This window comes from Campylobacter sp. GB48 (assembly GCF_049221845.1).
Classification (GTDB): Bacteria; Campylobacterota; Campylobacteria; order Campylobacterales; family Campylobacteraceae; genus Campylobacter_D; species Campylobacter_D lari_C.
Genome location: NZ_JBMJAR010000006.1, coordinates 1 through 94,790, shown reverse-complemented (window position 1 = coordinate 94,790; position 94,790 = coordinate 1). Strand labels below are relative to the sequence as shown.

93 protein-coding genes, 2 tRNA genes, 1 other RNA gene and 1 pseudogene are annotated in these 94,790 nt (G+C 29.4%); 54 read left to right on the top strand and 43 right to left on the bottom strand.

What is annotated here, in order from left to right; all coding sequences use genetic code 11:
• Positions 1-181 precede the first annotated feature (181 nt).
• Positions 182-268 (bottom strand) — tRNA-Leu (locus ACOTVC_RS04980).
• 156 nt (positions 269-424) lie between these two features.
• Here ACOTVC_RS04980 and flgL point away from each other — a divergent pair.
• The gene (gene flgL, locus ACOTVC_RS04975; protein ID WP_257905910.1) at positions 425-2,659 is read left to right on the top strand and encodes a flagellar hook-associated protein FlgL; all 2,235 of its coding nucleotides are present in this window, start codon (positions 425-427) and stop codon (positions 2,657-2,659) included.
• Positions 2,660-4,080: 1,421 nt separating this feature from the next.
• Positions 4,081-5,541 (top strand): annotated as a pseudogene (locus ACOTVC_RS04970) (DNA translocase FtsK); the annotation flags it as partial.
• Here ACOTVC_RS04970 and mltG read toward each other — a convergent pair.
• Positions 5,542-6,495, bottom strand: coding sequence for an endolytic transglycosylase MltG (gene mltG, locus ACOTVC_RS04965; protein ID WP_052241397.1), 954 nt, complete (start codon positions 6,493-6,495; stop codon positions 5,542-5,544).
• On the opposite strand from mltG, the gene ACOTVC_RS04960 reads away from it, so the two are divergent.
• From ACOTVC_RS04960 to ACOTVC_RS04915, 10 genes are all read left to right on the top strand, one after another.
• Entirely contained in the window at positions 6,482-8,983 is a 2,502-nt protein-coding gene (locus ACOTVC_RS04960) for an AsmA-like C-terminal domain-containing protein (protein WP_421627862.1), read from the top strand. The genes mltG and ACOTVC_RS04960 overlap by 14 nt on opposite strands.
• Positions 8,984-9,001: 18 nt before the next feature.
• Entirely contained in the window at positions 9,002-9,898 is an 897-nt protein-coding gene (locus tag ACOTVC_RS04955) for a malate dehydrogenase (RefSeq protein WP_214097688.1), read from the top strand.
• 170 nt (positions 9,899-10,068) lie between these two features.
• Positions 10,069-10,383: a 2-oxoglutarate:acceptor oxidoreductase, delta subunit gene (locus ACOTVC_RS04950; RefSeq protein ID WP_039628359.1), complete on the top strand. Its 315-nt coding sequence runs from the start codon at positions 10,069-10,071 to the stop codon at positions 10,381-10,383.
• Positions 10,384-10,391: 8 nt separating this feature from the next.
• A complete protein-coding gene (locus ACOTVC_RS04945; RefSeq protein WP_214115339.1) occupies positions 10,392-11,516 on the top strand; it encodes a 2-oxoglutarate synthase subunit alpha in 1,125 nt (374 codons plus the stop codon).
• Position 11,517: 1 nt separating this feature from the next.
• The gene (locus ACOTVC_RS04940) at positions 11,518-12,363 is read left to right on the top strand and encodes a 2-oxoglutarate ferredoxin oxidoreductase subunit beta (protein WP_039618372.1); all 846 of its coding nucleotides are present in this window, start codon (positions 11,518-11,520) and stop codon (positions 12,361-12,363) included.
• Positions 12,360-12,917: a 2-oxoglutarate:acceptor oxidoreductase, gamma subunit gene (locus ACOTVC_RS04935; protein ID WP_039618370.1), complete on the top strand. Its 558-nt coding sequence runs from the start codon at positions 12,360-12,362 to the stop codon at positions 12,915-12,917. The genes ACOTVC_RS04940 and ACOTVC_RS04935 overlap by 4 nt, the downstream gene beginning before the upstream one ends.
• Before the next feature lie 83 nt (positions 12,918-13,000).
• Positions 13,001-14,710, top strand: coding sequence for an acetolactate synthase large subunit (locus ACOTVC_RS04930; RefSeq protein WP_421627860.1), 1,710 nt, complete (start codon positions 13,001-13,003; stop codon positions 14,708-14,710).
• The gene (gene ilvN, locus ACOTVC_RS04925) at positions 14,707-15,174 is read left to right on the top strand and encodes an acetolactate synthase small subunit (RefSeq protein WP_039628356.1); all 468 of its coding nucleotides are present in this window, start codon (positions 14,707-14,709) and stop codon (positions 15,172-15,174) included. The genes ACOTVC_RS04930 and ilvN overlap by 4 nt, the downstream gene beginning before the upstream one ends.
• Entirely contained in the window at positions 15,171-16,130 is a 960-nt protein-coding gene (gene lpxD, locus ACOTVC_RS04920) for a UDP-3-O-(3-hydroxymyristoyl)glucosamine N-acyltransferase (protein ID WP_039641518.1), read from the top strand. Before ilvN ends, lpxD begins: the two co-directional genes overlap by 4 nt.
• Positions 16,123-16,347 carry a hypothetical protein gene (locus tag ACOTVC_RS04915; protein WP_039618362.1) on the top strand — a complete coding sequence of 75 codons (225 nt, stop codon included), beginning with the start codon at positions 16,123-16,125 and terminating at the stop codon, positions 16,345-16,347. The genes lpxD and ACOTVC_RS04915 overlap by 8 nt, the downstream gene beginning before the upstream one ends.
• Position 16,348: 1 nt before the next feature.
• Here ACOTVC_RS04915 and ccsA read toward each other — a convergent pair whose 3' ends face one another.
• The 6 genes from ccsA to ftnA all read right to left on the bottom strand — a co-directional run bounded on the left by ccsA (position 16,349) and on the right by ftnA (position 25,168).
• Positions 16,349-19,048 carry a cytochrome c biogenesis protein gene (gene ccsA / locus ACOTVC_RS04910; protein ID WP_214099396.1) on the bottom strand — a complete coding sequence of 900 codons (2,700 nt, stop codon included), beginning with the start codon at positions 19,046-19,048 and terminating at the stop codon, positions 16,349-16,351.
• Between the two features lie 9 nt (positions 19,049-19,057).
• Complete coding sequence (locus ACOTVC_RS04905; protein WP_214099397.1) at positions 19,058-19,657, bottom strand: SoxW family protein; 600 nt, start codon at positions 19,655-19,657, stop codon at positions 19,058-19,060.
• Positions 19,658-19,713: 56 nt separating this feature from the next.
• A complete protein-coding gene (locus ACOTVC_RS04900; protein WP_047208790.1) occupies positions 19,714-21,732 on the bottom strand; it encodes a rhodanese-like domain-containing protein in 2,019 nt (672 codons plus the stop codon).
• Positions 21,733-21,827: 95 nt separating this feature from the next.
• Positions 21,828-23,765 carry a multiheme c-type cytochrome gene (locus ACOTVC_RS04895; protein WP_080749657.1) on the bottom strand — a complete coding sequence of 646 codons (1,938 nt, stop codon included), beginning with the start codon at positions 23,763-23,765 and terminating at the stop codon, positions 21,828-21,830.
• Between the two features lie 166 nt (positions 23,766-23,931).
• Positions 23,932-24,567 (bottom strand): S24 family peptidase, encoded by a 636-nt coding sequence (locus ACOTVC_RS04890; RefSeq protein ID WP_214116464.1) that lies wholly within the window; start codon positions 24,565-24,567, stop codon positions 23,932-23,934.
• 106 nt (positions 24,568-24,673) lie between these two features.
• A complete protein-coding gene (ftnA, locus tag ACOTVC_RS04885) occupies positions 24,674-25,168 on the bottom strand; it encodes a non-heme ferritin (protein WP_039618354.1) in 495 nt (164 codons plus the stop codon).
• Positions 25,169-25,274: 106 nt separating this feature from the next.
• On the opposite strand from ftnA, the gene ACOTVC_RS04880 reads away from it, so the two are divergent.
• Both ACOTVC_RS04880 and ACOTVC_RS04875 read left to right on the top strand, forming a co-directional pair.
• Complete coding sequence (locus tag ACOTVC_RS04880) at positions 25,275-27,371, top strand: KAP family P-loop NTPase fold protein (RefSeq protein ID WP_421627858.1); 2,097 nt, start codon at positions 25,275-25,277, stop codon at positions 27,369-27,371.
• Positions 27,372-27,419: 48 nt separating this feature from the next.
• The gene (locus ACOTVC_RS04875) at positions 27,420-29,873 is read left to right on the top strand and encodes a hypothetical protein (protein ID WP_421627857.1); all 2,454 of its coding nucleotides are present in this window, start codon (positions 27,420-27,422) and stop codon (positions 29,871-29,873) included.
• Here ACOTVC_RS04875 and ACOTVC_RS04870 read toward each other — a convergent pair whose 3' ends face one another.
• Positions 29,874-31,097: a sensor histidine kinase gene (locus ACOTVC_RS04870; RefSeq protein ID WP_421627855.1), complete on the bottom strand. Its 1,224-nt coding sequence runs from the start codon at positions 31,095-31,097 to the stop codon at positions 29,874-29,876.
• Positions 31,098-31,153: 56 nt separating this feature from the next.
• Positions 31,154-31,813, bottom strand: coding sequence for a response regulator transcription factor (locus ACOTVC_RS04865; protein ID WP_214115334.1), 660 nt, complete (start codon positions 31,811-31,813; stop codon positions 31,154-31,156).
• 85 nt (positions 31,814-31,898) lie between these two features.
• Here ACOTVC_RS04865 and ACOTVC_RS04860 point away from each other — a divergent pair, with 85 nt between their 5' ends.
• The 15 genes from ACOTVC_RS04860 to msrA all read left to right on the top strand — a co-directional run bounded on the left by ACOTVC_RS04860 (position 31,899) and on the right by msrA (position 46,436).
• Positions 31,899-32,882 (top strand): substrate-binding domain-containing protein, encoded by a 984-nt coding sequence (locus ACOTVC_RS04860; protein WP_421627853.1) that lies wholly within the window; start codon positions 31,899-31,901, stop codon positions 32,880-32,882.
• Positions 32,883-32,896: 14 nt separating this feature from the next.
• Positions 32,897-33,811 carry a phosphate ABC transporter permease subunit PstC gene (pstC, locus tag ACOTVC_RS04855; RefSeq protein WP_039641510.1) on the top strand — a complete coding sequence of 305 codons (915 nt, stop codon included), beginning with the start codon at positions 32,897-32,899 and terminating at the stop codon, positions 33,809-33,811.
• Positions 33,808-34,896 carry a phosphate ABC transporter permease PstA gene (gene pstA, locus ACOTVC_RS04850; protein ID WP_214116108.1) on the top strand — a complete coding sequence of 363 codons (1,089 nt, stop codon included), beginning with the start codon at positions 33,808-33,810 and terminating at the stop codon, positions 34,894-34,896. The genes pstC and pstA overlap by 4 nt, the downstream gene beginning before the upstream one ends.
• The gene (pstB, locus tag ACOTVC_RS04845; protein ID WP_214097695.1) at positions 34,893-35,633 is read left to right on the top strand and encodes a phosphate ABC transporter ATP-binding protein PstB; all 741 of its coding nucleotides are present in this window, start codon (positions 34,893-34,895) and stop codon (positions 35,631-35,633) included. Before pstA ends, pstB begins: the two co-directional genes overlap by 4 nt.
• 164 nt (positions 35,634-35,797) lie before the next feature.
• A complete protein-coding gene (locus ACOTVC_RS04840) occupies positions 35,798-37,114 on the top strand; it encodes an MATE family efflux transporter (protein ID WP_421627851.1) in 1,317 nt (438 codons plus the stop codon).
• Positions 37,090-37,755: a M48 family metallopeptidase gene (locus ACOTVC_RS04835; protein ID WP_214115327.1), complete on the top strand. Its 666-nt coding sequence runs from the start codon at positions 37,090-37,092 to the stop codon at positions 37,753-37,755. The genes ACOTVC_RS04840 and ACOTVC_RS04835 overlap by 25 nt, the downstream gene beginning before the upstream one ends.
• Positions 37,756-37,829: 74 nt before the next feature.
• Entirely contained in the window at positions 37,830-38,651 is an 822-nt protein-coding gene (gene pepE / locus ACOTVC_RS04830; RefSeq protein WP_263692431.1) for a dipeptidase PepE, read from the top strand.
• Between the two features lie 100 nt (positions 38,652-38,751).
• Entirely contained in the window at positions 38,752-40,266 is a 1,515-nt protein-coding gene (locus tag ACOTVC_RS04825) for a hypothetical protein (RefSeq protein ID WP_421627850.1), read from the top strand.
• Positions 40,247-42,445 (top strand): carbamoyltransferase HypF, encoded by a 2,199-nt coding sequence (gene hypF, locus ACOTVC_RS04820; protein WP_214116102.1) that lies wholly within the window; start codon positions 40,247-40,249, stop codon positions 42,443-42,445. The genes ACOTVC_RS04825 and hypF overlap by 20 nt, the downstream gene beginning before the upstream one ends.
• A gap of 63 nt (positions 42,446-42,508) precedes the next feature.
• Positions 42,509-43,243: a hydrogenase nickel incorporation protein HypB gene (gene hypB / locus ACOTVC_RS04815; RefSeq protein ID WP_115645554.1), complete on the top strand. Its 735-nt coding sequence runs from the start codon at positions 42,509-42,511 to the stop codon at positions 43,241-43,243.
• Positions 43,243-43,524: a HypC/HybG/HupF family hydrogenase formation chaperone gene (locus ACOTVC_RS04810; RefSeq protein ID WP_039618343.1), complete on the top strand. Its 282-nt coding sequence runs from the start codon at positions 43,243-43,245 to the stop codon at positions 43,522-43,524. The genes hypB and ACOTVC_RS04810 overlap by 1 nt, the downstream gene beginning before the upstream one ends.
• The gene (gene hypD / locus ACOTVC_RS04805; RefSeq protein ID WP_087684710.1) at positions 43,511-44,602 is read left to right on the top strand and encodes a hydrogenase formation protein HypD; all 1,092 of its coding nucleotides are present in this window, start codon (positions 43,511-43,513) and stop codon (positions 44,600-44,602) included. Before ACOTVC_RS04810 ends, hypD begins: the two co-directional genes overlap by 14 nt.
• Before the next feature lies 1 nt (position 44,603).
• On the top strand, positions 44,604-45,575 hold the full coding sequence (gene hypE / locus ACOTVC_RS04800; RefSeq protein WP_039618339.1) for a hydrogenase expression/formation protein HypE: 972 nt from the start codon (positions 44,604-44,606) through the stop codon (positions 45,573-45,575).
• Complete coding sequence (locus ACOTVC_RS04795; protein WP_087684709.1) at positions 45,575-45,940, top strand: hydrogenase maturation nickel metallochaperone HypA; 366 nt, start codon at positions 45,575-45,577, stop codon at positions 45,938-45,940. Before hypE ends, ACOTVC_RS04795 begins: the two co-directional genes overlap by 1 nt.
• Entirely contained in the window at positions 45,930-46,436 is a 507-nt protein-coding gene (msrA, locus tag ACOTVC_RS04790) for a peptide-methionine (S)-S-oxide reductase MsrA (RefSeq protein WP_087690506.1), read from the top strand. The genes ACOTVC_RS04795 and msrA overlap by 11 nt, the downstream gene beginning before the upstream one ends.
• On the opposite strand, the gene ACOTVC_RS04785 is transcribed toward msrA, so the two are convergent.
• From ACOTVC_RS04785 to ACOTVC_RS04750, 8 genes are all read right to left on the bottom strand, one after another.
• Positions 46,433-46,633, bottom strand: coding sequence for a YgaP family membrane protein (locus ACOTVC_RS04785; RefSeq protein ID WP_214116100.1), 201 nt, complete (start codon positions 46,631-46,633; stop codon positions 46,433-46,435). The genes msrA and ACOTVC_RS04785 overlap by 4 nt on opposite strands.
• A gap of 57 nt (positions 46,634-46,690) precedes the next feature.
• On the bottom strand, positions 46,691-46,819 hold the full coding sequence (locus tag ACOTVC_RS04780; RefSeq protein ID WP_214116114.1) for a helix-turn-helix domain-containing protein: 129 nt from the start codon (positions 46,817-46,819) through the stop codon (positions 46,691-46,693).
• Complete coding sequence (locus ACOTVC_RS04775) at positions 46,801-47,061, bottom strand: hypothetical protein (protein WP_214116099.1); 261 nt, start codon at positions 47,059-47,061, stop codon at positions 46,801-46,803. Before ACOTVC_RS04775 ends, ACOTVC_RS04780 begins: the two co-directional genes overlap by 19 nt.
• A 272-nt stretch (positions 47,062-47,333) precedes the next feature.
• A complete protein-coding gene (gene tpx, locus ACOTVC_RS04770; protein ID WP_214115440.1) occupies positions 47,334-47,858 on the bottom strand; it encodes a thiol peroxidase in 525 nt (174 codons plus the stop codon).
• 54 nt (positions 47,859-47,912) lie between these two features.
• The gene (locus tag ACOTVC_RS04765; protein ID WP_214116096.1) at positions 47,913-49,940 is read right to left on the bottom strand and encodes an ATP-dependent helicase; all 2,028 of its coding nucleotides are present in this window, start codon (positions 49,938-49,940) and stop codon (positions 47,913-47,915) included.
• A 7-nt stretch (positions 49,941-49,947) separates the two neighbouring features.
• On the bottom strand, positions 49,948-51,189 hold the full coding sequence (locus ACOTVC_RS04760) for an ArsS family sensor histidine kinase (RefSeq protein WP_087684703.1): 1,242 nt from the start codon (positions 51,187-51,189) through the stop codon (positions 49,948-49,950).
• Positions 51,186-51,860, bottom strand: a complete 675-nt coding sequence (locus tag ACOTVC_RS04755; RefSeq protein WP_039618324.1) for a response regulator transcription factor — start codon at positions 51,858-51,860, stop codon at positions 51,186-51,188. Before ACOTVC_RS04755 ends, ACOTVC_RS04760 begins: the two co-directional genes overlap by 4 nt.
• Positions 51,861-51,872: 12 nt before the next feature.
• On the bottom strand, positions 51,873-53,291 hold the full coding sequence (locus ACOTVC_RS04750; protein ID WP_214116094.1) for a DegQ family serine endoprotease: 1,419 nt from the start codon (positions 53,289-53,291) through the stop codon (positions 51,873-51,875).
• A gap of 149 nt (positions 53,292-53,440) precedes the next feature.
• Between ACOTVC_RS04750 and ACOTVC_RS04745 the strand changes: the two genes are divergently transcribed.
• The 17 genes from ACOTVC_RS04745 (at position 53,441) to ACOTVC_RS04665 (ending at position 68,404) form a co-directional block, all read left to right on the top strand.
• Entirely contained in the window at positions 53,441-54,313 is an 873-nt protein-coding gene (locus ACOTVC_RS04745) for a DnaJ C-terminal domain-containing protein (protein ID WP_214116092.1), read from the top strand.
• 12 nt (positions 54,314-54,325) lie between these two features.
• On the top strand, positions 54,326-54,700 hold the full coding sequence (locus tag ACOTVC_RS04740; RefSeq protein ID WP_039618318.1) for a heat shock protein transcriptional repressor HspR: 375 nt from the start codon (positions 54,326-54,328) through the stop codon (positions 54,698-54,700).
• A gap of 21 nt (positions 54,701-54,721) precedes the next feature.
• On the top strand, positions 54,722-56,347 hold the full coding sequence (locus ACOTVC_RS04735) for a cation:proton antiporter (RefSeq protein WP_421627844.1): 1,626 nt from the start codon (positions 54,722-54,724) through the stop codon (positions 56,345-56,347).
• Entirely contained in the window at positions 56,344-56,676 is a 333-nt protein-coding gene (locus tag ACOTVC_RS04730) for a hypothetical protein (protein ID WP_012661485.1), read from the top strand. The genes ACOTVC_RS04735 and ACOTVC_RS04730 overlap by 4 nt, the downstream gene beginning before the upstream one ends.
• On the top strand, positions 56,673-57,299 hold the full coding sequence (locus ACOTVC_RS04725) for an HAD family hydrolase (RefSeq protein WP_421627842.1): 627 nt from the start codon (positions 56,673-56,675) through the stop codon (positions 57,297-57,299). Before ACOTVC_RS04730 ends, ACOTVC_RS04725 begins: the two co-directional genes overlap by 4 nt.
• A gap of 3 nt (positions 57,300-57,302) precedes the next feature.
• The gene (locus ACOTVC_RS04720; protein ID WP_039641469.1) at positions 57,303-57,566 is read left to right on the top strand and encodes a DUF2018 family protein; all 264 of its coding nucleotides are present in this window, start codon (positions 57,303-57,305) and stop codon (positions 57,564-57,566) included.
• Positions 57,563-58,003 carry an exporting protein gene (locus tag ACOTVC_RS04715; protein ID WP_373274189.1) on the top strand — a complete coding sequence of 147 codons (441 nt, stop codon included), beginning with the start codon at positions 57,563-57,565 and terminating at the stop codon, positions 58,001-58,003. The genes ACOTVC_RS04720 and ACOTVC_RS04715 overlap by 4 nt, the downstream gene beginning before the upstream one ends.
• Positions 58,004-58,050: 47 nt before the next feature.
• Complete coding sequence (locus ACOTVC_RS04710) at positions 58,051-58,944, top strand: polyprenyl synthetase family protein (protein WP_214097703.1); 894 nt, start codon at positions 58,051-58,053, stop codon at positions 58,942-58,944.
• Entirely contained in the window at positions 58,944-60,251 is a 1,308-nt protein-coding gene (gene hemA / locus ACOTVC_RS04705) for a glutamyl-tRNA reductase (RefSeq protein ID WP_039628326.1), read from the top strand. Before ACOTVC_RS04710 ends, hemA begins: the two co-directional genes overlap by 1 nt.
• On the top strand, positions 60,238-61,938 hold the full coding sequence (locus tag ACOTVC_RS04700; protein WP_214116112.1) for a proline--tRNA ligase: 1,701 nt from the start codon (positions 60,238-60,240) through the stop codon (positions 61,936-61,938). The genes hemA and ACOTVC_RS04700 overlap by 14 nt, the downstream gene beginning before the upstream one ends.
• Positions 61,935-62,333: an FxsA family protein gene (locus tag ACOTVC_RS04695; RefSeq protein ID WP_421627839.1), complete on the top strand. Its 399-nt coding sequence runs from the start codon at positions 61,935-61,937 to the stop codon at positions 62,331-62,333. Before ACOTVC_RS04700 ends, ACOTVC_RS04695 begins: the two co-directional genes overlap by 4 nt.
• Positions 62,324-63,250, top strand: coding sequence for a hydroxymethylbilane synthase (hemC, locus tag ACOTVC_RS04690; RefSeq protein WP_214116755.1), 927 nt, complete (start codon positions 62,324-62,326; stop codon positions 63,248-63,250). Before ACOTVC_RS04695 ends, hemC begins: the two co-directional genes overlap by 10 nt.
• Entirely contained in the window at positions 63,251-65,044 is a 1,794-nt protein-coding gene (locus tag ACOTVC_RS04685; RefSeq protein ID WP_214116757.1) for a menaquinone biosynthesis decarboxylase, read from the top strand.
• 120 nt (positions 65,045-65,164) lie between these two features.
• A complete protein-coding gene (locus ACOTVC_RS04680) occupies positions 65,165-65,512 on the top strand; it encodes a FlaG family protein (RefSeq protein WP_214116759.1) in 348 nt (115 codons plus the stop codon).
• A 2-nt stretch (positions 65,513-65,514) separates the two neighbouring features.
• Positions 65,515-67,803, top strand: a complete 2,289-nt coding sequence (gene fliD / locus ACOTVC_RS04675; protein WP_421627836.1) for a flagellar filament capping protein FliD — start codon at positions 65,515-65,517, stop codon at positions 67,801-67,803.
• A 17-nt stretch (positions 67,804-67,820) separates the two neighbouring features.
• Positions 67,821-68,192 carry a flagellar export chaperone FliS gene (fliS, locus tag ACOTVC_RS04670; protein WP_039618295.1) on the top strand — a complete coding sequence of 124 codons (372 nt, stop codon included), beginning with the start codon at positions 67,821-67,823 and terminating at the stop codon, positions 68,190-68,192.
• Positions 68,189-68,404, top strand: a complete 216-nt coding sequence (locus tag ACOTVC_RS04665) for a hypothetical protein (protein ID WP_039618292.1) — start codon at positions 68,189-68,191, stop codon at positions 68,402-68,404. The genes fliS and ACOTVC_RS04665 overlap by 4 nt, the downstream gene beginning before the upstream one ends.
• Here ACOTVC_RS04665 and rnpB read toward each other — a convergent pair.
• The 8 genes from rnpB to ACOTVC_RS04625 form a co-directional block, all read right to left on the bottom strand.
• Positions 68,399-68,723: RNase P RNA component class A (gene rnpB / locus ACOTVC_RS04660), an RNA gene on the bottom strand. The two genes, ACOTVC_RS04665 and rnpB, sit on opposite strands and share 6 nt — an antisense overlap.
• Positions 68,724-68,749: 26 nt before the next feature.
• Positions 68,750-69,289 carry a hypothetical protein gene (locus ACOTVC_RS04655; RefSeq protein ID WP_421627833.1) on the bottom strand — a complete coding sequence of 180 codons (540 nt, stop codon included), beginning with the start codon at positions 69,287-69,289 and terminating at the stop codon, positions 68,750-68,752.
• A complete protein-coding gene (locus tag ACOTVC_RS04650; RefSeq protein WP_039641449.1) occupies positions 69,252-70,262 on the bottom strand; it encodes a hypothetical protein in 1,011 nt (336 codons plus the stop codon). The genes ACOTVC_RS04655 and ACOTVC_RS04650 overlap by 38 nt, the downstream gene beginning before the upstream one ends.
• Positions 70,252-71,124: a GTPase Era gene (era, locus tag ACOTVC_RS04645; protein ID WP_087684689.1), complete on the bottom strand. Its 873-nt coding sequence runs from the start codon at positions 71,122-71,124 to the stop codon at positions 70,252-70,254. Before era ends, ACOTVC_RS04650 begins: the two co-directional genes overlap by 11 nt.
• Positions 71,121-72,440, bottom strand: a complete 1,320-nt coding sequence (gene hslU / locus ACOTVC_RS04640; RefSeq protein ID WP_039618284.1) for an ATP-dependent protease ATPase subunit HslU — start codon at positions 72,438-72,440, stop codon at positions 71,121-71,123. The genes era and hslU overlap by 4 nt, the downstream gene beginning before the upstream one ends.
• On the bottom strand, positions 72,437-72,979 hold the full coding sequence (gene hslV / locus ACOTVC_RS04635) for an ATP-dependent protease subunit HslV (protein ID WP_047208279.1): 543 nt from the start codon (positions 72,977-72,979) through the stop codon (positions 72,437-72,439). Before hslV ends, hslU begins: the two co-directional genes overlap by 4 nt.
• Entirely contained in the window at positions 72,979-73,422 is a 444-nt protein-coding gene (gene rplI, locus ACOTVC_RS04630) for a 50S ribosomal protein L9 (RefSeq protein ID WP_039618280.1), read from the bottom strand. The genes hslV and rplI overlap by 1 nt, the downstream gene beginning before the upstream one ends.
• A gap of 12 nt (positions 73,423-73,434) precedes the next feature.
• Positions 73,435-74,655 carry an argininosuccinate synthase gene (locus tag ACOTVC_RS04625; RefSeq protein ID WP_214099418.1) on the bottom strand — a complete coding sequence of 407 codons (1,221 nt, stop codon included), beginning with the start codon at positions 74,653-74,655 and terminating at the stop codon, positions 73,435-73,437.
• A 113-nt stretch (positions 74,656-74,768) separates the two neighbouring features.
• Here ACOTVC_RS04625 and ACOTVC_RS04620 point away from each other — a divergent pair, with 113 nt between their 5' ends.
• From ACOTVC_RS04620 to ACOTVC_RS04600, 5 genes are read left to right on the top strand one after another with little or no spacing between them, the layout of a single operon-like run.
• Entirely contained in the window at positions 74,769-75,017 is a 249-nt protein-coding gene (locus ACOTVC_RS04620; RefSeq protein ID WP_039618276.1) for an RNA-binding S4 domain-containing protein, read from the top strand.
• Positions 75,014-75,421: a tRNA (adenosine(37)-N6)-threonylcarbamoyltransferase complex ATPase subunit type 1 TsaE gene (gene tsaE / locus ACOTVC_RS04615; protein WP_421627831.1), complete on the top strand. Its 408-nt coding sequence runs from the start codon at positions 75,014-75,016 to the stop codon at positions 75,419-75,421. Before ACOTVC_RS04620 ends, tsaE begins: the two co-directional genes overlap by 4 nt.
• Positions 75,414-76,139, top strand: coding sequence for an LPS export ABC transporter ATP-binding protein (gene lptB / locus ACOTVC_RS04610; RefSeq protein WP_087684681.1), 726 nt, complete (start codon positions 75,414-75,416; stop codon positions 76,137-76,139). Before tsaE ends, lptB begins: the two co-directional genes overlap by 8 nt.
• Positions 76,139-77,386, top strand: a complete 1,248-nt coding sequence (locus ACOTVC_RS04605) for an RNA polymerase factor sigma-54 (RefSeq protein WP_039641436.1) — start codon at positions 76,139-76,141, stop codon at positions 77,384-77,386. Before lptB ends, ACOTVC_RS04605 begins: the two co-directional genes overlap by 1 nt.
• Before the next feature lie 6 nt (positions 77,387-77,392).
• Positions 77,393-78,010: a YggS family pyridoxal phosphate-dependent enzyme gene (locus ACOTVC_RS04600; protein ID WP_039641434.1), complete on the top strand. Its 618-nt coding sequence runs from the start codon at positions 77,393-77,395 to the stop codon at positions 78,008-78,010.
• On the opposite strand, the gene murG is transcribed toward ACOTVC_RS04600, so the two are convergent.
• From murG to ACOTVC_RS04555, 9 genes are all read right to left on the bottom strand, one after another.
• The gene (murG, locus tag ACOTVC_RS04595; RefSeq protein WP_087684677.1) at positions 78,003-79,034 is read right to left on the bottom strand and encodes an undecaprenyldiphospho-muramoylpentapeptide beta-N-acetylglucosaminyltransferase; all 1,032 of its coding nucleotides are present in this window, start codon (positions 79,032-79,034) and stop codon (positions 78,003-78,005) included. The two genes, ACOTVC_RS04600 and murG, sit on opposite strands and share 8 nt — an antisense overlap.
• Positions 79,031-79,636 carry a serine O-acetyltransferase gene (gene cysE, locus ACOTVC_RS04590; RefSeq protein ID WP_039641431.1) on the bottom strand — a complete coding sequence of 202 codons (606 nt, stop codon included), beginning with the start codon at positions 79,634-79,636 and terminating at the stop codon, positions 79,031-79,033. Before cysE ends, murG begins: the two co-directional genes overlap by 4 nt.
• Complete coding sequence (gene speA, locus ACOTVC_RS04585; RefSeq protein ID WP_087684674.1) at positions 79,633-81,462, bottom strand: biosynthetic arginine decarboxylase; 1,830 nt, start codon at positions 81,460-81,462, stop codon at positions 79,633-79,635. Before speA ends, cysE begins: the two co-directional genes overlap by 4 nt.
• Positions 81,459-82,685, bottom strand: a complete 1,227-nt coding sequence (gene hisS / locus ACOTVC_RS04580) for a histidine--tRNA ligase (RefSeq protein ID WP_421627828.1) — start codon at positions 82,683-82,685, stop codon at positions 81,459-81,461. Before hisS ends, speA begins: the two co-directional genes overlap by 4 nt.
• Positions 82,678-83,262, bottom strand: coding sequence for a dTMP kinase (tmk, locus tag ACOTVC_RS04575; RefSeq protein WP_039641425.1), 585 nt, complete (start codon positions 83,260-83,262; stop codon positions 82,678-82,680). Before tmk ends, hisS begins: the two co-directional genes overlap by 8 nt.
• Positions 83,253-83,732, bottom strand: a complete 480-nt coding sequence (gene coaD, locus ACOTVC_RS04570) for a pantetheine-phosphate adenylyltransferase (RefSeq protein WP_080749655.1) — start codon at positions 83,730-83,732, stop codon at positions 83,253-83,255. The genes tmk and coaD overlap by 10 nt, the downstream gene beginning before the upstream one ends.
• Positions 83,732-84,310, bottom strand: a complete 579-nt coding sequence (locus ACOTVC_RS04565; protein ID WP_039641421.1) for a UbiX family flavin prenyltransferase — start codon at positions 84,308-84,310, stop codon at positions 83,732-83,734. The genes coaD and ACOTVC_RS04565 overlap by 1 nt, the downstream gene beginning before the upstream one ends.
• A complete protein-coding gene (gene flgA / locus ACOTVC_RS04560; protein WP_052241381.1) occupies positions 84,307-84,975 on the bottom strand; it encodes a flagellar basal body P-ring formation chaperone FlgA in 669 nt (222 codons plus the stop codon). The genes ACOTVC_RS04565 and flgA overlap by 4 nt, the downstream gene beginning before the upstream one ends.
• 71 nt (positions 84,976-85,046) lie before the next feature.
• A tRNA-Gly gene (locus ACOTVC_RS04555) sits at positions 85,047-85,121 on the bottom strand.
• A 107-nt stretch (positions 85,122-85,228) separates the two neighbouring features.
• Between ACOTVC_RS04555 and ACOTVC_RS04550 the strand changes: the two genes are divergently transcribed.
• Positions 85,229-85,525, top strand: a complete 297-nt coding sequence (locus tag ACOTVC_RS04550; protein ID WP_039641419.1) for an invasion antigen C — start codon at positions 85,229-85,231, stop codon at positions 85,523-85,525.
• A gap of 30 nt (positions 85,526-85,555) precedes the next feature.
• On the opposite strand, the gene ACOTVC_RS04545 is transcribed toward ACOTVC_RS04550, so the two are convergent.
• From ACOTVC_RS04545 to ACOTVC_RS04525, 5 genes are all read right to left on the bottom strand, one after another.
• The gene (locus tag ACOTVC_RS04545; RefSeq protein ID WP_039641417.1) at positions 85,556-86,716 is read right to left on the bottom strand and encodes a molybdopterin molybdotransferase MoeA; all 1,161 of its coding nucleotides are present in this window, start codon (positions 86,714-86,716) and stop codon (positions 85,556-85,558) included.
• Entirely contained in the window at positions 86,713-87,969 is a 1,257-nt protein-coding gene (gene murA, locus ACOTVC_RS04540; protein ID WP_039641415.1) for a UDP-N-acetylglucosamine 1-carboxyvinyltransferase, read from the bottom strand. The genes ACOTVC_RS04545 and murA overlap by 4 nt, the downstream gene beginning before the upstream one ends.
• Positions 87,970-88,409: 440 nt before the next feature.
• Entirely contained in the window at positions 88,410-88,778 is a 369-nt protein-coding gene (locus ACOTVC_RS04535) for a hypothetical protein (RefSeq protein ID WP_039641413.1), read from the bottom strand.
• Positions 88,779-88,823: 45 nt separating this feature from the next.
• Positions 88,824-89,891, bottom strand: coding sequence for an integrase/recombinase (locus ACOTVC_RS04530; protein WP_039641411.1), 1,068 nt, complete (start codon positions 89,889-89,891; stop codon positions 88,824-88,826).
• On the bottom strand, positions 89,891-90,574 hold the full coding sequence (locus ACOTVC_RS04525; protein ID WP_039641409.1) for an aspartate/glutamate racemase family protein: 684 nt from the start codon (positions 90,572-90,574) through the stop codon (positions 89,891-89,893). Before ACOTVC_RS04525 ends, ACOTVC_RS04530 begins: the two co-directional genes overlap by 1 nt.
• Before the next feature lie 93 nt (positions 90,575-90,667).
• Here ACOTVC_RS04525 and ACOTVC_RS04520 point away from each other — a divergent pair, with 93 nt between their 5' ends.
• A complete protein-coding gene (locus tag ACOTVC_RS04520) occupies positions 90,668-90,850 on the top strand; it encodes a hypothetical protein (RefSeq protein WP_039641408.1) in 183 nt (60 codons plus the stop codon).
• A 422-nt stretch (positions 90,851-91,272) separates the two neighbouring features.
• Here the strand turns inward: ACOTVC_RS04520 and ACOTVC_RS04515 are convergent, their stop codons facing one another.
• Both ACOTVC_RS04515 and ACOTVC_RS04510 read right to left on the bottom strand, forming a co-directional pair.
• Positions 91,273-91,764 carry a phosphohistidine phosphatase gene (locus ACOTVC_RS04515; RefSeq protein WP_039641406.1) on the bottom strand — a complete coding sequence of 164 codons (492 nt, stop codon included), beginning with the start codon at positions 91,762-91,764 and terminating at the stop codon, positions 91,273-91,275.
• Positions 91,761-92,291: a rhomboid family intramembrane serine protease gene (locus ACOTVC_RS04510; RefSeq protein ID WP_039641405.1), complete on the bottom strand. Its 531-nt coding sequence runs from the start codon at positions 92,289-92,291 to the stop codon at positions 91,761-91,763. Before ACOTVC_RS04510 ends, ACOTVC_RS04515 begins: the two co-directional genes overlap by 4 nt.
• Positions 92,292-92,405: 114 nt before the next feature.
• Here ACOTVC_RS04510 and ACOTVC_RS04505 point away from each other — a divergent pair, with 114 nt between their 5' ends.
• Complete coding sequence (locus tag ACOTVC_RS04505) at positions 92,406-92,816, top strand: PepSY-like domain-containing protein (protein ID WP_039641403.1); 411 nt, start codon at positions 92,406-92,408, stop codon at positions 92,814-92,816.
• A 72-nt stretch (positions 92,817-92,888) separates the two neighbouring features.
• Here ACOTVC_RS04505 and ACOTVC_RS04500 read toward each other — a convergent pair whose 3' ends face one another.
• A complete protein-coding gene (locus tag ACOTVC_RS04500) occupies positions 92,889-94,652 on the bottom strand; it encodes a hypothetical protein (protein ID WP_421627823.1) in 1,764 nt (587 codons plus the stop codon).
• Positions 94,653-94,790: the final 138 nt, after the last annotated feature.

The window sequence follows — 94,790 nt, the reverse complement described above, 5'->3', positions numbered from 1 at the left end:
AGAATATAACTTAAAAAGCTTTGATAAAGATAGTATCTTTTTATCTAATATGATTATGAATGTGAGGTTGAAGTAAGTAAATGATAGATTTAGCAGGTGTGATTTGTTAATTAAAATAAAAACTCTTTTTTAATATTTTGAATATAATTTGCCAAAAAAACACTCGGGAGTAAAAAACAAATGGTGCCCGAGGTCGGACTCGAACCGACACAAGGTTACCCTTACCAGATTTTGAGTCTGGCGCGTCTACCAGTTTCACCACTCGGGCTTTTTAAGATTTTAAATTAAAAATATAGAATGTGAAATTATACTAAAAAAAAATTAAAGCAATATAAAAATATTTATATTGTAAATTAAAATATATTTAAAATTGGAACTTTTTTTGCTTGCAAATAATTAAAAAATTTATTTGCGGAGCAAAATAATGAGAATCAGTAACCAGTATAACTACTACACTTCTATACAAAATTACACAGATGGTCAGTCTTTACTTAATAAATATAATTTGCAATTACAAACAGGTCAACTTATACAGCACTCTTGGGAAAATGCTAATATTTATATTAACGGTTCAAGATTAGAATATGAGATGGCAAATATAGGTCAGATTATTCAAGGTACTCAAGCAGCGCAAGAAATGGCAAAAAATACAGATACAGCTTTAAAAAACATTACCGAGCTTTTGGAAAAATTTAAAACACTTTTAGTAAAAGCTTCTAGTGATGGAAATTCTCAAACTTCAAGAGAAGCTATTGCAAAAGAGCTTAAACTTGTAAGAGATTCTATTGTAAATATTGCAAATACTAGTATTAATGGGCAATATTTATTTGCAGGATCTAATACAGCTACAAAACCTTTTGATAAATATGGAAATTATACTGGTAACAAAGATAATATTTTCGTAGTAAGTGGTGCAGGAACTCAAATTCCTTATAATATACCTGGTTGGGATTTATTTTTTAAACCTGATTCAAATATTAGCAAGATTATCTCTACAAATGTATCTATGATAGATGGTAGATACGATGTTAATTCTAATCCTGAGCAAAAAAAATATTTAGATGAAGAATCTAAATTTTCTTATCTTATAGGCCAAAATTATGTGCAAAATGGCCCTTTAGATCCTGATAAAGATTTTGATTATGCAGATAGCAAACTACCTTTTCCAAGCTCATCTATGTATATTCAAGGTGTCAGACCTGATGGAACAAGCTTTAAAGCAACTATTAATGTAGGGCCTGAAGATAAAATAGGCGATGTTTTAGAAAATATTGGTAAATTATATGGTAATACGGATGCAAATAAAGTTGTTGAAGTAACTATGAATGATAGTGGCCAAATAGAAATTAAAAATTTACAAGAGGGTAATAGCTCTTTAGATTTTCATGCGGTTGCTATGACACCGCAACTTCAGGATGCAGAACAAATCAAAGCTTTAAGTGAAGCTGCTGCTGCTGAGGGTATTAGTATGGATGAAGTGACTAATCGTATCATGCAAGCAGCACATGGTGGAGATTTGAATAATACCAAAAGTCCAGTTACTATTGAGGTAAATGGTGAGCAATTTACTGTAGATATACATAAAACAGATTTTATAAAAAGTAACATCAATGGTAATAAAACCAATGGAGCTGATTTTGATGTGCCTTTTGAAAAAGATGGCAATACTGTTTTTGGTAATGTTTCTCAAGTGATTAAAGGCACTAGTGAGTATGCTACTGATAGTACAAAACTTAGCGAAGTTTTAGCAAATGCTAATGGGGATATGAAGGGTCAAAAACTTGAAATGGAGATTACTTCTAAAAGTGGTCAAAAATATAAGGTTGAAATAGACTTAGAAAATTCCAAAGTTAGCTACCAAGATCCAAATGATCCTACTCAAACTATAAGTTTTCCTATTACTCACTCTCAATATAATGAAGCAACAGGAACTTCAGTGGGTATGCAAACAAGACCTGAGGATATTACTTATGGTCAATTAAATGATATTATAGGTATGTTTGCAAGTGATAAGGTTCCAACTACTACAATTAATGCAAATGCAAACGGAACGATCAATAATGGTGACTTTCAAACTATTCAACAAAATATAAATGATTCTAAAGATTTTGTAGAAGTTAGTATGGATTATAAGGGTCGTATAAGTATTACTGATAAATTTTCAACTAATACAAATATAGGTCTTACTTTAAAAGATTCAAATTCAAACAGTGGTTTTCCTCCAGCAGGTGAGGTAAGCAATGGTTCTGGTTTTGTATTTAGTGCAAATAATTCTTTAACTATTGATGATCCAAATATTGATTTAATTAAAGATTTAGATGATATGATAGATGCTGTTTTAAATGGTAATATGAGAGCTGACTCAGAAGGAAGTGATCCTAGAAATACAGGTTTGCAAGGAGCCTTAGAAAGGATTGATCATTTGCAAGATCATGTTAGAAAAATGCAAACAACCATAGGCGCTTACACTAATAATATAGAAGAAACAAATAAAAGAATGACTTTTTTAAATATCAATGTAGCTTCTATAAAAAGCGGTGTAACTGATGCTGATTATGGTCAGACTTATATGCAGTTTATGCAAACTATGGTTTCTTATCAAGCTATGCTTTCAGCAACCTCTAAAATTTCTCAAATTAGTTTATTAAACTACTTATAATTTTTTGATATAATAGCTTTTTTCTTTATAAAGGATATGTTATAAAAAAAGAAGCTATTTTTATTATTTTTAATATTTTAATTTTTTATTTTTGCTTAAGTTCTTTGATACCCGATCAAGCCTTGGTAAGTATTATAGGGTATTCTTTAGCAAAACTTAGTTATTTTTTATTTGGATCATTGACTAAATTTTATCCTTTTGTCTTTTTTTGGTTTAATTATCTTTTATATAAAAATGATTATAATTTTGAACTTATTGAGCGTAGATTTAGTGTGGCTATTTTTGCTTGTATTTTTGCTTCGCTTGTTTTTGCTTCAGCATTTTTACAAGATAAAGGTTATATAGCTTCTGCTATGTTTGTGATTTTAGATGGACTTTTTGGAAAAATAGGAAGTTTGATCTTAGTGATTTTGCTTTTAGCTTTTGCTTTTAGTATTTCTTTTCCGCAAATTATCAAAGAAGTATTTAAAATAGAGCTTGATTTTGATTTTTATTTAAAACTTGAAACTTTAATTAAAAATAAAATTTTTGGATTTTTTGGTGGTGATAAATACGAAAATGAAACCAAAGAAGAACAAGAAAAACTTAAGCAAGAGCTTTTAATCAAAGAAAAAAAAGAAGAACTCATTGAGAAAGAAGAGTTGCCAAAACAAGAGGTTCAAGAAAGTAAAAAATTCAATCTTGAAGATTTAAAAAACCAAGAATTAGAGGAAGTGATAATTAGTGAAGAGGATAAAAAGTTAAGTTCAAGCTATATTCATGAGCTTTCAGAACCTATTGCAAGTTTTGCTCAAAAAGCAAGTCAAATAAATATAAAGGAAGATGAAATGACCCCTGAAGAGTATTTATTAAAATACAAAAATAAAAGTGAAGATATTTATACTCAAACCTTAAAAAGTAAAAATTTAGATGAACCAAGCTATAAAAGACGTAATATAGATTTAAATGAAAATAAAGAAGAAACAATAGAAGAAAATTCCTTATTTGCCAAAGAGCTTAAAGAGCGTGAGCAAATGCTACAAAAAGCTAAATTGCTAGAAGAGTATAAAGCCTTGCAAAAAGAAAAAATTTTAGAAGAGCTTAATGAGGATTTTAAAAAAATCGAAGAATTAAATGCTATAGAAGCACAAAAAGAAGCTGAGTTTAAAAAAATTCAAAACAAAACTAGCTTTTTAGGGGTGAAAGATTTTAAAGATGAGGATTTTATCCCACAAAATGAAGTTAAAGAATTAGATTTTAGTGAAGATGATTTTAATAAGCCTGTTAGTATAGAAGAGTTAAGAAGTAAAAAAAATTATGAAAGTCCTTTTGTAGTAGAAGAAGTGCAAAATGAATTTAAAGAAGAAAAAGTTTCATTTGAAGTTACTCAAGAGCCTATAATGGAAGCAGTAGAAAATAAAACACACCATTCTATTGCTAATGAAGTGAGTGAAAATAAAGCTTTATTAGAAGATCTTGACTTTGGAAATTTTGAAAAACCAAAAGATTTTTCTTTACCACCTTTAGATTTTTTAACTATGCCAAAAGAAGGCAAAAGCGAGATAAATGAAGAAGAGATTGATAGAAAAATTTATGACTTGCTTGAAAAATTAAGACGCTTTAAAATAGGTGGAGATGTAGTTAGAACTTACACAGGACCTGTTGTAACTACTTTTGAATTTCGTCCAGCAGCAGATGTTAAAGTAAGTAAAATTTTATCATTACAAGATGATTTAGCTATGGCTTTAAAAGCTCAAACTATAAGAATTCAAGCTCCGATCCCAGGCAAAGATGTAGTGGGAATTGAAGTGCCAAATGAAAAAATTGATACGATTTACTTAAGAGAAATTTTAGAAAGTGAAGTATTTAAAAATTCTAGCTCACCTTTAACCATAGCTTTGGGTAAAGATATAGTAGGCGATCCTTTCATTACAGATCTTAAAAAACTTCCTCATCTTTTAATAGCAGGGACTACAGGAAGTGGTAAAAGTGTGGGGATTAACTCTATGCTTTTATCTTTGCTTTATAGAAATTCACCAAAAACCTTAAGACTTATGATGATAGATCCTAAGATGCTTGAATTTAGTATTTATAATGATATACCACATTTACTTACACCGGTAATTACTGACCCTAAAAAGGCGGTAAATGCTTTATCGAATATGGTAGCTGAAATGGAGCGCAGGTATCGTTTGATGGCTGAAGCAAAAACTAAAAATATAGAAAATTACAATGAAAAAATCAAAGAGCAAGGTGGCGAAATCTTACCATTTATCGTAGTGATTATTGATGAGTTGGCTGATTTAATGATGACTGCGGGCAAGGATGTAGAGTTTTATATAGGTCGTTTAGCACAAATGGCAAGAGCAAGTGGAATTCACTTAATCGTAGCTACGCAACGCCCTTCAGTGGATGTTGTAACTGGTGTTGTAAAAGCAAATTTACCAAGTAGAATTTCTTATAAAGTAGGACAAAAGATAGATTCTAAGGTTATTTTAGATTCTATGGGTGCTGAAAGTTTACTAGGGCGTGGAGATTGTTTATTTACCCCTCCTGGTATGAGTGGTTTGGTGCGTTTACATGCACCTTTTGCAAGTGAAAATGAAATTGAAAATATAGTAGAGTTTTTAAAAGCTCAACAAGTAGTAGAATATGATGAGAGTTTTTTAAAAGATGATAGTCAAGATGGATCTTACAAAAGAAGTGAATTTGATGATGGGGATTTGGATGAGCTTTATGAAGAGGCAAAGGCTGTGATCTTAGAAGATAGAAAAACTAGTATTTCTTATTTACAAAGACGCTTAAAAATAGGCTACAACCGTGCAGCAAATATCATAGAACAACTTTCACAAACAGGTGTTTTAAGTGAACCTGATGCAAAAGGGCAAAGAGAAATTTTATAATTAATTTCTTATTGCCTTATTATGATCTTTTAAAGTAGAGGTAAAAATATGCTTATTGGTTTTTTTATCTCTTACAAAGTATAAATATTCTGTTTTAGCAGGAAAAATGGCTGCCTTAATAGCTTCAAATGAAACATTACACACAGCTTCTTTTGGTATGCCATTAAATTTATAAGTATTATAAGAACTATTATCTGATCTTATTCTTTGTGGAGTAATTTTTTCATGAGAGTATTTTCCATAATTTAATGTTCCATCCATTTGAAGCTTCATACCTTTTCTTAAACGATTTCTAATCACAGATGAAACTATAGGCATTTCTTCATTACTCGCTGCTTCTTTTTGTATAATGGACGCTATGATGATATATTCATGCCATTTTTTTTCATTATATTCTCTAAAAATTTTATAAGAAAGCTTTTTAAATTCATTTGTAGAATAAGCTAAAAGATATTTTACCAAAAGCTCTTCTGTGATACCTTTTGGAATTTTGTAAGTTTCAGGAAAAAGCATACCTTCTTTAAAAGAACTTTGTTTGTAAAATTCCTGCATTAAGGTTTTAGCGTTTAAATTTAACTTCGGTGCTAGTTCTTCAAAGAAAATTTCAGTCGTTTCTCCAGGAATTAAAGTAATAGTTTCAAGCGCTGCTTTAGCAACGGTAAGTTTATGTAAAAATTCAACTCTATTTAGTTCTTTTGTGCCTATATTTATCCAGCCAGATTGTGGATGGCCTAAAAAATATAAAGTATATTTATCAATACTGCTCATTTTATAGTTATTTTTATCTAATTGCGTTATAATCTTACCAACAGAACCTTGTGGTATAAAAACTACAGAGTTTGTTTTTATAGGTAAAAGTAGATAATAAAAAATGGATAAAAGAAAAATTAAAATCAAATCACAACATATTAAAAAAATTCTTAAATTTTTAGCATTACCTATGATACTTTTCATTGCTTTGTTTATTTACCTCAAAAATGGAATTTACATAGAAAAATTAGAATTTTCTTCTATTAATTTGGAGAAATTATATATTAAATTAGATAAAAAACTCATTTTAAATGCTAAAAAAGTCGTAGTAAATTCTCAAAGTCAAAGTGTTCAAAATGAAACTAGTGCAAGTAAAGCTGTGCAGCTTATCAAAGATGTAAAATATATTTATTGGTTTTTTCAAGAAATCAATATCGATGAAATACTTGTTAATAACTATCCTGTGGAGTTAATTTATAAAAATAATCTATTCTTTGTAAATAGTAAAAATCTTTTAGTAAAAGTGAATTTAAAAATTAGTGATAAAAATATACAAGCTAATATTGATAATTTTCTTTTAAAAGATTACAATCTTAGTGTAATTGGTTCCTTGCTTATTAATCCTAAGACAAAATTTTATACTTTTAAAGGTAAAATTGATAGTGATTTTTTAAGAAGTGATGTTAAATTTTCACTCAAAAGAGAAGAGATTGCTTATGAATTAGAAAATATAAGCTCAAATAACATTTCGCAAATTTTTGATATTTTAGTAGAAAATGGAGTGGATTTACCTTCTAATCTTGCTCTTTGGGTGGGTGGTAAGGTAAAGGCTGATTTTTATTTTATAGAAAAATTAACCGGTTTTGCAGATTTTGGAAAACATAGATATTATTTAAATGATATCAACGCTAAAGGTTATGTAAATAATTTAAAAGTAGTTTTAGATAAAGGAATAGATCCTATCGTAAGTCCTTTTGTAAGACTTGAATTTGCAAAACAAAGACTTGATTTTATTTACGATGAATTGCGTTTTAATAATTATGATTTAGCTCAAAGCCAAATTTATATAGATAATATGCTAAATGAAAAAGCAGGAATTTATATACGCATTAAAAGTGATAATACTAGAGCTGATTATAGGGTTAATAAAATTTTACTTTTATACGATATAAAATTACCATTTTTACAAAATAATGGTGTCACAAAGACTGATTTAACACTGAAAATTCCTTTTGATCGTCCTGAGAAAATTACTTATAATGGTAGTTTTAATATTATTAATTCAAATATAAATATAAGTGATTTTAAGATAGCTCAAGCAAATGTTACTTTAAAAAAAGATAAGCTAGATATACAAAATGCAAGTGTGCAAAGTAGTATGATTAACGGTGATTTTAATGCAAGTGTTGATTTAAAGCAAAAAAAAGGTGATTTTAAAACCTTTATAGCAAACTTGGAATTACCACAAGAGAGCTTAAAAATGGAAAATAAATTTCTTGATTTAAGTTTTGATTTTGACAAAAATATTAGTTTATATAATAAAGAATTTACTACAACTTTAAATTTTGATAAAGGTATGTCTGTTTATGTTGAAAAACTTGCAAAATATAAAAATTATTCTAAATTAATGCAAAAAAATAAAGTACATGGCGGGGAATTATCTTTAAACACTTTAAATTTCCAAGATTTTAATGTAGATATTAATAATACCACTTTCGAATCATTTTTACTTTATAAAGATAACAATCCTTATGAATATGATAGTTTTAGCATAAAAATAAAAGGAGATGATTTTAATTTAACTAGTGCAAGTGGTAGTGTTTTTGCGCAAAAAGATAATGATGATGTGAATATTACTTTAAATAATATTAATTTTTTAATTTCTCAGCAAGATACGGAAAATACTTTAGATACTCTTGAAAATTCAACTTATAATATTAGTGGGAAAAATATAGATTTGATTTTGAAAGATTTTAATAAAACTTTAGATTTTGATCAATTTGACGCTAAAATTAAAAAAGATTATTTAAAAGCTTGGGCAAATAGAAATGAATCTAAATTTGATTTTTTGCTTAAAGAAAATCAAATGCAAATTAGAGCTTTAAAAATGGATGATGATTTTCTAAACACTTTTATGCGTCAAAATGTTTTTGAAAAAGGTGAGTTTAATCTTTATATAGATGGTAATAGTACCGATTTTTTCAAAGGTAAGTTTTTATTTAAAGATACATATTTAAAAGATTTAAAATTTCATCAACAGCTTTTAAGCTTTATTGATACCATACCTAGTTTGATTTTATTTAAAGCACCTACATTTAATGAAAAAGGCTTTAGTGTTGAAAATGCTGGTATAAGTTTTAATCGTAAAAAAGATCTTTTTGAGATAGACGCACTTAATTTTAATGGCGATAGTGCAGATGTGCTAGGTCAAGTTAAAATCAACTTAAGAAATAATCAAGTGGATGGTTTGTTAGAGCTTAGAACGCTAAAATCAGCAAGTTCAGTTATTTCTAAAGTTCCTATCATTAATCAAATCATATTAGGCAAAGATAGACAAATTAGCACGCAAATTAAATTAAGCGGAACAGTAGAAAACCCTGAATTTAAGACTCAGCTTATTACGCAAAGCTTGCAACTTCCTTATCATTTAATTAAAAATATTTTTGAATTGCCGGCTAATTTAGTGAAATAAATACAAAAAGGAGTAAAAATGAAAATCACCATCATAGGTGCAGGTAATGTTGGTGTAAGCACTGCTTATGCTTTGATTTTAAGAGAGTTGGTTGATGAGCTTGTTTTAATTGATATTAATAAAGATTTGCTTTTTGCTAGAGAATTAGAATTAAGTCAGAGTATAGCTGCTTTTAATTTGGATATTAAAATAACTTGCACAGATGATTATGCGCATTCAAAAGATTCTCAAGTGGTTATTTTTAGTGCGGGAGTAGCTAGAAAAGAAGGTCAAAGTAGAGATGAGCTTTTTGCTATTAATTCTAAAATTATGCTTGAGTGTGCAAAAAATATTAAAAAATTTAACAACGATCCTTTGTTTATCATAGTAAGTAACCCTGTGGATTTTTTACTTAATGCTCTTTATGAAAGCAAATTATTTTCATCAAAAAAAATCATTGCCATGGCAGGTGTTTTAGATAATGCTAGATTTAAATATGAAGTGGGTAAAAAGCTAAATATAAAAACTTCATGTGTAGATACTAAGCTTATAGGTTTTCACAATGATAGCATGGTTTTAGTAAAATCTCAAAGTAAAGTGCAAAATAAAGCATTAAATGAGGTTTTAAATGAATATGATCTTGCTCAAATTGAACAAGAAGTTAAAACCGGTGGTGCTAAAGTTATAAAACACTTAAAAACTTCAGCATATTTAGCCCCTGCAAGTGCTTGTGTAAGAATGATAGAAGCTTTAAAAAGTGGAGAATTTTTACCAATATGTGTGATTTTAGATGGAGAATATAATATAAAAGAAAAAGCTTTTGGTGTTATGGCAAGAATTAGTCTTGATGGAGTACTTGAAATTTTGGAGCTACAGTTAGATAACCAAGAGCAAAATATCTTAGAAAATTCTCTCATTCAGTATAATTACAAATAATTTTTAGGAGTTTTTTACTCCTAATGTTACTTTGCGTTATAAATACTTATTTGTTTTACTTTATATTTTAAATAATATTTACTCATATTATAAATTCGCTATAATAAAAAGTTTGTTTTAAAGATAACTTTTAATAAAAAATCATTGAAAATAACAAAAATTAGAAAGGAATTTTAATGGTAGCCCCAGAAAATACACCGGTTTGGGTTGATGAAGCAAGATGTAAAGCTTGTAATATCTGTGTTAGTTATTGTCCAGCTGGAGTTTTAGCAATGAGAGATGAAATCAGCGCAGTTTTAGGACAGATGATAGAAGTGGTTCATCCTGATTCTTGTATAGGCTGTAGTGAATGTGAAAGTCATTGTCCTGATTTTGCAATTTTTGTTGCTAAAAGAGATGAATTTAAATTTGCAAAACTTACGCCAGAAGCTAAAGAAAGAGCACAAGCTATTAAAGAAAATAAATATAAAAAATTAAACGCATAGGAAAAATAATGAGAGAAGTGATATCAACAGGTAATGTTTTAGTAGCAAAAGCTGCGATTGATTGTGGCTGTAAATTTTTTGGTGGTTATCCAATTACCCCAAGTTCTGAAATAGCACATGAATTAAGTCATATGCTACCAAAAAATGATGGTACTTTTATACAAATGGAAGATGAAATTTCAGGTATTAGTGTGGCTTTGGGCGCTTCTATGAGTGGGGTAAAATCCATGACAGCAAGTAGTGGGCCCGGAATTTCTTTAAAAGCCGAGCAAATTGGTTTGGGTTTTATAGCTGAAATTCCACTAGTAATTGTAAATGTTATGAGAGGTGGTCCATCAACTGGTCTTCCAACAAGAGTTGCACAAGGAGATTTATTTCAAGCAAAAGCTCCAACACACGGAGATTATGCAAGTATAGCTTTAGCTCCTGCTTCATTGGAAGAAGCTTACACTGAAACCATTAGAGCTTTTAATCTAGCTGAAAAATACATGACACCAGTATTTTTGCTTTTAGATGAAACCATAGGACATATGAATGGTAAGGCAAAATTACCTGATTTAGAAGAATTAGAAATTATTAACCGTAAAAAATTTACGGGCGATAAAAAAGATTATAAACCTTATGCAGCAGGGGAAAATGAAGCTGCTACGCTAAATCCTTTCTTTGAAGGTTATCGTTATCATATCACAGGACTTCATCATGGAGATATAGGTTTTCCAACTGAAGATGGAGTGATAGTAGATAAAAATATAAAAAGATTATTTGGTAAAATCAAAAATAATACCGATGAAATTTGTACTTATGAAGAGTTTATGTGTGATGATGCGCAGTTTTTAATCATTGCTTATGGAAGCGTTGCAAGATCTGCCAAAGAAGCTATCTTAAGACTTAGAGAAGAGGGTTTAAAAGTAGGGCTTTTTAGACCAATCACGCTTTATCCAGTAGCTGAGAAAAAAATAGCTCAAGTGGTATCTAAATTTGAAAAAGTTATGGTAAGTGAGCTTAATATGGGGCAATATTTAGAAGAAATTCAAAGAGTAAGTAAAAGAGATGATTTTATTAGCTTGCACCGTGCAAATGGTCGCCCTATAACCCCAAGTGAAATTATTGCTAAAGTAAAGGAGAATATGTAAAATGGCTTTTAATTATGATGAATATTTAAGAGTAGATAAACTTCCAACACAATGGTGCTGGGGTTGTGGGGATGGCGTTGTTTTAAAAGCTATTATTAGAGCTATTCAAAAACTTGGCTGGAATATGGATGATGTTTGCTTAGTTTCTGGTATAGGTTGTAGTGGTAGAATGAGTTCTTATGTAAATTGTAATACGGTACATACTACCCATGGTAGAGCTATTGCCTATGCAACAGGGATTAAACTAGCAAATCCTAAAAAACATGTAATCGTAGTAAGCGGAGATGGTGATACGTTAGCAATTGGTGGAAATCATACTATCCATGGATGTAGAAGAAATATAGATTTAACCCATATTTTAATCAATAATTTTATTTATGGTCTTACAAATTCACAAACTTCGCCAACTACCCCACAAGGCTTTTATACTGTTACTGCTCAAGCAGGTAATATAGACCCAAATTTTGATGCTTGCGAGCTTACTAAAGCTGCAGGTGCTTCTTTTGTAGCAAGAACAAATGTTATAGAAGCAAATAAGCTTGAAAATATCATTTTTAAAGCTTTATCACACAAAGGTTATAGTTTTGTAGATGTATTTTCAAACTGCCATATTAATCTTGGTAGAAAAAATAAAATGGGCGAAGCTGTAAGCATGCTTGATTGGATTAAAAATCGTTGTGTTGAAAAGTCTAAATTTGAACAATTAGACTATGAGCAAAAAGCAGATAAATTTCCTACAGGAATTTTACACCAAGATGAAAGCAAGGCAGAATATTGTGAAGCTTATGAAGAAGTTAGAAGAGCTTTAAAAGAAAAAAGAATGGTTGATTTAGGAGCATTAAAATGAAATATCAATTAAGATTTTGCGGTGAAGGTGGACAAGGGGTTATCACTGCAGGTGAAATTTTAGCTAAAGCTGCCATTAAAGAAGGACGTAATGCTTTTAAAGCTTCTACTTATACTTCTCAAGTTAGAGGTGGGCCAACTAAGGTTGATATTATCATTGATGAAAATGAAATCTTTTTTCCTTATGCAGTAGAAGGTGAAGTTAGTTTTATGCTTTCAACTGCTGATAAGGGTTATCATAGTTTTAAAGATGGTGTTTGTGATGGTGGTGTTATAGTTGTAGAGCCAAATTTAGTTCATCCAAGCAAAGAAGATTATGCTAGATGGAAAATTTTTGAAATTCCTATTATTACTATAGCTAAAGAAGAAGTAGGGAATGTAGCTACTCAATCAGTCGTTGCTCTAGCTATAGCTGCTTATATGAGTAAATGCATTGATATTGATGCATTAAAACAAACTATGCTTGATATGGTGCCTGCAAAAACTAAAGAAGCAAATGCAAAAGCTTTTGATTTAGGCATAGAATACGCTAAAAAAGCACAAGTAGTTTCTTGATTTTTCAAGAAACTCTCCTTATAAAATAATATTTATTAAATTATCGTTATAATATTTTCCATTTTAAGCAAAAAGGTAAAATAATGAAAGAGCTAAATGGCTCGCAAATGATTTGTGAAGCATTAAAAGAAGAAAATGTTAAAGTAGTTTTTGGTTATCCTGGTGGTGCGGCTTTAAATATTTATGATGAAATTTATAAGCAAACTCATTTTAAACATATCCTAGTTAGACACGAGCAAGCAGCCTTACATAGTGCTGATGCTTATGCTAGAATGAGTGGCGAGGTTGGTGTGGCAGTAGTTACAAGTGGACCTGGTTTTACTAATACAGTTACAGGTTTAGCTACTGCTTATAGTGATTCTATACCTTTGGTTTTAATTTCAGCTCAAGTTGCAAATTCTTTAATAGGAACCGATGCTTTTCAAGAAATCGATGCTATAGGTATTTCAAGACCTTGTGTAAAGCATAATTATTTGGTAAAAAATATCGAAGAATTACCTAAAATTTTAAAAGAAGCTTTTTATATTACTACAACAGGTAGAAAAGGGCCTGTGCATATTGATATACCTAAAGATGTTACTGCTGCTATAGGTAAATGGCATTATCCTAAAGAAATTTCTATGAAAACTTACAAGCCAACCTATAAAGGAAATATCAAGCAAATTAAAAAATTAGTAAGTTTGATTAAAAATGCTCAAAAGCCTTTATTTTACCTAGGTGGAGGTTGTATAGCTTCTAATGCTAGTGATGAATTAAGAGAATTAATTCATTTTTGTCAAATTCCTGCAGTTGAAACCTTGATGGCTCTAGGAACTTTAAGAAGTGATGATGAGCTTAATTTAAAAATGGCAGGCATGCATGGGAGTTATTGTGCAAATATTGCTTTAAGTGAGTGTGATTTACTTATTGCTGTGGGCGCTAGGTTTGATGATAGGATTACTGGTAAAACAAGTGAATTTGCTAAGGGCGCAAAAATCGTTCATATCGATATAGATCCAAGCTCTATTTCTAAAATCATCGAAGCGCATTTTCCTATAGTTGGGGATATTAAAAGTGTTATTTTAGATACCTTAGAAGAATTAAAAAAAGAAAGTTTTGATAATACAAAATACCAAGAATGGTTTAAAACTTTACAAAGATATCAGCAATTATATCCTTTAATCTATGAAGACAGTGATGAAGTTTTAAAACCTCAATGGGTTATAGAAGAATGTGCTAGATTAGCTCCTGATGCAAGGATAATTACTGATGTAGGGCAACATCAAATGTGGGTAGCGCAATTTTATCCTTTTAATTATGCAAGACAACTTGCAACAAGCGGTGGGCAAGGAACTATGGGGTATTCTTTACCGGCCGCACTTGGAGCTAAATTAGCTGTGGGTGAAGAAGTAGTGGTAAATTTTGTAGGCGATGGTTCTTTTTTAATGAATATACAAGAGCTAATGACAGCAAGTGCTTATGGAATCAAAGTGATTAATATCATTTTAAATAATTCTTTTTTAGGCATGGTAAGACAATGGCAAAGTATGTTTTATAAAGAAAGATTTTCTAATACAGATTTAACAAGCCAGCCTGATTTTGTCACTATTGCTAAAGGTTTTCATTGTGAGGGTTATAATGTCTTTAGTAAAGAAGAATTTCAAAAAGCTTTCAAAGCAGCCTTAGAATCTAAAAAAACTTGTGTTTTAAATGTAGCTATAGATCGTTATGAAGATGTATTACCTATGGTGCCTGCAGGCGGAGCTATTTATAATATGATTTTACCTAGCTATAAAAACAAGGATAAAAAATGAAAAGAAGAGTAATTTCTGTCATTGTATTAAATGAGCATGGGGTATTATCACGCGTTGTTGGGCTTTTTTCAGGACGCGGTTATAATATAGAATCTCTTACAGTTGCACCACTTGATGATAAAGAATTCTCAAGGATTAACATCGTTACTTTAGGCGATGAAAAAGTTTTTGAGCAAATTATTAAACAACTTCATAAACTCATACCTACTTATAAAGTGATTGATTCTAGTGATTTTATAGAAAAAGAAACAGCCTTGGTAAAGATTGCTTTAAATGAAAATTTTGCAGGCTTAGATGCTATATTAAAAGCTTATAATGGTAGTGTAACTTATAGTGATGATGAGTTTATTATAGTAATGGCAAGTGATAATGCAAAAAATATCGATAACTTTTTAAAAACCATGAAAAAGTATAACCCTATTAGTGTTGTTAGAAGTGGTTCTATTTTAATGGAGGTAAAATGAAAATTAGTGAAATTGCTAAATTTTTAGGCATAGAATATTGTGGAGATGATATAGAAATTACAGCTTTAAATTCTTTGAATAATGCAAGTTTTACTGAACTTAGTTATTGTGATGGAGAAAAAAACTCTAAAAAAATTGCAAGTAGTGGAGCTGGGGCTATATTGATCTCAAAAGAATTTGAAAATTTAGTTTCAAAAGATTGTATTAAGCTAGTTGTTGATAATCCACATTTATCTTTTGCGCTTTTAAGTAAGCTTTTTGCTAAACCTTTAATTTCTAGTGAAAAGAAAAATTCTAAAATCGCTAAAAGTGCCAAGATTATGCCAAATGTTTATATAGGCGAAAATGTCCAAATAGCTGATCATGTGGTGATAATGGCAGGTGCTTATATAGGTGATAATGTAAGTATAGGTGAATATACTATAATCCATCCAAATGTTGTGATTTATAATGACACTAAAATAGGTAAAAAATGTCATTTACTGGCAAATTGTGTTATAGGTAGTGATGGTTTTGGCTATGCACATACAAAAAATGGCGAGCATTATAAGATTTATCATAATGGAAATGTTATTTTAGAAGATTTTGTAGAAGTTGGAGCTTGCACGACTATTGATAGAGCAGTTTTTGAAAGCACTATCATAAAACAAGGCACAAAGATTGATAATCTTGTTCAAGTAGGGCATAATTGTGAAGTAGGGGAGAATTGTCTTATAGTAGCTCAAAGTGGAATTTCAGGTTCAAGTATTTTGGGTAAAAATGTTACTATGGGTGGGCAAAGTGCTACAAGTGGGCATTTAGAAATAGGGGATTTTGCTACCATAGCTGCAAGAGGTGGGGTCACTAAAAATTTAGAAGGTGCTAGGGTTTATGGTGGTTTTCCTATCATGCTTCAAAAAGATTGGTTGAAATTTCAAGCAAAAATTATCACAGCTTTTAGGGATAAACATGAGTAAAAAAGTATTTAAAACTATAGAGTTACATGGTAGTAAAAGTGGAGAAATAAGTCTTTGTAATCTTTCTAATCCTTATGGTATAGGAAGTAATGATGTTTTAAGTATAGGTGTGGCTTTAAAAAAAGAAAATGGAATAGATTGGAAAGTTCATATTCCATATGAAAATTTAAAAGATCTTATCCTAGCACTTCAAGAAATAGAAAAAAGTAAAGCCTAGTTTAAAAACTAGGCGTATTTAAATCCCGTTTTCTTCCTGCACTTACAATTAAAACAAAATTAAGTACAATCAAAACATACACAAAAGTTGGTATAGGAAAAGCATCGCCATTTGCATAAGAATGAAGCCCAGAAAGGTAAAAATTTACTCCAAAATAAGTCATTAATATACTATAAAAGGCTAAAACGCTAGCACTTGCAAAAACAAAAATAAAATAAGTTTTGAAAATAAATCTTAAGTGTAATACCATGGTATAAACTACAATAGAAATCAAAGCCCAAGTTTCTTTTGGATCCCAACCCCAATATCTTCCCCAGCTTTCATTGGCCCAAACTCCACCTAAAAAATTTCCTATCGTGAGCATTGCAAGTCCTATTATCATAGACATTTCATTAACACAGTGTAGTTTAGTGATGTTTAAATCTATGTTTTTATTTTTACCTCTTAAGGTAAAAAGAATTAAACTTAAAATCCCTATAATAAAACAAAGTGCTAAAAATCCATAACTTGCTGTTATAATAGAAACATGAATATTAAGCCAATATGATTTTAAAACAGGTACTAAATTCCCAATTTGAGGATCCATAAAGCCAAGATGAGCTACAAAAAGTGAAATACCTGCTAAAAAGCTCGCACCACATAAGGCTAAGAGTGATTTTCTAAAAAATATCACAGCACTTATCGCACAAGCAAAAGCTATGTAAATCATACTTTCATAAGCATTACTCCAAGGAGCATGCCCACCTACATACCAACGAATGCTTAAAGCTAGTGCATGTATGAATACACATATACTTAAAATGATGTAAAAAAATCTATATACAAAGGCAGATAAAGAAATATTTTTTAATATAGTATAAAAACTTAAGAAGAAAAACACTAATGCAAAGCTAATATAAACAAAAGTTAGATTATCAAAGATGTTATAGTGATTAAGTAGTATTTCAAGATCTAATCTTTCTTTTGGCGGTAAAACACTGCTTCCATAATGATTTTGAAAGTCTTTTAAAGATTGTAAAATTTCATTTGCATCTTGCCATTGATTATTTTCAATACCATTGCGAACTTGTAAAAAATAGCTAACTAAAAGCACTTGTAAACGCTCTACATCTTCTTTTGCAAAAGGTAAAATTTGCACCGGTGAGTACCATTTTAAACTTTGCTCATTAATATCAGGAAAAATAGTTAAAGCTTGACCGCTATAAATATAATATGCATGATTTATTTTTTCATCTAAGGCTAGCAAATCTTTATCAAAGCTAGTTCTTAGTGAGGGCTTTTTGCGATTAGCTTCCTCAACATAATTGCTAAGCTTATATATCCCATTATCAAACACATCATCAAATGCTATGTATTTTTCATTTATATCTGTGCCTATTAATTCTCTTAGCTTGCCTGTTTTTGTAGCTATCATTTTGATTTTTCTAAATTCTTTAGGATAAATCATCATTGCTAGAAAAATTTGATCATAGTGAAGATTTAAAAATTTTTCTTTTTGAGTGATTTTATAAACAAACTCCATTGCCAAAGTATCTAAAGGTTTGATTCTACCATTATGATCTTGCACAAGTAATCTTGTAAAATTTAAAGAATGTTCATAGGAATTTTTTTGCAAATTTGAGATTAAATTTAAAATTTCATTTTTATTTTCTTGTGCAAAAAGCGGAGTTTGTAAATTTGCAAAAAGCAAAATAAACAATACAAAACTTTGGCTTTTTTTTAAATAAATGCTTAAACGATGAAATCTTGAGTTTTTGTCAAATAAAACCCATAAAAATCCCAAAATCAATAAAGTATAACCTATATAAGTAGGGATTTTACCAGGATCTTTATTGACTGAAAGTATAGTGCCTTGCTCATCTTGATCATAAGAACTTTGAAAAAATCTATATCCACCATAATCAAGAACATTATTCATAAAAATATCATAATCTAAGTTAATATTATTTTGCTCATCTATGATTTGAATTTTTGAAGTATAAGAAGATGGACTCATAGAACCTAAATAACGCTCTAGTATAAAATCTTTCAAGTGTAACGCAAAAGGAAGTTTAATTTCTTTGGGCCCCCAATTGATAGTAAAATCTTTTCCTTGTAGGTTAAAATGCACTGCTTGTTTGTTTGTAAAATTTGGATTTAAGGTTATTTGCGTATTTGCTTTTTGATAATTAATATTTAATTTTAAGCTAGCAGGTGTGATAGAATCTTTTTGTGGAATATATTTGATAGAGCTTATGATTAATTTCTCGCCATTTAAGTCTATAGTTTTTTCAAAATGCTTTTGAGTTAGCGGGGTAAAGCTAATAGGAAATTCAAAACTAGCATTAGTATCAAAATCAGTAATTTTTATAAATTCTTCTCTAGTAACTATGGTGCTAGAACTTTGATTTTCTCTTATATGCATTCCACCTTCTAAGCCAAAATATCTAGTAAGTCCAGCACCGATTAAAATCACTATAAAAGATAAGTGTAAAAGCAAGATAGAGTATTTTTTCTTTTGAAAAAGCTTATTATAAAATATCACTCCGATTAAATTTAAACCTAGTAATAAATGCAACATATCAAACCAAGCATTATTATAAATTAAAGCTTTAGCCGCACTAATACCAAAATCATTTTCTATGAAAGTTGCTACAGCACAAGCTATAGCATATATGCTCATTAGTAAAAAACTCATTGCAAAAGAAAAAAAATACTGCATTTTTAACCTTTAAATATTATTTTCTTTATAAAAATGTATAAGTTTTTGTGCTATGGTTGCTTCGTCTAAATTTTGATTTTCTTTTTGGTTTAAAAGCTCCATTGTAGCGCTTAATCTTTTTGCGCTAATAAAACCAGGATAATTTAGCAAAGTTTGGCTGTTTTTGTTTAAAATTACAATAGTAGGGGTGGCTACTATATCATAAATACTAGAAAGTTCGGCTGTACTTAAGTCGCTTTTGTGGTTTTTATAAAATGTATGAATTTTTTTATAGCTTATATTTATATAATATGAGCTGTATTTTTCTTTTATAAGTTCTTGTATTTTTTTATCATTTTTAATTTCTTCTTTTAATTTATCACAATAAAGGCAATGATTTGCGCTGAAAATGATTAAAATGTTTTTATCATCACTTTTTATATTTGCATTATCTTTAAATAAATGAGCTATTTCTTCATAAGATTTTTTATCTAAATCATTTGCTTTTTGCAAATTTTCTTTAGAAAATTGTGTACCACTTGAGATTAAATTAGAATCAAGTTTTTCTTCATTAGAACAAGCTATAAAAAAAATACTTAAAAAACTAAGTGTGAGTATTGTTTTAAACATTTAAAATCCTTGAAAAAGTTAGGAAAAGTCCTTATTCGCTATTATAGCGAATAAGGTTATAAGATAGTGTTAAAGAAAGTATAAAGCATTAAAAATAAAAATACCAAACCAGTGATTAGCATTGCAAATCCTGCAAGTTTAGCTAGCCATTGATATGCTTTGAAGTTACTTTTATTTTCATATAAAGTGCTTAATTTTCCACTTTCTTTTAAGCGTTTATACCATACGCTTCTTTCTTGTTTAATCTCTTCTTCACTAATACTTCCTGAGAAAATCACCATATCCATAGGGAAGCGATCTGCTCTAAAATGTGTATTAAAGAAGTGAATTGCAAAAATAAATCCTGTAGCAAGTAAAGCTTCATCAGAGTGAAGTAGGGTTGCTAAGTTGATTGCTTCACCTGGTAAAAATTTACCAAAGAAAGCAGGAAACCATAAAATAAGCCCTGAAATACCAATGATAAACATACCCCAAAATACTGCTAGATAATCAAATTTTTCCCAATAAGTCCAGCGGTCAAATTGCGGTCTTGGTCCAAAACCAAAAAACCATTTAAAATGATCTTTCATATCTTTAAAATCTTGCCAATTTGGCATTAAAGAATCAGGACCAAAAGTAGCTTTTAAAACTTTCATAAAGCTTATTTTACCAGTGATTGGATCTCTTGCTACATCACGGCGTTTCCAATTTACAATGATGATTTCTCCAATGTGAGAGAAAAATACTGCAAACATTACTATAGCTGAAATATGATGTATGGTTGCTGCATTAATGATATCTCCACCCATTAAATCAATCATAGGTTTAGCCCACGCTGAATCATAGAATTTTTGTGGTAAGCCTGAGAAAGCAAGACCCAAAAAGCTAGCTGCCATAAAGAAATGTTGAATTCTATGGAAAGTACTAAATCTTCTTACTCTTACTTTATCTTCATGCGCTGCTTTTCTTGCTTCTTTCCATTCTTTAGGATATTTTATACGCATAGTAATTAAACGCAAGCACCAAAGTATAGTATGGGCTCCAAAGAAAACAAATACAGAAATCACCAAAATAGTCATGAATATATAAGCACCATGCAACCCAGGATATTTTTCACCATCGCTATGATCAGCATGCGCCATCCAATTTACGAAATTTTCATTTGCATTTGGATGACATGATTTACAAGTTTGAACACGGTTTATTGGCGAGAGGGTTGAGTTTCTTTCGCTTGATTTTAATATATTGTGTTTACCATGACAATCAGAACAAGTAGCAACACTTGGAGTTTCACCTGGTGTGCTTAATACCATACCTTTACCATGGAAAGTCATATGAAAAGTTGTGCTTTTTTGTTTATGGCATTGTGCGCACTTTTGATCGACTAATTGTTTTTGTGAATAAATTCCTGAATGTTTTGGAGTGATATGAACAGAGTGACAAGTCGCACAAGATGGTTTTTCTTTTTTCTTTTGTGTATCTTGAGCAGGTAAGAACTCTTGCACCCCATGAGCACTCTTTGCTAAAGCATTACTTGCTTTTTCATGGCAAGTTGCGCATTTTTGATTGATTAAGTTTTTACTTGCTGCAATATCAACTCTAATGCCTTTACCTTTTTGAGCATGACAATCACGACAAGATGGGGTATTGCTAAATTTAAATCTTGAGTGAATAGTATCTTTAAACTCGATAATTTCTTTAGCTTTTTCCCATTTAACTGTATCTATTTTTTCAACTTTTCTACCTGAAGTTACCCATGATTCAATGCCATCAAGCATTACAACAGAGTTCTTATAGCCAAGTTCTATAGCAACTGCGGCAGCTTGAGAAGCTTCAAATCTAAAACGATTTAAACCATAAAATACTAAATTTGCATTTTTATCATTAGGTAGTAAATTTTGCCAATTTTCCACATAGGTTGATATGGAATTAGGTATATATCCATTAGCTTGTCTATCTTGCTCTGAATTGACATCAAAAAAATAAGTATTGTTTTGATCTAGCATTTCTTGAGCTTGCGCTAAGCTAATACTTTTTACACCTTCTATTGAGCCTATTTCTCCATTAGCCTCAGCAAAAATAAATCCTGATGGCATAAAAAGAGTAAAAAGGACAATAAAAAGTCGAGTGATTAAATTTTTCAAGACTAGCTCCTTATTTGAAGGAAGAATTTTTTATTCTTCCTTTGTTTTTATTTACCATTTAGGATATTTTGTGCTTCTTGGATATAAATTAAAGCTTCTTCTATGATTTTCTTAGAATAAGCAGGTCCATGAACACCCCAAGAACCATCTTTTTCTAGTCTATCAGCTATGGCTTGAGCTTGATTTGTTAGGCTTAGTACTTTTGATTTTTGCTCTACTGAAAGTTTGGTTTTTTCAGCAAAAGTTTTATCAATATTTGCTATGCCTTTTCTAATTTTCTCATAGCCTTCTTTAACAGGGTTTTGCCACTCCATTACCTTATCATAAATCATTTCTTGATTGCTAAAGTGAAGTTTTTCAGGTAAGGTTGATTGCACAGGACTATGACAACCACTTGCACCAGGGCCCATTAGATTAATATCACTAAAACTAGTTCTACCACAACTCCACATTAAATCAAGGAAAAATCTACCTTCATCATCTCTAGCTATAGTCCAACCACCAACTTTAGGTGATCTTTCTTTGCCTTCTGGTGGGTTAAGTGTTTTTGCTGTTTTATCTACTTTGATATTCCAAATATGTGAAGCTCTAACATTATCAAACCCGCCTTTATCAGGGTTTTGAACCGCTCCAAAGTTTTCACAACTCATCATATTTGGCATGTGACAAGCTGTACAATTATCTTTTGCATGAATTCCGCCTTTTTTGAAAAAGCTTGCTTGAGTTTCATGACAGTCTTTACAAGTTTTTTTAAGTTTTGTTTTAGTATAACCGCTTTTCCAATCATTAAAAGTTACTTCATGTGGATCATGACAAGTATTACATCTCATACCCTTATCATAGTGTGCTGAAGAATACATTTGAGCACCTTCTGTTCCACACGCAGGACAACTTGATTTAAAATATGCGTTGAAAGGTTTTCTAGGATTGATTTTAGCATCGGTTTCATTATATGAAAATCTTTGATGACATCTTTCACAATTTGATGGCATACCCGCACCTCTTGCTCCATAAAGATGTGCTCCAGCCCCATGGCATTCCTCGCAAGTAATACCTTTTGAGATGGTATGTTTTTGAAGTTCTTTTGGATTGCCCAGTGCTTTATAAAATTCTTCCTTACTTTTAAAGTCAAATTTAAAAGTATGACAGGTTTCACAATATGCAGTAGCAGGTTGGAAAACAGCTTTTTCTTTATAGGTTGCAGCATAAGAGTTTGTTCCCCATACTTGAGAGCCATTTCCTCCAAAATCTTCCATTTTAGTAGGAAAACCAGGTGCAAATGCAGCTATTTTTTGTGCCATTTCAGGGGTTAAAAACTCACTCCAAAGTCTTGAGAATTGATTACCTCCAGCGGTTAATTTACCACTTAAATCACTCAAATTTCCATCTTCAACATGGTAGGTTCCACGCACAAGCCATCTATCTATAAAACCGTATTTTGTTCTTGGTGTTCCAATGAGAGCATAAACATCATTTGGATAAATTCCATCAGGTAAAATAGTAGCTTGAGAATTATACATAGGTTTTTTCAAACCATCAGCTCCACCAACTTCTTCCATTTCATGCGGAAAACGCACGGTTTTTGCATGACGAGAACGCTCCCAAGAAGCATATTGAGCAGGGTGACACTCACCGCATTTTTTTGGCCCTACAAATTTGTTTGGAAAATCCAAAAAAGACTCATAAGGCAAGCGATAAGTAATAGAAGCTTGTTTTAAATCATGCTCAGCAGCAAATTTAGCTCCATTCTGATTTAAAACCCAGTTTTCAGTTCTATCACTATGGGTAAATTTACCCACCAAACGCCCTTCTTTTTCATATTTAAAAATAGGGTGATGCTTGTAAAGATAGTCAAAAAATGCATCTTCTTGAGCTACATATCCATCAAGGGTTCTAGGCTCTGAAGAAGCAAAAGCTTGCGAACTCAAACTTATGCCTAAAGCTAAACAGGCATAGGTAGCAACCTTAGCTAATTTGTGTTTCATAACTTCCCTTTCATGTAGTTTGTTAAAAGATAAAAATACTCTTATTTATTATCTATTAACTATTAAAGTATAATTTTGACTATTTTTTAATAAAAAATAACTTAAATTTATACTTTAATTAATTATTTATTAATATAAATATTAAAAAAGAAGTTTCTTGAAAGTGTTAAATTCTACTTATAGTTCCCACTACCTTACCCACGATTAAAAAATCACCATTTTGATAATGAACATCTGCATAACTTAGATTAAAAGAGTGTAGATAAACTCCGCCTTTATTACTTTTAAAAATTTGTTTGATAAACAAACCATCTCGAGTATTTACCGCAAAAACCCCGCCTTCTTTAAAGCTTTTACTTTTATCTACTAAACACAAAGAGTCATCTTTGATTTCAGGCTCCATGCTATCGCCTATACAAGGGATGATATCACAATCTTTAGAGCCAAAAAAATCACTTAGTTTTTCATCTATAATCACTTCTGAAAAACTCACATTATCATTTAAAGCTCCACCTCCCATAGAGGCATTAACATCATAATATTTTAAAACATTATAGCTTAGATCAAGTGATGGAGTATTGCTCTCAAGGGAATCTTCATAAAAAAATGCATTGATATTGATATTTCTTTCATTTAAAAAATGAAGTATTTGTTTATAAGGTATGGAATTTCTAAATTTCATACTATAAAAGGTATCAGGATTGATATTTAGCATTTTAGCCACATCAGAATCTTTGGCGTTTTTTATGCCTTCTTTTTGGAGTATAAATTTAAGTTTATCAGTAATTTCGTTCATTTGCATAAAAATCCTTTTAAATAAAAAGTATTTTAGCAAATTTACTTTTATTTTGCAAGAATTCTTTTAAATTAAAAGATATTTAGCTTCCAAATTTATGGAAGCTAAAAAATTATTTATTGATTAAGCTTTTGATGTATTGATCTACCATGTATAAGCCATTGCCATTATCGCTTATGAGTTTGATTTTATCTACTATACCTCTAAAAAGCGCTTCTTCTTCGTGTTGTTCGCTTACATACCATTGCAAGAAATTAAAAGTAGAATAATCTTTACTTGAAAGCATAAAATCTACAAGATTGTTAATAGAAGCAGTAATGCTTTGCTCATGCTCAAAAGTTTTTTCAAACACATCAAGTAATGATTTAAATTCACTATCAGGTTTTTTAACTTCTTTTAATTCTACTTTAGAATCAGTTTCATTTAAATAAGTGATGAGTTTTCTTGCATGATCACTTTCTTCTCTTGCATGCTCAAACAAAAACGCTCCCGCACCATCAAAACTATGTTCATAACACCATGAACTCATGCTTAAATATAAATTTGCCGCATACATTTCTTTATTGATTTGCTCGTTTAGTAAAGCTACTACTTCTTTAGAAAGCATTTTTTCTCCTTTTTTAATAATAATTTTATAATGATATATTTTAAAGTTTAATTTATACTAAATTTATATTTTATGTATAATTACGCTAAAAAATAAAGAGTAAAAAATGCAAATAAATACTTTTAAAGTTGATAAAGCTATAACAAACAAAAATGAAGACTTATTTAGTAGAATAGAAAATGCTACTGCACTGGCGAAAATTATAAAAAGTTATCAAGATGAAGATAGTATTTCTATAGGTATTATAGGGGATTGGGGTAGTGGAAAAACTTCTTTTGTAAATATGATTTTAGAGGAACTTAAAGATGATGAAAATTTCATTATAATAAATTTCAATCCTTGGAATATTTCCACTAGAAAACAACTTATTAGTGATTTTTTTACAATGCTTTCTAAAGAAATTTGTAAAGTCCCATTTCCTGAATTTAAATGTAGGAATTTAAAAAAAATATATTCTCATTTTAAATTTAAATTTTTTTCTGAAGTATCCCAAAATTTAGAAGATTTAGCATTATTGTTTAAAATGTCATCTTATGTGATCGCAGATCCGGTTACTTCAGTGGCAATGTCTAAAACTTCAAATGCTATCAGTGATTTTAATAAATCATTGAGTGCAGAGAAAAAAGGTTTAGATGAAATTAAAAATAAAATCAACACTGCTTTATCAAATATAGACACAAAAATCATTATAGTTATAGATGATCTTGATAGATTAGCCGATACGGATATACGAGAAATTTTTCAACTTGTTAGATCTATAGCAGATTTTAAAAATACTATGTATATTCTTGCTTATGATAATGAAATAGTCACCAAAGCCTTAGATAAAATCCAAAAAGACAAAGGCGAAAGATATATAGAAAAAATAGTGCAAGTTCCTATAGTGCTACCTAAATTAAATAAAGCTGATTTAACAGCAATTTTTATGCAAAAAATTGAACAATTTAACTTTACTTACGAAAAAATCGATAAGAATGAATTTATAGAGAACTTAGAAACAAATAATTTTGCAGGTGCTTTTGAAAATATAAGAGATATCAATAGATACTTAAATGTTTTAAAATTTGAAATGAGTGCTATAAAACAAGAGTTATATTTGTATGATTTTGCTGTGATTACTTTGTTTAAGGTTTTTGAGCCAAAATTTTATGAGTTTATTTATAACTATTCTGAATTTTTCAAAAGAACCGCTTTAGATTCTGATGAAAAAAACAAAGAACTTCAAAAATCCACATACACTAATTTTATTGATAAACAAATAAAGTGTTTAAATAAGTTAAATAAAGAAGTTGCTAAAAATTTGTTAATTTCTATTTTTCCTAGAATAGATGATTTGTATAATAGAGATTTTTCTGAAATAATAAAAGATAGAATAGTATATGAATATAAACATAGGATTGCTTCTTCAGAATATTTTCAAGATTATTTTGTGTTAAATTTCACAGAAGAGCTTATCAAAAAAGAAACTATAGATAAAATTATAAAGGCAAATTCACACCAAGAGTATGATGATATTTTTAGTAAATATTGTTTAAAATCATCTGAAGCGTTAAATGAATTACCTTTTAAAATGAGTGTTTATGCTAAAGACTTTAAAAGTAGTGAATTTATTTATTACCTTTGGAGTATTTTTGATGAAATTTATAAAGAGGAAGATTTTTCTTACTATGATAGATGTGAGTGCTTTTTTGAATTGATTTCAAATATGACAGGTAAAGGAGATATAAATAACAAAGAATTACTTAATGAAAAATATCCACTAGATGCAAGAATGTTATTTATATATAGTTGCAATTATTCTATGAGAGAAAAAGGGTATTTTTATGAGAAAGAATTAAAAATATTATTAGACAAATTACTTCAAGAAGATAGTGAAAAAGTAAAAGAGAAAATAAAAGCACATATTTGTGCTCTTAGAACAAATAACTTTCATTACCTAAAAAACACTTTTAAAATTTTTGCACAAAATTCAAAAATATTTTTCTTGGTTTTAGAATTTTTTATAGAAAAAGATGAAAATAATCAAAAACACATTAATCAAAAATTATTAAATTATATTAAACTTTATGAATTAAAAACTATGATCGAAGAAACTTTTAAAAATCCTACTGATGAACAAAAAGAGCTTATAGAATTTTATAAAAATGACTTGCAAAAAAAAGCTTTGCGGTATATTAATCCAAGAGGATATGTTGAAAAATAATTTTATTTTGCTTAAAATTGTAAGTTTATTTATTATCAAAGGTTAAAAATGCAAGAATGGTTAAAAGTAGATGAAGAAACTTTAAAAAACAAAGTGCGTGAAGCGTATTTTTCAAAATTTTCTGTAGTTGGTTCTAGTATTGATTTTATTGTCACACAAAAACACAAAGACTTAGGCGAGATTAATTTATTTTGGGCTGAAGCTAAGCAAGGCATAAGTGATATTAAAAAATCATTTGTTCAACTCATTATGACTATAAAAAATGGAAGTTTTCATACCATGCAAACACCTGCTTTAATAGGTGCATTTGATGCTGAAAAAATCGCATTTTTACCTTATTATAAAATTCAAGAAATTTTTTATCAAAATGATAGGGTTTGGGGTGTAGCAGCTAGCAAACACACAAGTGAACAGTTTTTAAAACTTTTAAAAGAATTAGATGAAATTTTAAACGAAGCTTTGATTTTTTACTATGAGAAAAATGATGAGGAATTAAAAAAATTCATAAAAGAAAATTTAACAAACGAAAACATAAGTAAATTTAAAATCGACAAAAACAACTTTGTAAGCATATATCACAAATGGAGCAAAAGCGTAAAAGAAAGCATAAGTATAGATTGGGATTTAGCAAAGAAAAACGGCATTATCGATGCGGACTTTTACCTAGCTGATTTACTCTCAAATGAAAATCAAACCATAGTAGAAAAGCTTTTTGCTATCTTGAATAAAGATCATTATGAATTTAATGCCAAAAAGACAGATCTAGGCTCTATCGCTACGGAAAAAACAGGCTTTAAAGATAATCAAAAAGCACATAAAGATTTTTGGGCTATTTATGAGCGTCCGCCTTTAGAGGAATTTTGGGATTATATGATAGAGCGCAGGGATTTGCTTGTAGATCAAGACATTAGAGAAAGAAAGGGAGCGTTTTTTACTCCAAGAATTTGGGTGGATAAAGCAAGTGAGTATTTATCAAAGGCTTTAGGCAAAGACTATGAAGAGAAATACTATATATGGGACTGTGCTGGTGGGACAGGAAATTTACTAGCAAATTTCACAAATGCAAAAAATATTTTTTGCTCTACTATAGATAAAGCAGATGTTGATGTGATACATGAGCGTATAAAAAATGGAGCAAATTTATTTGAAAATCATGTTTTTCAATTTGACTTTTTAAATGATGAATTTTTTGATAAAGTAGATGATAAAGGCAATGTCATTTATAAATCAAAACTACCTTCAAATTTACAAGAAATTTTAAAAGATGAAAACAAACGCAAAAAACTCATCATCTTTATAAATCCACCTTATGCAGAAGCAACTACTACATCTACCATAGGAAACACAGGAAAACACAAAGATAAAGTTGCTGTATATAATAAAGTTTATGAAAATTATTTGGGAGTTTGTGGTAAATCATTAAGAGAACTTTTTGCACAATTTTATATAAGAATATATTGTGAGATAGAAGACTGTGTATTAGCTACTTTTTCTACTTTAAAATATGTAAATAGTTCTAATTTTTCTAAATTTAGAGAAACTTTTAAGGCTAAATTTTTAAAAGGCTTCATAGCACCTTCTTATACTTTTGACAATGTAAATGGAAAATTTCCTATAGGATTTTTGATATGGGATATGAGTAAAAAAGAAGAAATTAAAAAAATAAAACTTGATGTATTTAATGAAAATGGAAATTTTTTAGGTAAAAAAAGTTTTTTTCCTTACGAGAAAAATATAAAAGATTGGTTAAGACAATATAATGATAAATGTAAAAATAATAAAGATAAGTTGGCGCATTTAGTTAGAGGCAGTGTTGATTTTCAAAATAATAATGTTGTTTTTATTACTCTTGTTCCATCTCAAAGTATTATAAATGCTAGTAATGAAAATTCTATATTTAAAGAAAACTTATTAGTTGATTCTATATTTTTTTCTGTGCGTCATGCTATACCTGCTACTTGGCTAAATGATAGAGATCAGTTTTTATATCCAAACAAAGCATATCAAAACGACAAAGAATTTCAAAGTGATTGCTTAGCTTTTATGCTTTTTCATGGGCAAAATCGAATAAGTGCAAAAGAAGGTGTAAATCACTTCATACCTTTTAGTGAGAAAGAATTAGGCATTACTCAAGAAGCATTTAAGAGTGATTTTATGTATAAATTTATAAATGGCAAGATAAAAAATGAAGATGTTTTATTTGATGATGAATTAGATAAGGTGGAATTTTCTAATGAAGCAAAAGAACTTTTAAAAGCAGGCAAAGTGCTTTTTAAGTATTATCACACACATAAAGAAAAGGCGGGGTATTTAGTAAATGCTTCTTTGTATGATATAAAAGAATTTTTTCAAGGTAGAGATGAAAAAGGCAAGATGAATATACCCAGCAAAGCGAAAGATGAGCATTATAAAATTTTGCTTAATGATTTGAATTTAGCTTTAGATATTTTGGCTAAAAAAATTGAACCAAAAATTTATGAATATGGCTTTTTGAGAGAGTGATTAGCTAATACTAAAAGAAAAAACACTACCTTTTTGTGGGTTAGATTGAATTTTTAAAGAACTTTTGTGTAAAGTGAGTATTTTTTTAACTAAAAACAATCCCAATCCAAAAGAGTTATTTTGTGTTGAGTTTGCTTTGTAGAATTTTTTTGTTATAAATTTAAGATGTTTTTCTTCTATGCCTATGCCTTGATCTATGATAGTAAAATTTTGATTTTCTACAATGATTAGTACCTCTTTTTTGCTGTATTTTAAGGCATTATCTATTAGATTAATTATGACTTGTTCTATGAGAAATTTATCCGCTTTGATAAAGCTTGTTTGGCCTTGAATTTTCAACCTATCATCTCTAAAACTTTCTAATAAATTTTTACTTAAAGCATATAGGTCGAATTTTTCTAAATTTAAAGAATCAAAATTAAGATTAAAAACAAAATTGAGTTTGTGTGTTAGTTGGTTGATTTTTACGCTTTGTTTGTGAATTTTTTCAAGTAAAAATAATTTCATATTTTCATCATTGGTTTCTTTTAAAGATTGCAAGCTTAAATCTATAACGCTTATAGGGTTTTTAAGCTCATGTGATATAGCGCTGATTACATTGCTTAGTTGGGTGTTTTTGGTTTGAATTTTCTTTGCTTGTTTTTTGTTTTTTAATTCTTGCTTGATGAGTAATTTTTTAATTTTCAATAAGCGTAAATTTAAATTTTTTAATTCATAAACGAAATTATATTTTAAAATGAAATTAGTATTTGATTTGATACTTTTAACAAACAATAATAATTCTTGAAAATAATTTTTGAAAAAATTAAATACAACAAAATAAAACGCAACAAGTACAAGCAAAAAGAAAGAAAAAATAATAATATTTTTAATCCAAAAATTTTGCACCAAAGAGTGTATTTTAGGATATACAATGATGATGTATTGATAGTTTTTATAAGCATAAGCTTTAAAATAAATTTCTTTTTGCTTATAAAAATCATGGGTAAAATTAGACTTAAAATGATTTAGAAAATAAGAATAATCTTTTAATGATGAAAAAATATCATCATTTTGTTTAATGATAAAATCCGCTCTGGTATTTTGAGCAAATTGCTTGATATTATTGGAATTTAGTGTATCTAATAACTGAAATTGTAAAACATCATTGAGTGTTTTTAGTTTTTGCTCATAAGTATTTTTTACCGTAGTATTGATATAGCTTTCATTGAAAAAATAAAACAATATAAAAAAAGCAATACAAAAAAATCCAAGTGTAAAAAGGAAAAATGTTTTTATTTTTAACACAATTTATAACCCACCGAACGCACTGAAATGATATTTTCTTTAATTTGTGGAATTTTTTGTTTTAATCTTAAAATAGCTGTATTGATTGTCTTATCGCTTGTTGTGTCATTTTTCCATACTTGCTCACTTAAAAATTGACGGCTTAGAAGTTGATTTTTGTGATTAAAAAAACACTTGAGTAATTCCACATCTAGGGTTGATAAATTTTCAAATGTATTTGTTTTATAGGTTAATTTTCTCTCTTCTATATATAAGGTAAAATCTTGATAAGAAATTTGTTCTTTTGGAGTTTTATTTCTTTTGGTTACGGCTTTGATTCTAAATAAAAGCTCATTAAAATCAAAAGGTTTACATATATAATCATCACAGCCTTGCTCAAAACCTTCTAAAATATCTTTTTGTAAAGTCTTTGCACTAAGAAAAATCACAGGCTCCATATAACCTTTTTTTCTTAATTGTTTTATCATCTCTACACTATCACCACTTGGTAAATTTCTATCCATGATGATTAAGTCTATTTCGTTTGTATCTAGAAAATATTCTAAGTTAAAAAAATCAAAATAACTATAAATTTTTATATTTTCTTGACTAAGTCTTAGTGTGATTAATTCATTTAAGTCTTTATCATCTTCTATCAAAATAATATTTAACATATAAAAATTATATCAAAAAATACATGTATCCAAAATGTTTCCAAGTTTTTTTAAATTTTCATTACTTTTTAACTAAGGAGAAAAAATGAAAAAACTTTTAGTTTTAAGTGTGGCTGCTTTTGTTAGTTTAAACGCAGCAGAATTAAAAATAGCAGGTTCATCTACTGTCTATCCTTTTACTTCTTTTGTTGCTGAAGAATATGCTGTTATAAAAAATACAAAAACACCTATAGTTGAAAGTCTTGGCACAGGTGGTGGTTTTAAAGTTTTTTGCGAGGGTATTACTGATATTTCTAATGCTTCAAGAGCAATTAAGCCAAGTGAATTTGAAACCTGTAAAAAATCAGGTGTGAGTGATATAGTCGGGATTATGATAGGCTATGATGGCATAGTTTTAGCTCAAAGTAAAATCAATACCCCGTTAAATATAAGCTTACATGAGTTATTTTTAGCTTTGGCTAAAGAAATTCCACAAGATGGAAAATTAATCCCAAATCCTTACACAAATTGGCAACAAATCAATAAAAATCTACCAAATAGAAAAATTACAATCTATGGTCCTCCATCAAGTTCAGGAACAAGAGATAGTATAGAAGAGCTTGTAATGGTAGATATTTCTAAAAAAATTCCAGAATACAAAGGTGTATATAAAACTATACGTCAAGATGGAGTATTTATACCAAGTGGTGAAAATGATAATTTAATTGTTTCAAAACTTTCTGTTGATAAGGAAGCTTTTGGGCTTTTTGGATACGGATTTTTAGCTAGCAATGATGATAAAATTAATGCTGCCCACATTGATGGTGTAAAAGCTGATGAGAAAAATATATCTGAAGGAAAATATAAACTAGCTCGTTCTTTGTTTATATATATGAATGCTAAGAAAAATCCAGAAGTATTTGAATTTGCAAAAATTTACATGAGTGATGATTTGGCTAAAAGCGGAGCAGAATTAGAAAAAATAGGATTAGTTTCTTTGGATGAAAAAACTTTAAAAGCAACCCAAAAACATATAGAAGAAAAAGGTTTATTAACTGATGAGCTTGTTAAAGCAGGGAAAGTTTTTTGATTTAGGATGAAAAATTGATAAAAGAAAAAATAATAAAATTAACGCTTTTTCTTTGTGCTTTTGTTAGTGTAGTGGTAAGCTTTGCTATTATGCTAACTATTTTAATTGAAGCATTAAAATTTTTTCAAAAAGAAAGTGTATTTACTTTTTTATTCTCAAGTCAGTGGGCAGCAGATGCTGCATTTGTAGGTGCTGATGGAAGTAGCAAGCATGGGGTTTTTGGTGCTTTGAGTTTATTTTGGGGAACTTTTTATATTTCATTGATAGCAATGCTAACAGCCTTACCTTTAGGTGTAATGTGTGCTATTTATCTTGGAGTATTTGCAGGTAAAAAATCTAAAAACTATTTAAAGCCTATTTTAGAAATCATAGCAGGAATTCCTACTGTAGTTTTTGGATTTTTCGCAGCCATAGTTGTAGCTCCATTTATAGTATGGTTTTTCTCTCTTTTTGGTATCAAAGCTAGTTTTCAAAGTGCTTTAGGTGCAGGTTTTATCATGGGCATTATGATAGTTCCTATAGTGGCTTCACTTTCACAAGATTGCATTGAAGCTGTAAGTTTAAAAAGAATCAATGGAGCTTATGCTTTAGGTATGACTAAAAAAGAAGTTGTTTTTGCAGTGATTTTACCAGAAGCAATGCCAGGTATAGTTGCAGCTTGTCTTTTAGGACTTTCAAGAGCTTTAGGTGAAACGATGATTGTTGTTATGGCTGCTTCACTGCGTCCAAATTTAACAATGAATTTTTTAGAAGATATGACAACAGTTACTGTAAAAATAGTAGAAGCATTAAGCGGTGATCAAGCTTTTGATAGTTCTTTGGCTTTAAGTGCATTTTCTTTAGGACTTGTGCTTTTTATTATTACATTAATCATTAATATTTTTAGCGTTTATCTGATAAATCGCTTCCATAAAAGGAAAAATTTATGAAAAAACTTTTCAAACAAAGAAAAAAAGCTTCAAAAAATTTCAAAAGATTCTGTAAAATAGGGCTTTATATAAACCTTATTTTTCTTTGTATTTTTTTATCAAGTGTAGGGTATCTTGGAGTAGGAGCTTTTAAGCAAACTTATATTTATGTAGAATCTGATAGAAATAATCCTTCTTATGAACTTTTATCACGTGCTGAACAAAGGAAAATAAGAACAGGTCAAATCAAAGAAAAATCTTGGCTTTTAGCAAATTCTGAAGTTGATCAATATATGAAAAAAAACTACAATAAACTAAGTGATGAACAAAAGGCTTTAGTTGATGAATTAGTTCAAAAGCAAGAAATCAAACTAAGTTTTAACACAAATTTTTTCCTTAATGGAGATTCTAAATCACCTGAAAATTCAGGAATCTTTGCTTCTGTGGTTGGAACTTTGCTTGTAATGTTAGTATGTATGGCTGTGAGTATCCCAATAGGAGTTGGAGCGGCTATTTATTTAGAAGAATTTGCTCCGCAAAATGTATTTACGCATTTTATAGAAGTATGTATAAATAATTTAGCTAGTATTCCTAGTATTTTATTTGGGCTTTTAGGACTTGGAGTGTTTATTAATCTTTTTGGGATGCCGCGTTCGAGTGCTTTAGTTGGGGGATTAACTTTAGCTATTATGAGTTTGCCTATTATTATTGTATCAACTAAGGCTGCCTTAAAAAGTGTGGATATTAATATGAAAAATGCAGCATATGCTTTAGGTATGACTAAAATTCAAATGATAAAAGGTATTATGTTACCTTTGGCAATACCTATGATTTTAACAGGTTCTATTTTAACTCTAGCAGGAGCTATTGGCGAAACTGCACCTTTAATGATTATAGGTATGATAGCTTTTATACCTGATGTAGCAAACTCAATTTTTGCGCCAACAAGTGTTTTACCTGCTCAAATTTTTTCATGGTCGGCTATGCCAGAACGCGCATTTTTAGAAAGAACAGCAGCGGGGATTATAGTGCTTTTATCTCTTTTGGTGATTTTAAATTTAGCAGCAATACTTTTAAGAAGATATTTTCAAGGAAAATTAAAATGATAGCAAAAACAACAAATTTAAATTTATTTTATAGTAAAAAACAGGCTTTGTTTGATATTAATATGGAAATTCAAAAAAATAAAATTACAGCTTTAATAGGTGCTTCAGGCTGTGGAAAATCCACATTTTTGCGTTGTTTTAATAGGATGAATGATAAAATAGCAAAAATCGATGGTCTTGTTGAGATTGATGGAAAAGATGTTAAAAATCAAGATTTAGTCGTGCTTAGAAAAAAAGTTGGAATGGTATTTCAACAACCTAATGTTTTTGTAAAAAGCATTTACGATAATATTTCTTATGCTCCAAAACTCCATGGGATGATCAAAAACAAAGATGAAGAAGATGCTTTAGTGGAAGATTGTCTTAAAAAAGTAGGGCTTTTTGAAGAGGTAAAGGATAAGCTAAAGCAAAACGCTCTAGCACTTTCAGGTGGTCAGCAACAACGTCTTTGTATTGCAAGAGCTTTAGCTATAAAGCCAAAATTATTACTTTTAGATGAACCAACTTCTGCACTTGATCCTATATCTTCAAGTGTTATAGAAGAGCTTATTAAAGAATTAAGTCATAATCTTTCCATGATTATTGTGACACATAATATGCAACAAGGTAAGCGCGTGGCTGATTATACTGCGTTTTTTCATTTAGGAGAGCTTGTGGAATTTGGAGAGAGTAAGGAATTTTTTGAAAATCCTAAAAAAGAAAAAACAAAAGCTTATTTAAATGGAGCTTTTGGATAATTTTTATTTATTTAGAAATTTTGATGATGAAATTAATCAAAATTTCTAAAATACATTTGTTTATTCTTAAAATCAGTATAATTAAAAATATATTTATCTTTAAAAAAGCAATTTTTAAGTAAAATTACTTTTACTTTCAAAAATTATTATCAAAAAGAGTATTTATGGCCAGCAAACAACTTTCACTCAAGCATCTTAGTATGCCTATACTACTTGAAATGTTTTTAAGATATTTTTCATTGATTATTAATACCGTTATGGTTTCGCAGTATTCTAACTTTTTAGTTGGAGCTATGGGTGCGGGTAATCAAGTAGCAGATTTATTTATCATTATTTTTAGTTTTTTAAGTGTGGGTTGTAGTGTGGTGATTGCTCAAGCTTTAGGAGCTAAAAATTATACTTTAGCCAGAAAAGTAATCCATCAAAGTTTATTTTTAAATGGCTTAATCGGACTTGTGTGTGGAAGTTTGATTTTATGGCATGGAGAGTTTTTGCTTTACCTTTTACAAATTCCAAATGAACTTTTAAAAGACAGTGAAATTTATTTGCATATGCTTGGAATTTGTTTGTTTTTTGATGCTATGGGTATAGTTTTGGCTGCTATTATTAGGGTGTATAATATGGCTTATTGGGTTATGTTTACAACCTTATTGATGAATGTTGTGATATTTATAGGAAATTTTTATGTGTTACATTTTACCAAATTAGAGCTTTTTGGAGTAGGGCTTAGCAATATATTAGGACGTTTAGTAGCTTTTGGTATGCTAGTGGCAATACTTAGTTTTAAACTTAAAATTTATCTTAAAATTAAAGAGATGATAAGCCTTGAAAAAGCTGTACTTAAAAAGATTTTAAATATCGGTGGGTTTGCTGCTGGTGAAAATTTAATATGGTTTATACAATACACCATAGCTTTTGCTTTTGTAGCAAGTTTAGGTAAAGAAAACTTAAGTGTTCAAACGATTTATTTTCAAATTTCTTTACTTATTATGTTAGTAGGGCAAGCTATAAGTGTGGCAAATGAGATTATCATAGGTAAATTAGTTGGCGCAAAATACTTAAATGTAGCTTATAAACATACTTGGATAGCTTTGTATTTTAGCGTGGTAGCAAGCGCTTTTGTAGCTTTACTTAATTATGTTTTGCAAGATTTTACTATGGGTGTAGTAAAACTTGAGGAAAGTTTAAAAGATCTTATGATACCACTTTTTACTCTTTCTATTTTTTTAGAAATTTCAAGAACTTTTAATATAGTCATGGTGAATTCTCTAAGAGCAAGTGGCGATGCGAGATTTCCGTTTTTAAGTGGAGTGGTGTTTATGCTTGGGGTTTCTTTACCAGTTGGTTATGTGCTTTGTTTTTATGTTGGACTTGGAATTTTAGGAGTTTGGATAGGTTTTTGCGCGGATGAGTTTTTACGTGGTATTGTAAATTCATATAGATGGAAAAGTAAAAAATGGCAAGGCAAAGCTCTAGTATAAAAGGAATTTTAGAATTTAAAGAATTTTGTTTTGCTTTTGAAAAGAAAAAACTTAAATACCTAAGACTTAGGATAGATAGAGATTTAAATTTCAAGCTTAGCATACCGCTATATTATGAGCAAAGAGATGTTTTAAGATTTTTAGAAAAAAATGAAAGTTGGATTAGAGCTAAAGAAAAAGAACTTTCTTTAAAAAGGGTAGCTATAGCAAGTGATGAGCTATATTTTTTAGGTAGAAAATACAAGTTAGTCTTTGATGAAAATTATAAAAAAGTATTTATTAAAAAAGGTAAAATCTTTGCAAAAAATCAAAAAGCCTTAGATCTTTTCTTAAGGCGTAGTGCTAGAGTGATTTTTGAGTTTTATATAAAAAAATGGGAATTTGCTTTTGAAAGAAAGGTGCAAAGAATTTGTATTAAGGAAATGATTTCGAGATGGGGTTCTTGCAATCATCAAAAAGCATACATAAACTTAAATTTAAAACTTATGCAAAAACCTATAAAAGCTATAGAATATGTGATTTTACATGAACTTACACATTTAATCTACCCACATCATCAAAAAGAATTTTATGATTTTTTATATAAATTAATACCTGATTATAAAGCATGTGAAGTTCTTTTAAAGAGTTTTATTTATTAATAAAAATTTATTTTATTTTAAATAATTATTTATTAAAATAAATAGTTTTTAAATATTTCTTTAAAGGAGAAACAATGAAAAGAAGAAGTTTACTGAAAGTAGGTGCTATTGGTTTAGCTGCTATGCTTTTTAGTGGGGTGGCTTTAAATGCTAATGATGTAGTTAATTTCCCAAAAGATAAACAAAAAGCTTTATTGCTCTCAAGTTCAGGTTATAAAGATACTGGATATTTAAATCATGCTTTACCTTGGCTTAAAGAATTTGTTGAAAAAAACAACTTAAAAGGTAAAAAAGTAGCTTTTGTACCTTATGCAGGTGTTAGAAAAACATATGAGCAATATGAAGCACAAGTTGCTAAAGCTTTAGAAAGTTTAGGACTTCAAATAATTAGTGTACATAGGGGTAATGCTGCTGATATTGTTAAAAGCGCTGATGCGATTTTTGTAGGGGGTGGAAATACTTTTGAACTTGTAAATCAACTTTATAATAATAACCTAGTAGAACTCATCGCAAAAAGAGTAAGCGAGGGTGTGCCTTATGTTGGTTGGTCAGCAGGCTCAAACGTAGCAGGTGCAACTATGATGACAACTAATGATATGCCTATAGTTGAACCAAAATCATTCAATACTTTTAATATCTTCCCTCATCAAATCAACCCGCATTTTATCTCAGGCAAACCAGTAGGACACAATGGTGAAAGCCGTGAAGAAAGACTTGAAGAGTTTTTGATTGTTAATCCTAAAGTAGTTGTTTATGCTTTACCAGAAGGTGTTGCGTTATTACTTGATGGCAAAAAAGCAAAAGTTTTAGGTATGGATAAAAATGCTCCACTTTTAAAACTTGAAAATAAAAAAGAAATTCAAAAAATCGCTATCGGTTCTGAATTTAACTACTAAAATGACAAGCTATCTATATTTTAGATAGCTTGTTTAAGCTTTCCTTAGAATTAAAATTGTTATATTTATGCTTTAAAAATTTAATTTTAAGGTTTTAAACTTGCTTTTAGAAATTACTTTTGATTATAAATCTAAAAACGATATTTTTGAGTATTTGTTGGCTTATTATGCTAAAGATTATGTGTATAATTATGAGCAAAAAGATGAAAAAATCATTATTAAAGTTAAAGGCGAAAAAGATGAAATTCAAGCCTTTTGTTCTAATTTAGAAAATATCAGCCACAGTGTTTTTTTAAACAAATTCGACTTAAAAGTTATAGAAGAAGATTTTACACCTATAAAAAAAGAAAAAAACTTCACTAAAAGAAGTTTTTTAACAAGACTTAATGCAAATGCTTATACCCAAGGCGAGCTTTTAGAAAATGAATGGGGTGTTTTTATAGAAGAAGAATTTAAAATAGAAGAAGATTTTATAAAAATCACTAAAGAAAATTTCTGCGATAACTTGAAAAAAGCCTTGGAAAAATTAAAAAACAAAGAAAAAATATATTTTAAAAGCTCAAAAGGAATATATGCTTTTGAAATTTTTAATGAAGCATTGGATGATTTTTTAATACCTTGTGATCCAAAGCATATCAATGCATTTTTTTCTTGTAATAACGAGCAGTTTAAAATCTTAGCAGGGGTTGAAAAACCTCTAATGAAACTTAAATTTAATGCTATTTTTAGACAAAATCATCAATTAAATCATGAGTATTTTAAAATAAAAATATACGATAATCTTTTCTTGTTTGCCTTATGTTTTGAGCTTGAAAAAGAAGGAATTAAGTTTTTAAATTTTAAAAAGCTAGAACATTTTGAGGATGATTTTGAAGTGGCTTTAATCGAAAATGAGCTAGTAGTTTGTAGAGGTTATGATTATATTTTACCTGAGTTTAAAAATTTGATTTTTCAAAAAGAAGATAAAAATTTTGCAAGAATTTCTTGTATATTGTCTGATTTTAAAGACAAAAAGCCTTTGCTTTTAGAACTTAGCAAAAGAAATGATGATATTATTTTACTCGATAAAGAAATCAATCTTTTAAAACTAAATTTACCAAAAAGCTTTGATGAATTTTATGAAACTATAAGTCAAGATGATGTTGCTAAGAGATTGCTAGCTAATTATGAAAAAGAATTTACCCTAGTGCGAAAAGAACTAAATATGGCTAATAATTTTTTTAATATTTTTGGCATGGTAGGGATGATTTTAGAGCTTGATGAAGATGTCCAAAGTGCCGCATTAGCGCTTTTGGCTTTAGCGGATGAGAGTAAAATGGCAAAAGGTGTTAGGATAGATTTTAAGTTTAATGAGCAAAAAGAATTTGATTATACTAAAACACTAAGAAGTGTAATGAGTTTTAAGCTTGCTGGAGTAGAAAATCAAATCATAGCCTTAGGTGTTGTTGAGAGTTTGGCGTATTTTTTAAGAGATTTATTTGATGATTTAAAGGCTAAAGAGCAAGTTGATTGTGCCGTGCTTAGTGGAAGCTTATTTGAACACAAAAGCCTTAGTAAAAATGTATTTAAACACATACCATTTTTTAAGTTAAGTGATGTCCCACTTTGGATATGAAATTCATATTAAAGGGCTAGTGCAAGGCGTTGGCTTTCGTCCTTTTGTTTTTAATATAGCTAAAGAGCTTAATTTAAAAGGTGAAGTTTATAATAATAGCTTAGGCGTCGTTATAATCCTTGAGTGTAGTAATGATGAATTAGAAATTTTTAAAGAAAAACTTTTTACTAATTTACCACCTTTAGCTAGGATAGATGATTTTAATTTTTCTTATAAAAAACTTCAAAAAACTTATAATGAATTTAGCATAAGTACTTCACAAGATAGTGAAAAATTTAGTCCGATTTTGAGTGATTTTGCTCTTTGTGAGGATTGCTATAATGAATTTTATGATGAAAAAAACCCGCGTTTTAAATATCCTTTCATCACTTGCACAAATTGCGGACCAAGATTTTCTATTATAAAAAAACTCCCATATGATAGAGCTAATACGACTATGGATGAGTTTAAAATGTGTTTTTTTTGTCAAAGCGAGTATGAAGATCCTACTAATCGTCGCTTTCATGCTCAACCACTCTCATGTCCAAAATGTAAAATTACTATCTTTTTAAAAGATAAAAGTCAAAATATTTTAGCCAAAGATGAAAAAGCTTTTATGTTGCTTGCAAAGCTTTTAGAAGAAGGTAAAATCATAGCTTTTAAAGGTATGGGTGGGTTTCATTTAATTTGTGATAGCACAAATGAAAATGCTATAAATGAACTTAGAATACGTAAAAATCGCCCTAAAAAGCCTTTTGCTATTATGGTAAAAGATCTTAAAATGGCTCAAGAATTAGCTTTTATCGATGAAGCCGAGGCAAAACTTTTAACTTCAAATTTAAAACCCATAGTTATTTTAAATAGCAAAAATATCCATAAAAGCTTAGCGCCAGATACTAATAAAATAGGTATTATGTTAGCTTATATGGGAACACATTTAATGCTTTTTGAACATTTTAAAAAACCTATCATTGCAACAAGTGCTAATTTAAGTTCACAAAGCATTATTTATGAAGAAACAAAACTTTTAGAGCAACTTAGCGATGTGTTTGATTTTTATCTTGATTATGATAGAGCAATACATAATTCAAGCGATGATAGCATTGCTCAAATTATTGGTAAAGAAGTAATGTTTTTAAGGACTTCAAGGGGTCTTAACCCACTTTATATCAACACAGCAGGTATTTTTAATGTAAAAGAAAATATTCTAGCTCTAGGAAGTGAATTAAAAAATGAATTTGCATGTTTTTTTAAAAATCAAATTTTTATTTCTCCTTATATAGGTGATATGAAAAGTTTAGACATACAAGAGAGATTTTTTAAAATTTTAACTTTCTTTCAAAACTCTTATAAACTAAATTTTGATCATATTTTAAGCGACAAACACCCACAATTTAACTATGTAAAAGAATTTAGAGATTATAAAAATTTTCGCGTGCAACATCACTATGCGCATTTGTGCGCTTGTTTATTCGAATATAAAATTTACAAAAATGATGTTTTGGCCTTTGTTTTTGATGGAACAGGTTATGGGGATGATGGAAAAATTTGGGGTGGGGAAATTTTTAGAGCGAGTTTAAAAAGCTATGAAAGGCTAAATCATTTTAAAAATTTCAAACTAATTAATGTAGATATTAAAAATATCGCAAATTTAGCTTTAGCTTTGATTTTTGATTTTAATTTAGAAAGCAAAGCTAGCGAGTTTTTAGCTAAATTTTCTCAAGTAAAATTAAACAATCTTAAAAAAATTCACACTCAAAGCTCTTTATATACAAGTTCTCTTGGTAGGATTATTGATGCTTTTGGCGCTTTTGCTTTTGATATACAAAGACTTGATTATGAAGCGCAAATTGGGCTTTTGATGGAAAAATATTATGATAAAAATCTTGATTATAGTTATAAATTTAATATCAAAGAAAAAGAAATTTGCTTTAAAAATGCTTTTTTACAAGCTTTAGAAGATAAAGATAAGGTTAAAATTAGCACAGGTTTGCTTAATGGCATTGCAAATTTAATTATAGAATATTCAAAAGATTTTAAAGAAGAAGTGTTTTTGTGTGGCGGAGTATTTCAAAACAAAACCTTGCTTGAAATTTTAGATCGAAAAAATTTTGCTTATAAAACTTCTTTACAATTTCCTTGCAATGATAGTTCTATTGCACTTGGGCAACTTGTGCATTATTTATCTTTAAAAACTTAATAAAACTCATATTTTTTTAATACTTTTTTATATACAATAAAATAAAAAGATAAAGGAAAGATTATGTGTAAAGATTGCGGCTGTTCTATTAATGGACACGAACATCATCATGATCACCATCATGAAAATCCGGCTTTAAAAGATGAAAAAACTATTAATGTTATTAGTAAAATTTTATCAAAAAATGATCATCAAGCAGCTCATAATAGAGAGCATTTTAATGAGTATAATACTCTTTGTATTAATCTAATGAGTTCTCCAGGAAGTGGTAAAACAACACTTTTAGAAGAAACTATAAAAACTTTAAAAGATGATTTAAAAATAGCCGTGGTTGAAGGGGATTTAGAAACTAACAATGATGCAAATCGCATTATCAAAGCAGGAGGCTTAGCTCATCAAATCACCACAGGACAAACTTGTCATTTAGATGCTTTTATGGTGCATGAAGCTTTACATCATTTTAAACTTAGCGAACTTGATATAGTTTTTGTTGAAAATGTAGGAAATTTAGTATGTCCTGCAAGTTATGATTTGGGCGAGCATTTAAATGTAGTTTTACTTTCAGTAACAGAAGGTAGCGATAAGGTAGAAAAATACCCGGTGATGTTTAGAAAGGCTGATTTATTAGTTATTACTAAAGCTGATTTAGCTCAGCATTTTGACTTTGATTTCAAAGCAGCTTCTATGGCTGCTAAAAGGCTAAATCCTAAAATAGATATTATGATTTTAGATAGCAAAACAAAAACAGGATTTGATCTTTGGATAAATTATCTAAAAATGAAAAAGGAGCTTAGCTAATGTGTCTTTCTATACCTTCTAAAATTTTAGAAATTGATGAGCTAAATTCAGCTATAGTAGAAACTTTAGGGGTTAAAAGAAGGGTGAGTTTAGACTTGATAAGCGAGCCTTTAAAGGTAGGCGATTATGTGCTTATACATGTGGGTTTTGCTATGGAAAAAATCGACACTCAAGCTGCACAAGAGAGTTTAAAAATTTATACAGATATAGCAGAGAAAATGCAAAATGGACAAATTGATGAAAATGAAGGCGATATGGGGCTAAAAAATGGATTTAATTAATGATTTTAGAGATAAAGAAAGAATTTTAGTCCTAAAAGAACTTATTGCTTCTAAAATTACTAAGCCTATTAATATCATGGAAATTTGTGGTGGACATACGCATAGTATTATGAAATTTGGTTTACCTGATTTATTGCCAAAAGAAATTAACTTTATACATGGTCCAGGGTGTCCTGTATGTGTTATGCCAAGAGAGCGTATTGATGTGGCTTTAAAGCTTGCAAGTATGCCAAATACTATCTTTTGTGTATTAGGCGATATGCTTAAAGTACCAGGAAGCTATGAAAGCTTAATTGATCTTAGAGCTAAAGGAGCTGATGTTAGAGCGCTTTATACACCTTTGGATGTGATAGATATAGCTTTAAAAAACCCTGAAAAAAATATAATCTTTTTTACCATAGGTTTTGAGACAACTACACCTATGAGTGGGGTGATTATAGAAAAAAGCATGGCTTTAAATTTAAAAAATTTATTTTTTCATATCAATCATGTTTTGGTTCCACCTGCGGTAGAAGCTATCATGCAAGATGAAAATGTAAAAATTGACGCCTTTTTAGGACCTTCTCATGTAAGCGTTATCACAGGATCAAACATTTATAAACCTATTGCTAAAAAATACCAAACACCTATAGCAGTAAGTGGATTTGAACCGGTTGATATAATGCTTAGTGTGTTAAATATAGTAGAGCAAATGAATGCAAATACTTTTGAAGTTTATAATGAATATCACAGAGTAGTTAGCAAAGAGGGTAATTTAAAAGCCAAAGCTTTAGTGGAAAAATACTTTAAACCTTGTGATTTTGAATTTAGAGGTCTTGGAGTGATTACAAATGGTGGGCTTTGTTTAAAAGATGAATTTGCACACTTAGATGCTAGCAAAGTGTTTGATTGTAAAGTGCAAAGTAAAGATGAAAGCAAGGCTTGTATTTGTGGTCAAATTTTAAGAGGCTTAGCTAAGCCTTATGATTGTAAGATATTTGCAAAAGCTTGTACTCCAAAAAATCCTATAGGTAGCTGTATGGTTTCTAGTGAAGGAGCTTGTGCGGCTTATTATAAATATTATCAAGATAAGGCATAAAATGAAGCAAATTACTTTAGCCCATGGTGGTGGTGGTGAAGAAATGAATGCTTTGATAAGTGAAATTTTTTCTATTTTTGAAAATGATATTTTAAAAGAAGCAAATGACGCTGCTATTTTAGATGATTTGGCTTTTAGCACCGATTCTTTTGTACTAAATCCTATCTTTTTAAAAGATATAAATATAGGAAAATTAGCAGTTTGTGGTAGCGTAAATGATGTATTAATGGTGGGAGCAAAACCGCTATATTTATCGCTAGCTTTGATTTTAGAAGAGGGTTTTGAGATAGAAAAGTTAAAAATTATACTAAAATCCATAAAAGAAGAATGTGATAAAGCGGGAGTAAAACTAGTTTGCGGGGATACTAAAGTTGTTCCTAAAAATAAAGGCGATGAAATATATATTAACACTTCATGTATAGGTAAAAATATACAAAAAATCAACACCAAAGACTTAAAAAGTGGTTGTAGTATATTAGTTTCAAGGGATATTGGAGCTCATGGTTGTGCGGTTTTGGTTGAAAGAAATAATTTAGAGGCAAATATCCAAAGTGATTGCAAAAGCTTAAAAGATGAAGTTTTAGCACTTTTAAATGCAGATATTTCTATAAAAGCAATGCGTGATGCTACGCGTGGCGGACTTAGTGCGGTTTTAAATGAATGGGCTAAATTAAGCAATTTAGAGCTTTTAATATATGAAGAAAAAATCCCAGTTTGTGATGAAGTTTTAGGGGTTTGTGAGCTTTTTGGATATGAGCCTTATGAGCTTGCAAATGAAGGAACTTTTATTATTTGTGTAGATAAAAAAGATGAGCAAAAAGCATTGGAAATTTTAAAACAATTTAATGCTAATGCGGCCATTATAGGTGAAATCACAGCTAATGAAAAAGCAAGAGTGGTTTTAGAAAATGCTTATGGAGCAAAACGCATTTTAGAAGCTCCAAAAGGCGAACTTTTGCCAAGAATTTGCTAATGCATGAGTTAAGCATTACAGAATCATTACTAGAGCTTTGCGAAGAATATGCTCAAGGAAAAATTATTGAAGAAGTGCATGTTAAAATAGGGCGCTTAAGTGGAGTTGAACCTCCACTTTTGCAAAGAAGCTTTGAAACTTTTAAAGAAAATAGTCCCTTATGTAAAAATGCTAAATTTGTTATGCATATTCAAGAAGTAGTAGTTGAGTGTCAAAAATGCCATTTTAATGGAGTACTTGAAAATAATATCTTTTGGTGCCCAAAATGCGAAGATAAAGATTTAAAAATCATAGATGGAGAAGAACTTTATCTTATGCAGCTTGTTTTAAAAGAAAATGAGGATTTAGAAAATAATGACAAATAAAGAAATTATCTTAGGTGCGGGTTGTTTTTGGTGTACTCAAGCTGTGTTTGATGAAATTAAAGGCGTAGTTTATACAGAAGTAGGTTATAGTGGTGGTAAGCCAAATCCAAGTTATGAAAGCGTGATAAATGGCGATGGAAATATAGAAGTAGCTAAGATAATTTATGATGAAAAACAAATTTCATTAGAAAAAATTTTAGAAATTTTTCTAAAAATGCACGATCCAACAAGCCTAGATAAACAAGGTGCTGATGAGGGGATACAATATAGATCAGTTATTTTTTATCAAACTAATGAGGAGTTAAAAATCATTAGTGATTTTTTACAAAAAGCACAAAAATATTACGCTAAAGCCATAGTTACACAAGTTTTAAAATTAGAAAAATTTTATAAAGCTGAGGATTATCATCAAAAATATTTTAAAAATAATCCCAGCCAAGCTTATTGTAGATTTGTTATTACACCAAAGCTAGAAAAACTAGCAAATCATTCCTAATTTTTCTTTTTAGAAATAGGGCAAACCCCAAGTGGACAAGCTTGTTTTCTACTAAGTACTCTTATAGGACAAACAGTAAAAATACCTGTTAATAAAGGAATTAAACCCAACAATCCCCACCAAGTTGAAAAATAAACTCCTAAAGAAAACGCCACTATGGCTAAAGCTATTCTTAGCACTCTTTCTAATTTACTCATAATTTCTCCTTTTTGTTGATATTATAAATAAATTTTAAAAGTATTTCTGTGATAAAGTTACAAAGAAATTAGTATTATTTTAGATCTTTCAAGTTTGATTTTACCTTCTTTTTCTAATTCTTTTAAAATTCTTGAAATAGCTTCTCTAGCGCTTCCTAAGTGATTAGCTAAAGCTTCATGGGTGATTTTAAAGTATTGTTGCTAGTATTTTCTTTCAAAAAATCACAAATTCTAGAAGATAAAGGCATAAATAAAGCTTGTTCTAAAATTTTGATTAAGGTATTAAAACGCTTGGTGATGAAACTTAAAACACAATTATTAATTTTTGGGTATTTTTCTTTTAAAATTTGAAAAATTGATGAGGGAATGATGGCTATACTTGTATTTTGAGTACTTTGTATAAAAACATCATAAGATATGCCACCCATATTACACTCAGAGCAAATAATGAATTCACATTTTCTTTAAGGTGAAAAAGTGTTATTTCTTTTGCATTTGGAGTTAGAATAAAAGCTCTAAGCTCGCCTTTTAAAATTTTTATAAATCCTAAACATTTATCATTGACCTTAAAGTCTTTTTCAATGTTTATTATTTGTAAGCGCTCTTGTATAAGTTTGAGATCTTGCTTTTCTATTTCAAAATGAGAAAGAAAATTTTCCATGTTTTTAAGTTTTAAAAGCCTATAAAAGGCTTTTAAATTTTAGTGGCAACCACAACCACCACATCCACAACTTTGACTAAAGAAGCTTTCTAAAGCTTGCATATTTGGAAGTTCTGTTACTTCATTTACCAATTCTTTATAAGCAACCACACCATCTTTAACTACAAACACTGCTCTAGCTAAAATTCCCTCAAGTGGACCATCAGCCATTAAAACACCATATTTTTCACCAAATTCTTTAGAAACAAAATCACTTGCAACAGTTAAATTATCTATACCTTCAGTTGAGCAAAAACGACCCATAGCAAATGGTAAGTCCATGCTAACTACGATTACTTCTACACCGCTTGCTGCTGCTTTTTTGTTAAATTCTCTAGCTTCAGTTGCACATACTGGAGTATCAAGGCTTGGTACGCTAATAATAATTTGAGTTTTGTCTTTTGGAGCAATTTCAACACCTGAAAGATCTTTAGCTTTTAAGGTGATATTTGGAGCCATATCACCAACTTGGATGTTATTTCCTTTTAAATTTACTTTATTTCCTTTGAATAATACACTATTCATTTTTTCTCCTTGAATGATTTTTATTAATCATAATATAAAAAGATTAATAAAGTCTTATTTTTGTTCTTCTTTGCACATACCTGCTTCGATTAAAAAACATGAAGGTTGATAATTACTTTTTTTAATCTTGTCATATTTTGCATAGCTTAAGTATAAAGTATCCTTAGCTCTAGTTACAGCTACATAAAAAAGCCTTCTTTCTTCTTCTAAACTTCCACCCATGCTCATGAGTTTTTGATTAGGAAATCTTCCTTGTGCAAGATCAATTACAAATACAAGTTCAAACTCAAGCCCCTTACTAGCATGTATGCTTAAAAGATTAACCCCACTACCACTACTCATTTCACTAGCACCAAGAGTAAGAAAATTATAATATTTATAATTATCACTGTAATTTTTAGCAAGTTCTTTTAATACAAACATTTTTGCGTTGATTTTTTCTAAAATTTCATTTTTTTTATTTAAGTCAACATTGGAGTTTTTATTAGTCGCTCTTTTGGTTGCTAAAATATCACAAATTTCTTTAAAATAATCATTTTCTAAGATCAAATTTACAAGTTGAGTTGAAACCTTACACTCACTTGCTTTTTTAATAAAAAGATAAATTTTTTCAAGATTTTTCGCACAAAACTCGTTAATTTTAGGAAGGCTTAAAATAGGGTGGGTGTTAAATTCACTTTCTAAGTTAAACCTTGAAGGCGAGGCTAGCTCCTCAATATCATCAAAAAGTCCTAGTTGGTAACTTTGCTTTTTGTATTTTTTTAAACTCACACTACTATCAGGATTTAAAAAGCCTTTAATCAAACTAGAATGCCCCAGTTTTAATAAAGCATCAAAAATATCTTTTGCCAAAACCCCACCAACTCCTTTGGTGTATTCAAGCAAGTGTATAAAAGCCATGATATCTTTTGGATTAAGCACGATTGCAAGCATAGAGCAAAAGTTTTTAACTTCCAAGCTTTCAAAAAAGCTTCCCCCGCCTTTTCTTTTGCTTGCTATACCAAGTTCTCTTAAGGCAACTTCTACTCCATCTGCACTAGAATTGTTTCTAAAAATAACAGCAATTTCATCAAGATTAACTCCACTTTGTAAGATTATTTTTGCTATGGTGGAGTATTGATCAAATAATTCATTGAAAGTTAGCAAACTTGGTGCTTTAAAATCTCCTTCTCTAGTTACAATCAATTCTTTAGGATATAATCTTTCATTGTTTAAAATCACTTTATTAGCCAGCGCAAGTATATTTTTACTAGAGCGATAGTTTTTATTTAAAGTAAAAATATTTGCATCGATAAATCTATCTTTAAAGCTTCCTATAATAGAAATATCAGCCCCATTAAAAGCATAGATACTTTGATCATAATCACCCACACAAAATAAACTTTTACTTTTAAAAGCATCAATTAATGAGCCTTGTAAAGTATTAGTATCTTGGTACTCATCTACTAAAATCTCATCAAATTCAAAATGATGTGAAGTTAAAACATGTTTTAATTTGATCAATAAATCATTAAAATCCACATAGTTAAAACGTGCTTTTTCTTCTTCGTATTCTTTTAAAATATCTTCATAAATTTCAGCATAAACAGCTTGTTCATCATAATTTTGACAAAACCAATTATAAAATTTATCTAAATTTGCATTAGTATTTTGAAATAAAGAATATACATCATACAAATAACTTGGCATATAAGGTTTAGTATCACTTAGATGATGAAAAGTGCGTTTTTCAAAAATAGAACGTAAAAGAATTTTAAGCTCACTTGCAGGTTTTAAAATAATATCATGATTTAACTCTTTAAGTAGAGAATAAGCAGTGCTATGAAAGGTTCCTGCTGTAATTTTTGAAGTAATGCTTTTATCAAAATATCTACCAAGTCTTTCTATCATTTCCTTACTAGCTTTGTTTGTAAAGGTTAAAAGCATAATTTTTTCAGGCTTTATACCATTTTGAAGTAAAAAGGCTATTCTTGCAACTATGGTTGAAGTTTTACCTGTGCCTGCACTTGCTATGATAAGATTGTGTCCAAAAGGAGCACTAGCGGCTTTGTATTGTTCTTCATTTAAACGCGATAAGGGCATGAGCTTCCTAGTTTAAAATTATATTTTGTATATCATTAAAATAAAAATGATTGATACCGTCTTTATATTCATAATAAAGCGTAAGTTTATGAGAATCTAAAATAGTCTTAACAATGTATAATCCAAGTCCAAAACTATCTTTGTTTTTCTTTCCTTGCGTAAAGGCTTGAGTATAGTACTTCAAGTCTTTATCTAAGGCTTTTCCTTTGTTTTTAAAGCAAAGATAATCTTTAGTTATTTCTATGGTAACGCAATTTTCATCAGAGTATTTTGTCGCATTATCTATCATATTTTTCATCGCAGTAGTAAAGAGTTTAAAATCCACATTGACACTAAAACTTTCTTTGATGCTAATTTTTACCTTTTCATCATCACTCATAGCTATATCTTTAGCTTCATCTAAAAGATCTAAGATATTATATTTTTTTAAATTAATCAAACCAGCACCTGAAGTAATTTGCTCAATAGCTGCAAATTCATTAATCAAAATTTCCAAACGATTAAAAGCGCCTACTAATCTTTCTTTATATTTGCTATCTTCAAGCATTTCTAAAGTAATTAAACCTTTAGTGATAGGAGTTTTTAACTCATGCATAATATTTCTTAAGAAAAACTGCCTTGAAGTGTTTAGTTTTTGAATTCTTAAGATAGATTCATAAAAGGCTGTTGCTACTTGAGAAATTTCATCATTACCTTTACTGACATTTTGAATTTCATTGAGTTTATTTTCGCCAAATTTATCTATTTGTCTTTTTAAAGCTCTAAGTGGTTTTAATTTTCTAATGATAAAAATATATAAAATCAATAAAACCATTACCACTATACTAGCAATAAGCTTAATCACAAAATAACGATAACCTTGATATTCTAAATCTTTGTACAAATAAAGTTTTCCATCAAAGATGATTTTTAAATACACATTATCTTCTAAAGTAATAATTTCAACTACACCCGTGCTAGTTTGAGCACGTGCTATAGTTTCAGCCTTGTAGATGATTTTTCTTATAGAAGATGGCGCGGTTAGTTCTATCATTTTGTAATTTTTTGTTTGCTCATAAAATTCTTTTTCACTAATTACATGATTAAAATACAATAATCTTGCATTAGCTATAAAAGAATATTTCGCATTAAGTTCATTAGTGTAATTTTGCTGATCATATTTTATAAGCCATAAAAATGCCAAAATCACACTAACACTAGCAAGCAAGAAAACAAAGGTTATAGTATAAAAAATCGATGATTTATTCATTGAGTTAATTTATATCCTATGCCTCTGATTGAATGAATATATTTTGGAGTTTTAGGATCATCTCCGATTTTTTGTCTGATTCTACTAATGATTACATCTATGCTTTTATTGCTAGAGTCTTCACTAATAGAGCTACAATTATACACAAGCTCTTCGCGACTCACCACTCCACCTTCTTTTTTAATTAAATAACTTAAAATATCAAATTCAGCATTAGTAAAGCTAATTTCTTGATCTTTCATAGTAATAGTATGTTTGTATTTATCATATACAAGATCTTTTTTAACTTGAGTTTGAGCGGTTTTGGTGTTTGAAATTCTTCTTAAATGACTTTTAATTCTTGCTTGAAGCTCTTGAGGATTATATGGTTTTGGTAAATAATCATCAGCACCCAAATCAAGTGCAGCAACCTTATCGCTAATATCATGTCTTGCGCTTGAAATGATAATAGGTGTATCATATTTTTTACGAATTTCTTCACACACTTCAAGTCCATCAAGTCCAGGCAAGCTTAAATCTAAAATGATTAAATCATAAGGATTTAAAGCAAGTCTTGAAAGACCTATATAAGGCTCATGAGCAATATCTACTTTCATATCAAATTGCTCTAAATATTCAGCTATAATCTCTGCTAATTCTAAATCATCTTCTATCATTAAAATATTTGTCATTTTCTTCCTTTCTTAAAAAAGTAAAGCTCTAACCATACCGCCTCTATTAATCCAAATTTTAACATATTCTTTGCCTTTATTTAATTCTAAAGCCTTAGATAATTCTTTAAAATTTGAAACTTCGTATTGATCAATACCTATGATAATATCACCTTGCTCAAAACCTATTTTTTCTGCTTTTGATTTTGGAATAACTTCAGTGATTAAAATACCACTAATATTTTCAGGTATGCGGTATTGTTGTTTATTTTTAGAATCAAGCTCTACTAATTTTAAACCATCAATATAACCTTTTTCATATTGTAGCGATTTTTCATCTGTTTTTAGCATAAATTTAGCTGTTTTGATTTTATTATCTCTTTCATAAGTTACTTCTATAGCTTGTTTTGGATCAATACTTCCTATATAATTTTTTAAATCCATAGGACTTTTAATCACAGTTTTATCTACTTTTATAATCAAATCACCTCTTTTTAATCCTGCATTATAAGCTGCTGAATCTTTTTGAACTTCTGTTATTAAAGCACCTTCTTGATTAGTATAAGCTTTTTTAATATCTTGAGTTAAAGCTCCTATAACCACACCTAAATATCCTCTTTCAATTTTTCCATGCTCAATGAGTTTTTGTGCAATGGATTTTGCCATATTAGAAGGGATTGCAAAACCTATGCCATTGTTTCCACCACTTCTTGAAAGTATAGCTGAATTAATTCCAACTAAAGCTCCTCTGCTATCTACTAAAGCTCCACCTGAATTTCCAGGATTAATTGAAGCATCGGTTTGAATGAAATTTTCATATTGATTTAAACCTATATTGTTTTTATTTAAGGCTGAAATAATCCCACTTGTAACACTGCTTCCAACGCCAAAAGGATTACCTAGAGCAAATACCACATCACCTTCTAATAATTTATCCGAATCAGCAAAAATTACAGCAGGTAAATTTTTTGCTTCTATTTTTATCACCGCTAAATCTGTTTTAGGATCAGCACCGATTAATTTAGCTTTATATTCAGTGCTTGAATCAGGTAAATTTACAGTAATTTTTTCAGCACCTTCTATAACATGATTGTTTGTTATAATATAGCCATCACTTGAGATAATCACGCCCGATCCAAGTGAACTTACAACTTCTTTTTTATTCTTTTTACTTTTTGGAGCTTGTGGAAAATCAAAACCAAAAAATTGTTTAAAATAAGGATCATTGAAAAAATCATCAATCCCAAAAGAATTGCTTTGAACGGTTTTGGAAGTTGAGATATTCACAACTGAATTTTTAACTTTTTGTATAGAATCGTGATAAGAAAGTATAGTATTTTGATTATCAGTTGGTAAAGATCTTTTTACATTATCATCTGCTTGTTTAAAATCAATACTAGCACTAAAAAGAGTAGTTGCTAATGCCAAAGAAAGAACCATAGTTTTTTTCATGTATTATCCTTTGTAAAATCAATTTATGCAAGTATAAAATTTTATTTTTACACAATTGTAAATAAAACCTTTAGTTTTAAAACTTATAAAAGTTGATTGACTAAGACTAAAGTTTATGATATAATCTTATAAAAAATAAGGAATAATAAATGAGTAATAGTTTATATGAAACACTAGGTATTTCGCAAAATGCTAGCGCAGATGAGATAAAAAAAGCTTATAGAAAATTAGCAAGACAATATCACCCAGATATCAATAAAGAAGCAGGTGCTGAGGAAAAATTTAAAGAAATCAACGCCGCATATGAGATTTTAAGTGATGAGAAAAAAAGAGCTCAATATGATAGATATGGTGATTCTATGTTTGGTGGGCAAAGTTTTCATGATTTTTCAAGAAGTGCAGGCGGAGCTGATATCAATGATATTTTGAATAATATTTTTGGCGGAGGTTTTGGAGGATTTGGTAGAGGTTTTAGCTCTAGTAACAATTTTAGAAGTGGTTTTGGAGGCTTTGGTGGCTTTGAAGAAGATTTAGACTTACAAGCAAGTGTTAAAATTCCTTTTGAAAAAGGAATTTTAGGTGGTGAGCATACCATAAATATCAATAATGAACAAGTTAAAATCAAAATTCCACATGGTATAAAAGATGGCGAAAAGCTACGCATACGAGGTAAGGGAAAAAGCTTTCAAGGACAAAAAGGAGATTTGATTTTAAAAGTAGAGCTTGAAAAAAGTGATGAATATGAAAGAGAAGATGATGATTTATACAAAAAAGTTGAAGTTAGCTTAAAAACAGCACTCTTTGGAGATAAAATCAGCGTACATACCCCAAGAAAAGAAGTTAAAATCACTATACCGCCAAATTCTAAAAACAATCAAAAAATCAGACTTAAAGGCTATGGAGTACAAAATAGAAAAACAGACCTTTATGGGGATATGTATTTAATTTTAAATGTAAAAATACCTGATATTAATAGTCTTGATCCTGAATTTGTAAAAATTTTAGAAGAAAAATTACCTTAAAAGGAGTATGTAATGGAGCATAGTTATGATGAACCGGTGTATCTTATAAGTGTTGTTGCAAAGGTTTTAAGCATACACCCACAAACTCTAAGACAATACGAAAAAGAAGGCTTGGTTGAGCCAAGCAGAACCGATGGCAAAATGAGGCTATATTCTCAAAAAGATATAGATAGAATCAAAATGATTTTACGCTTAACAAGAGATCTTGGAGTTAATTTGGCTGGTGTTGATGTGATTTTAAAGCTAAAAACAAAAATTGATGAGTTTGAAAATACCATTGAAGAACTAAGATTGGAGCTTGATAGAAGAGATAATCCTTCAAAATCAAGAGCAGTAGTTAAGCACAGAAGTAATTTTGATTTAATTTTTTTAGAAAAAATGAAATAATAGAATAAAAAAGGCTAATTAGTGGAAGAGTTTTTAAATGTCTTTTTAGTTGCAGTTGCTTTTGCTGTAATTTTAAATGTAATTTTAAAAAAATTTGGTATTCCAACTATTATAGGCTATATAGCTACAGGTTTATTTGTGCGTGAATTTTATGGTTTTAGTACTAATGAAATTATTATTCATGTAGCTGAGTTTGGTATAGTTTTTTTAATGTTTACCATAGGGCTTGAATTTTCATTTAAACATCTTTTAGCAATGAAAAAAGAAGTGTTTTTAAATGGAAGTTTACAAATGCTAACTTGCGGTTTGGTTTGTACTTTACTTGTAACTTATATTTTAGGTATAGCAAACCATATAGCAATGATAGCAGGTTTTGCGCTAGCTTTATCATCCACTGCGATAGTTTTAAAAATACTTAATGATAGTGGTGATATCAATGAAGAATATGGCCGAAAAGCTTTAGGAATTTTGCTTTTTCAAGATATTGCTGTAATACCACTATTATTAATGATTGATATATTTAGCTCTCAAAATGCTGATATTTCAAAGCTTTTACTTACAACCTTAGTTAGTGCTGTGATTTTACTTGTTTTGCTTTATTTTATAGGCAAGTATCTTTTTACTTATATTTTAAAATTTATCATTAAGACTAATGCAAATGAAATTTTCATCGCTACAATTCTTTTTACAGTTATAGGAGCAAGCTTTTTAGCACATTCTTTTGGTTTTTCATACTCGCTTGGAGCATTCATAGCTGGAGCTTTGATAGCTGAAACTAAATACAAACACAAAATAGAAGCAGACTTGGTTCCTTTTAGAGATTTACTTTTAGGATTTTTCTTTATTAGTGTTGGTTTGCAAATTGATTTTCATATAGTTTTTGAAAATTGGTTTTTGATTTTTGTTTTTGTAAGCTTGGTATTATTAATAAAATTTATTGTAATTTATGGACTTTTAGCTCTTTATACAAGAAAAAGAGTAGCTTTGAAAACCGCTTTAAGTATTTCTCAAATTGGAGAATTTGCACTAGCAGTGTTTTCACTAATGCAAGTTAATTCATTATTAGATGAAAAAACTGCACAAATTTTTATTATAGTTTCTATTATCACTATGGTTGCAACTCCTTTTATTTTAAATAATCTTAGAAAAATAGCCAATGTAGCTGAAGACGAACAAAATGATATGGCTAAATTTTATCTATGCGATCAAAAAATGAAAGATCATTTTATTATTTTTGGTTATGCAAGATTAGGCCAAGAAGTGGTGCAAAAGATTAAAAAAACAGGTATTCCATATCTAGTTTTAGAAAGTGATTTAAATTTAGTTGAGCTTGGACGTAGTAGAAATGAAAATGTATTTTTTGCAAATGTAGCCCAAGTAGAAACACTAAAGGTAGCCAATATAGAAGAATGCTCAGTTGCTATTATAACTATAAGCAATGAAGCTAAACTTGATATGCTTTACCAAGTGCTTTCTAACTTTAATAAGCCCATACAAACGGTTTTAAAAACAAGTGGTACAGGTGCTAAGATTATTTTCCCACATACTGATAAACATTTACACATTGTGGATGCTGAAGCTTCAATAGCTAGAAATTTGGTACAAGAAGCATTACAATGTAGAATTAATACAAGTGCAGCAGAATGAAAAATGATGAAAAAGCTTTAAGAGTTAAATATGTAAGAGCTTTAGAAAAATTTACTAATTCTGCTGTAAGTGCTTTAAAAAGGGAAGATTTTGATTTAACACTTTTTAGAGAGAGAATGCAAAAAAATGCTAAAATCTTTGAAAAAGTTCAAGCAGTGTTTTTGGATTCTACCTATACTAAGGCTTTGGAGATTTTTGTAAATGAGTGTTTAGATGAGAGTTTGGATCAAAAAACCTTGGCTTCAAAAGCCAATGCCTTATATAAGCTAAAAAATAATCAAAGTTATAAAAAAGACAAGCATAAAATTAAATTTAAGGATGAATATTGATAAATGTGATTTTTGATATGGATGGCACGCTTATAGATAGTGCCAATGCTATAGTATGTGCGATAAATGAAATAAGAGCGGATTTAAATTTAGAACCTTTGAAAAGAGAGTTTATTTTAGATACCATCAATACTCCTGGGCAAAATTATGCTAAGATTTTTTACGGGGTTGATACTTACTCACATACTAGTTTTAAAGAAGGTTATGAGAAGTATTTTATTAAGCATTATGATCAAAGCGTGGTGCTTTTTGATGGTGTGCTTGAGGTTTTGGATTTTTGTAAAAAAAATGATTGTTACCTAGCTATAGCTACTAATGCACCTCAGGAAAGCTTAGTACCTATTTTAAAAAAACAAAATATTCTTTCATATTTTGATAAAATATTAGGTGTTAGTTATGGTATAGAAGCTAAGCCTGATCCTATGATGCTAAGATTAATCGCAGATGAAGCAAAATATGAAAAAAGTATTTTTATAGGCGATAGCTTAAAAGACAGACTTTGTGCCAAAAATGCTAAGATGGATTATATACATATTTCTTGGCAAAAAGAAATTAAAGACTTAGATGAAGCTAACGATAAAACTACTTTAATAGAAAAAATTCAAACTTACATGAAAGGTTAAAAAATGGATATTTTTGATGAAATGCTTGCAAAAAGCCCTAAGGAAAAATTTATCGAAACAATAAAATATGCAAATTTAGGTGCATTAGAAAATGTTTTAGAAAAATTATTAGCCGATCATATCGCCATGATAGAGCTTTTAGAAAAAAATAATTTAAATGAAAGCGATGTGGCGCAATTTCAAATAGAAAATTCACTCTTAATAGATGAGAGAAAAAACGATTTTTACATAGGATTAAGCGCTGAAATTTTAGGGCATGAGGGTTGATTTTGCGTTTATTTTTATCTTTATTTTTGATACTTAATTTTTTAAAGGCTGAAGTATTTTTTGATTATACTTATAAATTTACCTTAAGTAAAGATGAAAAAGCAAGTGTAAAAATAAAAGAAATTGACTATCCTGATGAGATTTATTATTTTGACTTTTCATGGACTTTATTTGATCAAACTAATATCATTGTTCATTCAAAATATAAAAAATACCCTAGACAATTTGTGATGTCTTTAAGAAGAAATTTAAACTGGGTAGATCAAACCTTAGTACCTGACTATAAAAATCCTCATATAGATAGAGCAAGATTGATACTTGAATTTAGTGATTTTAAAAAAGGCGAAGCTATTTTTACTGTATATATAGAAGATAAAGATAAAAGATTAGAAGTAGAATTTTTAGACCCTAGAAAAGCCTCTCTTAATCAAAACTAAAGTAAAATTTAATAAAATATAATTATAAGAAAACTAAGGAAAGCATAGTGCAAAAGATCGATCAATATATGCATGAATTTTTATCTGAATTAAACTACAACCCTATTTTAACCATGAGTTCAAAACTTCAAGGTGGTAAAAAATTACGCTCAAAACTACTTTTAAAAATAGCTGGGGAAAGTGATATTAGCTATAAAATCTGTGCTATTATAGAGTTAATTCATGCTGCAAGCTTATTGCATGATGATGTGATTGATGAGGCAAAATTAAGAAGAGGTGTAAAGTCTATCAATGCACAATTTGGAGCTAAAAACGCTATCATGCTCGGAGATATCTTATACTCAAAAGCCTTTTATGAGCTTTCTTTAATAGATTTAAAATTAGCAAAAATTATTTCTAATGCTGTTGTTATGCTTTCTGTTGGTGAATTAATGGATGTAAATTTAAGCGAAACTTTCAATACTGATAAAAACGCTTATTTACAAATGATATACAATAAAACAGCCATTTTAATCGAAGCTAGTGCAAGGTGTGGGGCTATACTTGCTGATTTAAATGAAGATGATTTCGCAGAATATGGTAAAAATTTGGGTTTAGCTTTTCAAATTGTAGATGATATTTTAGATATCAAAGGTGATGAGCAAACCTTGGGAAAACCTGCTATGAATGATTTTAAAGAAGGTAAAACCACTCTTGCTTATATGTATTTATATGAAAAATTAAATCCACAAGATCAAGAAATACTTAAGTCTTATTACAAGAAAGATTTAAGTATAAATGAGCTTGCTTGGATTAAAAATAAAATGCAAGGATATGAAATTTTTAATCAAGTTGGTCAAGAACTAAACACTTATGCAAATAATGCTTTAAAAGCCATAGCAAAATACAATATAAAAGATTTAGAAGATATTATTAAAAGTATGATAGAAAGGGAATTTTAATGCATTATTATTGTATCAGTTTTACACATAAAAATACAGATATTGCTACTAGAGAAAAACTTTCCTTTTCTAATGAAGATAAAAAAAGAGAGTTGTTAAAGCTAATCCATACTAATAATAAAATTTTAGAAAGCTTAGTACTTAGTACTTGCAATAGGGTTGAAATTTTTCTTTTTGTTGGGGATGTTGAAAGCATTAATGAGCATATTTTAAGAACGCTTAGTTTACTTTGTGGAGTTGATAAAGAAAATTTAAGCACTAAGGCTGATTTTTACGAAGATAGTGGGGCTATCCATCATTTATTTTCTGTGGCAAGCTCACTTGATAGCTTGGTTATTGGTGAAACACAAATTGCTGGACAATTAAAAGATGCTTATAAATTTGCCCTGCAAGAGCAAAGATGTGGTGTGCATTTAACTAGAGCGGTGCATTATGCTTTTAAATGTGCAGCAAATGTTAGAAATCAAACCGAAATTTCTAAAAATCCTATTTCAGTTGCTTCAGTAGCAGTAGCAAAAGCCAAAGAACTCCTAAATTTAGAAAATAAAACTGCAGTTGTAGTAGGTGCAGGGGAAATGAGTGAACTAGCCTGTAAGCATTTATTAAATGCTAAGGCCAAAGTATTGATATTAAATAGAGATATACAAAATGCCCAAAAGCTTTGTGAGGATTTGGGTGAAAATGCAAGTTGTGAAAGTATTGCAAATTTAAAAGAAGCATTAAATCAATATGAGATATTTTTTAGCGCCACAAATGCTCCACATGCTATTATAACTAATGATTTATTAGAAGAAAAAGATTATAAAAGATATTTTTTTGATATAGCAGTGCCTAGGGATATTGATGTAAAAGCAAATGAAAAAAATATAGTCTATGCTGTTGATGATTTAGAAGAAGTTGTAAGAAAAAATTTAACTCTAAGAGAACACCAAGCCCAAATTGCTTATTCTATAGTAGGAACTATGACAAATGAATTTTTTCAACATCTAAGCAAACTAGCAACCCTGCCTTTAGTGAAACAACTACGTTTACAAGCTGATAAAATTGCCAAAGAACAGTTACAAAAGGCCATAGATAAAGGATATTTAAAACACTCAAACCATGAAGAAGCAAGAAAGCTTATAAGACAAGTAATGAATGCATTTTTACATCATCCTAGTGTAAATTTAAAAAAGCTAAGTGGAACTATGCAAAATGATTCAGTAGTTAATGCTATGCGTTATGTGTTTGATTTAAAAAATGAAAATATGGAAGGTTTAAACCTTTATAAATGTGAATTTAATTTGGAGAATAATCATGAAATTTAGTAAATTTTATGCCATAAGTACAAAAGAAAATCCAAAAGACGCTACTTTACCAAGTCATATATTTTTAGTTAAAGGTGCCTTTGTAGAACAAATTGGAAGTGGTTTGTATAATTTTTTACCTTTAGGAAAAAGAGTTTTAGATAAGATTAAAAATATCATCAAAGAAGAAATGGATAAAGCGGGAGCTTTAGAAGTAAATTTAAGTTTTAATACTCCAGCTGAACTTTGGAAAGAAAGTGGGAGATTTAATGTTTTTGGTAAAGAGCTTTTACGCTTTAAAGATAGAAAAGAAAATGATTTTGTCTTAGGGCCAACTCATGAAGAAGCTATGGTGGCTTTAGTAAGAAATAAAATAAATTCTTACAAACAACTTCCTTTACATTTATATCAAATAGGACTTAAATTTAGAGATGAAGCTAGACCTAGATTTGGACTTTTAAGATGTAGAGAATTTTTAATGAAAGATGGTTATAGTTTTCATGCTAATGAAGCTGATTTAGACAAAGAATTTAATCTTATGCATGAAACTTATAGTAAAATTCTTACAAGATTAGGACTTGATTTTAGAGCTGTTGAAGCTGATAGCGGGGCTATTGGTGGAAGCGGTTCAAAAGAATTTATGGTTTTGGCTAAAAATGGCGAGGATGATATATTATTATGTGAGCATTGTGATTATGCTGCAAATATTGAAGCAGCAAAAAGAGCTAAAAAAAATTGCGAAGATGAAAGACCAGAAGCTGACTTTGCTACACAATTTCACACTCCAAATGTAAAAACTATAGAAGAATTAGCAGAATTTTTTAAAATTAATCCTTACTATACTATTAAAGCTATTGCTAAAAAAGCTATTTATGAAAATGAAGAAAAAATTGTAGTATTTTTTATACGCGGTGATGATGAATTACAAGAAGTTAAAGCACTAAATGCGGCAAATGCACTAGAATTAGTTGATGCAAGTGAAGAAGAATTAGAAAAAGCAGGTTTAGTGCCAGGATTTATCGGCTTTGTAGGATTAAATGGAGTTGATTTTTATATTGATCATGAGCTTGAAAATGAAACAAATATGATTATTGGAGCAAATAAAAAAGATTATCATTTAGTCGGAATCAATGTTGTAAATTTAAACAAAGACCGCTTTAAAGATCTCGCGGCAGTTAAAGAGCATGATCTTTGTCCAAAATGCCAACACAAGCTTAAGCAAAGCAAAGGTATTGAAGTAGGGCATATTTTTAAACTTGGAAATAAATACTCAAAAGCAATGAATGCAAGCTATTTAGATGAAAATGGTAAAGCTCAATTTTTCACTATGGGTTGTTATGGTATGGGTGTTAGTCGTTTGGTTGCGGTTGCCATAGAAGCAAGCCATGATGAAAAAGGCTGTATTTGGAATAAAACTTTAGCTCCTTTTGTTTTAGATATCATCGTTTCTAATATAAAAGATACAAAAGCTATGGAATTTGCTGAGCAAATTTACACTCATTTTAGAGATAAAGAAATTTTATTTGATGATAGAAATGAGCGTTTTGGTGTAAAGATTAACGATTTTGAATTAATGGGCTTTCCTTATGGTTTAGTTATAGGCAAAGGCTTAGAAAATAATAAAGTAGAGTTAATCCATAGAAATACCTTAGAAAAACAAGTTTTAAAAACTCAAGAAGTAATTTCACACTTAGAGAAAATTCTATGATAGCAAGAATAAATATAAGTGCATTTTTGATTTTAGAATTAATTGCTAGTATTTTATTTATAGCCTTTTTTGGTTTTTTAAATTTTTTTATGATAGTTTTTGCAAGTATGTTTTTAGGAGCAATGTTTTTAGCAAAGACTTGGACAAATCTCATTACTATGCAAAATACTAACACGAATTTATTTGGTATGATTAAATTATTTTCCTTAACTATAGTAGGAATTTTACTTTTAATACCAGGATTTTTAAGTACATTTTTAGGAATTTTGCTTTTATTTTTTATGATGGCACTAAAACTTTTTACAAAACAAAAAAGAAAATATCATCATCAAACAAATAGTGAAGAAGAAATCATAGATGTAGAAATCATACAGGAGCATAAAAAATGCAATTAATTATCGCAACAAGAAAAAGCCAACTCGCATTATGGCAAAGTGAGCATATAAAAAATAAATTATCGCAAACACATTCTGAATTAGAAATTTCTTTAGAGGGTTTTAAAACAAAAGGTGATGTTTTACTTGATTCACCTTTGGCTAAAATAGGTGGAAAAGGACTTTTTACAAAAGAACTTGAAGAAAGTATGTTAAGAGGCGATTCGCATTTAGCTGTGCATAGCTTAAAAGATGTTCCTAGTTTTTTTCCAAAAGGTTTGGTTTTAGCTGCTATCTCAAAAAGAGAAGTGGTAAATGATGCTTTTTTAAGTGAGTATTATGAGAGTTTAAATGCTCTCCCAAAAGGTGCAAAAGTAGGTACAACAAGTCTTAGAAGAAGGATGCAACTTTTAGCATTAAGACCTGATTTAAACATCATTTCTCTAAGGGGTAATATTAACTCACGCTTAGAAAAACTTAAAGCCAAAGAATTTGACGCTATTATTTTGGCTTTAGCTGGTATTAAACGCTTAGGTTTGGATAAAGAAATAAAATACATTAGGGCTTTTGAGCTTGATGAGATGATACCCGCAGCCTCCCAAGGAGCCTTAGGTATAGAAAGCATTGATGATAAACAAATTTTAAAATACCTTGAATGTTTGAATGATGAAAATGCCTTTATAGAAACCCATATAGAAAGAGATTTTATAAAAACTCTAGAAGGTGGCTGCCAAGTACCTATAGGTATTAATGCAAAAATCATTGATGAAAAAATAGAAATTCGCGCCATAGTAGGCTTACCTGATGCAAGTAAAATTCTCAAAGAAAAAAGAGTGATTGATAAGCAAGATTACGCAAAAACAGGCGAACTTTTAGCTAAAGAAATGATAGCAAAAGGTGCAAAAGAAATTTTAAAAGAAGCAGAGAGTATGATATAAATGCAAAAATTCATAGAGCTTTTAGAAAAAAATAATTTATTAAAAACCATTCATGAGCCTGTTGATGTTGATCTTGAGATGGCACATTTAGCTTATATAGAAGTTAAAAAAGAAGACTCAAAAGCCTTACTTTTTACTAATGCAGTAAAAAATGGTAAAAAATACGATTATCCTGTATTATTAAACACTTTTTGTAATGAAAAAGCTTTAAAATTAGCATTTGAAAAAGACTATGAGGAAGTAGCTAAAGAAATTAGCTCTTTGCTTAAAATGCATATACCTCAAAGCTTTGGTGCTAAATTAAATTTTTTCAAGACCTTACTTGATTTAAAAAATATTCCACCAAAACGCATTAAAAAAGATGGAGAATTTAACTACAAAAGCTTAAATTCTTTATATGATATGCCTATTTTAAAAACTTGGGAAAAAGACGCTGCGCCTTTTATTACCATGGGGCAAGTTTACACTCAAAGCTTAGATGGAAAACAAAATAATCTTGGAATGTATCGTTTGCAAGTGGTTGATGAAAAAACCTTGCTTATGCATTGGCAAATTCATAAAGATGCGAGCCATTTTTTCCATGAGTATAAAAAAGCAAATCAAAAAATGCCAGTAAGCATAGCCATAGGTGGAGATCCTTTATATATTTGGTGTGCTCAAGCACCTTTACCAAAAGGAATTTTTGAACTTTTACTTTATGGTTTTATCAAGAAAAAACCTGCCATTTTGGCAAAATGCAAAAGCAATCATCTTTACGTGCCTTATGATAGCGATTTTGTGATTGAAGGCTTTGTAGATCCAAATGAATTTGCACCTGAGGGGCCTTTTGGAGATCATACAGGCTTTTATACCCCTGTTGAACTTTGTCCTATTTTAAAAGTAGAAAAAATCTTTGCTAAAAAAAATGCGATTTATCAAGCTACTGTTGTGGGAAAACCACCTTTAGAAGATAAATACATGGGACTTGGCACAGAAAGAGTTTTTTTACCTTTACTTCAGACAAATACCCCTGATTTAATAGATTACAACATGCCTGAAAACGGAGTTTTTCATAATTTAATCTTGGCTAAAATAGAAGCAAAATACCCAGCTCATGCAAAACAAGTTATGCATACTTTTTGGGGAGTAGGGCAAATGAGTTTTGTAAAACATGCTATTTTTGTTGATGAAAATGCACCTTGTTTGAAAAATTATGACAAACTCATACCTTATATACTCAATCGCTTTGATGAAGAAAAATTACTTATTAGCGAAGGAATTTGCGATCAACTCGATCATGCTTCAAGTACTTATTGTTATGGTGGTAAAGCAGGGCTTGATGCATGTGGTAATGAGAAAAAAGTCGAACTTGAAATTCTAAGCGATGAAGCTTTACTTTCACTTTTTAAAGAAAAAGATCAAAGTATTTTAAAATTAAAGCAGTTTTACACCCAAACCTTTGCTCCAATTTGTGTGATTTTGATTGATAAAAAAGAAAAAATTGCTCAAGTTTTTGAAAAATTACAAACTTGTAAAAAGCATTTTAGAATTTTAGTTTTCTTAGATACAGATGCTATTTTAGAAAATCCTTATATGCTAGTTTGGCGTGTGGTAAATAATATCGATGCAAAAAGAGATACATTTATCAAAAAAGATTGCGTTGCGATTGATGCAACAAATAAAGGATCATTAGAAGATTATCATAAAGAATGGCCTTTAATGACAAATTGCTCCAAAGAAGCTATAGATAGACTTATTGCTAAAAATTTACTTCCAAATGATGAAAAATTATTCAAAAAGTTTGAAATTTTCTAATTTTAAACTTTTTGAGAACACTTTTTGCTTGTAAGAAAATATAGATTTTTAATCTAAATATTAAGTTTTTTAAAATTATGTCGATAGAGTATTTTAAAGTCTTTTAAAAAGGAGTTTAAAATGGACATTAGCAATAATATTCAAAGAGATGCAAATGTAGCTCATTTTAACACAAAAAGCGTTGAAAAAGCACCTCAAGAGAATAAGCAACAACAAGTTAATTTAAATGATCAAGATGAGAATTTAAATGAAAAACTAAAAAACGTGGCAGAAAAGCTTAATAATCAAATGGAAACACTAGGAACAAATGTACGTTTTGCATTTAACGACAAAATCAATGAAATGTATATAAACGTAACTGAAAAAGACACGGGAAAACTTATACGTAAAATTCCTAGTGAAGAAGCAATGAAATTAATAGAACATTTTAAAGGTGTTATTGGTACTATTTTTGATAAGGAGAGCTAATTATGGCAGTAGGTAGTTTAGGTAGTTTAGGGATAGGTTCGGGAGTTTTAACAAGTGATACGCTTAATAAACTTAAAGAAGCGGAGATGAATGCGAATTTAAAATTTTATAATTCGCAACTTGAAACTAATGGATTAAGACAAAAAGATTTAGCAGAGCTTGAAGCTAAACTACTTGCATTTCAAACAGCTGTAAATAGTTTAGGTGATGCTTCGCAGTTTAATCAAAAGAAAGTATCTCCCAGTGTAAGCGGGGATAGTGCTGCTGCTAGTTTAACCGTAGGATCTTTATCTAATCTTACCAATATGAAAGTTATTGTGGATCAACTTGCTCAAAAAGATGTATATCAAAGTAATGGTTTCAGAGATAAAACTTCATCAGTACTTCAAAATTTAGGTCTACAAGGCACTAAATCTTTTACAATCACACAAGATGGAAAAGAATATAAAATAGAAATTGATCAAAGCACTACAGTAGCTCAACTTGCTGAAAAAATCAACTCTGCTACAGGGGGTAAGGTAGAAGCTAAAATAGTTAATACTGGAGATAAAGAAAACCCATATCGTTTAGTAGTACAAAGTAAAGATACTGGAACGCAAAACAATATTTCTTTTTCAGGTGATGAAGGTCTCTTAAAGGGTATGGGATGGGAGCTTGATAAAAATAGTATTAGCGCTGGTGGTTTATTTGGTTTTAGAGAAAATGGAAATGACAATAAAACTCAAATCGGTGGAAAAATTACTGGTAATACCTCTGATAAATTATTAGCCTCTGGCGAAAAAACCTCTTTAACTTTTGTAGTTAAAAACGGCGATACTTATGATAGGTATACCATAGATATCGATGAAAATACTACTTATGATAGTCTAGCTGAGCAAATTAGTAAAAAAACCAATGGTAAAGTTAACCTTGAAATAAAAGATGGAGTAGCAACTTTCAAAACAACCAATGGGGCTGAGCTTGGAATTTTTGATGGAGGTTATGCTGTAGATGAAGATGGTAATATTGACAAGGCAAATTATACTAGAGATGACAAAGCTACAAAATTATTAAGTGAAAAATTTGGAATTAACTTAGATACTAGTACGCCACAAGGTTATAATGTTTCTAAAGATAATAAAAATCATATCCAAAAAGGCATGGATGCTATCTTTAGTGTAGATGGCGTTCAAATGACTAGACCAACTAACACTATCACAGATATAAGCCCAGATGCTACTTTAGAGCTTAAACAAAAAGGTGAAATAAGCTTTAATGTAACTCAAGATACAGCTGCTATAGCTGAATCTTTGGAAAGTTTAGCAACTGCTTATAATGATTTGATGTTAAATCTTACAGCAGCTACAAAATATGATCCTGATGCAGGGACAAAAGGAAATTTTGTAGGTGTTAATGCAATCTCAAATATAAAATCTCAAATTAATAATATTTTACTTCAAACTATCACAGTTGATGGAACAATTACAGTTGGAGATAGCGAGACTTCGGAAGGGACAAAAATATCATCTAAAGTTAGTTTATCTTTGGCTGATTATGGGCTTACTATATCTAATGGAACCATGACTTTTGATTCTTCTAAATTTAATACCAAATTTAGTGAAGATCCAGAAATGGCCGAAAGATTTTTTGTAGGAAGCAATGGTTTTGAAGATATAAACTTAAGCGGAGAAAAGGTTGGAGGGTTTGCAAAAAACAATCCCGATGGCATTGATTTTAAAGACTCTGAATTTAAAATTATTTATAATGAAGAAACCATAGATTTATCTAAAACTAAAAACGGCGATCCTTTTATACTAAAAGGAGAAACAGATGAGGAAATGGCTCAGAATTTAGTTGATCATATTAATAGCTTTGGCCTAGAAGGCTTAGAAGCTAGTTTTGAAATTATCAACCAAGGAAGTCCTGATCAAAAAATTCAATTTAAAATCAAAGGAACTTCAGGAAGTGATTTGGAAATTCAAGGCAAAGAAGACTTTTTAAAACAATTTGGATTAAGTCCTAAAACTATGTATTCAAATTGGAAAGAAGAAACCGGAACTTTTGGTGTGCTTAAAAACACCATGAGAGAAATGATGAGTTCAGAAGGTTCTTTTGGTGGGTATAAAGCTTCTTTAACAAAAGAATCAAAGAATTTGAATGAAACCATAGAAAATACAAAAAGCTCTATTGATACAAAATATGATACTATGTGGTCAACATGGGCAGCATATGATAGTATTATTTCTAAATTAAACAATCAGGCAAGCGTTATTGCTAATATGATTAATGCAGCAAATAATCAAAATTCTTAAAACAAGAAAGGATTTAAATGGTAAATAGTGCAGTTTACAATGCATATTCACAAAGCCAAGCAGGTGTAGAATCTCAAGAAAAACTTATAGAGATGTTATACGGAGGGATTCTACGCTTTGCTAGTAGAATAAAAATAGCCATACAAAATGAAAATATTGAAGAAAGGGTGTATTATGTAAAAAGAGCCAGTGCTATTTTTGTTGAGCTTATTAACTGTCTTGATTATGAAAAAGGTGGGGATGTAGCACATTATCTAAGTGGTTTATATACTAGAGAATTACAACTTCTTTCTTTAGCAAACATAGAAAATAATGAGGCTAGAGTAGATGAAGTAATAAATGTAGTAAAAGGCTTATTAGAAGCTTGGAGGGAAGTACATCAAAAATGAGCGAAAAAAAATGGATAGATGAATTTAAACTAGCTGTATATACTGAAGATGTGGAAAAAATAGTTAAACTCATCGAAAAACCTGATTTTAAAGATTATCCTAATGAGGCTTTAGCACTTACTAATGAAGCAATAGCTTTCATGAAAAAAAAGCAAGATGAAGTAGCTATTAATTTACAAAAACTCAAAAAAGCTTCTGCTTATATGAAGTAAAACATGGCGATAAGCCGAGTTCTGTCAAGAGCGATCATTTATCTAGACTTGTTTTTGCAAACAAGTTCAAGCGAAGGGTTATATTATAAGACAAAAACCACCCCTTCTTGCTGCAGATTGGGTTTACATAGCTAGCTTTGTTACCAAAGCTACTGGTAGGCTCTTACTCTACCGTTTCACCTTTTCCATATAAAATATGGTAGTTTTCTTTCTGTTGCACTTTCCCTTAGGTTACCCTAGCCATCCATTAGATGGAATCTTTGTCTTATTGCAGCTCGGACTTTCCTCTTCAAAAAGAAGCGATCGCTTGCCATGTTTAGATAAATTCTACCAAAAAAATTATTTTTATACCAGAGTAAAAATAAGATTTAGTGTAATTTTTAATTTATTTTCATATTTTACAAGTTCTAAATTTTTAACTTTTATATATGGATCTAGTTTTTGTAAAAATTGCATTAAAAAAATAAAATCACCAACAAAACTTAATCTTAATTCATAATAAGCAAAATATTCATCTTGATTTTTATAGCTTTGAATTTGCAAAGATTGCACCCCAATAAGATTCTTTTCTATATCCTTTAAAATACTTTGATAATCTTTATTTATACTTAAAAACGAGCGATCATTATAAGATATATTTTCATCTTCTTTTAAATCAGAAATCATTTCTTGTTTTTGCTCGTATTTTGTTTGTAAAATATATAGTTCATCTTTTGACAACTTCATTTGTTTTTCAAAATAGTCAAAAACACCCATATAAACCATGAAAAAACCAAAGACAAAAGCAACTATCAAAGCTAGTGCAAATTCACGCTCAGATAACTTAGTAAAGACATTTTCTAAATTTTTATAAAGATTTTTCAAAAACAAGAGTGATTTTTCCATTATTAACTTCTTTATTTTTTAATACAAAATGATGTTTTTTAAAATCTTCATAGAATTCATAGTCATTTTTAAGTTCTATAATAAAATCATTATTTTTAACATGCAAAGCCTCTATATAAGCTTGATGAGAATTTAAAACTCTTAAAAAATCATAAAAATCTTTATAACAAAGTGTATTTGCATAAAATTTTTGCAATAAATCAACCTTTAACTCATTTTCTTCTTGTAGTTTTTTAAACTCTTGATTTTGCTTTTGATTTATTTTTGCTTGCTCTAAAATATCATCTTGCTTTTTTATTAAATTTTCATATTTTGTTTTCTCATTTTCATAAAATGATTTTTGTGTATATAAATACAAGGGATAAGCTAAAGCTAGTAAAACTCCACAAACAAAAGCCAATAAAATCTTAAAACTAAAAGATTTCAAATGATTTATTTTTTCTTTGTTGGTAAAATTAATCTTGACTTGATCACATTTTTTTAACAATTTTTGATAAAAAATATTACTATTAAATTTATCAAAACTGCTAAGATTTTGAGTATCATCTATGCTTATAATGTGCTTATAGGTATTTTTTAATTTTTCTTCATATATTTTATCATAAATATTTAATGGTATAACTTTACAATTTTGAAAATCACACCCCAAATACTCCACTAAAACTATGTATTTTTCCTTAAACAATAATGCAAGATTTTCACTATCTACATCATTCTTAAAATACACTTCAAAAAGCAGGGGTTCTGGGATTATATAATCAATATCTAGAATATCTTCATACTTGCACAAAAACACATGAATAAAAGATTTATCTTGAAAATACTTTAGCTTATAAGAAAAATCATCTTTAAGACCAAGCTCTTCAAAGCTCTTTTTTAAAATTTCATCTTCGCTAATAGGATTTGCAAATTTAATATATAAAAGCTTTTCATAAGCAAGAAAATCTTTTAGAATTGTTTTCTTACTCATCATAAAGGATTTTCTTAAGGTTTTGCTCGTTTTTGTGCCAATTTTTCTCAAGTTGAACGAATAATTTTAGCATTACCTTTTTTTGTGCTAATTTTTCTATTTTCACTCTAGCTTCTTTACCTATACGCTTAATTGTAGTACCATCTTTACCTAGTATCATTCCTTTGTGAGAATTACTATCTGTAATGATAATGGCATTGATATAATAAATTTGCTCTAGTTCTTTAATTTTTTCTATTTTTACTTCAGTGCTATAAGGAATTTCATCACTTAAATTTTCATATATAGCTTCTAAGATAAAATCTCTATAAATATCCTTTTCTTTTGTTGTAGTAATAAACTCAGGATCAAAATAATACGGGTGCTCAGGCAAATACTGAATCATCTCATCTAAAAGAATTTTTTTATAAAATTTTTGCTTTGCAGAATAGGGGATAATAGCACTAAAATGTGAGCTAAACTGAGAATACTCGCTTAATTTTTTAAGCAAAACTTCTTTTTTTACTAAATCAACCTTATTAATCAACACAATATGTGGTACTTTAGGATTTAAACTTAAAAAATTTTCATAATCTTTGATATCATCATAAATACTAGCTACAAATAAAATCACATCACAATCAGCAATGCTTTTAATCGCCAAATCAATCATAAGCTGATTCATAGCCTTAGAGCTTGCATGCAAACCTGGTGTATCTATAAAAATAAGCTGATGATTTTCATGCATTATAATCGCATTGATCTTTCTTCTTGTGGCATTTTGCTTATGAGAAACCATAGCCACTTTTTCTTCTAATAAAGAATTTAGGATAGAACTTTTTCCCGCATTAGTTCTACCCACTATGCTTATAAAGCCACTTTTCACAAGATATACCTAGCTAAATCTTTATTTTCTATGATATCTCCAAGTTTAACTTGCACTTTAAAATCATCTATTTTATATACTTTACCTGCATATTCATCCGCTTCAAAACTAATATCCTCTAAAAGTTTTTCCACTACTGTATGTAAGCGTCTTGCACCAATATCTTGCATTTCTTCATTAGCCTTGCTTGCTATTTTTGCTATTTCTCTAATAGCCTCATCTTCAAAAACAAGCTCTACATTTTCAGTTTTTAAAAGCTCAATGTATTGTGTTAGTAATGAATTTTTAGGTCTTGTTAAAATAGCATATAAGGCATCCTCATCTAGCGAATCAAGCTCAACTCTTAAAGGAAAACGCCCTTGAAGTTCAGGGATTAAATCACTTGGTTTGCTTAGATGAAAAGCACCTGCTGCAATAAATAAAATATGATCAGTTTTTAAAGGACCAAATTTAGTTTGTATAGTGCTACCTTCAACTATAGGAAGCAAATCTCTTTGCACCCCTTCTTTGCTTGGATCTTGGCGGTTTGAATTTGAGCTTGAAACTGCTACTTTATCTATCTCATCGATAAAAATAATCCCTTCATTTTCAGCTCTTCTTAAAGCCTCGCCTTTAATACTTTCCATATCAAGAATTTTCTCACTTGCTTCTTGAGCTAAAGCTATTCTTGCATCTTTTACCTTCATTTCTTTTTTAACTTTTTTATTACCCACACCAATAACTTTTACTATATCTTGCATAGCACCCATTTCAGGTGGTAAATTTGGATTAGTATCAAATACACTTTGTGAAATTTCAACTTCTATTGTGCTATCATCTAAATCACCAGCTTTTAATTTCACGCGCATTTTTTCTAAAGAATTTTGATACTCTTCTTGTTTTTCTTCACTAACACCCTTTGGTAAAGGCGGTAAAAGTTTTTCTAAAATCTTATTTTCTATAAATTCATTAATCTTTTCTTTGTTTTTTTCTTTTTCTTCATTTTTTACTAAATTTAAAGCAGCATTAGCTAAATCTCTAACCATGCTTTCTACATCACGCCCAACAAAACCAACTTCAGTATATTTACTTGCTTCAACTTTTACAAAAGGAAGTCCCATCATCTTAGCAAGGCGTCTTGCAATCTCTGTTTTACCAACCCCAGTTGATCCTATCATTAAAATATTTTTTGGCATGATATCATCTTGAAGTTCAGGGCTAAGCTGCATTCTTCTATAACGATTTCTTAAAGCAATTGCTATGATTTTTTTGGCATTTTTTTGCCCAATTACATAATCATCTAAAAATTTTACAATCTCTTTTGGAGTTAAATTCATTTATCATCCTCAATTACATAAGTTTTAATATTTGTATTTGTATAAATGCAAATTTCACCAGCAATTTGCAAGCTTTCTTTAACTAATACTTCCTCATCTAAACTTGAGTGTTTAGCTAAAGCTCTTGCAGCAGAAAGTGCATAGTTACCTCCACTACCAATAGCAGCTATAGCGCCATCTTCAGGCTCAACTACATCTCCAGTTCCTGAAAGTAAGAATATATGATTTCTATCTAATACTAGCATCATTGCTTCAAGTTTTCTTAGATATTTATCCTTACGCCATTCTTTTGAAAAATCTATTGCAGCTTTTAATAAATCACCCTTAGAACTAGAAAGTAGTTTTTCAAACATATCAAAAAGATTAAAAGCATCAGCAGTGCTTCCTGCAAAGCCTGCCAATACTTTCCCATTGTTTAATTTTCTAATTTTAACCGCATTGTTTTTTAAAACAGTGTTTCCAAAACTTACTTGTCCATCTCCACCAATTACAGACTTATTTTTACCTTTATAAGCTAAAATTGTAGTTGCGTGAAACATTATTCTCCTTTAACTTCTAGCTTAAACACAGCATGAATTGCATGGCCTAATTTTGCTGAAATTTCATGCACACCAAGTTCTTTTATAGTATCACATTCTAAGCTTTTTTTATCAAGCTCTATGCCTTTTTGATCCTTTAGTGCATGAGCGATTTCATCTTTAGTAACCCCGCCAAACAAGCTTCCATTAGCTCCTACAGGCTTAGCTATGCAAATAGTGATTTTAGATAATTCTTCTTTTAATTTTTCCAAATTTGCAAGCTCAAATCTTAAATTTTCTGCCTTTTTCTTTTGCTCTGCTTCATACTGTTTTAAAACTTCATGTGTAGCAGCTTTAGCAAAACCTTTAGCAATTAAAAAATTTTGTCCATATCCATCTTTTACTTCTTTAACTTCTCCTGCTTTTCCTAAGCTTTTTACATCTTTAATCAATAATACTTTCATTGTTTTCCTTTTTTAAAATTTTCTTCCATTTTTACCTGCGATGATAAATCTTAAAGCATTTAATCTTATAAAACCTGCTGCATCTTTTTGATCATATACAACATCTTCTTCAAAAGTACAATAAGCCTCACTAAATAAACTATCATTCACACTTTCTCTGCCTATTACCATTACATTACCTTTATATAACTCAAGTTTAACTTTGCCATTAACATATTTTTGTGACTCATCAATTAAGGCTTGAAGCATTAATCTTTCAGGTGAGAACCAATAGCCATTATAAATTAAACTTGCATATTTTGGCATCAATTCATCTTTTAAATGCGCTGCTTCTCTATCAAGAGTGATACTTTCTATAGCACGATGTGCTTTTAAAAGTATACTTCCACCTGGAGTTTCATAACAACCTCTACTTTTCATACCCACATAGCGATTTTCGACAATATCAAGACGACCTATACCATGTTTTGCACCAAGTTCATTTAGCTTTGCTAAAAGCTGTGCAGGGGACATTTTTTCTCCATTAATAGCACACAAATCGCCTTTACTAAACTCAAGCTCTATCACTTCACTTTCATTTGGAGTTTCTTTTAAATCTTTCACCCAGCGCCACATATCTGCTTCGGGTTTAGCCGCAGGATCTTCAAGCACTAAACCTTCATAAGAAATATGCAATAAATTTGCATCCATAGAATAAGGTGATTTACCTTGTTTTTTAGCTATATCAATACCATGTTTTTGCGCATAAGCTAAGAGTTTTTCACGGCTATTCAAATCCCATTCTCTCCAAGGAGCAATGATGGCTAAATTTGGATTTAGCGCCAAAGCACCTAATTCAAAACGCACTTGATCATTTCCTTTACCAGTTGCTCCATGACTAATAGCATCTGCTTTTGTTTTATTTGCTATTTCTACTAAAGCTTTTGCTATCAAAGGTCTTGCTATACTTGTACCTAGTAAATATTCTCCCTCGTAAATAGCATTTGCTCTAAACATAGGAAACACATAATCTTTTACAAATTCATCTTTTAAATCTTGAATAAAAATATTTTCTTCTTTTACGCCCAAAGAAAGTGCTTTTTTTCTAGCAGGCTCAAGCTCTTCACCTTGTCCAATATCTGCTGTGAAAGTTACCACTTCACATTTATACTCATCTTGCAACCATTTTAAAATTATACTTGTATCAAGTCCACCAGAATATGCTAAAACCACTTTTTTGATATCTTTTTTCATTGTCTTTCCTCTTTGTAAAAATAATTTTAAAATTTAACGAATTTAGCTTAATATAATGTAAAATATTTAGACATTTTATAACATTTTCTTGTATTTTTTGATAAAATATTTTTATGAGAATAGATAAGTTTTTAAATGTAGTTAATATTACTAAGCGTCGTGCTATTTCAGAAGATATGTGTAAAAGTGGCGTAGTAAGCATCAACAATCAAGTAGTTAAAGCTAGTAAAGAAGTAAAAATTGGCGATGAAATAAGCATTAAATTTATAGAATATACTAATATCTATAAAGTCTTAGACATACCAACAACTAAAAGCATACCAAAAGCTATGCAAGAAAAATATGTGGTAAAAATTCAATGAAAGAAATGATTTTAAGTCAAAATGAGCTTTACAAGCTTTGTGAAATTTTACCTAAAAATGGAGTTATTTTACTTCAAGGAGATTTAGCAAGTGGTAAAACTACTTTGGTGCAAAACTATGCTCAATTTCTTGGAATAGAAAAAACACTTAATTCTCCTACATTTTCTATCATGCAAGAATATGATTTTCAACAAGGTAAAATGTATCATTATGATATTTATCAAGAAGGTTTTGATGGACTTTTAAAAAATGGTTTGATTGAAAATTTTTTTGAAGAGGGTTTGCATTTGGTAGAGTGGGGTGATGAAAAATTAAAAAAATATTTAGATAAATATCAAATTTTTAATATAATTTTACAAATCATTCCTTGTGAAAATAAAAGAAAGTATATAATACATGAGTAAGCTAGAAGCTAGAAATTTAGAAAAAATCATTAAAAAAACTAAAATCATACACGATGTTTCACTAGAAGTACAAAGTGGGGAAGTTGTTGGACTTTTAGGACCTAATGGGGCAGGAAAAACTACAAGTTTTTATATGATATGCGGGCTTATTTTACCAACAAGTGGGCAGGTGTTTTTAGACTCACAAGATATCACAAAAGAACCACTTAATAAAAGAGCAAAGCTTGGTATTGGGTATTTACCTCAAGAAAGTAGTGTTTTTAAAGACTTAAGCGTAGAAGAAAATTTACTTTTAGCCGCTCAAGTAATATATAAGGATAAAAATTTATTAGAACAAAAGATAGAACAAATGCTAGAATTACTTAGCATAGAACCTATTAGACATAGAAAAGGTATGAGTTTAAGTGGAGGTGAAAGAAGGCGTTGTGAAATCGCAAGATCGCTTATGTGCGATCCTAAATTTTTACTTCTTGATGAACCATTTGCTGGGGTTGATCCTATCGCAGTGAGTGAAATTCAAAGCTTAATTAATGATTTAAAGGCTATGAATATAGGTGTTTTAATCACTGATCATAATGTAAGAGAAACTCTAGCAATTTGCGATAGAGCTTATGTGATTAGAAGCGGAAAGTTGCTAGCTAGTGGCAATGCTAATGAAATTGCACATAATGAAGATGTTAAAAAATACTATCTTGGAAGTGAGTTTAGACTTGAATAATGCTTAAACAAAAAACCTCTATAACGCAAAAAGCAAAACTATCACAAACCTTAAGATCTTGGCTTCCTATATTGCAAGCTAACATTGAAGATCTAAAAGAAAGTTTAGATGAATTTGCTAAAGAAAATCCTTTTATAGAGATCAAAGAAAACTCAAGTATTACAAACAATCAAAACAAGTATTATCAAGAATATTTTAGTAAAAATACCACCACGCAAATGATTGATGCAAAAAGCTTAGAAGTAAAAAATGTGTATGAACTTTTAAGCGAGCAAATCATACCACCATTTTTTCCTACTAAAAAATCTCAAACCATTGCTGAAAAAATCATAGAATGTTTAAACCATGAAGGTTATTTTGAGTATGATGAGGAAATTTTAGGTGAATTTGATCCTCTAGAAGTAGAAAAAATCAGACAAAGATTTAAATACCTTGATCCTGTTGGAGTAGGAGCAAAAGATAATCAAGAAGCTTTTATTTTTGCATTAGAGCATTTTGACTTAGATGATGAGCTTTATGAGTTTTGCAAAATGCTAATTTTAAATTTAGAAAATGCAAAAGATTTTATCAAAGATCCTTTGTATAAAAAGGCTATAGCGATAATTAAAAAAATCTCTATTCCACCTTTTTTAGAGTATTTTGAAGAGAGTATGGAAATCATTCCTGATATATTTATTTATCAAGAAAATGGTGAAATTAAAATTAAAATCAATGATGATTATTACCCCGAAATTGCTTTTGAGGCAGATGGCTTAGATCATGAGTTTTTAAGTGCTTATTTAAAAGATGCTAAAAATTTAATCGATGCATTAGCTATGCGTAAAGCTACCCTTTATAAACTAGGATTAATGATTATAGAATATCAATATGATTTTTTCATGGGCGGGGATATTAAACCTATGCAGCTTAAAGACTTAGCACAAGATCTTGAAAGAAATGCTTCTACCATCTCAAGAGCAATTGCAAATAAATACTTAAGTTGTGACAGAGGCTTAATACCTTTAAAATCTTTCTTTACCACCGCAGTTGATGATGGTGAAACTTCTAATGCAACTATTAAAGATTTTCTTAGTAATTTAATTAAAAAAGAAAATCCTAAAAAACCTTTGAGTGATTTAAAAATTCTTGAACTCACTCAAAAAGAATTCCCAAGTGTGCAACTAGGGCGTAGAACTATCACAAAATACCGTATGCAACTTGGTATAGGAAGCTCAAGTGAGCGTAAAAAATTATATGAATTGATGTAGGAAAAGATGAATTTAGAAAGTATTTTTGAAAAAACCATAAAACAAAATGTGCGTTTAGTAGCAGCTAGCAAGTATGTTCAAGATGAACAAATTCGAGAGCTTTTTAAGCAAGGTGTTGTAGAGTTTGGAGAAAATCAAGTTCAAGCTTTAGCTTTAAAGAAAGAAAAACTTCAAGATTTAGAAATCAAATGGCATTTTATAGGTAATCTCCAAAGTAATAAAATCAATCTTTTAATCAAACAAAACCCATTGCTTTGGCAATCTTGCAATGGTTTAAAAAGCGCCAAAGCTGTAGATAAAAGACTTGATTATAAATTAGATACTTTATTAGAAATAAATACTGCCAATGAAAGTTCTAAAAGTGGCATAGAGCAAAATAAGGCCATAGAAGAGTATTTGCAAATACAAGAAGAGTGTAAAAATTTAAATCTAGTAGGCATTATGTGTATAGGCTCTATGGATGAGGAAAAAGTTCAAGAAAGTTTTGAGCAAACTTTTAAAATCTATGAAAATTTACAAAAACACGGGGCAAAAATTTGCTCTATGGGCATGAGCGGGGATTTTGAGCTAGCTATAAAATGTGGCTCAAATATGGTGCGTTTGGGGAGTATTTTATTTAAATAAACCCCATTTGTTTTGCTTTTTCTATCATAAAATCTGCACCATTTTCACTTTTTAATTCTTGTAAGGCTAAAGATTTTTCTTCTAGTGAGAAATTTTCCACTAAGTTTAAAAATTTATGTTTTTCTTCTTGGGTTAAAATTTCACATAAATTACGCTCTTTTAAATACAAAGCATTAAAATACTGATGATTTTTAGCTGCATAGGGATAAGGAATAAAAATACAAGGAAGTAAATTTGCACTAAGCTCAAAAAGACTACTTGCACCTGATCTTGATATGGCTAAATCTGCTTTAGAAATTTTATCCATAATATTTTTATCAAAGTCAAAAAGATCTGCATTGACATTTAAATCCTCATAAGCTTTTTTACATCTTTCATAATCATTCTTACCACATTGATGAATGATATTTATGCCTTTTTCTTTAAAATATAAAGCATTTTCTAAAGCAAGATCGTTTATAAATTTAGCCCCTTGAGAGCCACCAAGAAAAATAATATTTTTTAATTCTTTTCTTACTCTTGCTTTTTGTGAAAAAATTTCATTAATAGGATAAGGACAAAAGAAAGTATTTGCTTTATTAATTTGATCATCAAAAGCAGTAAAAAAAGCTTTAGAGAAAGGCTTTAAAAGTGAATTTAAACTTCCCATTTTTGAATTTTGCTCATGGATTAAAAGCGGGATATTTGCCATTAAAGCACCAAAAGCGCCTGGAGCACTGCTATATCCACCCACACTAAAAACTACTTTAATTTTATGTTCTTTCAAAATTTGTTTTGTTTTTCTTGCAAGTTTTATAATATGCAAAAACGATTGAACCTTAGCTAAGCCTTTTTTATTAACAACGCCTTGAGAGCTTAGAAAATATTTTTTATAAAAGCTATTTTCATTTTCAAACCATAGTCTATCTTGCCCATTTTCACTTCCTATGTAAATGCATTCTATGCCTTGTTTTCTTGCACTTTGTAATAAACATCTAGCTATAGCTAAATGCCCTCCTGTACCTCCACCTGTAATTGCTATCATTTATCCTCTTTATTTAGCTTTTCTTCTAAAATAGCAAGCCTTGCTTCTAATTTAGCGATTTTTTCTTCATAATCAATCTTACCATGTTCTTTAATATAAGCAGGTATGCCAATAGCTGTTAAATTTGCCTCAACATCTTTTAATACAACTGCATTTGAGCCTATTTTGGCGTTTTTACCTATGGTAATATTGCCTAAAATTTTAGCACCAGAACCTATGATCACGCCATCTTCTATAGTGGGATGTCTTTTAGTGTTTTTATCTAAACTCGTTCCACCCAAAGTAACACCTTGATAAATCAAAACATCATTACCTATAATAGAAGTCTCGCCAATCACAACCCCACTTGCATGATCTATAAATATCCTTCTACCCAAATGTGCCCCAGGATGTAAATCAACTCCAGTAAAAAACTGCGAAATTCCACTAACAATCCTTGCTATTTTTTTAAAACCTTTTTGGTAAAAAAAATGAGCAAAGCGATAATTTACCACAGCCCAAACACCAGGATAGTTAAAAACTAATTCCACCCAAGATCTATATGCAGGATCTTTTTGTTTTGGCATAGAAAAATCTTCTTTGATTAGTTTAAAAATACTCATTTAGAACCTATGCTTTTTAAATATCCATTATCATTTAAGAATAAATAAATTTCACCCAAAATATGCTTTTTTTGATTTTCATTAACAAGTTTTGAAGCATAAATTTTTTCATTAATATTATCCATAATTGCATGAATATCATAGTCAAGATCTTCTAAAGTATCTAAAATAGATTGAGCCTCTAGTATACTTTCTATTTCAAAACCCTTTTCATTGATACTTATACAAGCTTCAGTTGGATGTGTAAAAAGATTATGCTTCATACCAAGGACTTCTTGATAAGCTCCCACTAGGAAAAATCCTAAAAAATAATCTTCAACTTCTACATCAATATCATGTAAAAACAAAGGATTGTCTTTAGAATAAGAAATTTCTCCATCACTATCGCAAGTTATATCCCATATGCTTGCACTTCTTGTAGGTTTTTTATTGAGTCTATCAAGTGGCATGATAGGAAAATTTTGTTCCAAGCCCCAAAAATCAGGCAAAGACTGAAATACTGAAAAATTCACTAAATATTTTTCTTGTACTTCATTTTGCAAACTCGATAAATCAGCTTGATCGCCCACTAAAGAAATAGCTTTTCTCATAATCAAATGCAATAAAATTTCACTATTAGAGCGATCTTGTAAATCTACATAACCCAAATCAAACAAGGTTAAAATACTCTCCATATGATCAATACTATCATGTAAATACTCAAGCGCATTAGAAGCTTTAATGTTTTTATACAAATCATAAAGTTCATCAATAAGTTTTGGATTTTTATCTTTTAATAAAAGTTTGCTTTCTGTGTATTCTTGAGAAAAAAGCTCTAAAACAGGCGCTACTAAAACAGCATGATTAGCTGCTACAAAACGCCCACTTTCTATAAAAATATCAGGTTCTAAATCTTTTTTTTGTTCTGCTATGCTTTTTAAAATAAACACAACATCGTTTGCATATTCACTTAAGGTGTAATTTCTACTTGTTTCATTTTTAAACTGAGAATATTCTACTGCTAAACCCCCGCCAAGATTAATAGCTTTTAAATTTTTTGCCCCCATTTTTCTAAGCTCGGTGTAGATATTACCCGCTTCATTTAGAGCTTTTTTTAAAGGATGAATTTCAGTAATTTGCGAGCCTAAATGAAAATGTATCATAGTAAATTGATCTAAAAGTTTATTAGCTTTTAAAAGATTTACTGCTTCAATAAGCTCAGTAGATGTTAAACCAAATTTTGAATTTATACCACCACTTTTTGCCCAAATTCCTACTCCAGCTGAATGCAAACGCACCCTTAAGCCTATATTTGGTTTTGGCTTAAAACGATTTTTAGCAATTTCAATCATCGCTTCAAGCTCATTAAGCCCTTCCATGGTTAAAGTGATATTATGACCCATTTCACACGCTATAAAGCCCATATTTATGAGTTCTTTGTCTTTAAAACCATTAACCGTTATAGGAGCGCCTTCATTATTATAAGCCATAGCTAGTAAAAGCTCAGCCTTACTTCCTGCTTCTAAACCATAGTTATATTCTTTGCCTAGATTAACTAAATTTTTTACAAAACCTGGATATTGATTAACTTTTAAAGGATACACAGCATTAAAAGAACCTTTGTAGTTAAATTCTTTTTTTGCTTTAGAAAATTTATCATAAATTTGCTCAATTTGTTTATGGATTAAATGAGGAAAACGAAGCAATAATGGCCCCTTATAGCCATCATCACGCAAAGTATTTACTATATCTATAATGGCAGGTTTTTTACCATGATTTACACATACTTTGCCATTTTCGATGATAAAATTATTCGCACCCCAAATATTAATACCATAATCAATCATAACTCATTCTCCAAATTTGCTAATTTTATATTTTTAATATCTTTATTTTCTAAATTTTTATAAAAAATCTCTTCTTTTTGCATTTCATCTTCACCTATACACAAAAAGATTTTAGCATTAGTATTATCTGCTTGGTTTAAATGCTTTGCAAGTTTTTTTGCTTCATAACTTATATATACTTTATGTTTTTTTCTTAAAGTATTTGCTAGTTTAAAAATAGTATCTATATAAGCTTCATCCATAGCACAAAGATAAATCCCTTCTCTAGCTTTTACGCTTTGTTTTTGCTCTAAAATAGCCATAATCCTTTCTATACCCATAGCAAAACCCACACCATAGCCACTTTTGCCATCTAAGTATTCAATCAATCTATCATACCTTCCACCACCTGCTACGGCAGCTTTTGCACCGATTTCATCACTAACAAACTCAAATGCACTTTTAGAATAATAATCAAGCCCACGCACTAATTTCTCATCACACTCAAACTCAACATCATTTTCTTTTAAAAGTTTTTGCAATTTTTCATAATCTTTTTTACAACATGGGCATAAATTTTCACTTAGTTTTGGCACATTTTCGATTAAACTTTGACAATGATCATTTTTACAATCAAGCACTCTAATAGGGTTTAAGTCTTTTCTTCTTAAGCAATCCTCACAAAAACCTTCTTTAGAATTTAAAAAAGCTATGAGTTTTTCTTTATATACACCCATACATTCTTTACAGCCTAAAGAATTAATTTTCAAACTTGTATGAATTTCTAAGCGTTTAAAAATTTCATTTAGCATTAAAATAATGCTCGCATCCTCATACACACTTGCTATACCAAAGCTTTCTACACCAAATTGATGAAATTCACGCAATCTTCCTTTTTGTGGCCTTTCATAGCGAAACATAGAACCATGGTAAAACCATCTTTTAACACTTTGAGCCTTATCCATTTTAGCTTCTATGTATGATCTTACCACCCCAGCTGTCCCTTCAGGCCTCAAACACACATCATTACCTGCTTTATCAACAAATTCATACATTTCTTTGCCAACTATATCAGAGCTTTCCCCAACACTTCTTTTAAAAAGCTTAGTAAGTTCCAAATGTGGACAATTAATAAAGGTAAAACAATAGTTTTTAGCCACTTCTTCACAAGTTTTTACTACTTTTTCATAAAGAACGGCTTGATCATCTTGTAAATCTTTCATTCCTTTTAAAGCATTAATCATCTATAAATTCCTTAATCTTTTCATGTAAATTTTCAATACTCAAAGAAGCATCTAATTTTAAAATTTTTATATCTATCTTAGTTTTTAAAAACTCTAAAGTTTCTTCTAAAGCTTTTTGTATATTTAGAAAATATTCAATCCCTCTTTTTTCAATACTATCTAAATCTTTTTTAGAAAGTCTTTGCTCAATAAGCTCTTTAGAACCATGCAAAAACACAACCTTTTGTGGAAAAAGTCCACCTGTGGCAAAAGAATTTAACTCAAATAAAATTTTTTGATCAAAATCACATCTTGCATAAGCCATATTAGAAATAAAACTACGATCTGAAATGATAAGTTTGTTTTTATTATGCGCTAAATGCATGTCGATTAAATTTGCTCTATCTGCTAAAAAAAGCAAAAGCTCAGCCTTTTTAGAAAATTGCATTTTACTTTCTAATAAAATTTTTCTCAAATGCACTCCAAGCTCACTTCCACCTGGTTCTTTAGTAAAAAATGCATTATGAAAATATTTTTTTAAAAGCTCTATTTGCGTGCTTTTGCCTACACAATCAACCCCTTCAAAAGCTATATACAATCTCTCTCCTTTAATAAAGGTATAATTTCTTTTGGCACAAGCTTACTCACATCGCCATTATGCATACAAATTGATCTTACTATGGAGCTTGAAATAAAAGAATTTTTTAAGTTTGGCATAAGATATAAAGTTTCAAAATCTTCCCAAAGCATGTGATTTGCATAACCAAGTTGTAATTCATACTCAAAATCACTCACCGCTCTTAAGCCTCTTATAATGATATTTATTTGCAAATTTTTAGCAAGATCTACTAGTAAGTTATCAAAAGTTGTAATTTTAACATTTTTTAAGTCTTTTGTAGCAATTTTTACCATTTTTTCTCTATGCTCTAAGCTAAACATAGGCTTTTTACTCTCACTTTTAGCTATGGCAACAACTACTTCTTCAAACATCTTGCTAGCTCGAATGATCACATCTAAATGTCCATTAGTGATAGGATCAAATGTCCCTGGGTATATACAATTAGCCATCATTGCCACCTTTGATATAAATTATGCTCAATGTTTGCTAGATCAAGCCATTTTCCTATGATAAATTTATATAGTTTTTCTAAATTATCAATCTTAGCATAACTTGCCATTACAGGAGGAGCGATGATAACTCCATAGCTAGAAAGTTTAACCATTTGTTCTAAATTTAAAGTAGAATAGGGCATTTCCCTTACCCCAAGTATGAGTTTTTTGCGTTCTTTTAAAGCCACTCCTGCAGCTCTTGTAAGTAAAGTATCATTTATACCACAAGCAATTTTTGCCAAAGTATTAATCGAGCAAGGTGTGATAAAAGTCGTTTCTATGCCAAAAGATCCACTTGCAACGCATTGACTAATATCTTCATTATCTAAAAAATTTACATGTTCAAGCTCAAATTTATCTTTTATGTGTTGCAAAAAGTCTATATTTTCTAAAAGAGAATTTTCTTTTGCAAAGCTTATTTTTGCATTTTTACTCACAATGGCATAAATTTGCCCTTTTTCTTTTAAATGTTTTAACAATAAAAAACCAAGTTCACAAGAACTAGCCCCGCTAATACCTACTAAAATTTTTTTCATTTTAGCTCCACATAATTTTTACTAATAACTTTACCATGCACGACTTTTCCATCTTTATTTTTAAGACGAATTCTTTGGTTTAAATTCCCACTTTGCAAGGCTTTTAATTCTATTATCATGCTTAAATCCCCATCTTTGATAACTCCATAAACAGAATCATTTCTTTGTATAAGGGTTTTAGTTTTAAACATATTATATTTTAAAATCATATTTTCTCTTATATTGCTTTTGGCTATTAAATTTGCGATTTCATCTTTTTTTAATACACCTTGAGGAGCTTTATCAAAAGGAATTTTTAAAATTTTAAAACTAGCAGGGCTTAAATTTTCATTACGCGCAATAGGACGCGTGGTTTGTAAAACTTCTAATTTTGCCTTTAAAAAATACTTAAAAAATATATTTTTTTTAAACTGCTCTGGAGTTTTAAATTCAGCCTTTACAAAACCATCAGCTCTATCAAAATTATGATTGCCTAGTTTTAAAAAAATGTATTGATTAAAATCAGCAGGCAAACTTGATTGAGTGTTAAGATCTAAAGAAATGATTTCTAGTTGCGGATAATTTGTCTTAAATTCTTTAATCAAAGCTAATTTTACTTCATCAAAATTCGAAGCAAAACTAAAAGCATAAAAAAATAAAACTAAAATGATTTGCTTAAAAAACAATACAGCAACCTTTTATAAAAATATATTAATCGTATAATACATTAAAAAAGTTTGATTTTAGTTAAAAGAAGTGGAGCGGGAAACGAGATTCGAACTCGCGACCCCAACCTTGGCAAGGTTGTGCTCTACCCCTGAGCTATTCCCGCATTTTAAAAGTAGAGTGTGATTTTATCAAAACTTTATTTTATTGTCAAGTTTTTAAAATTAAGGAATGTTTTTTGCTTGTGATTATTAAATTTTAAAAGGAGTTCTCATGCAAGTAAATGATAAAAATAATCCGCTAGCCCTAAATAATATGACAAAAATCAAAGAAAAAAACACATCTTCAGATGAATTTCAAGCTACACTTAATGCACTTAAAGACAAAGAAGAAAAAGAGTATAAAAAAGATAGCAACAATGCTTTTAGTAATACAGATTTAAATATAGGTTCAATCTCTAAAGATTATAGTGTATATGCTTGGGATAAATTACGCCAAAGCAAATACCAAAAAAATGAAGAAAATATCTTAAATAATCTTTTTAAAACCTTAGATAAAGCAAGAAATTAATCATTCAAAATAGGGTAGTGCAATACCCTATTAAATTTTTAAAACCTTCACTTCTTGATCTTTTATTAGTTTTGTATCATCAGTTTGCGTGATTAAAATATGCGTGTTTTCACATAAAGGTTTTAGCATACCTGAGCCAAATTTAGCTTCGCTTGGTTTAAAATAACCATCGACTAATTTTCCAAAAGCAAAATCATTTCTTTGACCTTTGAAATTTAAATCTTTAGTCAATCTTGCTTTATCAAATTCCAAAAGTTCTTTACCATCAAGTAAATTGAGTATATTTTTTGCAAAAATATGCGTTGAAACTAAAGAAGCCAAAGGATTTCCTGGTAGGGCTAGAAAAAGCATATCGCTTTTGCTAAAAAGTTTTACATGTTTGCAAAGTTTAGCATTTACTTTTTCAAAAATAGGGCTAAAATCACACTCAAGTAAAGCTTGTTTGATAAAATCAGCCTCACCCACGCTAGCTCCACCACTGCTTATAAGTATATCAAATTCCTTATTTTCTAAAAGCTTTTTATATGCATTTAAATCATCTTTTATAAGTCCTAAATATTCAACATCAGCATAATCTTGCAAAATAGCATAAATTCCAAAAGCATTTGCATTGTATATGCTGTATTCATCAGCATTTTCCCAAGGCTCTACAAGCTCATCTCCACTTGAAAAAATCCCAACACGCAATTTTTTAACAACATTTAACTCATAAATTCCTTGAGCAGCAAGCATAGCTACCATACCTGAAGTGATTTTTTGTCCCTTTTTAAACAAAAGCTCTCCAAGCTTTGCTTCCTCGCCTTTAAAGCGGATAGCATTGTTTTCTTTAGCGTTTTTAGCATTGAGCTTTTCATCTTCAAGCAAAGCTTCTTCAAACATTAAAATGGTATTTGCATTTTGAGGAATTTTAGCCCCTGTCATAATCTTATAGCATTCATTTTTTTCTATAATATAATCATTTTTATCGCCTGCTAAAATACTTCCTTTTATTTCTAGCAATTCATTCTTATGTGTATAATTTAATGCATAGCCATCTAGGGCAGAATTATCAAAAGCGGGTAGGTTTTTTTTCACAAAAACATCTTTATATAAAATACACCCCAAAGCCTGTGTCAATTTTACTCTTTGAAATTCATTTTTTGCTTTGATTTGTTCTTTTAAAAAATCTAAAGTTGCAAAAATATCTCTCATTCTTCAAGCCTTCTTATACTTGCACCTAGTTTTTTAAATTTTTCTTCTAAATTTTCATACCCTCTATCAAGATGATAAATTCTATGAATTTTACTTGTACCTTTAGCTGCTAAAGCTGCTAAAATCAAAGCAGAAGATGCACGCAAATCAGTAGCCATAACATCAGCTCCCAAAAGCTCTTTAGTGCCATTTATAGTAGCAATATGCCCGTTTAATCTTATATCAGCTCCCATTCTTAAAAGCTCACTTACATGCATAAAACGATTTTCAAATAATCTCTCATCAATAATACTTGTACCATTTGCTTTTAAAGCTAAAGCCATAAATTGTGCTTGCATATCTGTTGGAAAGCCTGGATATTCGCTAGTTAAAATTTCAACTGGTTTGATTTCTTTAACAGGATTTATACTAATACTATCTTCATTAATATCAAAGCTAAAGCCCATTTGCTCTAGCTTTGCCAAAACTGCACTAAGATGACTTACGTTGACTTTTTTTAGAGTGATTTTTGAGTTAGTGATAGCACCTGCACACAGATAAGTTCCTGCTTCAATACGATCAGGAATGATTTCAAAAGGTTTAAATTCTAAAAGCTCTCCACTTGTGCCATAAATTTCAAGCTCAGAAGAACCTATGCCTTGTATATCAAGCCCAGCCCTAGCTAAAACCTCACAAAGTTGTACCACTTCAGGTTCTTTAGCAACATTTAAAAGTCTAGTTTTGCCATGAGCTAGAGCTGCTGCCATAATGATATTTTCACTACCTGTAACAGTGATTTTATCAAACATCACATCAACACCCTTAAGCCCTCCACTAGCTACCACATAACCTTGTTTAATCTCAATATTAGCTCCCATTTTTTCTAAAGCCAAAAGGTGTAAATCAATAGGGCGTTGGCCTATAGCACAACCTCCTGGTAAAGAAACCTCACAGTTTCCAAATCTAGCTAGTAAAGGCCCTAAGGTAAGTATAGAAGCACGCATTTTACGCACGATGTCGTATTTTGCTATGGTTTTATTTAAATGTTTTGTATTTATTTTTGCAAAATTGTCTTTAAAAGTATAATTTGCTCCTAAGTTTTCAAGCAAAGAAAGTAGGGTGCAAATATCTGCTACATTTGGTAAATTTGAAATTTGAACTTCATTTTTAGCTAAAATACTTGAAGCTATCAAAGGAAGCGCAGCGTTTTTTGCACCACTTATTATCACTTCTCCATTTAACTTTTCAACACCATCAATCTCTAAATAAGTCATTAATTTTCCTTAAAATATATACATAATGATATAATAATATTTTACTACAAATATTATATAAATTAATAAGATTAAAGGTGTTATTTGGACTTTTTTGAGCTCTTGGATTGGCATTTTTCTTTGAGTACTAAGCTTATCATAATAAAATATGGCTTGTTTTTAATCATAGGCTTGACTAGTTTATTTACTTCTTTTTTTACTTTTTGTCTTATTACAAGGAAATATCCCAAAACATAATTTTTCTTTAAATTCCTTTTAGCTATGAGCGCGATTGTGTTTATAGGTACAATAGGGGCTTTTAGCTAGCATGATAGCTTGTATAAAACCTGCGGCTGCTGCTTTTGTGAGTTTTTTATTTTTAGGGACTATTTATGGCGTGATTGAACTTTTTGCTTTGATTATTCTTATAGTGTATTTTTAAACGCTAAAAAGTATTAAAATCATTGTATACTTTGCATAGCTTGATCTAGCATTTGCATTATCCTTGCATATATGCTTTGCATTTGCGAATTTAAACTTTGAATTTGAGAATTGATCATTTGAGCTTTTTGTGGATCTTGGCTTGATTGTAATTTAGCATTTAATTCTGCTATTTTAGCTTGTATTTTAGAAAGTTCTTTATAAAGTTTATTTAACTCATCTTCTGATTTTTCTCCATTTTGACTTTCTTTAACGCTTTTTTCAAGCTCTTTTATACCTTGAGTAAATTTAAACTCTATAAAATTCTTATTTTCTTTGCTTTCTTTTTCTTCTTTTTGAGTATTTAAAATATAAGGATTAATTTTACTAATATAATCATTTATTTGCATGATGCATCCTTTCTTTAAAGATACATCGGATTTTTTTATAAAAATTTAAGTTCTATCGTGAAGTTTTTTTGCTACCTCTGCGGCTAATTTTAGCTTTTCATTATCAAAATGTGTGTAAATTCTTGAAGTATTTAAACTTGCATGACCTAGTGCTTCTTGGACTAAAACTAAATCTTTTTGTTTTTTATAAAGTAGGGTAGCAAAAGTGTGTCTTAACATATGAGCTCCATTTTTTTGCTTGCGAATTCCTGCTTTAAATAAAATTTGTTCTACTATACGCGAAATGTAAGCTTGGGTTAGGGCTTTACCATTGCGATTGACAAATAAAAGTCCATCGCAAGAAAGATAATTTACTCTTACATCTTTTAAAAGATGCTCTATAAGCTCTTTTTTAATCATCACAACGCGATATTTATTGCCTTTAGCTCTAATACGTATAATATAAAGATCATTTTCTTCGCTAATATCTTTTAATTTTATATTAATAGCCTCACTAACCCTAATTCCTGTAAAAATGATGATTTTAATAATCAAGCGATTGCGTATGGTATTACTTTTAAAATCTGTATTATCAATAGCATCTAAAAATTTACTCACTTCATCTTCGCTCATATACTCAGGTAGTTTAACTCCTTTAGAGCCACTTACACCTGCCCAATTTTTAAGGTTGATATCAAAAATATGTGCTTTTTGATCTTCTTCGTTTTGTTTATCTAAAAATGCAAAAAAATTAATCACAGCTATACGATAATTTTTTTTACTCGCATCAGATAAAGAAGCGCTAATACTTGCTAAAATTTCCACTAAAAGCTCTTCATCAATTTGTTTTAGCGAATAAAGCTTGTAAAATAACAAATATTCATAAAGTTTTTTCAAAGGATTAAAATACGTATTTACACCACTAAGTCCTGCATTTCTTGCTTTTTTTACATAAGCATCAAGCTCTTGTATATTTTTAACACCCTTACTTAGAGCTAAATTTACTACAGCCAAGGCTTGAGGGTCTTTTAATTCCTTATTTGATAAAGAATTAAGCTTAAATTTCACATATCTACAAAGCCAAAATAAAAATGACTTTTCAAAATTTTCTTCACAATCTAGAGGATATTTCATCACTTATTCTCCAAGGCTTTCAAAGTAGCCATTTTGGCATGGATATAAACACTATTAAATAGTTTTTTAGAGCTTTCTTTTACAATCAATCCAAGTTCAGTGCAACCCAAAATCACTCCTTGAACTTGTGGAAATTGAGCAATCAAATCATCTAGATATTTTTTTGAATCTTTATTTATAATACCTTTACAAAGCTCATTGAAAATAATATCATTAAGCTTTAAAACATCATTGCTTTTAGGGATAAAAACTTCAATCTTTGAGTTAATTAAAAGTTGTTTATAAAAATCTTCTTGCATAGTGTATTTTGTTCCTAGTAACAACACTTTATCGATTTTTTGCTCTTGAAGCTCTAAAAGCATAGCTTTAGCTATATGTAAGATAGGAATTTGAATGTTTTTTTGTATGTTTTCATAACATTTATGCATAGTATTAGTACAAATTAATATAAAATCAACTCCACATTTTTGCAAAAGTAGGGCATGTTGGGTTAAAATTTCACTTGCTTTTTGCCAATCATTCTTACGTTGGCATTCTTCTATTTCTTCAAAATCAACGCTAGTTAAAACTATCTTAGCGCTGTGTAATTTTCCTAATTTTTCATTTGTTAATTTATTGATTATTTCATAATAGCTAAGTGTGCTTTCATAACTCATTCCACCTATTAAACCTATGGTTTTCAAACTTTTTTCCTTTAAAATTAATATAAAAATTATAAAAAAATCTTACTTAAAAAATATCAAGCTATAATTATAAAAACAAAATAGGGTAATGATATGTTTTTTAAGAAAAAAACCATGCAAAAGCAAGTAAAACAAAACAATATTTCAAACAATGACTTTGCACAAGAAAAAAGACTTTATGAATTTAAAGAAAATATGAAAAAACTTAGCAAAGATGAAAATAGTGCTAAACTTTTAGCAAGACAACTTTCAAGATTAATCCAAAAATCCAAATAGAACTAAAAAATCCATACAAGCTAAACCTTTTATATTTATTTTCCTTTTTACTCATTATTTTAGCTTTTTTAGCCCATAAAAATATTTTAATTTAAACTTAATATATATGTAAAATTATATGATAAATAGTAAAATCTTGAAATTATATATATTTTGTATTGAAAACTATAATTTTCAAACTTTTATATTTATCTGCACTTTAGTAAGTAAAATGTATTTTAAAATACCTATAATATAGTATTTTAAAGCATTTTAATTTTTGAGTGAAAATAACTTATCCATAAAAAAATAAGTATAATTTTTTGAAAAATATTATAAGTTATTTTATGTAGCTACGAAAGATTAAAGATGTATATTTTTTATTTCAACTAAATTTTAGTTTGTATTTTTGCTTAAATAAAATTGAAGTTTAAAAATGTAGATTAGTTATTTTCTTGACTTTTAGGATAATCAAAAAACACAACTTCTCCGCTATGTTCTTTTATATCTTTAAATTCTTTTATATCAAATTGCATGCATAAAATAGCAGAAGTTGGAAAGTTTTCTAAATCTATATGAGCTAAATATTCACAAAGTTCTTGCAATAAAGGATTATGCATAATTAGCACTACCCTACTCTCTTTTAATTCTTTTATAAATTTCAATACATCTTCTAAATTACCATCATAAAAGTTTTTTTCTATCTTAATATCTTTTTCTTTTAAAAAAAAGCTTTTGCAAAGTTTTTGTGCTGTTTTTATACAACGCCTAGCAGGACTTGAGATAATGCTTTGAGCTTTAAATTCTAAATCTTTAATCCTATAAATCATAGTTTTTAGATCATCTTTTCCACTAGAACTAAGCTCTCGTTGTAAATCTTGTTCGTAGTTTTCTTTTTGAGCCTTTGCATGACGGATAAAATAGATATATTTCATCTTATAACCTTAAATTTACCCAAAACATATCCACATGTAAAGCCGAAAATATGTGCATACCAGGCTATATTTACACCCATAAAAATAGGTACAAAACTCATTAGTAATATAGCTACGATAAGTCCTTTAGTGGCAGTTTTATCCAAATATGCATAATATCCCATTAAAACACATATAGCACCACTTGCACCCACTACATTTACAAAACTACCATCAAAGCTTAAATACACATAAAAAGCACTAAGTAAAGAGCAAAGAATTCCACCGATTAAATAAAGCAAAGCAAATTTGAAACTTTTTAAGTATTTTTCAAGCATAGAGCCAAATTGAAAAAGTACTATCATATTTAAAATCAAATGAGGCCAATTTCCATGCATAAACATTGAACTTAGAATTTGCCAGTAAAATCCTTGAAAGAAAAATAAATTTAACCCTAAAATAACATCTAAATTTAAAGATCCAAAATAAAGATAATTCACAAAGATAAATATCACGATATTTAAAGCGATTAAAAAAGAAGCTACCATTGCCCTACTTTGTATTTTTAATAATTATAACAAAAAGCTATTTAAATTCTAGCTTACACATAAAATTCACACTAATAAGATACAATATCGTCAAAAAATAAAATAAGGTTAAAAATGAAAAAACTAGCTTTAGCTTTTTTTATCACACTAAATACCCTTAATGCTGGTATAGTCATAGCACCCGATTCCTTGCCAGTAAATATCAAACAATTTATTAAAGATTATTTTAATGCAGAAATAGGTCTAGTAGAGCAAGATGGTTATTCCTATGAGATTTATTTAAGTGATGGAAGCGAAATTGAGTTTTCACTTAATGGAGAATTTAAAGAGGCTGAAAATTTTAGATCGCTAAATTACGCAATTTTGCCTCTGGCAATACAAAATACCATTAAAAATACTTATCCCAATACAACGATCATAGAAATAGAAAGAAAAATTTCTTATTATAAAATAAAACTTAATAATCAAATGAAACTTTACATAGATAACAATGGAACGATTTTAAGACAAAAATTTGATGATTAAACAAAGATTACATTTTAGATTCAATGTTTGATTGATTCAAACATTGAATTGTTTTTCAATTTAACTTTTCAGTTATTTTGTAATTAAATTTTGAACTAAATTTTGTAGTTGTTTCTTTGTATCTTCTTCATTAGAAAAGGTAAGTAAATTTGCCTTAGGCCAAAAATAACTCTTAGGGTTTTCAAACCTACCCCAACGCCAATCAAATCTAGGAGCTAAAAGCACTATAGTAGGTATATCTAAAGCTAAGCTTAAATGTGCTATAGCACTATCTATACTTACCATAACATCAATATCTTTTAAATGATATACTGTATCGTTCCAATTTTTTAATTGTACTCCTCTATTTTCAATTTGATCAGGCAAATTCAATCCATCTATTCCTTCTACTTGAAAAGACACAAGATCAAGATCTAAATCTTTTAAAGCATAAATTAAAAATTCAAATTCTACATTTCTTAATAAATCTGAATTAGCAGCATTAGGAGTAAACCAAAAAATTCCTATTTTTTTCTTTTTGTTCTTTGGTTTTTCTAAAGCTATTAAAGGAGTATGTAACTTAGAAATTTCATCTAGTTTAATATCACAAAGTAAAGGTAAAGAGCAAATGGGCATAGCATAATCAAATTCTTTTGGAAAGTCTTTTAAAATTTTTAAATTAGAAAACATATCATTTTGTTTACTCAGTTCTTTGACTTGGTTTTTAAACATTTCATACATTAAACTTTGAGGAGCAAATAAAACCTTAGAAGCTATTTGACAAAGCTTTTCTAAACATCTTGCATACATAATAGTATCTCCAAAGCCTTGCTCACAAAAAACTAAGATTTGCTTGTCTTTAAACACCTGTATGCCTTCTTTGTTAAAAGCTTGTATGGTTTTATTATAATGATAAGGAGAGAAGGTTTCATTATGAGCATAAAATAATCTACTTTCATACACTCTTTTACCCTCTTCGAAATTATCATTTTCTCCCATACGCATCAATAAATAAGCCAAATCAAACTGATAAGTTGCATGTGGGTGCAAACTCAATGCCTTTTGATAAGCATTATAAGCATCTTGATAATGAGCACTCAATTCTAGTACTTTTGCATAGTTTTGCCAAAATTGTGCATTGTCTTGATTGTATTCACATAGACTTTCAAATAATGTTAAAGATTCTTGTAATCTCAAAAGTTTAAAAAGCAAATAAGCCTTTTGGGGTAAGATTTTTGTATTTAAATATTCTTGCATTTTAAATACAGTTAGATTTTCTTGGGTTTTTTCTTCTAGTCTATCTTGCAAATTCGTACCATTGGTGAATTTTTTTTCTATCAATTCTTTCTTTTGTAATTTTTGTATCATGATTTGGATAAAATCACAAAGCTCATTGTGAGCATTCAAAGCTTTTTCAAAATTGCTTTTAAAATAAAGCTCAGCATAATTTTTCCACAAATCAAGATTATACATATCTTTATCTAAGGCTATTTTATATAATCTTTGTGCTTCTTCTAAGCGTCCTATGTTTTGATAAGCAAAGGCAAGTTCTAAAATAAGTTCATCTTTTAAAAAGCATTGTCTTTGTAAAAGCTCTTCAAGTAAGCTAATACCATCATTAAAATTCTTATTAAATAAAAGTGCTTTAGCAAGCATTAAACCATAAAAACTACTAGGACATAAATGAAAAATTTGTTTTGCATAATGCAAGGTTTTTATATAATCACCTATTTTAAAAGAAGCCATCATAGCATATTCTAAAGCATTTTTAGGATCTTGTTCTAAATAAGCCTCACTATATTCTAAACATTTATGATAATCTTCATTATAATAATGATACAAAATTTTATCTAGCATGCTTTTCCTGTCTACTTTAAATTATATTTAATCCTCTCCCCAGAATCTACTTAATCTACATTAAGCTTAAATATTTAAGCTTAATGTGATAGAGTTTGCTAATAAGGAGTTTATGTTTATCACTATAAAAATCTTTTA

Excerpts from the sequence above, each read along its gene's own strand:
- flgL (WP_257905910.1), top strand. The coding sequence starts at position 425 with ATGAGAATCAGTAACCAGTATAACTACTACACTTCTATACAAAATTAC.
- ACOTVC_RS04960 (WP_421627862.1), top strand. The coding sequence starts at position 6,482 with ATGATACTTTTCATTGCTTTGTTTATTTACCTCAAAAATGGAATTTAC.
- mltG (WP_052241397.1), bottom strand. The coding sequence starts at position 6,495 with ATGAAAAGTATCATAGGTAATGCTAAAAATTTAAGAATTTTTTTAATA.
- ACOTVC_RS04955 (WP_214097688.1), top strand. The coding sequence starts at position 9,002 with ATGAAAATCACCATCATAGGTGCAGGTAATGTTGGTGTAAGCACTGCT.
- ACOTVC_RS04945 (WP_214115339.1), top strand. The coding sequence starts at position 10,392 with ATGAGAGAAGTGATATCAACAGGTAATGTTTTAGTAGCAAAAGCTGCG.
- ACOTVC_RS04940 (WP_039618372.1), top strand. The coding sequence starts at position 11,518 with ATGGCTTTTAATTATGATGAATATTTAAGAGTAGATAAACTTCCAACA.
- ACOTVC_RS04935 (WP_039618370.1), top strand. The coding sequence starts at position 12,360 with ATGAAATATCAATTAAGATTTTGCGGTGAAGGTGGACAAGGGGTTATC.
- ACOTVC_RS04930 (WP_421627860.1), top strand. The coding sequence starts at position 13,001 with ATGAAAGAGCTAAATGGCTCGCAAATGATTTGTGAAGCATTAAAAGAA.
- ilvN (WP_039628356.1), top strand. The coding sequence starts at position 14,707 with ATGAAAAGAAGAGTAATTTCTGTCATTGTATTAAATGAGCATGGGGTA.
- lpxD (WP_039641518.1), top strand. The coding sequence starts at position 15,171 with ATGAAAATTAGTGAAATTGCTAAATTTTTAGGCATAGAATATTGTGGA.
- ACOTVC_RS04915 (WP_039618362.1), top strand. The coding sequence starts at position 16,123 with ATGAGTAAAAAAGTATTTAAAACTATAGAGTTACATGGTAGTAAAAGT.
- ccsA (WP_214099396.1), bottom strand. The coding sequence starts at position 19,048 with ATGCAGTATTTTTTTTCTTTTGCAATGAGTTTTTTACTAATGAGCATA.
- ACOTVC_RS04905 (WP_214099397.1), bottom strand. The coding sequence starts at position 19,657 with ATGTTTAAAACAATACTCACACTTAGTTTTTTAAGTATTTTTTTTATA.
- ACOTVC_RS04900 (WP_047208790.1), bottom strand. The coding sequence starts at position 21,732 with ATGCCATCAGGATTTATTTTTGCTGAGGCTAATGGAGAAATAGGCTCA.
- ACOTVC_RS04895 (WP_080749657.1), bottom strand. The coding sequence starts at position 23,765 with ATGAAACACAAATTAGCTAAGGTTGCTACCTATGCCTGTTTAGCTTTA.
- ACOTVC_RS04890 (WP_214116464.1), bottom strand. The coding sequence starts at position 24,567 with ATGCAAATGAACGAAATTACTGATAAACTTAAATTTATACTCCAAAAA.
- ftnA (WP_039618354.1), bottom strand. The coding sequence starts at position 25,168 with ATGCTTTCTAAAGAAGTAGTAGCTTTACTAAACGAGCAAATCAATAAA.
- ACOTVC_RS04880 (WP_421627858.1), top strand. The coding sequence starts at position 25,275 with ATGCAAATAAATACTTTTAAAGTTGATAAAGCTATAACAAACAAAAAT.
- ACOTVC_RS04875 (WP_421627857.1), top strand. The coding sequence starts at position 27,420 with ATGCAAGAATGGTTAAAAGTAGATGAAGAAACTTTAAAAAACAAAGTG.
- ACOTVC_RS04865 (WP_214115334.1), bottom strand. The coding sequence starts at position 31,813 with ATGTTAAATATTATTTTGATAGAAGATGATAAAGACTTAAATGAATTA.
- ACOTVC_RS04860 (WP_421627853.1), top strand. The coding sequence starts at position 31,899 with ATGAAAAAACTTTTAGTTTTAAGTGTGGCTGCTTTTGTTAGTTTAAAC.
- pstA (WP_214116108.1), top strand. The coding sequence starts at position 33,808 with ATGAAAAAACTTTTCAAACAAAGAAAAAAAGCTTCAAAAAATTTCAAA.
- pstB (WP_214097695.1), top strand. The coding sequence starts at position 34,893 with ATGATAGCAAAAACAACAAATTTAAATTTATTTTATAGTAAAAAACAG.
- ACOTVC_RS04840 (WP_421627851.1), top strand. The coding sequence starts at position 35,798 with ATGGCCAGCAAACAACTTTCACTCAAGCATCTTAGTATGCCTATACTA.
- ACOTVC_RS04835 (WP_214115327.1), top strand. The coding sequence starts at position 37,090 with ATGGCAAGGCAAAGCTCTAGTATAAAAGGAATTTTAGAATTTAAAGAA.
- pepE (WP_263692431.1), top strand. The coding sequence starts at position 37,830 with ATGAAAAGAAGAAGTTTACTGAAAGTAGGTGCTATTGGTTTAGCTGCT.
- hypF (WP_214116102.1), top strand. The coding sequence starts at position 40,247 with ATGTCCCACTTTGGATATGAAATTCATATTAAAGGGCTAGTGCAAGGC.
- hypB (WP_115645554.1), top strand. The coding sequence starts at position 42,509 with ATGTGTAAAGATTGCGGCTGTTCTATTAATGGACACGAACATCATCAT.
- ACOTVC_RS04810 (WP_039618343.1), top strand. The coding sequence starts at position 43,243 with ATGTGTCTTTCTATACCTTCTAAAATTTTAGAAATTGATGAGCTAAAT.
- hypD (WP_087684710.1), top strand. The coding sequence starts at position 43,511 with ATGGATTTAATTAATGATTTTAGAGATAAAGAAAGAATTTTAGTCCTA.
- hypE (WP_039618339.1), top strand. The coding sequence starts at position 44,604 with ATGAAGCAAATTACTTTAGCCCATGGTGGTGGTGGTGAAGAAATGAAT.
- ACOTVC_RS04795 (WP_087684709.1), top strand. The coding sequence starts at position 45,575 with ATGCATGAGTTAAGCATTACAGAATCATTACTAGAGCTTTGCGAAGAA.
- msrA (WP_087690506.1), top strand. The coding sequence starts at position 45,930 with ATGACAAATAAAGAAATTATCTTAGGTGCGGGTTGTTTTTGGTGTACT.
- ACOTVC_RS04785 (WP_214116100.1), bottom strand. The coding sequence starts at position 46,633 with ATGAGTAAATTAGAAAGAGTGCTAAGAATAGCTTTAGCCATAGTGGCG.
- ACOTVC_RS04775 (WP_214116099.1), bottom strand. The coding sequence starts at position 47,061 with ATGGGTGGCATATCTTATGATGTTTTTATACAAAGTACTCAAAATACA.
- tpx (WP_214115440.1), bottom strand. The coding sequence starts at position 47,858 with ATGAATAGTGTATTATTCAAAGGAAATAAAGTAAATTTAAAAGGAAAT.
- ACOTVC_RS04765 (WP_214116096.1), bottom strand. The coding sequence starts at position 49,940 with ATGCCCTTATCGCGTTTAAATGAAGAACAATACAAAGCCGCTAGTGCT.
- ACOTVC_RS04760 (WP_087684703.1), bottom strand. The coding sequence starts at position 51,189 with ATGAATAAATCATCGATTTTTTATACTATAACCTTTGTTTTCTTGCTT.
- ACOTVC_RS04755 (WP_039618324.1), bottom strand. The coding sequence starts at position 51,860 with ATGACAAATATTTTAATGATAGAAGATGATTTAGAATTAGCAGAGATT.
- ACOTVC_RS04750 (WP_214116094.1), bottom strand. The coding sequence starts at position 53,291 with ATGAAAAAAACTATGGTTCTTTCTTTGGCATTAGCAACTACTCTTTTT.
- ACOTVC_RS04745 (WP_214116092.1), top strand. The coding sequence starts at position 53,441 with ATGAGTAATAGTTTATATGAAACACTAGGTATTTCGCAAAATGCTAGC.
- ACOTVC_RS04740 (WP_039618318.1), top strand. The coding sequence starts at position 54,326 with ATGGAGCATAGTTATGATGAACCGGTGTATCTTATAAGTGTTGTTGCA.
- ACOTVC_RS04730 (WP_012661485.1), top strand. The coding sequence starts at position 56,344 with ATGAAAAATGATGAAAAAGCTTTAAGAGTTAAATATGTAAGAGCTTTA.
- ACOTVC_RS04720 (WP_039641469.1), top strand. The coding sequence starts at position 57,303 with ATGGATATTTTTGATGAAATGCTTGCAAAAAGCCCTAAGGAAAAATTT.
- hemA (WP_039628326.1), top strand. The coding sequence starts at position 58,944 with ATGCATTATTATTGTATCAGTTTTACACATAAAAATACAGATATTGCT.
- ACOTVC_RS04695 (WP_421627839.1), top strand. The coding sequence starts at position 61,935 with ATGATAGCAAGAATAAATATAAGTGCATTTTTGATTTTAGAATTAATT.
- hemC (WP_214116755.1), top strand. The coding sequence starts at position 62,324 with ATGCAATTAATTATCGCAACAAGAAAAAGCCAACTCGCATTATGGCAA.
- ACOTVC_RS04685 (WP_214116757.1), top strand. The coding sequence starts at position 63,251 with ATGCAAAAATTCATAGAGCTTTTAGAAAAAAATAATTTATTAAAAACC.
- ACOTVC_RS04680 (WP_214116759.1), top strand. The coding sequence starts at position 65,165 with ATGGACATTAGCAATAATATTCAAAGAGATGCAAATGTAGCTCATTTT.
- fliD (WP_421627836.1), top strand. The coding sequence starts at position 65,515 with ATGGCAGTAGGTAGTTTAGGTAGTTTAGGGATAGGTTCGGGAGTTTTA.
- fliS (WP_039618295.1), top strand. The coding sequence starts at position 67,821 with ATGGTAAATAGTGCAGTTTACAATGCATATTCACAAAGCCAAGCAGGT.
- ACOTVC_RS04665 (WP_039618292.1), top strand. The coding sequence starts at position 68,189 with ATGAGCGAAAAAAAATGGATAGATGAATTTAAACTAGCTGTATATACT.
- ACOTVC_RS04655 (WP_421627833.1), bottom strand. The coding sequence starts at position 69,289 with ATGGAAAAATCACTCTTGTTTTTGAAAAATCTTTATAAAAATTTAGAA.
- ACOTVC_RS04650 (WP_039641449.1), bottom strand. The coding sequence starts at position 70,262 with ATGATGAGTAAGAAAACAATTCTAAAAGATTTTCTTGCTTATGAAAAG.
- hslU (WP_039618284.1), bottom strand. The coding sequence starts at position 72,440 with ATGAATTTAACTCCAAAAGAGATTGTAAAATTTTTAGATGATTATGTA.
- hslV (WP_047208279.1), bottom strand. The coding sequence starts at position 72,979 with ATGTTTCACGCAACTACAATTTTAGCTTATAAAGGTAAAAATAAGTCT.
- rplI (WP_039618280.1), bottom strand. The coding sequence starts at position 73,422 with ATGAAAGTATTATTGATTAAAGATGTAAAAAGCTTAGGAAAAGCAGGA.
- ACOTVC_RS04625 (WP_214099418.1), bottom strand. The coding sequence starts at position 74,655 with ATGAAAAAAGATATCAAAAAAGTGGTTTTAGCATATTCTGGTGGACTT.
- ACOTVC_RS04620 (WP_039618276.1), top strand. The coding sequence starts at position 74,769 with ATGAGAATAGATAAGTTTTTAAATGTAGTTAATATTACTAAGCGTCGT.
- tsaE (WP_421627831.1), top strand. The coding sequence starts at position 75,014 with ATGAAAGAAATGATTTTAAGTCAAAATGAGCTTTACAAGCTTTGTGAA.
- lptB (WP_087684681.1), top strand. The coding sequence starts at position 75,414 with ATGAGTAAGCTAGAAGCTAGAAATTTAGAAAAAATCATTAAAAAAACT.
- ACOTVC_RS04605 (WP_039641436.1), top strand. The coding sequence starts at position 76,139 with ATGCTTAAACAAAAAACCTCTATAACGCAAAAAGCAAAACTATCACAA.
- ACOTVC_RS04600 (WP_039641434.1), top strand. The coding sequence starts at position 77,393 with ATGAATTTAGAAAGTATTTTTGAAAAAACCATAAAACAAAATGTGCGT.
- murG (WP_087684677.1), bottom strand. The coding sequence starts at position 79,034 with ATGATAGCAATTACAGGTGGAGGTACAGGAGGGCATTTAGCTATAGCT.
- cysE (WP_039641431.1), bottom strand. The coding sequence starts at position 79,636 with ATGAGTATTTTTAAACTAATCAAAGAAGATTTTTCTATGCCAAAACAA.
- speA (WP_087684674.1), bottom strand. The coding sequence starts at position 81,462 with ATGATTGATTATGGTATTAATATTTGGGGTGCGAATAATTTTATCATC.
- hisS (WP_421627828.1), bottom strand. The coding sequence starts at position 82,685 with ATGATTAATGCTTTAAAAGGAATGAAAGATTTACAAGATGATCAAGCC.
- coaD (WP_080749655.1), bottom strand. The coding sequence starts at position 83,732 with ATGGCTAATTGTATATACCCAGGGACATTTGATCCTATCACTAATGGA.
- ACOTVC_RS04565 (WP_039641421.1), bottom strand. The coding sequence starts at position 84,310 with ATGAAAAAAATTTTAGTAGGTATTAGCGGGGCTAGTTCTTGTGAACTT.
- ACOTVC_RS04550 (WP_039641419.1), top strand. The coding sequence starts at position 85,229 with ATGCAAGTAAATGATAAAAATAATCCGCTAGCCCTAAATAATATGACA.
- ACOTVC_RS04545 (WP_039641417.1), bottom strand. The coding sequence starts at position 86,716 with ATGAGAGATATTTTTGCAACTTTAGATTTTTTAAAAGAACAAATCAAA.
- murA (WP_039641415.1), bottom strand. The coding sequence starts at position 87,969 with ATGACTTATTTAGAGATTGATGGTGTTGAAAAGTTAAATGGAGAAGTG.
- ACOTVC_RS04535 (WP_039641413.1), bottom strand. The coding sequence starts at position 88,778 with ATGCAAATAAATGATTATATTAGTAAAATTAATCCTTATATTTTAAAT.
- ACOTVC_RS04530 (WP_039641411.1), bottom strand. The coding sequence starts at position 89,891 with ATGAAATATCCTCTAGATTGTGAAGAAAATTTTGAAAAGTCATTTTTA.
- ACOTVC_RS04520 (WP_039641408.1), top strand. The coding sequence starts at position 90,668 with ATGTTTTTTAAGAAAAAAACCATGCAAAAGCAAGTAAAACAAAACAAT.
- ACOTVC_RS04515 (WP_039641406.1), bottom strand. The coding sequence starts at position 91,764 with ATGAAATATATCTATTTTATCCGTCATGCAAAGGCTCAAAAAGAAAAC.
- ACOTVC_RS04510 (WP_039641405.1), bottom strand. The coding sequence starts at position 92,291 with ATGGTAGCTTCTTTTTTAATCGCTTTAAATATCGTGATATTTATCTTT.
- ACOTVC_RS04505 (WP_039641403.1), top strand. The coding sequence starts at position 92,406 with ATGAAAAAACTAGCTTTAGCTTTTTTTATCACACTAAATACCCTTAAT.
- ACOTVC_RS04500 (WP_421627823.1), bottom strand. The coding sequence starts at position 94,652 with ATGCTAGATAAAATTTTGTATCATTATTATAATGAAGATTATCATAAA.